This is a genomic window from Actinoallomurus sp. CA-150999 (assembly GCF_050942425.1).
In the GTDB taxonomy this organism is placed as follows: domain Bacteria; phylum Actinomycetota; class Actinomycetes; order Streptosporangiales; family Streptosporangiaceae; genus Actinoallomurus.
On sequence record NZ_CP192063.1, the window covers coordinates 6167867 to 6282205 of the forward strand.

A 114339-nucleotide genomic window follows, 5' to 3' on the forward strand; every position below is an offset into this window, starting at 1 on the left:
TATTTACCGTCACGAGCACGCGCCAATATCCAAAGAACGAAACAGACTGCCAGAGAGGAGCCTTCGAAATTTCGATTCCGGAAGAATTCAACCCTCCAGAAAGGAGTGGGAACCAGTGTCCGCTCATCTCTATCGAAGACCACTGCGAGAGGTCGTATCGGCTCTGCTACCGGCGGCCTTGGTCACCGGATACCTGGCCATGGCAGCATCGCCGGCGCGCTCGGCCACCGTGTGCAGCGCCAAGAGTTACGGCGCGACCGGCAATGGCACGACGAAGGACACCGCGGCCCTGCAGAAGGCGATCAACGCATGCGCGGGTGGCGGCGTGGCGGAGCTCACCTCTGGGCGCTACCTGACCGGCCCATTGAGCCTCCCGTCGAACATCACGCTCCAGATCGACGGCGGCGCGACGCTGCTCGCGTCCCAGGACGCCGCCGACTATCCACCGTCAGGTTCACACCTCGCCCCGCTCCTGCAGGCCGGCGGCGCGAGCAATGTGACGATCACCGGTGACGGCACGATCGATGGCCAGGGCGCCCCGTGGTGGGCGCTGATCAACCAGGAGAAGGCCGCCGGCAAACCCCTGTCGCCACGACCCGCACTGATCGACTTGGGATCGGCGAACACGGCCAAGGTCACCGGCATCACGATTAAGAACGCGCCCAATGTGCACATCACCATGAAGGGCGCCACGCACGTCACCATCGACGACATCACGATCAGCTCGCCCGCCGACTCCCCCAACACCGACGGAATCGACGTCTGGTCCTCCGGCTTCGTCGCCATCACCAACAGCACCATCGACTGCGGCGACGACGACCTCGCCATCGACTCGTCGACGTCCAACGGCGCGGCGCACGACATCTCCTTGAGCAGCAGCACGATTCTGCACGGCCACGGCCTTTCCATCGGCAGCTACACCGCCGGCGGCGTCTACAACGTCAGCGTCCACGACGACACCTTGACCGGTACCGAGAGCGGGGTGCGCATCAAGTCGGCCCGGGATCGTGGCGGCGAGGTGCACGCCGTCACCTACGCCCATCTGACGATGACAAGGGTGGCCACGCCCATCCTGATCACGGCGTACTACCCGAAGGTCCCGGCCGACGGAGACCCGGCCCAGGCGGTCACCAGCACCACGCCGAACTACCACGACATCACGATCAGCAAGGTGACCGCCACGTCCGCCACGACCGCGGGACAGATCGTCGGACTTCCCGAGCGTGCGATCACCGGCCTGAACCTCGCCTCGGTGAACATCACCGCCACCACCGGCCTGATGGTCCGCAACGCCACCGTCACGACCGGCTCCACCACCATCAAGACCGCATCCGGTCCGGCGTACATCCTGCAGAGCAACGCGAGTGTGAGCTGAGCACGATGGGTCCGTACCGAAGAGAAGACGACACCGCGCCTCCGAACCGTCGGGGTCGGCGGCGGTCTCCGCTCCGCCGGGCCGCGACGTTCACCACTGCGGTCCTGGCGGCGGCCGGCCTCATGACCGTGGTGCACCTCCCGGCCCAGGCGGCCACCGTCCCCACCGCCGGTGGTACCTACACCGTGGCCGCGGCCGGCGGCATGTGCATCGACGTGCCCGGCGCCGCCACGACCAGCGGCACGCTCCTCCAGCAGTGGGGCTGCACCGGCGGCACCTGGCAGCAGTTCAAGCTCGTCTCCGCCGGCTCCGGATACAACCTGGTCAATGTCAACAGCGGCCTGTGCGTGGACGTTCCGGGCGCCAGTTCGAGCACCGGCGTTCAACTCCAGCAATGGGGGTGCGGCAACGCGCAGAAGAACCAGACCTGGACATTGGCTGCCGGCGGCAGCGGCACCTATCAACTGGTCAGCGCCTCCAGCGGGCTGTGCGCCGCCGTCAAGGGGGGATCGACCGCCTCGGGCGCCGCGATAACCCAGGAGACCTGCGCGGCGAACACCAGTGAACAATGGGCGTTCGATCCGGTGTCCACCGGTTCCGCGACGGTCGCCGCCGACGGAACCGGCCGGTACACCACCGTCCAGGCGGCCATCGACGCCGTACCCGCGAACAACACCAGCCGGGTCGTCATCACCATCAAACCCGGCACCTACCGCGAGATCGTCACGGTTCCGTCCAACAAGCCCTACATCACTCTTCAGGGCCTCGGAACCTCACCCGGCGACGTGGTGATCGTCAACAACCACTACGCCGGCGGCGGCTACGGCACATCGGGCAGTGCGACCGCGTTCATCAACGGCCACGATTTCATCGCCACCGACCTCACCATCTCCAACGACTTCGACGAATCGACGACGACCAGCGGCGGGCAGGCGGTGGCGTTGAACCTGGGCGCCGACCGCGCCGTCCTGCGCGACGTCCACATCCTCGGCGATCAGGACACCTTCCTGGTCAACGACTCCGCTCGCGCATACGTGGTGAACTCCTACGTCAACGGCACCGTCGACTTCATCTTCGGCGGCGGCGTGGCGGTGTTCAGCGGCTGCGAGATCCACGAGAACCCGCGGGGTGGATCCGTCACGGCGGCGAGCACGCCCGCGACCAGTCCCTACGGATTCCTCTTCTACAAGTCCACCATCACCGGAGCCGCCGCCAACGGCTCGACGATCCTCGGCCGGCCATGGCGCCCCGACGCGCAGGTCGTGTACCGCGAGTCGACGCTGAGCGCCGTCGTGAACACCGCCCAACCGTGGGCCGACATGTCCAGCAACTCATGGCGGAACGCCAGATTCTTCGAGTACCGCGACACCGGACCCGGCGCGACCGTCAACGCCAACAGGCCGCAGCTGACCGACGCCCAAGCCGCCACCTACACCCCGCAGAAGTACCTCGCCGGCGGCGACGGCTGGAACCCCACCTGAACGAGACGACCCGGACCGGGCCTTCCCGGTCCGGGTCGGCGGCCCCCATTCACCTCCGTCAACCCCGTGATCAGGAGTCACCTGATGACACAACGCCCCTCCTCGCGGCGGCGCTCCCTCCTCGCCGCCCTGTGTTCGCTCACCTGCGCGGTCGGCCTGGCCGGTGTCTCGGCGCCGACGGCGCATGCGGACACGACGCCGGTCTACCGCGATACCCGCTACTCCTTCGAGGAGCGCGCCGCGGACCTGGTCTCGCGGATGACGCTCGATGAGAAGGCCGCACAGCTGAGGACCAACAGCGCACCGGCCATCCCGCGGCTGGGCGTCCAGCAGTACACCTACTGGAGCGAAGGCCAGCACGGGGTCAACAGACTCGGCGCGAACACCGACCACGGCTCGGCCTCCGGCGTGCCGGGCACGAGTTTCCCGACCAACTTCGCATCCTCGATGTCGTGGGATCCGGACCTGATCTATCGGGAGACCACGGCGATCTCCGATGAGGCGCGCGGGTTCCTGGACAAGTCGCTGTGGGGGGTCGGCGCGAACAACATCGGCCCGGACAAGAACGACTACGGCTCGCTGACGTACTGGGCACCGACCGTCAACCTGGATCGCGACCCGCGATGGGGCCGCAACGATGAGGCGTTCGGGGAGGACCCGTACTTCGTCGGGCGAATGGCCGGCGCCTTCGTCAACGGCTACCAGGGCCAGACACGCGCTGGAAGGCCCACGAGCCGGTACCTGAAGGTCGCCGCCACGGCCAAGCACTACGCGATGAACGACACCGAGACCAACCGTACGGGGATCAGCTCCGACACCGACGATCGGACGCTGCGGGACTACTACACGGCGCAGTTCCGCCGCCTCATCGAGGACGACCACGTCTCGGGCCTGATGACGTCGTACAACGCCGTCAACGGCACCCCGGCCGTCGCCGACACCTACACCGTCAACCAGCTCGCCCAGCGGACGTACGGCTTCAGCGGCTACATCACCTCCGACTGCGGCGCGGTCGGCACCACCTACAAGCTGCCGTACGGCGGCCACGACTGGGCGCCGCCCGGCTGGACGACCGACCACAAGTCCGACCCCACCTGGACCGACACCGCGACCGGCGCGAAGCTGTCCGGCCAGGCGGGCGGGCAGGCGTACGCGCTGCGCGCCGGCACCGGCGCCAACTGCACCGGCACCGAGGCCACCGCGCAGAACATCCGCAGCGCCATCGCGGCGGGCGCGCTCAGCGAGGGCGTGCTGGACACCGCCCTGGTCCGGCTGTTCACCGTCCGCATGGAGACGGGCGAGTTCGACCCGCCGGACCGCGTGCCGTACACCAAGATCACCAAGGATGTGATCCAGAGCCCGGCGCATCAGGCTTTGGCCGAGAAGGTCGCCGACGACTCGCTCGTGCTGCTCAAGAACGACGGGCACCTGCTGCCCGCCGACGGGACGAAGCTGAACAAGGTCGTCATCCTCGGCGATCTGGCGAACAAGGTGACGCTCGGCGGCTACTCCGGCAACCCGTCGAAGCAGGTCAGCGCCGTGCAGGGCATCACCGCCGCGGTCAAGGCGGCCGACCCGTCCGCCTCAGTGGTCTACGACGCCGCCGGAACGTCCACGACGGCCACGGGCGACGCGCAGCTGAGCGACGCGACCAAGACCGACATCAAGGCCGCCGACCTGGTGATCGTCTTCGTCGGCACCGACGACAACATCGCCCGCGAGGGGCGGGACCGTGCCGGCCTCGCCATGCCGGGCAACTACCACTCGCTCATCGACCAGGCCGCCGCGGTGGGGAACCGGAAGCTGGCGCTGGTGATCCAGTCCAACGGCCCAGTGAAGATCGACGACGTTCAGGACAAGGTGTCCTCCATCGTGTTCAGCGGCTACAACGGCGAAAGCCAGGGCACCGCGCTGGCCGACGTGCTCCTCGGCGAACAGAACCCGAGCGGCCACCTCAACTTCACCTGGTACAAGGACGACTCCCAACTCCCGCCCATGTCCGACTACGACCTCACTCCGGGAGCCACCAGCGGGATCGGCCGCACCTACCAGTACTTCACCGGGACCCCCACCTACCCCTTCGGCCATGGGCTGAGTTACACCGACTTCGCCTACTCCCACGTACGGGCCGACCGGTCCACGGCGACCGCGGACGGCCACGTCACGGTACGGTTCGACGTCACCAACACCGGGCACGTGCCGGGAGCGACGGTGGCTCAGATGTACGCCGCGACGCCCTTCACCGTCGCGGGCGTCGAGATGCCGAAGAAACGGCTCGTCGGCTTCCACAAGACCGCGGTCCTGGCCCCCGGCGCCACCGAACACGTCTCCCTCACCGTCAAGACGGCCGACCTCGCCGTCTGGGACGCGAACGCGATGCGCTCGTTCGTACCCGATGGCACCTACCGGTTCCAGGTCGGTGCCGACTCCGCCGACGTCACCGCCACCCCGGCCGCCGTACGCGTCACCGGCCGCATCACCCCGAAGGTCCGGTACGTCACGGTCCAGCCGGAGGCCGTCTCCTACAACGTCGGCGACACGATCGACCTGACCGGCAAGAACCGCTGGATCAAGGACGACACCGACCATTCCCGCGAAAAGCGGAACCTCGACGTGACCGCCGACGACATCGTCGAGGCCGTCAACGACGACCAGTCCTTCGTCGATCTCAAGCACGCCGGCGTCCGCTACGGCAGCACCGACCCCGGCGTGGCCACCGTCGACCGTGCCGGACACGTGAAGGTGGTCGGGCCCGGAGTCACGACGATCAACGCGACCGTGGGCGGTGTCACCGGCTCCGCCGTCATCACCGCCAAGTACCCGTTCACGCTGACCGGACCGCAGATCGCCGAACCCGGCACCACCGTCACCGCGACGACGACATTCACCGATTCGGGTCCCAGCGCGCTGAACGACGTGACGATGTCGCTCACCACACCGGACGGCTGGACGGCGCAGCCCACCTCCCCGGCCTCGTTCGCCAAAGTCGCCGGCGGCCAGTCGGTGCACACCACGTGGTCGATCAAGGTCCCGGCCGATGCGACGTCCGCCGGCTACCAGCTCCACGCCAAGGTCACCTATGGCGGACGGGACGGCGGCGGCGACGCATTGATCAACCTGCCGATCCTCTTCGCGTCACTGGCCGACGCCTACGGCAACACCGCCATCAGCGACGACGCCCAGCCGTCCCAGGGCGACCTCGACGGCGGAGGCCGGAGCCTGTCCGCCCAGGCCCTGGCTACCGCGGGCATCACCCCAGGCGGCACCGTCACCCACGGCGGACTCACCTTCACCTGGCCCGACGTCGCAGCCGGCAAGCCGGACAACGTCGTCGCGGGCGGACAGACGATCAAGTTCTCCGGGACGGGCGCCAAGCTCGGTTTCCTCGGCACGGCCAACAACGGCACCGCGTCAGGCAGCGGGACGATCACCTACACCGACGGCACCACCCAGCCCTTCACCATCGGCTTCCCCGACTGGTGGTCCGGCGGCGGCGACACCGCCGCCGCCATCCCCTACATCAACACCTCGACCGGCAAACAGAACCGGACGGTCTACCTCTCCATGGCCTCCGTACCGCTTCAGCCGGGCAAGACCGTGAAACTCATCGCTCTCCCCGACATCAGCCAGGGCGTGGCGAACGGTGCCACCGCCATGCACATATTCGCCATCGCGAGCGGCGGATAGGCACCTGCGACAGAGGGCCAGGCCGTCGGTGGCCACCACCGACGGCCTGGCCCTCCAGCCTGCCCGCCGAGGCCACGCCGCAAGGACGCGCACGTCCGGCTGGGATCCACCAGACTCGCTGCCCGTCCCGGCACAGCCAAACCCGCGCGACGGGAACGCGCCGGTTTGACCTCAAGTTAGCTTCAGGTTCTAGCGTTGTCGCGGAAGGCGCGGCATCAAGGTCGGCGCCGTCTCCATGACACCGAGAGAAGAGAAATGATGCTGATGCTCACGCGGTTGCTCGCCCCCAGAACCGAGGTCCATGCCCACTGTGACCTGCCGTGTGGTGTGTACGACCCGGCTCAGGCCCGCATCGAAGCCGAGTCGGTCAGGGCGATCATCGGCAAGGCGGCTGACAGCGGCGACCCCGACTTCCGCGCTCGCGCCCTCGTCATCAAGGAGCAGCGTTCCGAGCTGGTCAAGCACCACCTGTGGGTCCTGTGGACCGACTACTTCAAGCCTCCGCACTTCGAGAAGTACCCGCATCTGCACCAGCTGTTCAACGAGGCCACCAAGCTCGCCGGCGCGGCCGGCACCAAGGGCACCGTTGACCTGGACGTGGCCGACCAGCTGCTCGCGAAGATCGACGAAATCGCCGTGATCTTCCAGGAGACCAAGAGCGCCTAGCCGGGTGCGCTGACTGTCGGCGTTACGCCGTCGACAGTCAGCCGCGTCCGATCTGCCCGGATGGTGACTCGTGCGCGGCATGCTTCTTCCAGATGTTCGCCGATACGCTCGGACAATGCCGAACTCCCGTGGCGTGACTCGGCGTCGCACGCCGACCGCTCCCAGGCTCCCGCGCCAACTGACGCGCATCGCCGTCGCCGAGCAACCGGTCGGAGACGATCAGGTGTTGTTGTCCCTGGAACTTCATGGCAGCGGCTGGACCGGGATACAGGCCGAGGACATCGAGGTGAATCGGTGCCGGTTCACCAATGCTCAGATCCCCAATGTGGTTCTGCCGCGGGCCCGGCTCGAGGATGTCGAGATGACCCGCTGCGATCTGGCCAACATGCAGATCGTCGATGGGCAGATGTCCGCCACCCACCTGGCGAACTCCAGGCTCACCGGGCTGGCATGGATCGACTGCGGCATGCGCGATGTCGTGTTCACTGACTGCCGCGCCAACCTCGCCCGGTTCCGGATGTCGACGCTGCGGGATGTTACCTTCCGCGACTGCGACCTGACCGAGGCCAGTTTCCAAGCCGCCACCTTCAACGGCGTCCTGTTCGAGAACTGCCGCCTGATCGGCACTCAGTTCTCCCAGGCGAAGATCATCGACGCCCGGTTCAGTGATTGCGATCTGTCAGGCGTCGGCGGCGTCGAGAGTCTTCGCGGCGCTACCGTGTCGGCCGCCGACGCGCAGAGCCTCGTGTCGGCCCTGGCCTCCGCGTTCGGCATCAAGATCGAGGAGAATTAGGACCAAAGAGCCCGGGTCGCCAGTGCGATCGCTCGTACTGTTCGACGACCGTCGCCGGGATACGCCAACTGAGGCTTCTCGCAAATACTTACTTAATGTATGCTATTGATCACAGTTAGCGATCGGAAGGTTCCCATGAACCACGAGTCCGCACAGGTTGATTCCGGCGCCCACGAACGACTGCTACTGCGATTCCGCATACTCGACTCCGACGACAACGGCTACCTGGACGAGACCGACTTCGACCGGCTCGCCACCAAGGTGCTCAGTGCACTGGGCGAGCCGCGCGAGTCGGCGAAGGGCCAGGCGGTTCTCGACGGGCATCACCGCTTTTGGGCGGGCCTGTGCGCGTCTCTCGACGCCGATGGCGACGGCCGGATCAGCCTGGCCGAATACCTCGCCAGGTTAGGCGACCCCGGCGACGCGGAACAGGCCGTGACCGACTACGCGACATCAATGGCCGCGCTGGTCGACCGAAACGACGACGGATACGTCGAACGGGACGACTTCCTCACCTGCATGACCGCGAGCGGGTTCGCGGAGGCCAACAGCGCGGCCGTGTTCGAGGAACTGGACGAATCAGGCGATGGCCGGATCCCGGTCGACCATTGGGCCGCGGCGATCGTGGACTGGTACAAATCCGAGCGCACCGACATCCCCGGCCATGTCCTCGTCACGCCGCCTGACGCTTGATCAGACACCATGCCGGACTTCGGTTGGCGCCGCCCGAGACGAGTGAGCGTGCCGTCGCCGGCGGACCCGGGCGTATCCGCCGAGTTGCCCGACCCGCCGCAAGCGTCCTGGTCGGCGGCGGCTATACACCTTGGCGCGGATCGATCGACGTCACGTGCCCGTTCGTGACGGTCGCCACCGGGACGATGTGCGAGGCGGGCGCCCGTTCGTCACCGCCGGCGTCACGGTAGACGCGCTTCGGAGGGGTGGAGTGCGTCAGGCGGAACACCGTCGCGTGCCGTACGGTGCCATCGCCGTCGATCCAGGGCTCGGGGGTACGCAGGATGCGACGCGGCCGCTCCGTCACCGCCGCGATCACGGACTCGATCGGCAGGCCGCAGCTCAGCAGTTTGGTCATGGTCGCGGGAAGGTCGTACACGGGCCCGCCGATATTGCGCACGTGGACGTCGGTGCTGATGGTGTGGGGCGGGAATCCGGCCGCGATCGCCCGGCTCGCGACGGCGAAGCTGAAGCTCGCGGCCCCATGACCGACGTCGAGCAGCACCCCCCGGTTCAGCGCGCTCGCCAATGCCGGCTCGGGCCGGCCGTCCGGCCGCCAGGGGTTGCCGGTCTTGTCGTGGTAGCAGTGGGTGATCGTGTCGCCGTCGTCGAGCAGGTCGAGCACGTCCTCGATCAACGGTGGCGGCTCTCCGATGTGGACGAGCAGCGGGAGCCCGGCCTCCCGAGCGACCAGCCGGCCGAGTTGCAGGGGCTGCAGTCCCATCGCTCCGACGATCAGCCCGCTGGAGCGTACCTTGACGCCGCAGACGATGTGGCGGTGCCGGTCGATCGCCGCGAGCGTGGCGTCGACGTCGACGTTCCGGATGTCGGCGGTCTCCCGCAGGTGCACCAGACCGTAAGAACCGATGTTCACCCAGGCCCGCACGCGTACGTCAGCGGCCGGAATTACGTACTTCGCCAGTCCGTCCAGTGTCTCGGCACCCGCGCTGCCGGCGTCCGCGACCAGGTGCACCCCGGTGGCCAGGCCGACGTCGTCCGGCGGCACGCCGATGGTCGTCATGCCGTCATAGACGTGCGTGTGCAGGTCGACCCAGCCGGGGCTCACACACAGCTCGCCCGGCGGTCGCTCGTCCGGTGACAGCGACACGGTGCCGTCGGCGCGAGACTCCAGCCGGCACGTGCGTGCGGCACCGGAGTCGATGACGCGCAGCGGCTCGCCGAGGATCATGACGCGGACCTCCCCGCCAGACAGGCCGTGACGGCAGCGTTGTGGAACACCCGTCGTAGTCGGGTGATGGCGTCGGAGCTACGGACCGGGTGGACGCGGTTGGTGAGCAGGACGACGAACACGTCGAGTTCCGGGTCGACCCACAGACTGGTACCGGTGAAGCCGGTGTGCCCGTACGCCGCGGGGGTGAGCAGGTCGCCGCCGCTGCAGTGGTGCGGGTCGCGGCCCTGCCAGGCCAGCGACCTGCGCAGGGGCAGGTGGTCGGTCCGGGGTTCGGTCATCACCGCGAGCGTGCGTTCACCGAGGACTCGCCCGCGCCGTCCGCGACCGCCCCGGCACAGGGTCTCGCCGAGCGCGGCCAGGTCGGGCAGTGCGCCGAAGAGACCCGCGTGGCCGGCGACGCCGCCGAGGACCTCGGCGTTCTCGTCGTGGACGGTGCCTTGGACGACTCGGCCCCGCCACGGGCACTCCTCGGTGGCCGCCGCGCGCCGGCGGTCCGTCTTCGGCAGGAGGTACCGCGTCGCGTCCATGCCCGCGGGTTCGGTGACGCGCTCACGCACCAGGACGTCGAGCGGTGTCCCTGCGGCGCGCTCGGCGATCAGACCGAGCAGGATGAAACCGGCCGAGCTGTACTCCACGGCGGTGCCTGGAGGGAAGCGTGGCGGCAGACGGCCCAGCGCGGCCAGGAGTTCCTCGCGGATGCCGTGGCGGCGCCACAGCGGCTCTTGCCCCGGTAGGCCGGAGGTGTGGGTGAGGAGCTGGAAGACGGTCAGCTCGGCCAGGTCCGTGCCGGCGTACTCCGGCAGATGTGCGGCGACCGGGTCGTCCAGGGTCAGCTCGCCGGACTCGACCAGTGCCATGGCGGCGAGCCCGACGATGGGTTTGGTCACCGATGCCAGATCCCACAGGGTGTCCTCGCGCACCGGGTCGCCGCCCCACGACAGGCTGCCGAGAGTGCCGCTCGCGGCCGTGCCCGTACTGCCGCCGTACGCCCAGGCCGCGCCCGAGAACGTGCGCTCGCGCAGTGCGCGGGCGAGATGGGTTTCGGGGGTCATATGTCGTTCCGCCGCCCCAGCGCCGAGGAGATGCGGTCGGCCGCCGTCACCACGAGCGGTCCGAGCACCCCGACGTCGTCGTCGTCCAGCGTGTAGGTCAGCGCCGACACGCTGGCGGCGCCGATGGGAATGCCCTGCCGGTCGCACACGACGGCGCCGACGCAGCGGACGTCCCGCTCGTTCTCTTCGTCATCGACCGCGTAGCCGCGCTGACGTACGGCGGCCAGTTCCTCGAAGAGGCGATCCGGCTCGACGATCGTCGCGGGGGTGTGCCGGATCAGCGGCGACGTCGCGGCGATGATCGCCCGTACCTCCTCCTCGGGCAGCGATGCCAGCAGCGCCTTGCCGATGGCCGTGCAGTGCAGGGCCACTTGCATGCCGACGCGTGAGGACATCTCGTACGGCTGCCGGCCCGCGGCCTTCGCGAGGTAGACCGCGACCGTGCCGCTGCGCACGGCGAAGTGCGCGTTGTGCCCGGTCTGCCGCTGCAGGTTCTCCAGGATGGGCTTGGCCACGGCCCCCAGGTCACGGTCGGCCAGAGCCGAGCCGGCGAGGGCGAGCAGCGCGGGGCCGGACGCGTACGCCCCGTCACCTCTGGTGACCGCGTAACCCTCCGCGGTGAGGATCTGCAGGATCCGGTGCGCGGTCGCCTTGTTGATGCCGGTCCGTTCGGCGATGTCGGCCAGCCGCCGGGGCTGGTCCGGGCTCGAGAGCGCGCGCAGCACGGCAAGCGTCTTCTCAACCGAGTTCATGACTGCACCTAACAAACGTCAAGGGTTGACCCGGAATGGCGCAATGCGCGATATTCAACCATACGAGATGCCGTTCCACAATACGAAACGCAGATGAGTGCGACGTCCCATCCCTCGCCCTTCCTCGTTGTCACCCAGGGCGCGGGCGGGGCGGGAGGAGGGAACCCTCACGTGACCGAGCGCACCATGATGGGCCGCCGGGACCTGCTCAGGTTCGGTGGCCTCGCCGTCGCCGGACTGTCGATGCCAGGCCTGCTCTCCGCGTGCAAGGCCGGGTCCAACCCCGCCACCAAGGCCGGTAAGGAGCTGCGGGTCGCCCAGGCCGTCGACGCGACGACGCTGGACCCGCAAAAGCAGGGCGATCTGTTCTCGATGAACGTCCTCATCAACGTCTTCGACACGCTGACCGTGCACGATGCCAACGACAAACTTGTCGGCGGCCTCGCCGAGCGCTGGGAATCGGTGTCCCCCACGACCTGGCGCTTCCACCTGCGCAACGGCGTGACCTTCCACAACGGTGAGCCGTGCGACGCGAACGCCGTGAAGTACAGCATCGAGCGACTCATCGACCCGGCCACCAAGTCACCCATCGTCGAGTTGCGTCTCGTCACCAAGGTCAACGTCGTCGACGCCCACACGGTGGAGGTGCTGACCAGCCGGCCGGACCCGATCCTGCCCGCGAAGATGTCGCTGTTCGGCGGCGTCATCGTGCCACCGGGCTACATCAAGGGCCAGGGCGACGCCGCGTTCGCCGCCAAGCCGGTGGGCACCGGCCCGTTCGTCTTCCAGTCCTGGCAGCGCGACGGCCAGATCGTGCTGACCGCCAACCCGAAGTACTGGGGCGGCAGGCCGGCCTTCGACAAGCTGACCATCAAGGTGATGCCCGACCCGGCCGCATCCCTGGCCGCGCTCCAGTCCGGCGAGCTGGACATCGTCTCCGGCCTGACGCCCGACGCGGCACAGCAGTTGAACGGCACGCCCGACATCAAGGTCGTCACCGCGCCGGGCATCCGCACGTTCTTCGTCTCCCTCGACACGCTGAGCGGCGGGCCGCTGGCCAAGAAGGAGGTGCGGCAGGCGCTGAACCACGCGCTGGACGTACCGACCTTGATCAAGTCGGTGCTCAACGGGGCCGCGCAGCAGGAGTCGACGCTCGTTCCGCACCAGTCATTCGGCTTCGATCCCTCGACGCAGCCCTTCGCCTACGACCTGGCCAAGGCCAAGAATCTGCTCGCCCAGGCCGGCTACGCCTCCGGCTTCACCGTCAAACTGACGGCCTCCTCGACCGACAAGGACATGGTGCAGGCCATCTCCGGCCAGCTGCAGAAGGTCGGCGTCAAGGCCGACGTGTCGCTCATGGACGCCGCAACGTTCAAGCAGCGACTGCTGTCCTCCAACAAGCAGGCCCTCGGCCCGATGTACTTCGTCGGCAACACCGGCTGGACGCTGGACGCCGAGAGCAACCTGCAGTCCTTCATCCGGCACGACCGCCGCCAGAGTCGCTGGAACAACGCCGCTGCGGACAAGCTCATCGACGTCGAGGAGAACTCCATCGACCAGGCCGAACGCAAGGCGGCGTTCACGAAACTCCAACAGCTGATGATCGACGAGGCGCCGTTCCTGTACCTGTACCAGATCAGCAATCTGTACGCGATCAACGATCGGGTGCAGTGGAAGACGAACTCCGTCGGGACTCTGGCGCTGGCGGGCGCCAAACTCGTATGAGCGCCGACCTGGCGGCACGCCCGATGCGGCGCCTGCCACGCGTGCCGATCGGCGACCGCACTCTGTGGTCGTTCGTCGGCCGCCGGATCGGCAATGCGGTCTTGGTGCTGTTCTGCGTCGCGACCGTGTCGTTCTTCCTGGTCAGGCTCGCCGGCGACCCCGTACGCCAGATGCTTCCGCCCGACGCCACGGCCGGCCAGGAACGCGCGCTGCGGGCCGCTCTCGGGCTGAACCGGCCACTGGCGAGCCAGTACGTCTCCTATATGACCGGCCTGCTCCACCTCGACCTCGGGCAGTCGCTGTTCTTCCATCGCCCGGCGTTCGACGTGATCGCCGAGCGACTGCCCGCCACGGTCCAGTTGGCGGTCGGCGCCCTCGTCGTCGCACTGGTGGGGGCGATCCCGGCGGGCATCGTCTCCGCGCTGCGGCGCGGGACGGCCACCGACACCTCCGTGATGGCGGTCGTCCTGGTGGGCCAGTCGACGCCGGCGTTCTGGTTCGGGATCCTGCTCATCCTGGTCTTCTCCGTGAACCTGCAGGTACTGCCGGCCTCGGGCATGGGTGACCTGTCCCATCTCGTATTGCCCGCGGTCACGCTCGGGCTGTACTCGATGGCGATGATCGCGCGACTGTTGAGGTCGTCGCTGGTCGACGTGCTGGGCGAGGACTACATCCGTACGGCACGGGCCAAGGGACTGTCCGGCTTGCAGGTCGTCATGTCGCACGGCCTGCGGAACGCCTCCCTGCCGGTGATCACGGTGGTGGGCCTGGAGATCGGAAGCCTGCTCGGCGGGGCGATCCTCACCGAGCAGGTGTTCTCCTGGCCCGGCGTCGGGCGTCTCACGATCGAGGCCATCACCTACCGCGACTACCCGCTGATGCAGGCGAGCGTGCTCTTCCTGGCATCGGTGTTCGTCGTGGTGAACCTCGTCGTCGACCTTTCCTATGCCGTTCTGGACCCTCGAGTGAGGCTGAGCTGATGGCCACCGTGACGATGGACGCCACCTCCAAGGCCCGGCCCGTGTCGGCCTCGATGCTGTCCGGTGTACGGCGGGCGCTGCGCCGCAACCACGCCGCCAAGGTCGCGCTCGGTGTTCTCGTGCTGGTCGTGGTGGTCGGCGTCTTCGCGCCGCTGATCGCACCCCACGACCCGAACGCCCAGCACCTGGATCTCAAACTGCGCCCGCCGTTCTGGTCGGCCGGGCATCAGCCCGGATACCTGCTCGGCACCGACAAGCTCGGCCGCGACGTGCTGAGCCGGATCATCTACGGCGCGCGGATCTCGCTGCTGGTCGGCGTCGCCGCGACGCTGTTGTCCGGTGTCGTCGGGACGGCGATCGGCGTGATCAGCGGCTACTACCGCGGCTGGCGCGAGCAGGTGTTCATGCGCCTGGCCGACATCCAGCTCGCCTTTCCCACGATCCTGCTCGCCCTCGCGATCATCGCTGTGGTCCAGCCCGGCGTCTGGATCCTGATCCTCGTGCTCGGCCTGACCGGCTGGGTGTCTTACGCCCGTGTCGTACGCGCCGAGGTCCTGTCGCTGCGCTCACGGGAATTCGTCGTGGCGGCGCGCGCGATCGGCGACAGCGACCGACAGATCATGGTCCGTCACCTGTTGCCGAACCTCACCGCACCGCTGATGACCATCGGCACCCTCCAGGTGGCGGCGATGATCGTCGCCGAGGCGTCGCTCAGCTATCTGGGCCTCGGCGTACCACCGTCCATACCGACCTGGGGAGGCATGCTCGCCGACGGCCAGCTCTATCTGCGCAGCGCCTGGTGGATCGCGGTGTTCAGCGGCGTTGCGATCATGCTCACGACATTGGCGATCAACGTAACCGGCGACATGCTCCGCGACGTCGCCGACCCGAAGGCGTACAAGAAATGAATCTGGCCTCCCATTACGTCTGCGACGACTGCCACGCGCGCACTCCGGCGGACGTCCCGGCCCTGCTGTGCGACGCGTGCGGCGGGCTGCTCGAGATGGCGTACGACCTGACCCGCGTGCCGGCACGCGACATCCTCGCCCGCGCGGCGGAGCACCGGGAGATCGGCGTGTGGCGCTGGGCCGATCTGCTCCCGGTCCCTGAGGGGACCGAGCCGCTCTACCTGGGCGAGGGCGACACGCCGCTGCTCACCACCCGCCGTCTCGGCGAGACGCTGAACATCCCCAACCTGATGATCAAGAACGACACGCTGATGCCGACCGGCAGCTTCAAGGACCGGGGCTTCGCGATCGCGGTCGGCTATGCCCGCGCCTTGGGGGTGAAGCAGGCGTTCACCTACAGCTCGGGCAACGCCGGTGCATCGTTCGCGACGTACGCGGCACGGGCCGGAATCGACGCCACCGTGCTGGTGGAGGACTCCGCCCACGAGTCGAAGATCGCCGCGATCGGCCTTTACGGTGCGCGGGTGCTGCGGCTGCAGTACCGCTCCAGCCTGGAGATCTTCGCGAGTGTCAGCGCGCTGACCAGGGCCGGCCTGTACTCATTCGTCAACTTCATCAACCCGATCCGGCATGAGGGGATGAAGACCTACGCGTATGAGATCTGCGAGGCCCTCGGCTGGAAGGCCCCCGACGTCATGGTGCACCCCGTCGGCACGGGCGGTGGCCTGTGGGGGGCCTGGAAGGGCTTTCGGGAGCTACGGCAGATGGGGGTCATCGACCGGCTGCCCCGCATGATCGGCGTGCAGCCGAGTGCCTCGGCGCCCATCGTGCGAGCCTTCAACGAAGGGCTTCCCTCCGCCGCACCGCACGGTGACGCCACCCGTACCGTGGCACAGAGCATCGCCGGCGATGCCCCCATCCAGGGGGGAACCCGCGTGCTTTCCGCGATCTACGCGTCGGGCGGCCGTGCGGTCGCGGTCGACGACGGTGACCTGTTCGAGGCCATGCGGCTCCTCGGCGCCGAGGGCGTGACGGCCGAGCCGTCCGCGGCGGCCTCGGTCGCCGCGCTGCTACGGGCCCGGTCCCAGGGCTGGGTGTCCGAGAACGACACGGTCGTCGCGGTCATCACCGGGTCCGGGCAGAAGCAGCCCGACGTTCTCGTACGCGCGGCGCCCCCACCCGCAGGCGACGTCCGAGCCGACCCGGATGAGCTGCTGAAGTGGTTCGGCGACCGTATGGACAACGGCCGGTGAGCGCCATCGATCGGCTCGCCGAGTGCGTCGCGCTGCCCGGACGGGTGGTCGCCGACGCCGTCGACAGCTACGAGGGAATCGCCCGCCGCCTCTTGGACCGGGAGCGTGAGTAGCCGTGCCCGTACTCGAGATCAACGACCTGCACGCGGAGTTTCGGCTGGACACCGGAACGGTCCGCGCCGTCAACGGCGTGTCGTTGTCGGTGGATGAGGGCCAGACCCTCGCCATCGTCGGCGAGTCCGGCAGCGGCAAGACGGCCACCGCGCTCTCCGTCCTGCGGCTGCACCCGACCCCACCGTGCGTGTACACCGGCGGTGCGATCATCGCAGGCGGGCGCGACCTGCTGAAACTCCCCGAACGCGAAATGCGCCGGGTCCGCGGCAACGAGATCGCGATGATCTTCCAGGATCCGATGACCAGCCTCAACCCGGTCAAGACCATCGGCGCGCAGATCGCCGAGTCGCTGCGCCGGCACCAATCACTGTCGCGCGGCGAGGCGCGCGAACGAGCGGTCGCCGCGCTGCGCGAGGTCGGCATCCCCAATCCGGAGGATCGGGCGGGTCAGTACCCCCATCAGTTCTCCGGAGGCATGCGCCAGCGCGCGATGATCGCCATGGCGCTCGCCTGCAGGCCGCGGCTTCTCATCGCCGACGAACCCACGACCGCCCTGGACGTCACCGTACAGGCGCAGATCATGGAGCTGATGGCGGATCTCCAAGACCGGTTCGGGATGGCGATCCTCTTGATCACACACGACCTCGGCGTCGTGGCGCAGGCCGCCGACCAGGTCCTGGTCATGTACGCCGGGCGGCCCGTCGAGTCGGCCGGCGTCGATGACCTGTTCGAACGGTCGTTGATGCCGTACACCCGTGCCCTGCTCGCCTCCATGCCCCGTCCGGACGTACCCGGCGGCGCGGACCTCGATCCGGTCCCCGGCACACCGCCCAACCTGCTCGATCCGCCCTCCGGGTGCGCGTTCCACCCGCGCTGCGCGTTCGCCGTGCCGCAGTGCACGCGGCAGACGCCGCCGCTGGAAGAGAAGGCCCCCGGTCACGACGCCGCCTGCATTCTCCCCGAAGGCGGCCGCACGACCGGGGCCGACGGGCCGGGCAGCGTGGCCACTCGATCCGCGAAGGAGAACCGATGAACGCCGCGCCCGAGCCGCTGCTGTCCCTGCGCGGCGTCCGCAAGGAGTTCCCGGGCCGCGGGATCGGTCATGGCGCGCCCGTCGTCGCCGTCGACGACGTGTCCCTGGACGTCCATCCCGGAGAGACGCTCGGACTGGTCGGTGAGTCCGGCTGCGGCAAGACCACCCTCGCCCGCGTGATCCTGCGGCTCATCGACGCCACCGCCGGAGAGGTCTGGTTCGACGGCCGCGACCTGCTGACGCTGCCCAAGCGCGCCATGCTCTCCGTACGACAGGACCTCCAGGTCGTCCTGCAGGATCCGTACGCCAGCCTGAACCCGCGGATGCGGATCTGGCAGATCATCGCGGAGCCGCTGATCACCCACCGTAAGGTGCCACGGGGCGGACGCGGCCGAGCCGCCGCCCGCGAAAGAGCGGCCGAACTGCTGGACGCCGTGGGGCTCGACACCTCCACGCAGGACCGTTACCCGCATGAGTTCTCCGGCGGGCAACGGCAGCGCATCGGCATCGCCCGCGCCCTGGCGCTAGAGCCCAAACTCGTCATCTGTGATGAGCCGACCAGCGCCCTGGACGTCTCCATCCAGGCGCAGATCACCAACCTGCTCAAGAAACTGCAGCGCGAACGCGGCCTCGCCTACCTGTACGTCTCACACGACCTGTCGATGATGCGCCAGATCGCCGATCGTGTGGCGGTCATGAACCTCGGCCGCATCGTCGAACTCGCCGACGCCGAGGAACTGTTCACGAATCCGCGGCATCCCTACTCCCACTCCCTCCTGTCGGCCGCGCCGATCGCCGATCCGAAGGCCGAGCGAGCACGCCGCCGCGTCGTCCTGCGAGGTGAACCGCCATCGCCGACCTCACCTCCCTCCGGCTGCATGTTCCGTACCCGCTGTCCGGCCGCTCGGAGCGACTGTGCCGAGACCCGGCCGCCGCTCGAGGAAAAGGACGTGCCTCGGCACGCGGTCGCCTGTCTCTTCCCCGTCCGCGAGACGGCGGAACTGCTGACCGAGACCCCCTGAAAGGGAGAAACGGCGATGCCTTCTCGCCGAAACGCGGTCGCGACGAGTGGGCCACCTTCGAACTGATCGCCGACGAACGATGCCGGGGGCCGCAGTGCCGTCAGCGCCAGATGCCGAAGACGAAGTGGCCGAACAGCCACACCATGAACAGCAGCAGGGCGATGTGCAGCACCGACCAGTGCCAGATCGGCATTCCTTCCTGCACGCCGAACCAGCGCCAGACCGTATCGGAGAGCGTGTCTTTCGGGTTGCGGATGAGCGCGATGGTCTCGGGGACAGCGAACCCGATGACGATCCAGGCGGCCCAGTACCATCCCCAGCCGTTCATGCGCATCCCTCACACCTCGGTTCAGTTGATGTACAGCAAACCAGCGCTGCACTTCGGATCCGCTTTGGCTTCTAGGATGGCCGCGCCGCCCTCTGCGGTGAATTACTCCCGGCGGCGACAATCATGTGCCGGGAGCATGGCCACTCCCGAAAAAGTAGAAAGCCCCCGGCGCTACATGCGTCTCGGAGGCAGATGTCTCGATGTTGATTCAGATCTTTGCACGCAGGTGGCCGCTATGTCCAATTGCGCCACGCCGGAACTGTTGCGAGCGTTACGCCGCGAGTTCCACGCGGCAGGCCATGCCTTCGTGTGAGGGTCGGACACACACGAAGCGCCCGTCTGCGAGTCGGACAAGGTGCTCATCTTCCTCGACCGGGTACAGCACGCCGTCCCGGTCGAGGAGGACACCACCGCTTGGAAGCTGGGAAGTCATAGGATCATTGTGTCGGGTCGGGGTGACAGTCGGCCAGGCGATTATGTTCGCCTGCGGATAACCGTCACGGCGGAAGAGTTGTCCGGAACCACCGCAGTCCCAGCAGCGGGACAGGGCTGGAGTCGGTCATACCGGCCTCCCGGCGTCGATGGCGGGCATGACGGGGATCGTTGCAGCGAGCCAGCCGTCCGGGTCTGCGGCGAAGTGCGGCGCCGGCTCGGTCTCCCACCACGAGCGCACAGCCGTCGTGGTGACCTCCTGCTGCGTACGGCGGTCCGTGTAGGTGACCGGGCGCTCACCAGTCTTCCGCGTGACGACACGACCCAGCTTGCAACCGGTCGGGTAGTCGTTCCAGTCGATGCCCTTCTCCTGCCTGAGAAGCTCCTGCATCTGATTTGTGTTCACTCGGTGGAGACGCTTGTGGGAGAAGTGTGCTTGCGCGGCCATGCTGATGGAGTTGCGGACCGCGTCGCGCTGCCGCCAGAGGAAGTAGTTCGCGACCTCGACCGGGTCGGGGATCGTGAAGACGCGGGCATCGAACAGTGCCCGGCCGGCGCGCTCGTAGACGTCGTTGAACGCGACGGTGGCGACCGAAGCGGCGATGGACACCATCTTCTGCACGCCGCCTGCGAACCACGGCTCCGTGCCGGGCGCGGCAAAGTCCGTCAAAAGGATGGAGGCTTCGTCGGATTGGGTGTAGCCGAACACGGCCCCTGAGATCTCCTCGCACAACGCCGTGGTGACGGCGTCCATGGCGGCGATGACGTTCTCGTCGAAGGGCTTCTCGGCGTGGCGGAGGAGGCTGTGGAAGGCCCTCCCATCACTTCGAATGATGGCGAAGGTTCGGCGCGGCAGGACCGTTCGGGTGGCCTGCTCGTACTCCTTCATACGGTCGGCGAGGGTGATTTTGTCGGTCACGCATCCTCCTGAGCCTCTGTGGCCTCACGTGCCGTGTCCGTCTGCCGAGGATCGCCGGTGTGGCCGGGGGCGGGTTCTGGGCTGCCAGTGTTGATGATGTTGAGGGTGCGCTGCGTTTGATCCCAAATACCGAGACGCCAGGTCGTCAGGCCGACGTCGGGAGCGTCAGCGGGCTCCCTGGGCTTCGCCACCGCGCCGCAACCGATCTCACAATCACACCAACCGGTCGGCGACTGGTTGCTCGGCGACCAGGCGAGTGCCATGTCCCAGAGTGGGAGGTCGTCTTGGATCGGGCGGTAGACGACCTGGCTCGGATCGTGCGGTGGTGTTGGTGAGATGAGAAGGGAGATGCCCAGGCCGGCGGCGACGAGTGCGGGGATGGTCTGGAGCTGGGCCTCCTGCACGATCCGTGGGCTGAAGCCTGCGGCCAGACAGCAACCGATGATCGTGTCATGGACGATCGGCCCGGAATCTCGGAAATAGAGCACGAACGACTCGTCGGCCAGTGCGGCGAGGGGAACTCGTTCGTACCCCGCGAGCCGGTGGGTCGCCGGGAGGGCTGCTACGAGCGGGCCGACTGGACGAATCCCAGCCGGAGGGAGCCGACCTCGCCGGCGTGGGCGCGTTTGGCGTCGCGTATGACTTCGTCGCCCCGGTGAAGCAGCTCGCGGGCCCCGGCGACCACGATCTCACCGGCCGGGGTCAGGACGAATCGCCTTCGTGCCCGAGAAAAGAGAGGCATGCCGAGGTCCTTCTCGATGGCGGCGACCTGCCGGCTAAGCGAGGGTTGGGTGACGCCGAGCCGCTCGGCCGCACGGCCCACGTGCAGTTCATCCGCAACCATCAACAGGGCGCGCAGCTGGCGCTGTGAGGTCGACATCATGCGCAAGACGCTATGAGATAACAACGATTTACACATTGGACGCATCAGCGGCTCGCTCATAGCCTCTCCCGCATGACAACGGAGAAGGCGACATCCCCGATGGGCACCAGGAATCTTGGCCCGCTCCAGGTGACCCGGCTCAGCCTCGGCACGATGCTCATGGGCGGCCGGACACCGCGCGACGAGTCGTACCGGATGCTGGACCGCTACCTCGAGGCCGGCGGCAACTTCCTCGACACCGCGGACGTGTACGGCGACGGGGAGTCCGAGCGCACGCTCGCGCCGTGGCTGGCCTCGCACCGGGATGAGGTCGTTGTGGCCACGAAGGTCGGCATGCCAGTCTCCGACCCGCCCGGGAAGGGCCTCGCGCCCGACCGCGTGCGCGCGGCGTGCGACGCGAGCCTGAGGCGGATGGGCATCGACGTGATCGACCTCTATCAGGTCCACGCACCGGACCCCGACACGCCGCTTGAGGACACGCTGGAGGCGCTCGACGGCCTTGTGCGCGCGGGCAAGGTACGGGCGCTCGGCGCCTCGAACTTCCCGGCGTGGCTGCTCGCCTGGGCGGTCGGGCTGCAGGACCGCAACGGCTGGGCGCCGTTCGTCTCACTGCAGCCGCAGTACTCGCTCGTGGAGCGCTCAATCGAGGTGGAGGTCTTGCCGTTCTGCCGCGCCGCCGGCATCGGCGTGATTCCGTGGGGGCCGCTCGGGGCCGGCTTCCTGACCGGGAAGTACTCGCGCGACGCCGAACCACCGGCGGGCTCGCGGATGGCCGGCGCCGGGGACAGTCTCGAGGAGGCGCGCCACCGCCGCGCGATCGAGCGCAACTTCCGCGTGGTCGATGAGGCGGAAGCGATCGCGCGCGACAAGGGTGCGACGATCGCGCAGGTCGCGCTCGCCTGGCTCCTCGGCGTCGAGGGCGTCGTCGCGCCGATCGTCGGCCCCCGCACCTTCGCCCAACTCGAGGGCCTGCTCGGAGCGATGGACATCACGCTAACGGAAGCGGAGCACATGCGGCTGGCCGCGCACACGCCGCCGCCGGAGATGTACCCCTACCGGATGCTTTCGCAGCAGCTCGATCTGGGGGAGCTCGCGCAGCTGAACCGCAGCCGCTCTTAGCTGAAGCCGGATGCACCCGCCCTGGGACTGGGGAGTCGTCCCCGGCTTGTCGCCACGAGTGGGATGCCACCGGAAGAACCGACGCAAGCCGGCGCTACGCCGACCGTGCGCCCACAGGTTTCACGTAGTGACGACTCGGCCGTACCTGGTCAGCCCCCAGCAGGCCAGCGATGTAACCGTTACGCGTTACGCCCCCAAGCGCCCGGCAGCCTCCGCACTTGCCCGGAACCACCCACACTTCGCACCCGCCCCTGACCTGCGCTTGTATGTTTTGGGCTGCTTGGCCTGGGGTTTTCTTCGGACATGCTGGCCCTTCCTTGCCTGTGTTCGTGACCTTGACCGTGATGACGCAGAACTGGCCTTGCGCGTGCCAGCCGATATAGCCGGACGGATCGATGATCCTCTGCATCCCGCAGCGCACCTTCTCCGCCGTGACATCCACACCGTTCGCGTGCACGACCTCGCCCAATAGGCCGCTCGACACCGCCGGAGCCGACGACGCGACCCACGCGCGGACGCGCGTTCCGCGGCCGCAGATCGCGCACCCCGGAGGACGAGAATGGAAGGCCGCGCCAAATCGGCCGTCGTCTACAGGAATCGAGGATGCGTTGTGACCGCCCGCAACCGTGAGTCTCCCTTCACGCCGCTGCGTCCAGGAGATCCGGAGACGATCGGCGGGTACCGGATCGCGGCCAGGCTGGGTGCGGGCGGGATGGGGCAGGTCTACCTGTCCCACACCCCCGGGGGGCGGGCAATCGCGCTGAAGGTAATCCGGACCGAGTACGCCGACGATCCGCACTTTCGTCACCGGTTCGCCCGGGAGGTCGAATCCGCGCTGCGGGTGCAGGGTCCCCATCTGGCGACGGTGATCGACTACCGTCTCGACGGTCCCACTCCTTGGCTGGCCACGGCCTATGTTCCCGGGCCATCGCTGGCCCAGCTCATCGACCGTCATGGCCGGCTGCCGGCCGACGCCATCCCACCGCTGGCGGCAGGCGTCGCCGAAGCGCTGCAGGCGATTCACCGCGCGGGAATCGTGCACCGTGACCTGAAGCCGTCCAACGTCCTTGTCACCCTCGACGGCCCATACGTGATCGACTTCGGCATCGCACGTGCGCTGGAAGCCACGCCGCTCACCCGCACCGGCGGGCACGTCGGCACGCCCGCCTTCATGGCACCCGAGCAGGTGACGGGTGCTCCGGCGACACCCGCCACCGACGTGTTCGCGCTCGGCCTGCTGACGGTTTTCGCCGCCACGGGCCACGCACCGTTCGGTGACGGTCCAGGAGTGTTGCAGCAGATCCTCAACGCCGACCCCGACCTCGGTGATTGTCCTGACCCGCTCCGCGACCTGGCGGCACGGTGCCTGGCCAAAGACCCGGCGGACCGCCCCGGGCTCGACGAGGTCCACGCCACCTACCGTGACCTGTGCCAGCAGGCATCGCCGCTGTTCGCCGATGGCTGGCTACCCGGGCCGATCGCCTCCGACCTGCGCGGCGCGGCGCCGCCCCCGCCGCGGCCAGCTCCTCAGCCGCCTACCGCTCCGGCAACGCCGCCCGCTTTCGGTCACGTACCGACGATCACGCCGACCCATGCTCCTACGGTTCCCACGCAGCGGCGTCCGCAGTGGCGCGGGCCGGTCATCGCCGTTTCCACCCTGGCAGCCGTCCTGGTGGCGGCCGCGGTGACATCGGCTGTCCTGCTGCACCGGAACCACACCGGGGCGGGCACGTCGGGAAACGGCTCCGCGGCGGCCCGTACGCCGGGTTCGACCGCGCCCGCCGCGAGCGCGGGACGGCAGCTGCTGCGGCAGCGCGGGATCGATCTTCCGCTGTGGAAGGGGATCAACTTCTCCGACCGGCCCCTGCGGCCAGTCGACATGACCGGCGCGGACCTGGCGTATCAGCCCGTCGTCGGCCTGCTGCCGAGTGTCTACTACGACGCCGCGCTGCTGTCGCCCGCGCAGCCCCGGACGTACGAAACGTGCCGGGGCGACACCCGCTACATCGCCAACGCCGGCTTGGCCGGCATCTCGCCGTCGGGGCTGCCCGCCGGCAGTGCCTTCTGCCTGACCCACCACGACAACGGGCTCATCGTCTTGGTGCGGGTGGCGCGCAGGAGCGCCTCGGACAGCCCGTCCACCTACATGACGCTGGACATCACCATCTGGCAGGGACCGACCGGAGGGAACTGAACCATCCGGCCGGGCGACCATGTTCTGTCACCGGACCCTACGCCACTTTTGTTTGGAGGCGGCCACCGTGTACCACTTCTGGTGGCGTCACAGATACAGAGAAGACTGGGCGACCACGCTGACTCGACCGAACGTGCGCGAGTGCTGCATGGATCTTGGCGTTACACGAACTACAGGCTTCTGGTGTCCCGGCTCACCACGGACGGTGTGCGCCAGTTTACTGCGAAGCTGTCTGGCGCCCTCCTTCCTGCGACTTGGGCCGCCCGAGCCAAGGTCACCAAAGCCCTGCACGGCGAATGACGGACCCGGCCCGGGGACGCGCTGCCTCCACCGATGCTCTCGTCCGGAGATACCACGACGCCTGAATCCGACATTGGCCAGAACGCCTGGAGGTACTGCCATGGCTTCTCACAACACCCCACTGTCACGTAGGACCTTGCTCGGCGGTGCCGCCGCCTGCGGCGCGCTCGCCGCCGCTGGGCCGGCCTGGCGTTGGTCCGGCAACGCCGACGCCGCCATATCCTCCGCCGCGTCCTTCATCGTCCCTCCGCCGAACGTACGGGTCAGCAACGATGCGTTCGACGTCCATGTCGAACCTCACCTGGCGGCCAACCCACGTGATCCGCGTAATCTCCTGGGCGCCGCCATCGTGCAACGAGGAAACGCCCGGGGCCTGGCCACCTACGCCTCCTTCGACGCCGGCGCGACGTGGCGCGGCAACGGCTTGCTTCCCGGCCTCACCCCCGCCTACGACGCCGACGTGACCGTGGCCTACGACCAGCACGGTCGTGGCTTCGTCTGCGGCATCCGCAGCGCCACCAAGGACCTGGCCGACTCGAGCATCCTGTTGTGGCGTACCGATGACGGCGGCCGTACCTTCGGCGAGCCGCTCCCCATACGGACCGGGACCGTCGACCACACATGGCTGGTCGCCAGCCGATCACCCAAGGCCCCGCACCACCTGTACGTCGCCTGGGCCGATGGCCCGGGACTGGCCAACGGGCTGGCGTTCAGCCGCTCCACCGACGGGGGCCGAAGTTTCCAGCCACCGCGATTCCTCGACCCGACCGGCCGAGTGCCGATGACCGCGACCGGACCCGACGGCACCGTCCACATCATCTACCAGGTATCCCAGGCCGACGGCAGCTGGACCGTACAGGTGATGACCTCCTGTGACCACGGCACCGATTTCCGCGCCCCCGTCACCGTCGGCCGTGTGACCCCGCCCGACCAGCCTCCCCCCGGATTGGCGGTCAACACCAAATCGACCCCCACCATCGCGGTCGCACCCGACGGCACCGTCTATGCCGCCTTCCCCGACTACGACCCCGCTACAGCCCACTTCACGGTGCGCCTTTGCACATCAGCCGACCAGGGACGACGCTGGAGCGCCACCGAACTGACCAGCAGCTCCGAGGTGGTCTACCTGCAACCCATGGTCGCGGTGGACGATCACGGCCGGCTCGCGGTGTCGGTCATCGCCGTACGACGCACCGAAGTCGAAGTCCAGATGTACACCGCCCAGCCGCGCGGTACCGGCTTTCGTCGACACACCCTGACCAGCCGCCCGTTCGACGCAGCCCTTGCCCCCGATGGTTACCTCGGCGACCACCAAGGCCTTACCGCCGCCGGCGACCGGTTCCACCCACTGTGGAACGACACTCGAACCGGCCGGATGGAATTGTTCACCGCCACACTGCGAACCACACGATGACCGACTGATCGAGGCGCTCGAGCATCGGCGCCGCGCGGTGGGACGCTGCTCTTGGGAGTCGGGCCCGCCTGATCATGTGTCTGCTCCCTCTCCATTCTGGGTCCAGGGCTTTGAACCCGATGTCGTTGAAGCCATGGATCACGCCGTGGCCATACTCTGGTGAGCAATCCAGCAGGTAAGAGGCGACTCTTCTCCGGTGTCCCGTGGGATCATTCGCCGCGGGACTTGGGCTCCTTCACCTTCATGGCCCAGGAGATGAAGCGGGAGATCTGCGGCAGCGAGGGCTGGTCCTGCCTACGGTCCGGGAGACGGCCGTCACCGGTGACCGGCGTCAGCCGCGCGATTTGGTTGAACTCCGCCCGCAACCGCAGCCAGCGGCGGCTCCGTGGATCGGCGCGTTCGGCGAGCCGATCCTCGATGGCGTTCTGGACAGCGTACTCGACGGCCTGGTTGACGCGCGTGTGGTCGGTGACGCCATGCCGGAACTGCGTCTCAGGGTCGCGCGGACCGGGAATTTGCCAGCGAGCGGCCTGGGGCCGGAGGACGGCGCCCCGCAGCGCTTCGGGGTCGGCCATGTCGGCGCGATGGTAGAAGAAGTCGGCGCGCGCCTCGCGCATCCGGCGGCGCACGGCGTCGTCGAAGAAGTGCCCGGTCACCGCGATGATGATGAGCCGATCAGACCCGTGCCGCCGGATGTGATCGACGACCGCCACGCCGGGAAACTGGTCGTGCTCACGGCGATGATCGGCCGCGTCGACAAGCACGACGTCGGCCTCGTGCCACGGGTCGGTGACGGTCATGGCCTCATCGTGGTCGAAGCCGGCGATCACGCGGATCTGCTCGGATTCGGATAGCACCGCCGCCATGCCCAGGCGGTTCACCGCATCATCGTCAACAACGATCACACCCGTGCGCGCGCCACCTGTCTGCGCCATCTCCGCCTCCCGCACTGGGAACCGACCGTTCTCAATGATGCTGGAAACCGCCGCAAATGACCATCGAGTATGGCGTTCTCGAGCATCGCTCACGTTTGCCGACGGGATATTCGACGCATGCTCGAGCCGGATGGATCCGGCACGGCCTGCTACAGGGGCGCTCGCTCAGTCGGTGCCGAGGGCGGACAGCAGGGTGCCGACCTCGTCGAGGCGACGCTCGATCTCCACCCTGATCTCCGCGGGAATCGACGCCCGAGCCGCCCGGTAGCGGTCCCGTACCTGCTGGACGGCCTCGGAGGTCAGCCCTATGACGAGCCGCCGCCCCCGGCGGAAGCCCTCCGCCACGGCACCGTTGTGGACGCGTTCCATCTCCGCTCGCAGCTCGGCGGAGTCGGCCTCCATGAGCCGCCGCAGGCCCAGCACCATGGCGGTCGGGCTGATCAGCCATGGGAGGCCTATCAGCATGTCGATGATGGAGAAGCCCCTCGGCAGCGCCAACATGCCGGCTCCCACGGCCAGCACCGCGCCGACCAGCACGAGCACCCGCCGCCGACGCGACAGGTCACCGGCGTGCGCGAAGAACAGCGGGCCGAACCATTGTGGGAAGAACGTGAACGGCAACCGGTCGCTGTCCGGGCGCATGAACGCCGTCGACAGCACCGCGTCGGTCGCGCCGAGTACGAGGCCGATGATCACCAGCCTCGCCGCGGTGGCGGCCGGGTCCGTGCCGGGCCGCGTCAGGCCTAGCCAGCACACCACGCCGAGAACGACGGCCAAGGGAACCGTCACCCACAGGGGCGTGGCCTCCCACTGCGGCAGCGAGTGGATGAGCGTAAGGACGGCGCCCGCGCCCAACGCGAACGGTGCGATCTGCAGCGGGCGCGGCCGTGGCCCGCGGTCGGCCGGTATCACCAAGCGCGTCGTGCCCACCACGACGGTCTGCTCGGCGCCGACCGGCCCCTGTGCCGGAACCTCGACCGGCACCGTCCCGCGCGGGGCGAGCTCCTCCAGCAACCATTGCAGGCGCTCCGCCTGGGCCGACGACAGCAGCAGCGTCCCTGCCCCCGGCGGTACCCGGAGCTCCACGTCGGCGGACAGGTCAGGGCTCCGGCTGTTGTACAGGCGCTGCCATCGGATGAGCACGACGCCCAGATACGTGGCCTGGCGCGAGCACGCCTCGGCGAGCTCGGCCTTCCAGTCGGAGAAGGGGAACGGCCGGGGCCTCGGCTCGTAGGTCGAGATCAGTGGACCCGTGCGGACGAGCAGGTCGACCACCGAGTCGGCGCCCATCGCGACACTGTTCTGGCCCGACAGCTCCGCCTGGCCGACCGCTGCCTCGATGGCGTCACGCACCGACCTGGCCTCGCCGCGCCAGCGTGCCCGGAGGACGTACGACGCCAGTACGCCCACCGCCCCCCAGGTGGCCGGCCACAGGTAGACCAGCGGTGCCAGCGGATACCCGGCGAGGTGCAGCGCCACGAGTGTCACCGTGCCGACCAGCGCGGGCACCAGGAGGAACAACCGGCGGTACCAGAGCCCGACCTCGAAGGCGAGTGGCGTGGCGACGGCCGCCGCGATGTCCGCGGCGCCGTGCAGGGCGATCGCCCACAACGCCACGTCGGCGGTGTCCAAGAGGAGGCGGACCGCCAGCCGCCCCGGGCGGGATCTGCTGGAGAACGATCCGATGCGCAGGTCGAGCACGACACAGCCCGCAGCGGCGAGTACCAGCACCGTCGGATAACCGGAGTGGATCACTGTCAGCGCCTCGATCAGCCGTGTGGCCAGACGGACGCTGCGGAACACCTGCCGGGGGAAGTGCGAGAAGGATCTGGGCATCAGGCGGTCCAGATCGAGGTCCGTGGGGAGCCCCCAGTCGGTCATCGACGTTTCCTGTTGACGAGCCGGCCCTCACGGGCGGGACACAATATGATCGTCACTCCTTGTCGCAGCCGCGGTCGTCAGACCCGGATCGTACGTCGTACCTATCGGAGAGGTCTGGCTACGTCGACATCGCGCGCGTCCTGGAGGAGCGGAAGGCACTCCAAGCGGCGGTAGTGTTCCCGATGACTTCCGGCGCGCTGGTGCGATTGCGTACGGCGATAGCGATAAGCCGGCCGCCGTCACGCCAGGCAGGTCTCCTCGCAGGCGTTTCCGCCGTGATCTGCTCGGCTTTCGGCCAGGCGTCGAGCCAGACGCGGTGGCCGCCGAAGATCCATCTCACGTCCCAGTCGTATTGGGCCAGGACGGCGGCGTAAATGTCGAACGCCGCGGGGTGCGTCGGTCGCCGATCTGCGTCCGGTGAGGCCGCGGTCGACGCCGATACGGCGGCGGCATCTTCTGCTTGCCGCAGGTATCTGGCGTACTCGGCGGGGTATCGGTCGATCAGATGCTGTTCGACGGGGAGATGGACCGCAGCCTGACGGCCGCTAACGTGTCCCATCCAGGGGAGCCTCGCGTTTCCGGGTCTACCCTGCCGTTGGGCGCCTATGTAATTGCCGTGCGCCCTGCGGAACGATGGCGTGACGTTCCCGGTTGCTGAGTCGACGGCATCGCGTCGTCGTTGTGTATCTCCGCTGCCCTTCGCACGAAGGGCCGATCGGTGTCCCGTATTTCGGGCGCGGGTCCAGCAGCCCGCAGGACGACGTCCAGGACATGCTCGGCGTCCGCGGCGTAAGCGTTGCTGAACCATGCCTCATTGGCCTCGACGACCGCGAACCGGCCGCTGTCAGAGAGGATTCCGACATCGACCACGACACCGCTCGGCAGACCGCTCACCAGATGGTTCACCAGCTCGACGCCGAAGCCGAGCGCGGGATGCCCCGGCGGCAGCGGCGCGCTGTCGAGAACCCCGAAAACCGCGTAGCGGCTCGCGGCGTGCACCTCGCCGTCCAGGATATGGAGGCGGTACTCCTCAGCGAATGCGACCGGTTCGGCAGACAACACAGGGAGTTCGGCGGGAAGGTCCGATGGCAGACCGGTGCCGTCCGGACGCACTCCAGCCGGAAATAGCTTCCCAGCGGCCGGCTTGACGAAGCGAGGGACGCGGTGCCCCCGAGCCTGGCCCAGAGTGATCAGCTCGACATGCCTACCGGTGAAGTACGCGGGCAGAGCCGCAAGCAGATCGAGAGGCGGATCCAACAACGCCATGTCCAGCGCGGACGCCACCGCCTCGGCGAAACGTTCGCCGCCGTATAGATGGGCGTGCCCCTTCAGGTCGGCAGGGATCGGATGTCCGGGCAGTGTGCGCACGTCCATTCCCCGCCATACGGCCGCCTCTGCCAGAAGCCGGCCCGTCGTGGTCATGCGCGGTGGCAGCAGGAACGATCGACGTGTGCTCATCCGGGAATTCTCCCAGCGCGAAGAGCACCCGGCGCAACAAGGTTTTTCCAGCAGCCCGCGTAGAAGATCGAACGATTCTCGACACCACGGCCCGCGAGGTGGCCTTTTCGGCCGGTTCGCAGAGGACTTCGGATCTTCCCGCCGTCCGTCCTGCAGAGATCCCCCCGAGTGGGTGCCGTTGAGCGTGAGTCGCGTGGTCCAGCGGTGAGGTCCTCGAAACGTCGTTAACGAAGCTTGTGGGTGCCGAATATCGTGTCACAGGGCTTGATCTGGGGTTTCGCCGTGCTCAGCGGCTCAGCTCCGGCAGGATGGCTCTGCGGCTGCTGTACTTGATCGTCCTCCACGAATACGCCCAGGTCGCATGAGGTGACACAGTGTTCGGCACCCTGGGTGGACGCTGGACCAGCTGCGCCACTCCGCGCTGCAACGCCTGGCCGCCGCCGGGCGCACCGCCCCCGAACTGCAGGCCAAATCCCGCCACGCCCACCTGGCCAGCCTCGGGGTGTACGTACGGCTTGGTGAGGAGACCTCCGCTCGCATCACCGCAAGATCGAATACTTGAAGAGGATCATGTACGGCCGAGCGAACCTCGACCTGCTCCGCGCCACGATCCTGCACAACTGACAGTCACCACCTGGCGCCCCCACCCCATGAAGTGAGACAGGGCCGCTTCCAGATGGCCGTCAGCACACGGGGCCGCGATCAGATAGGTGACCACCAGCAGCGTCAGCATGAAGGTGCCATGTACGAGGGTTGTTGTCATCGCGTCCCCTGCTCAGAGCCGAGCCTCCAGCGCCGCCGCGAATTCCAATGCCTTCCCCGCGCGGTAACCGGTCCGGGTCATGAGAATGTCCGGGAGGGTTCGCAGGGTGAGGACGGCCTGTCCGTCGGGAAGAGGCTGGATGACCAGGTGACGGTTGATCTTCCCGACCATCTTGCCGGTGCTGGCTCGCGTGACCGGCAAGCGAGAGGCCGCCTTGAGCAGGTCCGGGTCGGAGTTGAGGAGTGCCGCCGTCGTGGCGTCTCCCTCAAATACAGACTGATCACCCAGCCGGACGGGCCCGGCCACTGGCTTGCGGAGCGGTACCGCGAGGGCGACGCTGGTTGCGAACACCCCTCCGGGCACGCTCATGCTCTGGGACACGCTCACGGCGAACAGCTGCATCTCGAGAGGACGGGGTGCAGTGACGTTGATGTAGCCGAACCGGACGGCACCGAACGGCAGAGTGCCACCGGACAGCACGCTCACGCGACCGAACCGCGAGGGGACGATTTCGGTTCTGGGCAGCAGGCTTCCCCGGGGTGCGCCTCCCGTCGCCATGTCCAGAAGTTGCATGGCCGGGACACTGGCCACTCCCAGATCCTGGGCGAGCCGTTCTTCGGCCTGCCGTAGGTTCTTTTCGAGTTTCTGTTCCCGCCGCCCCATGGACGTGACCTCCTTTGTAGCTCGCCGGATTTGTGATCGGACGGAGCCCGACCTGGTCGAGGTCGATATGGTTTGCGTCTGAGTTCGTGATACAGATCTGGCCGGGAATTAGACAACATCGGACGGGCTAGTGCCGTGCAACGCGTTGGTCTGCAGCGCCTCCAGCGCTATGGGACCGGCCTGCAGGCCGTCGCGCAGTGCAGAAGTCACCGCTGCGACCACAACAGGCCTGATAGGCGGCTGCGGCGGTAGCGAGCAATTTCTTTGAACCCATGGTCAGCCCTTTTAATAGTTGCTGGTCACACATGGCCGCTGCAGGAGCAGGTGGGACAGAGGGTCAAGGACACCCGGTCGCGTGACCGGTCTCGGCCGCCTAGTCCAGTTGTATGACCCGCCCTGGCAGGACCAGGCTGCCGCGTATTCCGGGCGAGGTCCCGTTTCCCGTACGAACCCGTACAACCCGCTCCTAGACTCTGCTTGTCGGGAGCACAGCTGCACGGGGGCGTTGTGGGCGAGCAGCGGGGAGCACCGGATCCGGGTAAGGCCGAGGATCTGGCGGAGTTCATCGCCTTGCTGGGTGAGCTACGCGTGCGGGCGGGGATGCCGTCCTATCGGACGCTGGCCAAGAGAGTCGGGTCGCTGATGCGGCCAGCCCGCGAGACCTCGCTGACCACGGTCGTGGACGCGTTCAAGGCCGACCGGCGTCGCCTGGACCTGGACCTGGTGGTCGCGATCGTCCGAGCGCTGGGAGTGGACGAGGCCGGTGTGGCCCGCTGGCGCGAGGCGTGCGTCAAAGTCCACGCGCTGGCGAAGACCGGCGGTCCGGTCGGTGTGTTCGGTCAACTTCCCGCGGAGCTCGCGACCTTCACCGGCCGTGTTCACGAGCTGACACGGCTCATCGAAACGGCTACACACCGGCACGGCAGCGAGAGTGCCCGAACGGTCGTGATCTCCGCGATCGAGGGGATGGCCGGGGTGGGCAAGACCCAGCTCGCCGTCCGCACCGCCCACGAGCTGGTCCGCGCCGGCCACTTCACCAACGTCCAACTGCACGTGAACCTGCGCGGCTTCGACCCCGATGTCCCGCCCGCCGACCCCGCCGCGGTACTGGAGGCGTTCCTGCGCCAGCTCGGTGTGCCCGCGCAGCATATCCCCGTGAGCAGGGAGGAGCGGGCGGCGATGTACCGCGACCGGCTACGCGAGCGCGATGCGCTGATCCTGCTCGACAACGCCGCCGACGAGGACCAGGTCCACGACCTCATCCCCGCCGGCCCGACCTGCCTGGTCCTGATCACCAGCCGCCGTAGCCTCGCCGGCCTTGACGGCGTCACCCCGCACCTGATCGGCACCTTCACCGACACCGAATCACTCGACCTGCTGACGCGGATCGCCGGACGGCACCGCGTCACCGCCGAACCCGAGGCGGCCACCCGGATCGTGGAGTACTGCGACCGCCTCCCGCTGGCCTTGGCACTGACTGCCGCGCGGCTCCGCTCCCGACCCGCGCGAAGCCTTGCCGAGCACGCCGACCGGATGCAGGCCGGGCGGCTGGAGGCGATCCGCGCCGGCGGCCGCGCGATACGCCCCGTCTTCGACCTCTCCTACCGAGACCTCGCCGAGCCGGTCCAGCGCGTCTTCCGCCTCCTCGGCCACCACCCCGGCCCCGACTTCACCCCCGCCCTCGTCGCCGCACTCGCCGACATCCCCGCCCACCAGGCCGAGGCCGCCCTCGAGCAGCTCCACGACGAAAACCTGATCCGCCAGAACACCCCCGGCCGCTACGAACTCCACGACCTGCTGCGGGCTTATGCCACCGAACTCGCCGACGCCGACCCGGAGCCGGACCCCACCGCGCCTGTGGACCGGCTGGCGACCTGGGCCGTGACCACCGGCCACGCCGTGGCACACGCCATCGGCACCCCGCCCCTGTCCGGTGTCCCGCCCGGAGGAGCCGCAAGGCCCATGCGTTTTGCCAGCTACGACAAGGGCCTGACGTGGTTCGATAACGAACGGCAGAACCTCGCCGCCATCCAGGACTCTGCTGCCCGAGCCGGACTCCACCACCGCGTGTGGCAACTCGCCTCGGTCCAGAAGGAATTCGGTATCGTCCGCCATCAGTTCGAGGACTTCCTCGGTAGGTGTCAAGTCAAGCGAGACAGAGGCCAGTGATCGTTAGGCGGCGTGTTCTTCCTGGTCAAGGTCGGCCTGGCCGACGGTGTCTTCGTCGGGTCGGTTGATCCAGGCGTGTGCGGTGCCAAAACTCGAAGCATGCCCTTCACCTGGGCTTCTTCATGACTCTTAGGCTGCTCGCCGAGCAACGGAACACTCATTGGCGATAGCGAGCCGCTGGGCGGGGAGATAGCGCCATCCACCGTTCCGATGCGCCTTGTGACGCCAATTGCATCGAATGCGAATACGCGACTCCGTGGTTAGTTGACGCACTGCGGCGGGCAGATCCTGGCGTCGGCCTGGGCGAAAGGCACCGGAGTAGACCGGGGTGATGTTAGCGGGGCGGCCGTGATGGGTATGGCGGGTTGGCCGAGTGCGGACGTCTGAGGTGCACGTTTGATCCGGAGTTCCGTGCCGGGGCACAGTGTGGATCGTCAAGGAGACCGGCAAGCCGGTCGCGCAGGTCGCGCGTGATCTGGGGGATCAGTCCCTACACGCTGCACGACTGGGAACCCAGGACCGGAAGCGCGGCTGCGTCAGCAGCGGTCCGGTAGACGCTACAAAGTTCCAGCGTCCGGCCAGTGCGACCAGTGGGTATTCGCCGGGAGCGTCGGCCGGTACCGGGTCGGGGCGCTGGAGTCCAACACGTCGGCGATCATCTGGAAGGTCTCGTGCCCGCTGGGCACGATGTCTCCGAGGTCCTCGGGTTGGTTCCACTCATCAAGCCGCAGCAGCTCCGGCAGGTCGGCGGTGATGCCGGCCCGCAGCTCCGTCTCGTCGGCCAGCAGGAGCCCCTTGTGCGCAGGCACCAGCAGACGGAACACGTCCTGTAGAGGGGTGCCGGCGTCGGCGTCGACTGTTAGCGCGGTACCGCGTACGACGACCGGAACTCCTCCCGCATAGACCTCGGCGCCGTCGAGCTGGATCTCCTCCATGTTGTCCACCCGATCCAGGAAGCTGCTGAGCCCGGGCTCGCCGCGCGTCAGGCAGTTGCCAAAGCAGTACACGACGTCGGAAAGGTTGCCGGCGCGCGGGCTGTAACCCAGCAGCTCGGCGACCATGGCCCAACGCGTGTTGTCGCCGAACAAGTGGATCCGCGCATCGACCGGGTAGTCGTAGCCGTTATCCAGATCAGGAAACTCTGCATTGTCCGCGCAGAGATCGAACTGCCCGAGAATCGATGCGATTGTCATCACGGCTCAAGGCTATTGGCCGCCCCCGATCATGGGGCGAACAGGACGCGGGATTCGAGATCGCCCTGCATGGCCGGGGCAGCGGGCGGCCGGGTCAGGTTGAGGATCCAGTTGCCGAACCTGCGGATGACGTGGGTTCACCCAGCTTGGCCGCCACGGCCTTCATCGCCACCACTCACTGGGATAGTCCGGGCGGACCTCGGCGATCGTACAGACCGCGCACGCGCCAGTCACCGTCCGCGCCGATATGCAGGGCGCGGCTGCCTCGGCGCGCGTGGGCTCGCGTGCGGGCTCGCCGAGGTCTTCCAGCAGCATCCCGAAGGTGTCGTCTCCGGTCTGCGGATCGTACGCGGTTGCGGCGGCCAGCAGCTCCGGAACGCCTGGATCATGGACAACGGCCGGCGTTATGGCGACGTCCAGAGCCCCCGGATCTATTTGCCGTACTAGACGCCCGAACTCCTAACCGCATCGGCCACGTCCTCCCAGGGGTATCTCTTCATGGGATACCCCCAACCTGGCTGTGGTCAGGGCGGGTTGGAGAAGGGTCACGCACCCTTTAGCTGATCCGGGCTGGTTGTCGGCATGGCCGCAATGCCTGCCTCCAGGTCCCTGCGGATCGGACTGTCGGGGTGCATGCGAAACTTGTCGGCAATGGCGAGCGCGTTCCGGTAGTGGTCGCGTGCGCGCTCGATGTCGCCGACCTGCCGATAGGTGTCGCCGAGGGCTGTCAGAGCAGCGGCTTCATAGTAAGGACCGTTTTCCTTGGCGATCTCGAGACCCTGCTGGATCGTCACCAGGCCGCGCTCGGGGTTTCCGGATCCGGCGTAAGCACGACCGATCAGGACCAGGACCTCAGCTTCATTATTGCGCTTCTTGAGTTCTCGGGACAACTCAAGTGCTTCGGTGAGAACCGTCAGCGCAGAAGCGAAATCACCGAGGTGAACGTAAGCCTGGCCCATGTGGCCGAGCGCAGTGGCACGACAACTGCTGTGGCCGTTCTCATGGGTGACCGCGATCGCCTCTCCCAGCACGTCGATCGCCTCGGCCGGTCGGCCTAGTTGAACGAGGATTCCGCCCGTGTTCGTGAGAACGACCCCTTCTCGCCAACCGTCGCCGCGCTGCCGGGTGATGGCAAGCGCCTGGCGGGACGCCGTCAACGCTGCGGCGAGATCGCCGCGATCGTGATGGAGCACTGCCAGGTTCGACAGCGCTATCGACACACCGCGTTGGTCGCCGATCTCGCTGTAGATCGCCGCAGCCCTTTCGAGAACGTCGAGCGCTTCGGTGTAGTTGCCCAGGTTGTTGTGGGAGATGCCGAGTTGGTTGAGGATCTGCGCCTGCCGTTGCGCTTCGTCGGCAGGTACCTTCGCCAGCGCTGCCGTGTTCAGCTGATGCGCATCGCTGAGTCGACTCGTGTTCTTCAGGTACTCCCACAACAAGATAGACATCGGCACTGGATCGGCCACGCCGGCGACGGCGAGGCCGATGATATTGCGGTGCTCGGCATCAAGCCAGGATTGGGCGTCGATGGCGCTGATGAACGCCGGCGGTGGTTCTAGCGACTGAGGGATTTCGATTCTTCGATGCTTCTCGTGTGGATACAGCGTATCCAGCGCCGCCGCCGTAGCCGCCAGGTAGTACATGCCGAGCCGGTACTCCGCGGTCCGGCGCTCGCCACCGTCGATCGTTTCGGCGAACTCCGCAGCGAACAGGCGCAGAAGGTCATGCAGTTCGTACCGCCCCGCCCCCCTATGCTCCAGCAGATACTCATCGACGAGGCGCTCCAGTATGGATTCGGCCTCGGCCGGCGCCAGATCGGCAGCCGCAGCCACGGCCGCAGCGGTGAAAGTCGAGCCGGGGAACAGCGCCGCCCAGCAGAACACCCGCTGAGCGGCCTTCGGGAGCGCGCGAATGGACACGCCGAACAGGGACCGGACGCTTTGCCTACCGACGCTGGTCGACTCCACCGCGTCGAGGCCGGCCGACTCCAGCCGGCCGACGAGGTCGGCGAGCCGCCAGGTGGAACGCCGTCGCAGTTGGCCGCCCGCGAGTGCCACGGCCAGCGGCAGATAGCCGCACAACCTGACAACTGTCGCGGCAGCCTGCGGCTCGGCCGTCACCCGGGCCTCCCCGACGATCTGGGCAAGCAGGTCCAACGCCTCGTCCTCGCGAAACAATCCGAGCTGGCACACAACGGCGTCAGCCAGCCCGGTCAGGCTCCGCCGGCTGGTGATCAATACCAGGCACGACGGGCTCGCCGGTATCAGGTCCCTGACCTGATCCTCACCGGCGGCATTGTCCAGCACGATCAGCGCGTCCGTGCCGTGCAAGAGGTTCCGGAACATCGCCGAGCGATCGTCGAGGCTGTCCGGTATCGCCTGAGCTGGAACACCGAGTTGCCGCAGGAAGGCGTCCAGCACCACGGCCGGATCCGCCGGCGAGTGATCCGGGTCAAAACCGCGCAAGTTAACGAACAACTGCACATCGGTGAACCGGCCCGCGCGGATCAACTCATGTGCGGCACGGACCGCGAGCCGGGTCTTCCCGATGCCGGCCATGCCCTCGATCGCCGAAACCACCACCGTTTGCGCCGACCCCGGCCTTTCACCGATCGCTGCGAAAAGGTCTCGAAGTTCCTGTCCACGGCCGGTGAAGGTGGGGAGGTCGGCGGGGAGTTGCCGGAATACTTCCCTCGGGCCGCCGGTCGGCGCGTCTCGCTGCACGCGCAAGTACGCCTGGCGCCAGCCCTCGATGTCCGGTTCGTCCAATCCCAGTGCCCGGACGATCGCCACGACCAGGTCCAGGTCAAGGCGGCGACGGCCGGCCTTGAACACGTCCACGACCGTGGAGTGTGACACGACGCTCGGTGGCCGCATGAGTGGCCCGACCTGCTTGGCCAGCGTCCGGTAGGACGGCATCCCCGCCCACACGCGCAATTCCCCGAGCAGACCGATGAACTCGGCCAGATCAGTGGCCGTGCGCGGATCCGGAACTGTGCCCTGCCGCTCGTCCACGACGCCTCCCCGCTCGTGAAGCCGTGCTCCCGACAGGCAGATTCTAGGAGCGGGGGGGCTCGTACGGGTTCGTACGGGAAACGTGACTCCTTTCAGGTGGCCCGGACGCCCTGGTCCTGCTGCTTCATGCAAGACCGGTCCAAGCGGCAGCCCACGGGGGGCGGTCGGAAGCCTCCGACCAGCCGCGCGAGTTCGGACATATCGCGGGAGATCTGTTGAAACTCGCTCAACCTGAGCGATCTCTTGCCGCCGCCGCTGACATGGCGGTAGCCGCAGGACCGCCAGGAAGGAACATCGGAGTAAAGACCGCCTCTATCGTGCAACTCTCGCTGCCGCAATATCCAGAGCGGTGCCGACTACTCCTAGGACATGGAGCACATGATGCGTTTCAGCAAGCCGCCGACATCGCAGGGGAAGCCGCGACGATAGGGACAGCGACCGCGATCGCCGCGCCCGCCAGCAGTGCCTGGCCGCTGACGCCCCATGTAGCGCAAACGCCGTGCAGGGCGTCCTGCAGCCCAGCGCGACCGCGGTGCAGTTCGTACAGCCGGCCGCGACTGCCATCGAATACGACCTGTAGGGCCGGGCTACAGAAACCGACCACACCTAGGTCGCAAGACGCACGCGCAGCCGGGGCACTGACAAAACTCCGCTTCAAACCCACCATCGGCACAAACTAAAGAAGAAGCACACACAACAACTGTCGGCAACTAGCGGCCGGGCAAGGACCCTCCGCCACGTTGCTGCGCACGTCGATTCGACTGACGCACCGTAAGAGGCCGACGAGGATCGTTGACCGAGTGAATATCGATGCGGGTGTGCATTACTGGCTGCGTTGACGAAGGCGGTGACGCTGGCTTCGCTGCCGCCTTGCAGGCCGGATGGATGCTGCTGTCGATTCCAACTTAGCACGCCAGGCGATAAATAATGCTACATTAGTCCGCATCGATTGCTCAGAAACCCTAGGGGGGAACATGGCACAGCAGGTCATCAAACGACTTATCGACGATCTGGACGGCACTGAGGCTGAGAAGACCGTTCCGTTCTCGATCGACGGCGTGGCCTACGAGATCGACCTCAGCGCCGATAACGCGAAGAAGCTGCTCGCCGGCCTGTCGCCGTTCATTGAGCATGCGCGCCGAGCCGGTGGCCCGAAGCGCCGCCAGGCCCGTGCCACCTCGAGCCGCGAGCGCAGTGCGGACATTCGTGCGTGGGCCAAAGCGCGGGGCATCAAGGTCAACGAGCGCGGCCGTATCCCGGCGACTGTCGTCGAGGAATACGAACGCGCCAACTGACGGATCACCGAGCCGCTGCAATCTTGAGCGGCCAGTCGTATGGTCGGGGCGAACCGGATGGCGGTTCAGGGCTGAGGCTGATGGTGCGGTCGACGGCGGACGATCGTCGTCGACCGCAGTAGGAGGATGGAACCGCCGTCATCAACGACCGGCTCCCATGACCACTTCTGAAACAGGCCCTTGTTGTCTCTCACCGTTCGAAGGTGCGGCGGACTTCCTTGGCGGCGTCCTTGGCCCGCTCGCCGACCTGCTTGGCGCCGCCCACCATGCGATCCTTGCGCCCCTCGTCCTCGAGGTACGGGTCGCCGGCGGACCGACCCGCCGCCTCCTTGCCGCGGCCCTTCGCCTTCTGCACCTTATTCCGAAGCTTGTCTAGGAAGCCCATCACAAGCCCCTCCTTCCTGGCCGCCCCGGTTTGTCGCCACAAGTGGAATGCCGCCGGAGGATCCGACGGAAGTCCGGCGCGACGCCGGACCGTGCGCGCCTCAGCCACACGCCGAGACCGCCGTTCTTCCCCAGTGCCCCGCATGCCTCGCACAGTGATGACTCGGCCTACCCGGTCAGCCGCCGACAGGCCAGCGATGTAACCGTTACGCGTTACGCCCCCAAGGGCCCGACAGCCTCCGCACTTGCCCGGAACCATCCACACTTCGCACCCGCCCCTGACCTGCGCTGGCATGATTTAGGCTGCTTGGCCTGGGGGTTTTCTTCGGACAGGCTGGTCCTTCAGCTTGTCCAGGAGACCCATCGGCTCCCCCTTCCGTACGAAGCTGTACGGGCCGGTCATTCCCCTTCGTTGCCGACCTATTCGGCTGCCGGACCTCCGAAAATAACCCTGGGTGACGTCATGTTCACAGGGGCTCACGCCCTCGGCGGAGGCCGGTGACGATCTTGAACGGGGGTAGGCTGGCGGCCCGTGGAGGTTCTCGATCAGCGGAAGGGTCCGCACGGAGAGCTGGTGCTACGCGGCGACGGCGAGCACTACGAGATCATCAGCAACGGCGTGTTCCTGATGGACACCCGGGCCGGCGCGTCGGAGCGGCTGCTGGTCCGTGCGGCGCTCGACCGGCTGGCCCGGCCCGCCGACGTGCTCATCGGCGGGCTCGGCGTCGGCTTCTCCCTCGCCGAGGCGCTGCGCTCGCCGTACACGCGCCGTGTGACCGTCGTCGAGTGCGAGCCCGCGGTGGTCGACTGGCACGCCGGCCCGCTGCGGCCCTACTCCGAAGGCGCGCTGGACGACCCGCGCGTCCGCGTGGAGTGCGCCGACCTCCTCGCCTGGCTGCGCACGACACCCGAGGCGTACGACGCACTGTGCCTGGACATCGACAACGGGCCGGACTGGACGGTCAGCGAGGCGAACGCCGCGCTGTACGGGGACGAGGGCCTGGACCTGCTGGCCCGCCGGATGCGGCCCGGCGGCGTCCTCGCGGTGTGGAGCGCCGCCGCCGTCCCGGCGTTCGAGGACCGGCTGCGAGGGAGGTTCGCCGAGGTCGGCGTCTGCCCGGTCGAGGTGGCCCGCGGTGAACCCGACATCGTCTACCTGGCCTCGACGCGCGCCGCGTAACGCCGCTCCAGGTCCGCGACCCGCTCGCCGCGATCGGGACGCTCGGCGTCCCGCAGCCGGTCGGCCAGCAGCTCCAGCCGCAGGTGCCAGGCGGTCAGGGCCGCGGCGCACCGCCCCCGCTCCCCCGCCTGGCCGGTCTGGGTGAGCACCACCCGGGTGCCCGCCGGATGGCCTCCGGTCAGCTCCCACCGCACCCGTCCGAGGGCCTCGCCGCCGGACGGCCAGGCGTACTCCAGGAGCTCCGGAGCGGCGACCGCGGACACCTCGGCCGCGGACACCGCGTCGACGACCGCCCCGGGAGGCGGGAATCCGCCGGTCTCCGGCGCCGTGGACCCCACGAGCGCCGGCCAGACCTTCTCGATCGGATGCGGGATGTTCCGTTCGAACCGGATGGTCCAGCCGTCGGCGTCCTCGCTCAGGTCGCCCTCGTCCAGGCCGAACGCCTCCGCGTACGCGTCGTGCCGCCCGGCGTAGCCGTCGGGCACCGGCTTCAGCCCCGTCGGGCTCCCGGCCAAGGCCGACTCGAGCGCCGACAGGCAGGTGTCCCAGCCGGCTGCGAAGCTGCCGGCCATCGGCCGGTCGGCGAAGGTATGGGTGAGGACGAAGACGCAGCCCGGCCCGTCGGGGCGCAGCTCCCAGCGCATCGGATCGTCGTACCAGGTGAAGGCGAGCAGGCGTGGCGGATCGAACTCCGTGATCTCGCCCGTGCCGAGCGGGAGCTCCGGACGCGCCCCGCCGAACCGGATCTTCCCGCCGAGCCGGAGGTCGATCTCCTCCACCGGCGAGGGGAACCAATGGGCGAGGTGGACCGGGTCGGTCAGGGCTCGCCAGACCTTCTCCATCGGGTGCGCGAACCGGCGCTCGATCCGCAGGACGTTGCGGCCGTCGGCGGTGTCCAGAGTCGGGTTCATGCCTCGTCGTCCTCCATCGTGTCCAGGTGACGCTCCAGGGCGTCGAGCGATTCCGTCCACAGCCTCCGGTAGGGCGCCAGCCACGCGTCGATCTCGGCGAGCGGCTCGGGACGGAGCTCGTACCACCGCCGCTGCGCCTCGGGGCGTGCCCTGACCAGGCCCGCCTCCCGCAGGACCCGGAGGTGCTTCGAAGTGCCGGGCTGGGTCAGGCCGAGCTGCTCGGTCAGCTCGCCGACCAGGCGGGGGCGCTCGAGCAGCAGGTCGAGGATGCGGCGGCGGGCCGGTTCCGCCAGGACATCGAAGGTAGTGGTCACGCTGGGAACATAACCAAAAATGCATATTACCGTCAAGGAATACAGAGAGACCGTTCAGCGGGCCGCCGCCTCCTCGGCCATGGTCGGGTAGTCGATGTACCCCTCAGCGCCGCCGCCGTACAGCTTGGTCAGATCCGCCTCCGCGAGCGGATGAACGGACGTCGGCGAGGAAGTCGTCGCCGAAGGCGGGACCGAGCTCGTCGCGTTCACGGAAGCTCGCCTGCGCGGTGACGTTGAGGTACGCCGCCCCGAGACGGTCCAGGCGGGACTGCCGGTCAGCGTGATGGTGCGTACGCTTCGGGACATGACGACCTTCGACGCGTACGAGCGCGAACTGTGGGCGGGACGGGCCGAGGCGTACGAGCAAGGGTTCGCGCGGCTGTCCGGGTGCACCGTCGAGCGGCTGCTGGACGCCGCCGGGGTCCGGGCGGGCCACCGGGTACTCGACGTGGGGACCGGCCCCGGTCCCGTGGCCGCCGCGGCGGCACGCCGGGATGCGCAGGTGTCGGCCGTCGACGCCGAGCCGGAGATGGCCGAGGCCGCGGCCCGCAACGTGCCCGGCGCGGACGTACACGTCGCCGTCCTGCCCGAGCTGCCCTTCGACGACGCGTCGTTCGACGCCGTGGTCGGCAACTTCGTGATCAACCATGTCGGCGAGCCGGTGACGGCCCTCGAGGAGCTGCGCCGGGTCCTGCGGCCCGGCGGCCGCCTCGCGCTGACCTGCTGGACGATGCCGGGCAGCGGCGTGCTCGCCATCGTCCGGGAGGCGATGGACGAGGTCGGTGTCCCGTGGCCGGAGGACGTGCCGGTGAGCCCGTTCATGGAGTACGGGCGGCCGGAGGCGTTCGGTGAGCTGGTGGGCCGGGTGCTGCGCGACGTGTCGGTCGAAGAGCTCGACTGGGAGTTCGAGTTCGAGCCGGAGGACTGGTGGCGGACCGGGGCGATGGCCAGAGTCGGGTCGAACGGCGTCGTCCTCGCGCGGCAGGACCCGGCGACCATCGCACGCGTCAAGGACGCCTATGACCGCATCCTCCGCCCGTGCGCGGCCGGGAACGGGACGGTGCGCGTGGCCGCGCATGCGCTGCTGGCACACGGCGTGCACTGAGCCGAGCGCACACCGGTCTTCCCGGCCCCGGCGACGGCCGCCCGGTCAGCCCCGCCGGTCGGCTCCTGTCTCGGGGGTGGGAGCGGACGAGGGCACCGTGAAAGGCCGCCGCCCGCCGGGGACGCCCGCCTCGGGGCCTCCGTCGATCTCGAAGCGGTCGAATCGGAACGGCATGCCGAGGGCGGCCAGGAAGTGCGGGGCGTCCATGAGCTGGAAGTGGACGTGCGGCTCGCTGGAGTTCCCCGAGTTGCCGCACTCGGCGATCTGCTCCCCGGCGGTGACGCGTTGCCCGGCGGTCACCCGGGCCGATCCGCGGCGCAGGTGCGCCAGGGCCGCGTAGCCGCCGCCGTCCATCGCGATGACGATGTGGTTGCCCAGGAGCCTGCCCGGCCCGAACAGCTCCCGGACGATGCCTTCGACGAGGAGATAGATGACCCCCGGCACGGAGTCGCGGCTCCAGTGATCGCGGCTTCGGCGTCGTACCCGGACCACGACGCCGTCGACCGGCGCGAACACCGGCCGGCCGAAGCCGGGGAAACGTTCGGGGCGGCGGGCCGGCGGCCAGGCGGCCCGCACGCCCTGCCACTCCCGCTCGGTGTCGGGGTGGTGGACCAGGTCGATGGCGTACGTCTGACCGTAGGCGTGCACGCCGTGGCTCGGGACCCGGTCGGCGGGACTGTTGACCGCGACCCAGCGCCCCCGCACCGGCGGGCTCACCTCCACCGGCTCGCGCGGCGTAGGACGCACGCGCACGAACAGGGCGGCCACCCCGGCGACCCACACGGCCAGGCCCGCCGGCCACAGCGGGCCAAGGCCCCCGAAGGCGGCGACCAGCATGAGGACCGTGCCGGGCAGGGGCAGGAGCTTGCAGAGCGCCACGGTGCGCGCCCATCGCTTGGACATCAGCGTCCTCCTCTTCTCATCGGCTTCATCGGCGGGCCGCCAGGAGCAGAGCGAGCAGCGGCACGACGCGTTCGCCGGGGACGGCGTACTCGCCCCGGCTCTCGGCGCGCAGCCAGCCGGCCGCGACCAGCTGCCGCAGGTGGTGGTACAGCTGGCCGCTGGTGCCGAGCTGCTCGTGCTCGCCCAGCGCGGCGGTCGTGCGGGTGCCGAGGAGGATCTCGCGCAGGAGCAGCAGCCGGACCGGATGCGCCAGCGCGGCCAGCGCGGCCGCGCCCTGCGTCCAGTCGGCTCCCATCAGGTCCTCGGTGGTCCTGCCCTCCTGCCACTCGTAGTGCTCTCCGGTCGGCAGGCCGACGGTGCCGGTGAAGAGCACCGCGCCCGGCGCCGGCACACGGTCCTTCAGCCCGGCGAGCGCCCACAGGGCGCCGACGTCGGCGGGAGCACCGACCGGCTCGGCGAGTGACCCTCCTGCCTCGAGCCGGGCCACGCGCTCCTCGAGCCGCGCCAGCCGCTCGACCAGGGAAGACTCGTCCGCTCGCTCCTCGCCCATCGCTCGATTATTACGCAAGAACGTAATTACGTCTATTTGTCATTTCGCCCTCCTTCGCCGAGGTGGCTCTCCGGCACGGTCCGACCAATGACCTGGATGCAGACACTCAGTGATCTTGGACCGTATGGTCAGACTTTCCGCACCATGAGGAGACATGCCTTGGCACTCGAGTCCGCACCGCCCGGCGTCGACATCACCCGACCGTCCCCGGCACGCGTGTACGACTACGCGCTCGGCGGTTCGGCCAATTACCAGGTCGACCGGCAGGCGGCGGAGGAGGTGTGGCGCGTCGCACCGGAGACGCGGCAGCTCGCCAGGGACAGCCGCGGCTTCCTGACCCGCGTGGTCCGGTTCCTGGCCGAGGAGGTCGGGATCGACCAGTTCCTCGACATCGGCGCCGGACTGCCGACGGCGGACAACGTGCACCAGGTCGCCCGCAGGACGAACCCGCGCGCCCGGGTCGTCTACGTCGACAACGACCCCACGGTCCGGATCCACGCGGAGCGCCTGCTCGACGGCGATCCGAACGCCGTCTTCCTCCCCGGGGACGTACGCCGGCCGGAGGTGATCATCGAGCGCACGCGGAGCCTCCTCGACCTTGACCGGCCCGTCGCGCTGCTGCTCGTGGCGGTCCTGCACTTCGTCGCCGAGGACCCGTGCGGCATGGTCGACCGCCTCATCGCGGCGCTGCCTCCCGGAAGCCACCTGGTGATCGCCCATACCACCTCGGCGGACATGGGCCCGGCGTTCCGCGAGCGGCTCGACCAGACCTACGCCGGCGCACCGGCACCGCTCATCACGCGTACGCCCGAAGAGATCGAGTCGACGTTCCGCGGCCGGATACCGCTCCCTCCGGGACTGGTCGACGTCGCCCGCTGGCGGACCGCGCACCCCCGGACCCCGGGCCCGCTGCGGGTACTCGGCGGCGTGGCGCGCCTGTGAGGCGGCCCGGCGACCATGGCCGGAAAGGTCGGACGTGGGATGTAACGACGACAGGACGCGTACGATGCTCCGGAAGGCGCGGCGACGAGCACATCCGGACATAGGGTGGGAGCTTATGATCCCGCGCGTTGCCGGGAGGTGCGAGTGACGGACAGGCAGGCCCCGCGCGGCCTTGCGCGGCGAGTCGGTGGACAGGTCCAGCATGAGATCATGCAGCTGATCCTCGACCGGCGCCTGCGGTCCGGTGACTCGCTGCCCACCGAGACGGAGCTGATGGAGGACCTCGGCGTCAGCCGCAACTCCATCCGCGAGGCGCTGAAGGGCCTGCAGGCGCTCGACATCGTCGAGGTCCGCCACGGCTACGGCACATACGTCGGACAGCTGTCACTCACCCCTCTCGCCGACGGCCTGACCTTCCGTACGCTGCACGAGCTGGGCAGCGATGTCCGCGCGCTGAGCGAGATCCTCCAGGTCCGGGAGATCCTTGAGGCCGGGCTGATCAGGCGCGTCGCCACCACCATCCCCGAAGAGGACCTCGCCGCGCTGGACGCCGTCGTCCGCCGGATGGAGACGCGGGCCCGGGCGGGCGAGACCTTCGCGGAGGAGGACCGGCAGTTCCACGAGCTGCTGTACCGCTCGCTCGGCAACGCCCTCGTCCCGCAGTTCCTCGAGGTGTTCTGGAAGGTCTTCGACCGCGTGTCGGGCATCCGCGGCTGGAACCACGATCCCTCCCCCATCGGCACCGTCCGGCGGCATCGCGCGATCGTCACCGCGCTGCGGCGGCGGGACGTCGAAGCGGCCGAGCAGGCTCTGAGCAAGCACTTCCGCAACATCGACACCCGCGTGGAGAAGGCCGCCCGCCGCGACCAGTCCGCCGACGAGCCGGACCGCGGCTGACCGGGTCGCGGCCCGACGACCGGTCAGGGCCGCACGCGGATCGGTAGCGGTCGGACCCCTTGACCCCTTTTTCGCCGTGCGGTTATGTTACGACGGACGTGGGACGTCCCATGTCCGGCTAGGACGTCCCGCGTCACGCAGGCAGAGGGCGGCCGGGCGCCTGGACCGGAACCACGACGAGGAAACGGCGGGAACGTGAACAGCATCGACGGCCTCCGGGACCGCTTGGGGCGCATCGCCTACGGCGGTGACTACAACCCCGAGCAGTGGCCCGAGCACGTCTGGGATGAGGACCTCCGGCTGATGAAGGAGGCCGGCGTCTCGCTGATCAGCGTCGGGATCTTCTCCTGGGCCGCTGTGGAGCCTGAGCCGGGCACGTACGACTTCGGCTGGCTGGACCGCGTCATGGACCTGCTCGCCGACGGCGGCGTCGCCGCGTGCCTGGCCACGATGACGGCCTCCCCGCCGCCCTGGCTCACCGCGCGGCACCCCGAGATCCTGCCGACCGGCGCCGACGGCACGCGGATGTGGCCGGGCGGGCGGCAGCACTACTGCCCGTCCAGCCCGGTCTACCGCGAGCACGCCGCGGGTCTGGCCGAGCGGGTCGCGACCCGCTACACCGGCCACCCCGCGCTGGCGCTCTGGCACGTCGGCAACGAGTACGGCAACGTCGCCCCCTGCTACTGCGACGTCTCCGCCGACGCGTTCCGGCGCTGGCTGCGGGAGCGGTACGGCTCGGTGGACGCCCTCAACGACGCCTGGTCGACGACCTTCTGGTCGCAGCGGTACGCCTCCTTCGACGAGGTGCTGCCGCCGCGCAGCCCCGCGCCGTTCGCCAACCCCGCCCACGCCGTCGACTACGCGCGGTTCTCCTCCGACGAGCTGCTCGCCTGCTACCTCGTCGAGAAGGAGGTCCTGCGGCGGGTGAGCCCGGACGTGCCGGTGATGACGAACTTCCCGCCGTCGCTGCGGCCCGCCGACCTGTGGACGTGGGCGCCGCACCTGGACGTCGTCGCCTACGACGCCTACCCCGACCCGTACGACGCCGCGGCCGACGCCAAGATCGCCTTCTCCTACGACGTCATGCGCTCGCTGCGCGACGGGCAGCCCTGGCTGCTGATGGAGCAGGCGCCGAGCGCGGTCAACTGGCGTGCCCGCAACGCCCCCAAGCCCGCGGGCGCCATGCGGCTGTGGAGCTGGCAGGCCGTCGCGCACGGGGCGGACGCGGTGATGTTCTTCCAGTGGCGGCAGTCCCGGGGCGGCGCCGAGAAGTTCCACTCGGCGATGGTCCCGCACGGCGGACCCATCGGCCGGATCTTCGAGGAGGTCCGCGAGCTCGGGCACGAGCTCGCCGCCACGACGGCGCTGCCGGGCGCGCGGGCCCCCCGCGCGGACGTCGCGCTCGTCCTGGACTGGCCGAACTGGTGGGCGCTCGAGCAGGACGCCCACCCGAGCGCGGACGTGCGGTTCCTGGACGCCGCCTGGGCGCTCCACGGCCCGCTGTACGACGCGAGCGTCGCCTGCGACGTCGTCCGCCCGGACGCCGACCTGTCCGCCTACCGGCTCGTCGTCGTCCCCAACCTCTACCTGGTCGACGAGGAGGCCGCCCGGGGCATCGAGCGGTACGTCGAGGACGGCGGCACGCTGGTGATGTCGTTCTTCTCCGGCATCGTCGACCCGCACGACCGGGTGCATCTCGGCGGCTACCCCGGGCCGTTCCGGCGGGTGCTGGGACTGCGCGTCGAGGAGTTCGGGCCGCTGCCGGAGTCCGGGACGATCGGGCTGTCCCAGGGAACCGGCACCATCTGGTCCGAGGACGTGCACCTGGAGGGCGCCGAGGCCGTCGAGTACTTCACGACGGGTGAGCCGGCCGGGCGGCCGGCGGTCACCCGCCATCGGTACGGCCGGGGCACCGCGTGGTACCTGGCCACCCGGCCCGACCCGGCGACGACGCGCCGCCTCGTCGACCGGATCCGCGAGGAGGCGGGCGCGCGCCCCGTCCTGCCGGGGCTACCGGAGGGCGTCCAGGCGCGGGCCCGGGTCACCGGCGACGGGCCGTGCTACATCGTCCTGAACCATCGGACCACCCCCGTGACGGTCGATCTTCCCGGCCCGATGAGCGACCTCCTGGGCGGCGCGGACGCCGCCGGTACCGTGCGTCTCGCGCCGCGCGGCGTCGCGGTCCTCCGCCCGGCCGGCTGACGACACGGCCTTCGACCGGCCCTCTCCCGAACCGGGGAGAGGGCCGGTGGCATTTGCGGCCGCGCCGGTGCCGCGACGGGCGTCGCCAAGGCGGGTGCCCCCAAGATCGGCACGAAACCCCGACGGGCTGATCTCGCTGGAACGCCGAGGATGTGCCGGCCGGCCACCCCGAGCTCGTCCTCGGCTCCTACGGGGTCGGCCGCAAGCCGATCCCCGGCGACGGCGAGCCGGTGTTCGGGAAACTCGACCAGGTGCGGGGGCCTGCACGTGGCGTTCGCGGACAGCGATGCGACGCTGGGACTGATCGCCGGTGAGCTGCTCGCCGACGAGATCGTGACCGGGGAGGCGCACCCGCTGCTCGCGGCGTTCCGCCCCGGCCGCTTTCAGTGACCTCGAGAAAGGACGGATCCCCGATGACCGAACCGCTGCGCATCGGCCTCGCCGGATACGGCTTCGGCGGCCGGTACTTCCACGCGCCGCTGCTCGCCTCGGCCCTGGAGTGCGCGTTCCTGGGCGTCGTCACGACCTCCCCGGAACGCCGGAAACAGGTCGCCGCCGAGCTGGACCGGCCGGCGTTCGCCTCGTTGGAGGAGCTGGCCGCCGCCGGCGCCGAGGCGGTGGCGATCTCGACACCGGCGGACACGCACATCCCGCTGGCACGGCAGGCGCTCGAACTCGGCCTCGCGGTGGTCTGCGACAAGCCGTTCGCGCTGGACGCGGACGCCGCTCGGGAGACCGTCGAGCTGGCCGAACGGCTCGGCGTGGCCCTGACGGTGTACCAGAACCGCCGCTGGGACTCCGACTTCCGTACGCTGCGGCGGCTGGTGGACGCGGGGACGCTCGGCACGCTGACGCGGTTCGAGTCGCGGTTCGAGCGGTTCGCGCCCGACCCGGGGCCGCCGGCGGCGGGCGGCGGCACGCTGCTGGACTTCGGCAGCCACCTCGTCGACCAGGCGCTCGTGCTGTGCGGGCCGGTCGAGCGGGTGTACGCCGAGTGGCACGTCGGCGACGGCGGGCTCGACGACGACGTGTTCGTCGCGCTGACCCACCGCGACGGCGCGCGGTCCCACCTGTCGGGCAGCTGGCGGCAGGGCGCGCCGGGCCCGCGGTTCCGCGCGAGCGGCACCGCCGGCGCGTACGTCGTCGACGGTGTGGACGGGCAGGAGGCGGCGCTGCTCGCCGGCGCCTCCCCCGTCTCGGAGGGCGACGGCTGGGGCGCGGAGCCGGAGGAGCGCTGGGGCCAGGTGCTGCGCGGGGACCATACCGAGTCCGCTCCGTCGGAGCGCGGCCGGTGGGACCTGTTCTATCCGGCGTTCGCCGCGGCGGTGCGCGGGACGGGACCGCTGCCCGTCGACCCCTGGGACGCGGTCGCGACGGCGAAGGTCCTGGACGCCGCGCGCACCAGCGCGACGGCCGGTCAGGTCGTCGCCCTGTCCTGAACGACAGGAGTCGGGGGAAGCGCCTCCCACGGCGAGGACCTCGCGCGCCTACCGGACACGGACCCGGGCCGAGGCTCCCGGTCGGGCGCGTACCGGCGCACTCCCGCGCGGGGGCCTCCGGCCGGCCGTGCGGCGACGTCGGCCGGCCGCACCCGCAGCGGCCTGAGTGCCGTCCGCCGACGCGGAGCCAGGTCCGTCAGCGGATCGGGGGCGCGTCGTCGGCCGGGTGCCGCTCGTCGGCGGCCAGGCGGAGCGCCTGGCGGCAGGCCTGGATCGCGGGATGCGGACTGCGGCCCCGGCGCACCGCGGTGAAGACCCGGCGCGCCCGCCGGCCTCGGGGAAGGAGCCGCAGGGGGACGGTCGGTTCACGCCCGTTCCAGATGAGGTCCGGCAGCAGGGCGACCGCGTGGCCCTGTTCGACGAGGCGCAGGTGGAGCAGGAGATCGGCGGACTCGAACCGTACGTCGGGCTCGAAGCCGGCGTCACGGCACAACGTCGTGGCCCAGTGCCGGGCGGCCGTGCCCTCGGGTTCCATCGCCCACGGGCGGCCCGCCGCCGTACGCAGCGCCGCCGTCGGTCCCATCGTGCCGTCGTCCGGCTCGGGCAGCGCGAGGCGCAATGGGTCGTCGAGCAGGTCCTCCTGCTCCAGTTCGGCGGCGCGAGGGTTCGGGTTGCCGGGGTACTCCTCGGCGATGACCAGATCGAAGTCACGCGCCTGCAGGGCCGGAAGCGCCTCCTCCGGCTCCATCTGGGTGACGTGGACGCGCAGGCCGGGATGGGTGTCGCGCAACAGGTTCAGCGCCGTCGGCATCAGGGCGAGGGCCGCGGTCTGGAACGACGCGATGCGGAGGGTTCCGGTCAGGTCCGTCAGCGAGGCGGCGATGTCCGCCTCGGCGCGCTCCAGGCGTTCCAGTACCGCCTCGGTGTGGGCGACGAGGATCTCGGCCTGTGGGGTGAGCCGTACGCCGCGCCCCACCGGTTCCAGCAACGGGACGCCGGCTTCCGCCTCCAGCTGCGAGAGCTGTTGTGAGACGGACGAGGGGCTGTAGGAGAGGGCCGCGGCGACGGCCGCCAGTGTGCCCCGGTGCTTGAGCTCGCGCAGCAGGCGCAGCCGGTGAAGGTCGAACATCGGCGGGACCGTTTCGAGGGGCGATTAGTCGGCTTTTCCGACGAATATACGTTGAAAACATTTGCTGGACCGACGGAATGGGTGTGCCGCACGCTTGTTCCCATGCCTGAACACGCTTCCTCTTCGCGTGCGGTGCCGTGGTTCTCCCGGCCCGCGGCCCGGTCGTGGACGTGCGCGCCCGCGCCGGCCGGCGTGCGGGACTTCCACGCCGCGCTGCCCGGCTACGCGCCCACCCCGCTGACCGAGGTCCCCGCCGTCGCCGCCGAACTGGAGGTGGGCCGGGTCTTCGTCAAGGACGAGTCGTCGCGTCTGGGACTGCCGGCGTTCAAGGCGCTGGGCGCGTTCTGGGCGGTGCATCGCGTTCTGGCCGAGCGGGCGGCGAACGGCCGGGCGCCGTCCGGTCCGCTCACGTTCGTGACGGCCACCGACGGCAACCACGGCCGGGCCCTGGCCCGCGCGGCGCGCCTGGCCGGCGGGCGGGCCCACGTCTTCGTGCCCGAGGGCGTTCACCCGGTGGCCGTGGTCGCCATCGCCGGCGAAGGGGCCGAGGTCACCGAGGTCGCGGGCCCGTACGACGGTGCCGTCCGCCGGGCGGCCGAGGCGGCCACCGCGCCTGGCTCGGTCCTCGTCCAGGACACCGCCTGGCCCGGCTACGAACGGATCCCCGGCTGGATCGTCGAGGGCTACTCCACACTCTTCACCGAGATCGACGTCCAGCTGACCGCGGCGGGGACCGGCCCGCCCGACCTCGTCGCCGTGCCGGTGGGCGTGGGCTCGCTGGCCCAGGCCGCCGTCACCCACTACCGGAGCCGCGGCACCGACCGGGGGCCGGCGCTGCTGTCGGTCGAGCCCGAGGCCGCGCCCTGCGTCCTCGAGAGCCTTCTGGGCGGCGAGCCGGTCAGCGTCGCCACGGGCGAGACCATCATGGCGGGCCTGAACTGCGGTACCCCGTCCGACCTCGCGTGGCCGTTCCTCCGCGACGGGCTCGACGCCGCCATCGTCGTCACCGACGCCGAGAGCGCCCGCGCCGCCGGTGACCTCGCCGCCCTGGGCGTGTCCTGCGGGCCGTGCGGCGCCGCGGCACTGGCGGGAGTCCGCGCCGCCCTCACCGGCGACGGCGCCGCGCGGCGCCGCACCGCCCTCGAACTCGGCCCCGCATCGACTCTCGTCCTGCTCAGCACCGAAGGCGCCGACGCCAACCCCGCTGCGGTCGCCGAAGACCCTGACCTCTGACGACGCCGGGCCCACATCGTTCCCGCGCACATCTCCCGCGAAAGGTCGCCATGCCCGACGAAACGGTTGAACTCCTGAGCCGGCTCATCGCCCTCGACTCCGTCAACCCGGGTCTCGTCCCGGGCGGCGCGGGCGAGACCGCGATCGCCGACTTCTGCGGTCGCTGGCTGGCCGCCCATGGCTTCGAGGTGCACCGGCTGGAGAAGCGCCCGGGTCGTCCCTCACTGGTCGCGATCGCCCGCGGCACGGGGGGCGGCCGCTCACTGATGCTCAACGGTCACCTCGATACCGTCGGCCTCGCCGGCTACGACGGCGATCCGCTGACTCCGCGGATCAGCGACGGCAGGATGTTCGGGCGCGGGGCCTTCGACATGAAGGGCGGCGTCGCGGCCATGATGGTCGCGGCGGCCCGGGCCACACGGCGGGGGCCGCTGCGCGGAGACGTGCTCGTGGCCTGCGTCGCCGACGAGGAGCACGACAGTCTCGGCACCGAGGAGGTCCTGGAGTCCTTCGACGCCGACGCCGCGATCGTCACCGAGCCGAGCCAACTGCAGCTGACTCTCGCCCACAAGGGGTTCGCCTGGTTCGACGTGGAGATCGAGGGGCGGGCGGCCCACGGCTCGCGCCCCGACCTCGGCGTCGACGCCATCACCAAGGCCGGCCACTTCCTCGTCGCGCTGGAGGACCTGGGCCGCCGTCTGGCCGCAGGTCCGGCGCATCCGCTCCTGGGCACCGGGACCGTGCACGCCGGCGTCATCCACGGCGGTGAGGAGCCCTCCACCTACCCGGCGCGCTGCCGGATCACGCTGGAGCGCCGTACGGTGCCCGGCGAGGACGCGGGCACCGTCCGCGCGGAGCTGACCGCGATCCTCGAGGACCTCGCCGCCACCGTCGCGGACTTCCGTTACCGTCTCGTCCCCGGCCTGCACCGGGAGCCCTTCCAGGCCGACCCGGACGCGCCCATCGTGCGCGCCCTCGCCCGCCACGCCGAATCGGTGCTCGGGCAGCCGCCCGTGATCCGCGCCGAGGCGTTCTGGACCGACTGCGCCCTCTTCGCCCGCGCGGGGATCCCCTGCCTGCTCTTCGGCGTCGCCGGTGAGGGCGCCCACGCGGCCACCGAGTGGGCCGACATCGCCTCGCTGCACGACCTCACGCGCATCCTCACCGACACCGTGGCCGACTTCTGTTCCTGAGCGCCGATACGGTTGGCCGAAATGACGGAAGGGGCGGGCCGTGCGGGCGGTGGCATACGACGGGTTCGGGCGGATGCCGGAGGTGCGGGAGGTGCCCGATCCGGATCCGCCGCGCGCCGGCGTGGTGATCCGGGTCGAGGCGACCGGGCTGTGCCGCAGCGACTGGCACGGCTGGATGGGCCACGACCCCGACATCACGCGGTTCCCCCACGTGCCGGGTCACGAGCTGGCGGGTGTCGTCGCGGCAGCCGGGCCGGACGTGACCGGGTGGCGTCCCGGCGACCGGGTGACGGTGCCGTTCGTGTGCGCGTGCGGCCGGTGCGCGGCGTGCGCGGCCGGTGACCAGCAGGTCTGCGAACACCAGACGCAGCCCGGCTTCACCCACTGGGGGTCGTTCGCGGAGTACGTCGTCATCGACGACGCCGACGTCAACCTGGTGGCCCTCCCCGGCGACCTGGCGGCCACCACCGCGGCGGCGCTGGGCTGCCGGTTCGCGACGGCGTTCCGGGCCGTGACCGCGCAGGGGCGCGTCGGGCCCGGCGCGTGGGTGGCGGTGCACGGGTGCGGCGGGGTCGGCCTGTCGGCGGTGATGATCGCCGCGGCCTGCGGGGCACGGGTCGTCGCGGTCGACGTCTCCCCCGCCGCTCTGGAACTGGCTCGTCGTTTCGGCGCCGCCGCCTGTGTCGAGGGCCCGGACGGCGTGGCGGAGGCCGTACGCGAGATCACCGGAGGCGGCGCCGACGTGTCCCTGGACGCGCTCGGCAGCCCGGCGACCTGCGCGGCGTCCGTGGAGAGCCTGCGCCGCCGGGGACGTCACGTCCAGGTGGGCCTGCTGCCGCCGGCGACCGGCCCGGCCGCGGTGCCGATGCACCGGGTCATCGCCCTGGAGCTGGAGGTCGTGGGCAGCCACGGGATGGCCGCGCACGCCTACGGGCCGATGATGGCGATGGTCGCGGCCGGCGCTCTGCGGCCCGACCTGCTGATCACCCGTACGATCGGCCTCGCCGACGCCCCGGCCGCCCTGGCGGCGATGGGCACCGCCCCGTCCGCGGGGGCCACGGTCATCGTTCCCTGACGGTCTCCTCGTGCAGGTGGGCGAACAGCCGCAGCAGCAGGTCGTGCAGCCGGGCGCGCTCGTCCTCGTCGAGCGGCGCGAGGACCCCCTCCTGGACGGCCGATGCCTCGGAGGTCAGGTCGGCCAGGGCCGTACGGCCCGCCGGGGTGATCGTGACCGTGACGCGGCGGCGGTCGGCCGGGTCGCGGGCGCGCTCGACATGGCCCGCGGCGGTCAGTTCGTCGAGGATCTTCACCACGTCGCTCGGGTCGATGCTCAGCCGGGCGGCGAGGTCGCGCTGCGCGTGCGGGCCGAAGTCGGCCAGCGCCGCGAGGACGGCCATGTGCCACAGGCGGACGTCGTGCGCCGCGAGCCGCTCGGTGATGCGCGTGCGCGCCGTCTTGCCCACCCGGGACAGCAGGTAGGTGGTGAGCGCCAGCAGGCTGGGCGGGGTCTCGTGCATGCCACCACAGTGTAGGGTCTGCACCAATAATGGGTTCGCACCTATGAATTGGAGTGGACATGGACGTCCTGCACCCGCGCCTGCTCGTGACCCGGTTCGCCGAGTGCTTCGCCTTCTACGACGCGGTCCTGCCCGAGCTGGCGGACGCCCATCTGGCGCGCGGCGGCGCGAGCGGGCCGTACGCGAGCTGGGACGTCGGCGACGAGGGCGTGCTCGCACTGTTCGACCGCGCCGCGATGGCGACCGTCGCGGGCACGGCGGAGCTGCCCGCCGAACTGCCGGCCCAGGACCGGGCCATGTTCGTCAGCCGGGTCGCCGACGTCGACGCCGCATTCGCGTTCTGCCTGCGCCATGGCGCCGAGGCGGTGGCGGCACCGGCCGACCGCCCGGAGTGGGGCCCGACCCTCCGCAACGCACTGGTCCGCGACCCGGACGGCACCCTGGTGGAGCTGCAGTCCTACTGAGATCCGCCGGTCGGCATGGTCATTTGCTCAGCCCCTCCGCACCTTTCTCGTGAGGGAAGGGCACGTCCGGGACCGGGAGGCCGAGAGCGGCGCACAGGGGCGCCCAGCCGTCGGCCGGCTGCCACTCCAGCAACCGGTGCGCCGGTACCGTGGCACGGACCTCGGTGAGATGGCGCTCGTAGGCCGCGATGACGCTGTCTCGGTCGTAGGAGCCGTCGAACGCGCCGGCGAACATGGCCCGGGCCATCTCGGTCCGGGCACGGTCCTGTTCCGGGGTGGCAGTGGCCAGGCCGGGCGGCTGTTCGCCGCCGGAGTCCCCCCGCGCCAGGCCGCGCGCTCCTCGCAGCACGGTGCGGTCCATGCTCTGATACCAGCGCTCGGCGTTCTCCCGCCGGGACAGCAGCACCAGCGCGTCCGGGAATGCGGCGGACAGCTCACGCCAGAACTGCGACATCGGCCAGTCGACCCCGGCGGCGTACCCCGCGAGGAAGCCGTGCCAGTCCGGCATGACGCCCGCGTAGGCGTCCCGCCAGACCACGGCGTCCTCGAGCCGGCCGAACAACAACTCCGTCATGTGGTAGCAGCGCGCTCCGAGCAGCAGCTCCAGCGCGGCCTTCAGCGACGTCGTCCCGGTACGCGGAAATCCCGCCCCCACGACTCTCAACCCCATTCCGGCCCTCCCTCGTCTCGATCGCGGCGATCCCGATCATCTCTCGGCGTTCTCCGGCGACGAGCTCGTACTGAGGCCGGTCAGCGCCGCCCGAGGATCCCACGGGCCGTCCGTGGATCGATGGCGGGGCGGACGGGAACGGTGGTCAGTGTGCGGACGGTGGCCAGGACCTCGTCGAACGGCAACGCCATGTCTTGCGGGCGAACGAAGATCGGACCGCCGAGGTGCTTCATCCCGCTCCGCGCGAAGCGGCGTGGCATGCCGCGCAGCCCCGCGATGACCCGGTCGGCATCGATGGGCACGAAGACCATCAGCTTCGCGGTCCGGCCGTCCGGCGATCGGTTCACGATCCGGACCTCGGCGACGTTCGACCACTGCAGCGCCACCCTCGCCGAGTGCAACACGACCCGCTCGGAGTCCAGAGTGAGGAGAGGACGCCGCCGGGCGGCGCGCCACATCGCTCGCGCGACACCCCCGCCCAGCCACGCGGTCCACGCCCCGCAGAGGACGCACGCGACCGCGGCGACGGGGTTGACGCTCCCCGCATTCGCCACCCTGAGCCCGAGGAAGGCCGTCAGGAAGAGCCCGATCACGGGGAAGGCGACCACCTCGCGCAGCCCTGGCCAGGCATAGCCGATCTCGACGACGGCGGAATCAGGTCCTCTGTCGGTGCTTCCTGGCACGTGCGTCCTTCCCGGGAGGCCGGGGTCGCGGGTCGCCGCCGGCCGTGGGCATCCTACGGCCGGCGGCGATCTCGGTCTCCGGTCGCGTTCGGGGCACCTCAACGAACGGCGGAGAGGAAGGCTCGCGTCCGGCTGTGTCGCGGATTGGTGATGACCTGGTCGGCCGGCCCTTCTTCGACGACCTGACCGTCGTCGAAGAACAGGACGCGGTCGGCGACCTCACGGGCGAACCCCATCTCGTGGGTGACGACGATCATCGTCATGCCCGACGCGGCGAGGTCGCGCATGACGGTGAGCACCTCGCCGACGAGTTCGGGGTCGAGGGCCGACGTGGGCTCGTCGAACAGGAGCAGTTTCGGCCGCATGCACAGCGCGCGGGCGATCGCGACGCGCTGCTGCTGGCCGCCGGACAGCTGACGGGGATAGGCGCCCGCCTTGTCCGCGAGGCCGACGCGGTCGAGCAGCTCCAGCGCGCGGTCGGTGGCCGACTCCTTCTTCTCCCCCAACGCCCGGCGTGGGGCCTCGATGAGGTTCTGCAAGGCGGTCATGTGCGGGAAGAGGTTGAAATGCTGAAAGACCATGCCGATCTCGGTCCGCCGCTTGCATATCTCCTTGTCGCTCAGCTCATGGAGCCTGCCGCCGCGCTGGGCGTACCCGACGACCTGGCCGTCGACCCAGATGCGTCCGCCGTCGACGCGCTCCAGGTGATTGATGCAGCGCAGGAAGGTGCTCTTGCCGGAGCCGGACGGCCCGATGAGACAGACGACTTCGCCTTCCGCCACCTCGAGGGTGATGTCGCGCAGGACCTCGAGGCGTCCGAACGACTTGCGGACCCGTTGGGCCCGGACCATGGGTGATACGGACGTTCCCGCCGACGTCACCTCGCTGCTCATGCGGTCCTCCCCGCGATGCCCGGCGCGTGTGTCCTGAAGAAGGTCCGTACCCGTTGCAGCGGTGTCGGCGGCAGGCTGCGGTTGCCTCGCGCGAAGCGCCGCTCGATGTAGAACTGAATGATCGTGAGGATCGTCGTGACGACGAGGTACCAGATGCTCGCGACGATGAGCAGGGGGATCGTCTGGAAACTCCGCGAGTAGATGAGCTGCGCCGAATAGAGCAGGTCCGGGACGGCCAGGACGCTGACGAGCGAGGTCATCTTGAGCATCCCGATGGTCTCGTTGCCGGTCGGTGGCACGATGACGCGCATGGCCTGCGGCAGGATGATGCGCCGCATCGTCTGCATCCTCGTCAGGCCCAGTGAGGCGGCCGCCTCCGACTGGCCCTGTTCCACGGACAGGATGCCCGCTCGCACGATCTCGGACATGTACGCCGCCTCGTTGAGGCCCAGTCCGAGGATCGCGGCGGTGGTCGGTGTGATGAGCTGGTTGGCGTTGAGCGCGACCCCGGGCAGCCCGAAGGTGATCTTCGGATAGAGCGCGGCGAGGTTGTACCAGAACAGGAGCTGGACGAGCAGGGGCGTGCCGCGGAACAGCGTGATGTAGCCGAACGCGATCCCGTTGACGACGGGGTTGTTCGAGAGCCGTAGCACCGCGAGGACGAGACCGAGAACGACACCGATCAGCATGCACACGACGGTCAGCTTGATCGTGATCCACAGGCCCCCGCCGATGGACACGTCCCGTAGGTAGGCGCTGACGACGTTCCACTGGAACCGCGGATTCGTGAAGACCGACTTCAGCGCCAGCGCCGCCAGAGCGAGGAGAATCACGGCGACGATGAGGCGGCCGATGTGCCTGCGCGGGACGACGGTCAGATCGTCGTCGGCGAACGCCCCGGCCGTGGACGGGACGGCCGGATCCCGAGCCGCATCCGCCGTCGATGTTTCGGCCGCCTTCTCCATGCTTCTCGCCATCCTCCGGTCGATCTCGGCCAATCACCCAATGATGGGGACATCGGCGCGTACGACCGCTGTCGGCTTCACCAAAGTTCGGCGGGAAACTCTGGTCTACACCTCAATGACCTGGCGGGATCGGCTCACAACCCTTGGCACCATGCCCGCTTACGCCCGCCCCGAGGTCGTCGAACTCGCCGGCCATGAGGACCATGTCGCCGCCACTCGACTGCTCGCCGACATCTGGGGGACCACCCCGGAATCGTCCCCCATCCCGGCCGACCTGCTGGCGTCCATCGCGCATGCCGGCGGTTGCGTCCTCGGAGCGATCACGGCGGGCGGCGACCTCGCCGGGGTCACCGTCGGCATCGCCGGCGGACCCGGAGCGGATTCGATCTATTCGCTCATCGCCGCGGTCAGCTCCGTCGAGGCGGGCAAAGGCGTCGGGCGCGCGCTGAAGTTCGGGCAGCGTGACTGGGCGCTCGAACGGGGCGCGAACCGGATCCTCTGGACGTTCGACCCGCTCATCCGGCGCAACGCACACTTCAACCTGAACAAGCTGGGCGCACGGGTCACCGAATACATCCGCGACTACTACCCCCCGATGCACGACGCCATCAACCGAGGGGATCGACCGGACCGCTTCTACGCCGAGTGGCGCCTCGACGAGGCTCCGCCCGCCCAGGAGAGTCCGGATGCGGAGGATGCCGTCCCACCCGCCCTTGAGCAGGGCCCGCACGGCGCTCCGTCGATTCCGGCGTTTCCCGCATCGGATACGGTCCGGGTCTGGATCCCCCAGGACATCGAGGCGATGCGCCGAGCCGACGCCGAGCTCGCCCTCCAGTGGCGACTCGCGGCCCGCCAGGTGTTCGAACACGCATTCACGCTGGGCTACCGCCCGACCCGCCTCGGCTCGGACGGCGCCTATCGACTGACCAGAACGGGTGACTGACATGCCTCGCGTGAACCTCGAGATCCGCACGCTCGCGATGCCGCTCGTGCGGCCGTTCCGGACGTCGAAGGGCGTGGACGAGACGCGGCACGTCATGGTGTTGCGCTGGTCCGAGGACGGCGTCGACGGCTGGTCGGAATCGGCCGCCGACCCAGAGCCGACGTACTTCCCTGAGTACATGGGGAGCGTCCGTGCCGCGCTCCTGGAGGTGATCGTGCCGGCGATGGAGAGCAGCCCGCCGCCGCCCTCGGGAACGACGGTCGGCTGGCTCCGATCCGTCCTGAAGGACGTGCCCGGCAGCCCGATCGCCAAGGCCTTCGTCGAGTCGGCCCTGCTCGATGCCCAACTGCGCCGGCACGGCATGCCGCTGGTGGACTTCCTGGGCGCAGCGGCGGGCCGCATCCCCGTCGGCGTCTCCGTGGGCATCCCCGACTCCATCGACGAACTGATCGACTGGGTCGGCGGCTACCTCAAGGACGGCTACTCCCGGATCAAACTCAAGATCCAGCCAGGGTGGGACCTCGAGCCGGTCCGCGCCGTCCGGGCGACGTTCGGGGACGACCTGCCGCTGCAGGTGGACGCCAACCAGGCGTACGAGCCGAGCGACATCCCGCACCTGCGCCGCCTCGACGAGTTCAACCTGCTCCTCCTGGAACAGCCGTTCGACCGCGATCGTCTTCTCGCGCACCAGGCTCTCGCCGCCGCCTCGACGACGCCCATCTGCCTGGACGAGTCGATCAGCGGGGTACACGACACGATGGTCGCGATCCGCCTGGGCGCGGCGAATGTCGTGAACATCAAGCCGAGCAGGGTCGGTGGATACCTGAACTCTCGCGCGATCCACGACGTCTGCCAGGCCAACGGCATACCCGTCTTCTGCGGGGGAACCCTCGAGACCGCCGTGGGGCGCGCGGCCAACCTCGCCCTGGCCAGTCTGCCCGGCTTCACCCTTCCCGGCGACATATCGGCGACGAGCCGCTACTACACCAAGGACATCGCCCGCCCGTTCGAACTCGAGGACGGATGCCTCGCCGTGCCCACCGGGCCGGGCACGGGGGTCGAGGTGGATCTCGACGTCGTCGAGGAGCTCACCATCGACAGTCACGCCGTGTCACTCGGCCTCTGAACCCCATGCGAGTGACGCGTGCACGCACACCAAGGAGACCGATGAAAAGGACATCGCAGATGACCGCCGCTCTCGCAGCAGCGGTGACGCTCGCCGTCGGCGCGGGGTGTACCAACGCCTCCCAGACCGGCTCCGCGGAGAAGGCCAAGCCCGGCTTCTCCGCCCAGGCGGCCGACAAGACGCTGAGCGCGATGGTGCCGGCCAAGATCAGGACGGCCGGCACGATCCGGGTCGCCACCGACGCGACGTACCCGCCCTTCGAGTCGGTGGCCAAGGACAACAAGACGCTCGAAGGGGCTGACATCGATCTCATCAAGGGGATCGCCTCGTTGCTCGGCCTGAAGGCCGGGCTGCAGAACGCCAGCTTCGACGCGATCGTCCCGGGGATCGCCGCGGGAAAGTTCGACGTCGCCGTCTCCGGAATCCTTGATCGTCCGTCGCGCCGGGAGCACATCGACTTCGTCGACTACGCGATGAACAGCACGATGTTCTTCGCCAAGGCCGAGAACAAGGGTAAGTTCCCGACCTGGGCGAATACCTGCGGTTTCTCGATAGCGGTACAGACCGGCACATCGATGGCCGACGACGCCCAGGCCGTCACCAAGAAGTGCGCCGCGACCGGCAAGCGGGCCATCAAGATCAACAACTTCCGCACCCAGGACGAGGTGGTCCTGGCCGTGCAGAGCGGTCGGGCCGACGTCGGGGTGTCGACCGGTGGTTCCACGGCGGCGATCGTCAAGCAGACCGGCTCCCTCTTCGTCACGAGCACCCCGCCGGACGCACCCACCCAGCCGGGTGCGCTCGGCATCGCCGTCCAGAAGTCCGACCCCGAACTCGTCACGGCCGTTCAGGCGGCGCTGAAGAAACTCATTGAGAACGGCACCTATGACCAGATCATGAGCACATGGGGTCTCAAGGACTGCTGTAGCAACAAAAGCGCCAAGATCAATGGCGGTACCTGATCGAGCGCCGGGAGAGCGGCACCGGTCAGATCGGCCGTTGGCCGGCCGACCGGTGCCGATCCCCCAGCAACCGCAGCTGCAGCCACATCACCTGCCGCAATCGCGGGTCGCTCGCGTCGAAGCCGAACTTCTCCTTGATACGGGCGAGCCGGTACCGGTAGGAGTTCTCATGGATCCCCAGTTGCCTGGCCGCGGCGCGGGCGTCACCGAAGTGATCGAAATGAGCCAGCAATGTCGCCGCATACGCCGTCTGGTGCCGTTCGTCGTACCCGACAAGGTCCCGGACGTGCTGGACGAGACGATCGGAATCCGCAACCCCCGAACGCCGGATCTCCTCGAGAATGACCAGGTGCCGCTGCTCGTCGACGTCGATGACCGCATGTTCTGAGCCCTGCATCGCCTTCAGGACCGTGGAGATGTCCCGCCGCGCCCTGATCACCTGATCGGTGTCGTTGATCGCGGCGACGAAGGCGCACCCCAGCCTCCCGCCGTTGCTCGAATTCGCCGACCTGCCGACCTCCTCGGCGAGCCGCCTGAGCCGGGCCGATGAGCACCCGGCCGCCCTGGGCACCAGAGCGAAGATCGCGTCCTCCACCCGGGCACAGGCCGCCTCGGGCGAAATACGCTCGACATTGAGCCGGATGATCTGGGTGAGGCGCTGCTCATCGAGGTCCGGGGCGTCGGTCAGCGGGCCGAAACCCATGATCGCCAGGGGTAGCCGGTCGCGCAGCGTGCTCGTCTGATCCGACCCGGTGGCGCCGAGCTGCGCCGCGAGCTGCTCGGATCGGCGCCGCCGGGCCGCGTCCTCGCGGAACCCCACCGACATGATCGCCAACGCGGCGGCGGGGGCGGCCATCTCCAGCGCTGCGACGGCACGGCTCGCGGAACCGGGTTCGCCGTCGTCGATGGCCCAGATCGAGCCGAGGAGGCGGCCCCCGATCCGGACGGGGACCACGACGCGCGCCAGTTCGTGATCCGCCTGCGACGGGAACCGGACGTGACCCTCGGCGCGGGCCACCGCGAGGTATTCGGCGTCGTACTCCGGGATCGCCTGCACCTTGCGGTCAAGGATCGATTCTTGGCGTACGGCGTCGATGGCCTGTCCCTCGATGCTCGAGTACGCGAGAACCCGGCGTTCGAGGTCCTCGATGGTGATCGCCGCGCCGGCGATCGACGCGATGGCGTTCGCCATGCCGAACAGGTCGTCGGTCGCTTCGAAACCGGCGCGCCGCACCGTCGTGGCGCACGAGGCGATCGCCCCTGCCAGCAGGGCCTCCACGATGCTCCACGGAAGCTCGTCACGCGCGACGAGCATGATGAGACCCGCCCGTCGTGCCGTCTCAACGATCCCGGTGAGGTCCTGCCCGCGTCGTTTTATGACGGCCGCGACGTACCCGGCCTCACCCGCGTCCGCCAGGAGCGAGCCGAGTTGGGGGTGCATCACGGACGCCCCGACGAGCAGCAGCACTCCGCCCGCAGCGGACGGAAGCTCCTCGAGAGGGTCCCAGACCACGCAGTCGCAGACGGTCTGGTCGGTGACCGCCGTGCCGGGTGCCGCGACGACGGCCTCCCGATCGATCGACTCGAGGACCCCAGCCAAGGGGGCGACAGGTCCAATGAGCTGCGAGTCTTCCATTCGCGGCAGTCTACGAGGAGATCGTTCTCCTCATCGCGGCCGCAGTCTCCGCCCGCGCCGGACGCCGAGCCACCGCCCTGACCGTACGACGAGGCGCCCCTCCTGCATGACCCACTCGATACCGGCGACAGGCCGGTCAGGCGTCGCGTAGTCGCCCGGATGGCTGATCGTCAGTGGGTCGAAGCACACCAGGTCCGCGACCGCGCCGGGCGCGATGATCCCCCGGTCGGGAACGCCGAAGACGGCCGCCGGCAATGAGGTCATGCGGCGAACCGCCTCGGCCAGGTCGACGATCCGCCGCTCACGGACGAATCGGCTGATCACGGTCGGGAAGGTGCCGAAGAGCCGTGGGTGCGGCTTGCCGCCCGCACCCGGCGCGATCCCGTCCGACCCCACCGAGGTGAACGGCGAGCGGAAGGCGTCGTCGAGGTCCTGGTCGGCCATCGAGAACTCGACCATCGTGGCACGCAGCCGCTCGGCGACCAGCACGTGCACCAGGGCGTCGAACGGCTCGAGCCCGAGCTCGTCCGCCACCTGGCGGAGGGTCATGCCCTCGTGCTCGTGTGATGCCGTCGAGGCGATGAGGATGCCGTCGTACCCGCCCGCGCCACCGATCAGGTTCTCCCAGTCCTGCGCCTGCGGCGACTCGATGAAGCGGCGGGCGCGAGCCAGCTCCTGCCGGTCCTCCAGCCGGGCGAGCAGTTGCGTGTCGCCACCGTCGTGCATCCACGGCGGCAGGCAGGCCGCCAGGATCGTCGAGGCGGCGGTGTACGGATAGACGTCCTGGGTCACGGCCACGCCGTCGTCCCGCGCCTCGTCGAGATACGCGATCGCCGGTGGGATCGACCCGTGGTTGGCCTGGCCGGTCGCCTTGAGGTGGGAGATCTGGAGCCGGCACCCGGCCTCGCGGGCGAGCCGGACCGATTCGGTCAGGCTGGCCGACAGGTCGAAGCTCTCGTTGCGCATGTGCGTCGCGTAGACCCGGTCCGGGCCGAGAACCCGTGCCACCTGTGCCAGTTCCTCGGCGTCGGCGTAGACGCCGGGAGCGTAGATCAGGCCGGTGGACATCCCGAACGCCCCGGCCTCCAGCGCGTCCTGAAGCATGACGCGCATCGAACGGATGTCCGCGGATTCGGCGGCACGCGCCCCTGACCCCATCGCGGCCATCCGCAGGGCTCCGTGCCCGACCAGCGGGCAGACGTTCACCACGGTGCCGCGGTCGTCGACCATCTCATAGAACTCGGGAACGCTTCCCCACGTCACCTCGTCGATGGGAAACAGCTTCCGCAGCGCGGACGTGGCCTCACGCGCCTGCTCCCCTGCCGGGATCGGGGCGAGCGAGAAGCCGCAGTTGCCGGTGACCTCGGTCGTCACGCCTTGGTTGATCTTGGTCAGATCGTCCTCGACCAGCAGCGGTGCATTGTCGGCGTGGGAGTGAACGTCGATGAATCCGGGGCAGACCACAAGCCCCTGGGCGTCCAGGGCTGCGCCGGAGTCCAGCACGACGCTTCCGGGAGCGCCGAGGCCCCGGATGCGCCCCGCGTCGACGACGATGTCCGCCTCCGCACCTGGCGCACCGGTGCCGTCGACGACCGTCGCACCTCGAATCACGAACGGCGCCGAGCCGTCGACCTCCCAACCCCCCACGGCCATGTGACCTCGCCTTTCCGCAGACCGACTCGACAACCGGACACGGCCATTCTCGTGCCGGCGCCCGCTCCCGCCCTCGGGCCCGAGACCAAACGATCGCCCGGGATTTGGTGAGATCCACAGGCGGGGTCCTTCACGGGAGGCGCCGGGGTCAAGTAGGCCTCGCGCGGTCAGCGGCCTGGACCATGTCGAGCAGGTCGGACGTCGAGCGCACGTCGCCGAAGGACCGGTAGATGGTATGCAGCGTGGCGTTGTGGTCCTGGTCACGCCGGGCCGCATTGGCGTCCGCGACCAGGATGACCCGCAGTCCGAGGGTGGCGGCGTCGCGAGCGGAGGACTCGCAGCACACATTGGTGACGGTTCCGCTGATCAGAACGGTATCGACTCCGCGCTCTTCCAGCACTCCCGCAAGGACACAGCGGCCGGGGAAGAACGCGCTGGGAGCGGATTTCTCCACCAGCACATCACCGGGACGGACCACCAGTTCTGGCCACAGCCGCTCGGGCAGCGGCCCCGTCCCGCCGGACACGCGGTAGGCCTCGGCTGTCTCCGGCCCGAAGAACTCATCCCGCACCGGCGTCCTTTCGCCGACTGCGGGAAGGACCCAGGCGACCGTGCCGCCCGCTGCTCGAAGGGCATCGGCGATGCGGCCGATGTTCGGCACGATGCCACGGCAGTACGGGTTCTCGGACACGAAGAACGGCACCATGTCGATCACCACGAGCGCGGTACGGGCCGGGACAAGGCTCACGAACGCGAACCGGCGGCCACGGCGCGCCTCATGCCGGGCATACTCCCGCGGATCGATCCACCACTCGTGCTGCCGTACCTCGGCATCCGACGGCAAGGTCTTCCCGATCCACGTAGGGTCGCCGGCAGAACTCATGCGATCTTCGCCCACTTTGTGCAGGGAATCCGAATTGTACGGGGAATCCGAGCCCGGAGAATTCACAAGGTGCCTCTCTTTGAACCCGGCTGCCGCTGCCATGCGAACGTCCTGGGACGGCGAGTTTCCGTCCCAGGACGTCCAGTGACCATAGCGGTCAGGTCATCGAACGGTGACCTTGAGGTGGTTGGATGCTCCAGCACCCCAGGCGTGCCAGTGGTGGTTGCGGTCCTGCCGGTAGGCGACGGCCCGGAAGGTGTAGGTGCCCTTGTGGACGGCGGGCTTGAGGGTCAGGACGAACCGTTCGGCGCCGCTCTTGCCGGTACGACCGTGGGTGGTGCAACGCAACGTCTCATAGCCGGGGCCCTTGGGCAGGGCCCGCTGCAGGCACAGCTTCAGCCCGTGGATCTTGTCGCCGCTGCTGTCGGAGAAAGCGTCGGCGCGGAAGGTGACGGTGCGGCCGTGCTGGACGGTGTGATGGTCGGCCGAAAGGTGCAGGCCGGTCTTGGCCTGGGCGGCCCCGGCGACGAGGATGACGGTTCCGGTCGCGGCGGCGGCGACTCCCGCCACGGTGAGTGTCTTACGCATGTCGTTCTTCCAATCCGTTGTCGAATCGTCCGAACGGGTGAGATGTGAAACGCCCCGTAAAGGTTTGACAGAAAGTCGATCTTTTACGGACCCTTAACCATGGGACGCGGTAGCGCGTCGAGTAGAGAATTCTCGCCGGGCTTTTCCGTAGGTCATCCGATGCCGAACCAGCCGAGTCAGGTCGTCGTGAGGTAGGTCTGGAACACGCCGCCCGGGTCGTACGCCGCTCGCACCGCCGCCAGACGCTCCCAGGCGGCCGGCGTGAACGAGCGCCGGGCGCGTGACGGGGCGGCCGGCAGGTCCGTCTCCGCGACGTAGTGCCCGACTCCAAGGGGCTCCACCGCTTCCATCGCCTGGCGCAGCCAGCGGAGGTTCGCCTCGTCCTCCGACCGGTCCGCCCAGATCGCGTACGGGACGAGGTAGGTCCTGCCGAGCGCCGCGAACGCCGTGTCCGGCGTCGCGGGCGCCTCGGGCCCGCCCGGCGACAGGAGCACGAGGACGAGGGACTTGTCGGACGGCGCCCGTTCGATGTGACCGGCGATCCGCGGCAGCAGAATCCGGAAGTTTTCGCGCGACCACAGGGTGTCGACGGCGGCGCGGTGGCGTTCGGGCCAGAACGCCGCGGAGTCCGCGTACAGCGACTCGAAGGTCGTCGGCTCGTCCACCTCCCGGACCAGCGCACGCCCCGCGAGCGGGCAGTCCCGCAGTGGTCCGAGCGCCCGTACGGCCTCATCGCGTGAGCCCGCGAAGGCGATGGCCGTGACGGCGGCGGTCGGCGGTCGCCCCGCCTCCGGTGCCTCGGCCGGCGTGAGAGCCATTCCGAACTCGACGCTCGCCGGCAGCTCCGCCGCGATCTCGTCGGCCCAGCGTGCGATGCCCTCGACCTCCGCCAGCGGAAAGACGTATCGCGTCCTCATGATCGCCGCAGGGAGGGGATGCAGGCCGAGCCGGAAGGAGGTGACGGCGGCGAAGAACCCGGGTCCCGCACCGCGCGCCGCCCAGAACAGGTCCGCGTTCTGCTCCTCGTCGCACCTGAGTAGTGCGCCGTCGGCGGTCACAGCCTCGATCCCCTGGACGCTGTGGCACGCGGGCCCCCAGACTCCGGGGTTCCAGCCGAGGCCACCGCTGAGCAGGAATCCGCTCAGAGCGACGGTCGGGCAGTGGCCCGTGGGGAAGGCCAGACCGTGTTCGGCCAGCGCCAGGGACAGCGTGCGTCCGGTGACACCGGGCTCGGCGACCGCCGTCGCGGAGCCGGGATCGACGGTGTGACGCCGGAGGCCGGAAAGGTCGATCAGCATCCCTCCATCGCGCAGCGGTGAGCCGCACCAGCTGTGCCCGCTCCCACGTACGGCGATCCGGAGCCCGCGGTCACGGGCGAGGCCGACCGCCTCCCGTACGATCGCCGCCGAGCCGGCCCGGACGATCACGTCCGGGAACCGCTGCGGCTTGAGGTCGTTCCACAGCATGCTCGCCCAGAGGTCCGGGTAGCGCGCGTCGTCCCGCCACGTCAGCGCGTCCTCAAGCCGATCACGCACGGGGCACCTCCTCGTGTCGCCCTTCGCCTCGCCCGGCTAACCCGCGATCAGACCGAAGACCACGACGGACAGCAGGTAGCAGAGAAGGACCACGGCGACGCCTGCCGCCTGCCGGGGCAGCGCCACTCCAGGCGCCAGCCAGAAGGCCAGCACCCTGTTCACCAGCGGCATCATCAGCCAGGTGAGGATGCTGACGCTCAGCACGTTGCTGAGGAACATCGCGGCATATCCGGGTATCCGCGCCATCTCGAAGACCTTGCCGGCCGTCAGCGTGAGGATCATCACGGTGGGATACAGGGCGAGCAGCACGCACATGGCCTGCTTCCAGTTGGGCGGAAGCCCGGTCTCGGATTCGCCGCCGAACCGGAACCAGCCGCTGAAGGCCGAGTCGATCTTGCGGAGCTCGTATTCGGCGAAATAGCGGCGACCTTCCTCCAGAAGTTTCCGCCGGGTTTCCGACTCGAGCCAGGCATTCAGGTGCTCACGCGTGTCGAACCTGAATATGGCGACCCAGTTCTCCTGAATGCCGGGAACCGGCCTGAAGAGCTCGAAGCCCATGAAGCCGGGGAATCGTTCCTGGGCGTTCCGCGCCTTCTCCTGCCAGCGCACGAAGTCCTGCTCGCGGCCCGGTCTCACCTCGTGCGAGATGACCGCCGTGATGACGTCCCGCCTCGGCGCCTCCCCGGCGAGGACCTCCTGCTTCGCCGGACCGTCGAACAGCGACCGGCCCTCGTCGAGCAATTCTCCGCGCGCCGGGGAGTCGAGCCACGCGGTCAGCCGGGCGACGTCGGAGAACCGGTAGATCACCACCCATACATCCTGATCTACGGGCCCGGGCGGCTGCACCTCCGTCTCCTCGAATCCCTCGAAGGCGTGTGCGACCGCGTTCACGCGTTCCTGCCAGCGCCGATAATCGTCTTCGCGGCCTTTGTGAATCTTCAACGAAATGATGACGGTCGCACTACTTTCGGCGGGACGGCGGCTTGCGCTGGAGTCCACCTTAGGTAGTCTAGGCGTCGAAGAAGGGAGGGACAAATAGTAACTTAATGGGAAACAAACAACAATGATATGGGCATATCTGTTGATCGGGGGGTTATGTGATGAACCACGAGGACTTCATGGCGGAAGCCGTGCGGCTGGCCACCGAGTCCGTCCATAACGCCTGGGGCGGCCCCTTCGGCGCGGTCATCACCCGCGACGGCGAGATCATCGCTCGCGGCCAGAACCGTGTCCTTCTCACCGGCGACCCCACCGCCCACGGTGAGGTCGAGGCGATCCGCAAGGCCGTGCAGATCCTGAACCCCCGCGCTCCCTCCATACCGGAGGAGCACAACAACGAGGCGACGCTGACGCTCATCCCACGTCCCGGGGGATCCCCTGACATCGTCCCCGAGCGAGCACGGATGCTGAAGGGCTGCTCGATCTACAGCAGTGGCGCCCCCTGCCCCATGTGCATGAGCGCCATCTACTGGTCGCGGATCGACGCCGTCTACTTCGCCTGCGACTTCAAGGCCACCCGGGAGATCGGGTTCGACGACGCCTTCCAGTACGAGGACTTCGAGAAGCCCATCGAACAGCGGAGGCTCTCGATCAAGCAGATCCACCCTGAACTCGGCGCCCGCGCGTACCACGCCTGGACGGACAAGCCCGACCGGCACCCGTACTAGGGCCTGGTCAACCGTCAACGCGGGGCGCCGGCCCGGCGGAAGCCGCTGACCGCGAGCAGGACCGAGACGACCACGATCGCCAGGCTGATGGAGATGGCGGAGATCGCGCTCCCGCCGACCGGCCGCCCGAGCGTGAGGTTCCTGGCCGTGTCGATCCCGTACGTCATGGGGTTCACGGACGCCACCGCTCGCAGCCAGGGCGGAAGGCCACTCACCGGCGCGAACGCGTTGGACGCGAACATGAGCGGGAACGTCACCAGGCCGGCGATGCCCTGCATCACCTCGACCCTGCGCACGTGGCAGGCGAGGGCGATGAAGATCCAGCCGAGGCATCCGCCGACGATGAGCGCCATTCCCAGTGCGGCGAATGTTCCGACCACTCCGCCCGGGGGCGTGAATCCGAAGGCGAGGAACGAGATGAGCACCAGGAAGGACAACTGCAGCGACGTCCGGGTGAGGTCGGCGAGGCTGCGCGCGAGAAGCACCGAGCCGGGCCATATGGGCAGCGACAGGAAGCGCGAGATGATGCCGCTCTTCATTTCCTGGATCAGTCCCGTGGCCGTGTTCAGCGCGGACTGCAGTGCGGTCGTCATCATGATCGCGGGCACCAGGAAGTCGATGTACCGCATGTGCGGCGGGAAGCCCGGCGCATGCGCCATGCCGGCGAAGATCTGGCCGAACACCACCAGCATGAGCAGCGGCCCGAGCATGCTGATCAGCAACATGCGAGGATCGATGACCAGCGCTCGCAACGACCTCATCGTGAGCACGAGAATCTGGGTGGCCGGCGTGCTTCCGTTCCAGCTGTCAGGCGGCGCGGCCCTTCGAAACGGCTCGGTCTGGCCGGTGATCGTGCGTGTCGTCGCCGTCATGTATCCCGGCTCCCCACGAGTCCCGGCGTGGCCGAGTGCCGTACGAGGGTGAGGTACACCTCGTCGATGCCCGGCTCGGCGAAGGTCAGTTCCCGCGCCTCGACGCCGACGGCGTCGAGCAGGCGTACGATCACCGCGACATCCCGGGATCCGGCGACGGGAACGGTCACCGATCGGTCCTTCTCGCCGTGGACGGGCCGGAGACCTTCCCGGTCCAGCGCCATGACGGCGAGCGCCAGGTCCGCGGGATCGGAGAGCCTGGCGGTGACCGTGCGCTCGCCGACCTGCGCCTTCAGCTCCGCGGGGGTGCCGGAGGCGATGACTCTGCCCTCCGACAGCACGGCGATCGAGTCGGCGAGCCGGTCGGCCTCCTCCAGGTGCTGGGTCGTCAGCAGCACCGTGGTGCCATCCTCGACGAGCCGCTGGAGGATCTGCCACAGGTTCAGCCGGCTGACCGGGTCCAGTCCCGCGGTGGGCTCGTCCAGGAAGAGCACCGGAGGCCGCCCCACCAGGCTCGCGGCAAGGTCCAGTCGCCGGCGCATTCCACCGGAGTAGGTACGGACCCGCCGGTTCGCGGCGTCCGTCAGCCCGAACAGCGTCAGCAGTTCACGGGCACGGGCCCGAGCCGCATGGGCACCGGCACCCAGAAGTCTGGCGATCAGGACGAGGTTGTCCCGGCCCGAGATCTCCTGGTCGACGGTCGCGAACTGACCGGTCAGCCCGATCCTCCGGCGCACCTGCCGGGCTTGGCGCACGATGTCGTAACCGGCGACGGTGGCCGTTCCGCCGCTCGGCGGCGAGAGGGTCGCGAGGATGTTGACCAGCGTCGATTTGCCGGCCCCGTTGTGGCCGAGGAGACCGAGGATCGTACCCGCGGGTGCCGCGAGGTGGACGTCGTCCAGCGCCGTCAGCGGACCGAAACGTTTGCTCATCCCGACGACTTCGATCATGTTCTTCGGCATCTCGCCGCCTATCCCTGCTGGTGCGCCGACGAGGTCCGCCGCCTGACGAGCAGCGCCCGGACGGCCACGTCGTAGTAACGAACGAATGCCACGGCGGCGCCCAGCGCACAGACCACGACCGGAATGTCGATGATCGGACGCATGACCATGGACGCCGAGTCGATCACGAGGCCGGGAATCGCGCACGCCATCAGCAGCAGATTACGGACGATCATGGCGTTGCTCATTATCGCTCCAGCCCCGCCGAAGCATCTGCATTCGGCGAAGATGCCGCCTCTGACGGAACGGATCACCACGCCGACGAAGACCGCCAGCAGCGCGGCCGCCAGGGCGAGGCCGGCCCGCGGGAAGAACGGCAGGATCAGTAGTACGGTCGCCGTTCCTTCGCCGACGACGATGACCGATGCCGCATAACGCGCCGTCCGTTCCGGGATGATGGCCAGCTTGTGTATCGAGGCCGTGAACTGCCGGAATCTGGAAATGTGGCGGACCTTGCCGAAGAACGCGACCGCGAACACGGTGGCAAGGAAGCATCTCTGGGCGAGCACCAAGTGGATCATTGCGCCTCCTGTCCGTGATCCGTCCGGCGGCGTCGTCCGTCCGACGGAGGCACTGTCATGACCTTGCTGTAGAAGCGGATCTCATCGCGTTCGCCGATCGGCCTGCCGCTCACCTCGACCCAGGCGTGGGCGCGGAACGGCTCCATGCGCACTCCCGTGCACCAGGTCGGCCAGCATCCGGTCAGCCGGCACAGCAGCGCGGTCGCGACGGAGCGCTGCAGGCAGCCTTGGCCCGCGCACTGAACGCTTACGGAGATCACTGCCTGTCGTGCCGTCAGCGCCTCCTGTTCCGTGGCGGGGCGGGCACCGCGACCGGCCGCGGTGAGGACCCGCCGGAGGCGTCCGGGAGACGCGCGGATGAGGATCCGCGCCGCGGCGACGGAGAGCCGGGCTGCGACGCGCCGGCGATAGGGCACCCGGACCGACGGCTCGAGGGTGACGGGCATCGTCATGACACGACCACCTCGGCGTCTTCGAGCGATCGCATGAGCGCGGCGACGTCCGCGGGTATTCGCGCGGACGCCGACGGGTGCGTCCGGCACAGTCCTTCGACCGCCTGCTCGGGTGTTCCGCCGTCGAGGAGAACGTGCAGGATGGTCGCTCCTGTGGTGTTCAGCGCCCAGTAGCGGCCGGTGCGCTCGTCGAGCAGGACCATGCCGCCGTCCGCGTCCGTCGCGGACACGTTCGCGGCGAGAGAGAAGGTCATCGTCGTCCTCCGGACAAATCGGCCACGCGACTCGTGGCCGGCAGCGAGCGGAGCCAGATTTCACCGGCGAAGGTGCTGATGAGGGGCATCAGGGTGATCGATGAGTGAGGGAGGCTTTCGAGGGTGGACCGGAGAACGCGGGCGTCGACGAGGCCCAGGCGGGCGAGCCGCATGTCCTCGCACAGGTCGAGCAGTTCCGTACGGTGCCGGCGCAGACCGGCATAGGCGTCCGCGCTGTACTCGGACTTCGTCGAACGTCCCAGAACGTGATCCGGGACGGTGCCGCGCATGGCCGCCGTCAGCACCGGCTTGTAGCGGTCCGGCATCGCGCAGTCCTCGAACCTGACGCTCAGGGCGGCCTCGACCACCCGATCGTCGACGAAGGGCGCGTGCCATGAGACACCGAACCGGCGGGTGTGACGATCGACTCGGCGCAGGGTGTCTCCGCACAGGCGGACGTCTTGCAGGGCCGCGTGCTGAGCGCGGAGCGGGGCGAGCGGCTCGGGGTCGCTCAGCGCCGCCTCGCGCAGCTGACGGCGGGCTGCGGCGATCGCGTCGCCGGACGCCCAGGGCGCGCTTCGATAGCTGATCCCCCAGCCGAACTCGGGGGCTACGCCGAACTCCCGCACGGGTGCGGTCAGCGACTCCGCCGAGGTGGCCAGCCAGTGGCCGAAGGACGACCGGTTGAGGAGCGCGCGGACGGTGGCTCCAGCCGGCCAACGGTAGATGGCCCGGTTGGCCCTCAGGTATCGGACGGCCCGCAGGGGATTCGTCCGGGCCAGCGTGTGCAGGTAGAGAGGTGTATTGGCGAACAGCTCGTCTCCGCCGTGACCGGTCAGGTGCGTCGCGGATCCATGTTCGGCGACCTGCCGGGCCATGTACGCGAGCCGGGCGCGGGTGCGGATCCAGGCGAACGGCGCCTCGATGTCCGGGTCCGGCTCGGTCAGTCCCGCGAACCACACGGGCGCGCTGCTCCGGGCCAGTACGAGATGCCGAGCGTCCGGGAGCGCGGCGGCGGCCCGGCCGGCCCACGCTTGGTCCTCGTCCGCCGGATCCGCTGCCTCCCATCGCGTCGTCACCAGGTGATCAGTGCGATCGGCCGCCAGGAAGCAGAGGCTGGTGGAATCCATGCCTCCGGAAAGGTCCGCGCTGATGGTACGGGCGGACCCGGCGCGCGCGGCCACGGCGTCATTCAGCGCGGCACGGACGCGTTCAGCCGCGGCCTCCAGAGGAAGGCTCGGCTCCGGCGGCGACCACCACCGCACCGTTCGCGCGCGGCCGTCCTGGGACATCTCCAGGTAGTGGCCCATCCCGAGTGCGTCGATCCCCCGCCACAGGCACCGCTCGCTCAGCGGCCACGGCGGCCACGGTGCCAGGAGGCGCACCGGCAGGAGTTCCTCGGCGATGCCCGATCCGGTGAGCGCGGACAGGCACTGCGGTCGGTCCGCGGCCACGGTCGTCCCGGCGACCGAGCCGTAGAACACCTGGCGCGCGCTCGAGATACTGCCCTGGACCCGCACCACGCCGTCCAGCGCGGCCACGAGGTGAAAGCTGCCCGGGACGGTGCCGGCCAGGGCGTCGAGATCGCTCACCGTACGGATGCGTTGGAGCGATGCGGAGAGCCGTTGCGGGGTCACCGACGTGTGGCCGAGGAGCGCCAGCCGTCGCGGCCCCTCGGCGGCGAGGACGATCTCGTCGTCCCGCCACCGGCCGATGATCCACGGACGTCCCGAAGGATGAACGATCACCGTCTGGTGCGTTCGATCGGGGACGGCGTCTGCGACGGCCGCACCCGCCGCGGAGTCCGGAAACACCTTGAATTGCACGTTATTCTCCGTATTTTCGGCGCAAAGTCAAGGTGTGCCGGCACCGGTCGGAACCGGTGCCGGCACACCTTCTGCTGCAATGCGTGTCACATCTGCTTGCGAGCGATGTGGCACTCCGCTAGAGCGATCAGCAGAGCATCACGCATGACCAGTCGGCCTCGAAGCCCCAATTGGGGCGGCCGAGGGTCACCTCCGCGAAGTCACCCGCCTCGGCCAGCACCGGGGGCTCGTACGTGACGGTCTCCTTCTGCATTTGCGAACACCTCCCTCTCAAAACGATTCTCTGAAGTCCCCGTGGCGAAATTCCGTGGGGTCTTCAACCAACGGGTTCAAGCTAACGCCGACCGCTCACACTGCACTCACACCTCGCTTCCAATCCGCTCTCATCAATGACGATGAATACGTTCCGGTCTTGCATTGTTTCGCCGGCCGGGAGAGAGTCGGACTCCAATGGGGAGGCCGAAGTATGGATCGACGAATGATCCAAACCCCTGCCCGAAAGGAGAGAAGATGTCCGACATGCGTACGTGCGCGGTTTCGGTACTTGAAACCGCGCCGGTGTGGCAGGGTTCCTCACCGACCGCGGCTCTGCGCGGCGCACTCGAGCTGGCTCGCCGGGTCGAAGCGCTCGGGTACCTGCGTTACTGGGTTGCCGAGCACCACAACGCCCCCTTCATCGCGAGTTGCGCGCCGCCGGTGCTCGCCGGCCAGATCGCCGGCGTCACCTCGACAATTCGGGTCGGATCCGGCGGCGTCATGCTGCCCAATCACGCACCCCTGGTGGTCGCCGAGCAGTTCGGCACTCTCGAGGCGCTCAATCCGGGGCGCATTGATCTTGGGATAGGCCGGTCGCCGGGCACCGATCTGACGACGGCTCGCGCCCTGTGCCGCATCAGCAGTCCTCCCGGATCGGACGTTTTCCCCGGACAGGTCGCCGAGCTGGTGGGATATTTCGAGCGGCCCGGTGACGTCGTGACGGCGGAGACGGTCGTCGCCGTGCCCGCCCAAGAGAACCGGCCGCAGATCTGGTTGCTCGGATCGAGTGTCCACAGCGCGACGCTCGCCGGCTCACTGGGGCTGCCGTTCGCGTTCGCCCACCACGTCAGACCACAGAACGCGGTCTCCGCGATGGCCGCATACCGGGAGGCGTTCCAGCCCTCCACCTGGTCCGACCGGCCGTACGCGATGGTCGCCGCGTCCGTGATCGCAGCGGACAGCGATGATCACGCGGAGTGGCTCGCCGGACCGGTCGGCGTCATCATCCACGAGTCACTGGAGGGCCGGAGGAACCGGCCCAACCTCACGCCCGGCGAAGCGGCGGCCTACCGCTACTCCGAGGCCGAGCGGGCGCGTGTACGAAAGGGTCTCAGCGATCATCTGATCGGCGGACCGGCGACGGTACGCGGCCGGGTGGCCGAACTCCTCCGGGCGACCGGCGCCGACGAGCTCATGGCCATCACGTTGATCCAGGACATGGACGACCGCGTCCGTTCCTATGAGATCCTCGCCGACGCCGTGGCGTGTGCGGATCCCGAATCGCTCTCCGGCTCCGCAGGGGTGCGCTGATCGGAGGAGGCGGCGGATACGGCGAGACCGCCTCAGCGGCCGACCGCCCGGTCTGGAAGGGGGCCGAGCGTCGCCCACTCCCCACGAAAGAACAGCAGCGGTTCTTTCGCCGTATCCGTCGACAGGTGGCGTGCCTTACCGATGACGATGTTGTGATCTCCCGCCTCATGGCGGTCTTCGAGTGTGCAGTCGATCCAGGCCGCCGCACCGGAGATCATCGGGGCTCCACCGGGCGATTCGGCATTGACCATTCCGTCGAAGCGCCGGCACCCGCGCCGGGCGAACCGCCGCCCGAGATCCTCCTGACCGGCGGCCAGGACGTTGACGCAGAAGAATCCGGCGTCCCGGATCTTCGGCCACGTGGTCGAAGCCGTGGAGACACAGAACAGCACCAGCGGCGGGTCCAGGGAGAGAGTGCTGAACGCCTGGCAGGTGAACCCCGCAGGGTCCCCGTGGAGCGATGTCGTGATGACGGTGACGCCCGTACAGAAGTGACCGAGGACCCGGCGGAACGCCTGTGCGTCAGTAGCCGGAAAGGACTGCACTCTCGCCTCCTCTCGCTCCGGTCTCCGTCAGGCGTAGTCCCGGCTCACTGCGCAACATGGCCAGGTGGATCCGCTGTAGCTCGGGGCTCGGATCGATGCCCAGCTCGTCGCGGAGGCGGACACTCACCCTCTCGTACGCCCGAAGCGCCTCCGCCTGGCGGCCCGAGCGGTAGAGCGCGAGCATGAGCTGCCGCCAGAACCGCTCGCGGAACGGATACCTCACGGTGAGAACGCGCAGCTCGCCGACCAGCTCGTCGTGACGGCCGAGCGCCAGGCCGACCTCGTGACTGCGCTCGAGTGCCAGCAGCCGCTCCTCGTTCAGCCCGGGAACGAAGTCCCGATGGAGCGCCTCGGAGCGTACGTCGGGCAACGCCGGCCCGCGCCACAACGCGAGCGCCTCGGACAGTCGCGCCGCCTCCGCGGCCAGATCTCCTCGCGCGCCCGCCTTCCGCGCCGCTCGGTCGAGGGCGCGGAACCGCTCGAGGTCGAGGCATTCCGTGTCGATCCTGATCTCATAGCCGGCCGCCGACGTCCGCAGCATTCGGTGCGCGTCGTCACACTGCCGGGCGAGTGCCTGACGGAGACGCCCCACGCAGGTGTGCAGCGCGTTGCGTGGCCGGTGCGGCGGGATCTCACCCCACACCTGCTCGATGATCTCCTCATTCGTCACGGTCCTGTTCGCATTGAGCAGCAACGCGGCGAGCAGCGTTCGTTGTTTACCCCCCGGTAGGGATATCGGACGATCGTCGACGGTCATGGCCAGCGGGCCCAGGACCTGGAACTGTACGCGATTTGTGCTTCTTCGGGAAAAATACACTCGATTCATCGGAATCTGCCCTTAAAGGATTACCGAAAAGCCGAATCCTGCCTTCCCTTGACTCTTGAGCCACCGTACGCATCGAGGTTGTGGAACGGTTTAGAGGTGGTTGACGTTTGTCCTGACGGACTGGTTGACCCGCGAGGAAGGGCAGCTATGGCGGAGTCTGTCGAGTTCCGCATTCTCGGGCCGCTCGAGGTCCGCGTTGATGAGCGAGTTGTTGATCTTCCTCCAAAGCTCCGAGCGCTTCTCGTCACCCTTCTCTGTAGGGCGAACAGCGTCATCTCGGCCGACCAACTGATCGACGCGTTGTGGGGCGGCGACCCACCGCGGACCGCCGCCAAGACCCTCCAGGGCTACGTCCACCATCTGCGCAGGGCGCTGCGGGACGAGGGGCGGATCGCCCACCGCCCGCCCGGTTACCTGCTGGCCGTGCGACACGGTGAACTGGACGTGGTCCGGTTCGAGGAACTCTTCGAGCAGGGCACGCGGGCGGTCGCCGAGGGGCGGTTCACCGAGGGCGCAGATCTGCTTCGTCAGGCGGGCGAACAGTGGCGAGGTCCCATGCTCGAGGACCAGGATGAGATCACGTTGATCCATGAGGAGACGGTCCGTCTCACCGAGCTCCGCCAGGTGGCGACAGAGAAACGCATCGAGGCCGAGCTCGCCATGGGACGTCACGCCGAGCTCATCGGTGAACTGTCGGCTCTCGTCGCCGAGTATCCGTTCCGCGAACGCCTGCGCGCCCACCTCATGCTCGCGCTCCACCGATGCGGACGATCCGCCGAAGCCCTCGAGCTCTCCCACGACGGACGTGAGCTGCTCAAGCGCGAGCTGGGTGTCGATCCAGGGGTCGACCTGCGGCGCATCGAGGAGGCCATTCTGGCGGGAGATCCCGAGCTCGACGTCCCGCGCATGCCGAGTGGTCCGGCGCAGCTGCCCAGGGACATCGCGGACTTCACCGGGCACGAGGCCCATGTCGAAGAGCTGACTCGAGTGCTGGCCGACGGCGGCCCGGCGATCGTGATCTCGGCGATCGCGGGATTGGGCGGTATCGGCAAGACGACACTCGCCGTGCACGTGGCCTCCCAGCTGATCGAGGAGTTCCCGCACGGCCAGCTGTACGTCGATCTCGGGGGCGCCGAGATGCCGCTCGAGGCGACCTGGGTTCTGAACCGCTTCCTCCGGGATCTGGGAGTCGACGGTTCGAGCATTCCGGAGACGCTCGACGAGCGTGCGACCATGTACCGCAGCGTGCTGGCCACACGACGGATCCTCGTGGTGCTCGACAACGCCCATGACGAGGCACAGGTACGAGCGCTGCTGCCGGGCTCCCCCACATGCGCCGTGCTGCTGACCAGCCGCCGGCGACTGTCCGGGCTCGAGAGCGTCCACCGGGTCGACCTGGACGTGTTCGAACCCCGTCAGGCCGTGCGGCTGCTGGCGCAGATCGCCGGGACGGAGCTGGTGGAGGCCGAGCCCGACGCGGCGGCCGAGATCGTGGAACTGTGCGGCAGGTTGCCGCTCGCCGTTCGAATCGCGGGCTCCCGCCTCGCCTCCCGACCGGACTGGCGGCTCAGTGATCTCGCCGAGCGCCTGCGCGACCAACGACGCCGTCTGGACGAACTGGCCACCGGTGACCTCGCCGTACGGACATGCCTGGCCCTCAGTTACACCGGGCTGTCCTCCGGGGCCCGGCGCCTGTTCCGGCTTCTCGGCCTGCTTGAAACCCCCGATTTCGCCGCCTGGGTAGCGGTCGACCTTCTCGACACCACCCCCGCCCAGGCCGATCGCCACCTCGGAGAGCTCCTCGACGCCCGGATCATCGGCAGCACGGCTGCGGGCCGTTACCGGTTCCACGACCTGATCCGCCTCTACGCCCGCGAACTGGCCGACCGGGAGGACCGCGAGGAGGACCGGCGCGCGGCCCTCACCCGCGCATTCGGTGCCTGGCTCGCACTCGCCGAGCAGGCCCACATCACGGTGTGGGAGGGGGACTACGCGGTGGTGCACGGCAGTGCTCCTCGTCGGCGACTCCCTGAGGGCACGGATGCGGAGACCGAGCCTTTCGCCTGGTACCGATCCGAGCGGGCCGCACTGCTCGCGGTGGTCCGCCAGTCCGCCTGCCTGGACATGGCCGAACTCTGCTGGGACCTCGTAGGAACGCTCGTCTGCCTGTTCGAGGCGCTCAGTCACCATGACGAGTGGCGCGTCACCGTCGAGTACGGCCTCGCCGTCACCCGGCGAATGGCCGACCGCCGCGGGCAGGCGACGATGCTGACCGCGTCGGGTCTGCTCGGGATCGCCCGGCACCGGCACGAGCGGGCCGAAGCCGAGTTGACGGAGGCGATGCGGCTGTTCACGGAGGTCGCCGATCCCCACGGCCGTGCCCTCGCCCTGACCGCGCTGGCGTACGTCCGCCACCTGGGCGGTCGTTACGACATCGCCTTGGCCGGCTACGAAGAGGCCCTTGACGCGCTGCGCGGGGTCGGCGACCGCGGCGTCGAAGTGATCGTGCTGCGATGCATCGGTCAGGTGCACATCGACCTGCGGCATCCGCATCTCGCCGAGCCCTACCTCGTAGCCGCGCGAGCCGTCGCCGGTGGCGAACCGATGGAACACGTCCATCCGCAGCTCATCCACCTGATCGGCGAGCTTGACCTGGAGCGCGGAGAAGTGGAGCGCGCCGAACGGTCGTTCGACCGGCTCGCAGAGGTCGCACGCGAGCACCATGACCCGCGAAGCGAGGCTTTCGCGCTCTACGGACTGGGCAACGTCCGCCAGAGGCAGGGCGCTCTGAACGAAGCCGAAGAACTGCTCCAAGAAGCACTGTCGATCGCCCGCGACACCGCTGAACGCCTCCTCGAGGCCAGGACTCTGCTCACCCTCGGCGAGTGCCACCATGAACACGGGCACCGCCCTGAGGCCCTCGGGGCGCTCACCGAGGCCGTTGCCATCTTCGAGGAGATCGGCACCCCGCTCTGGCAGGCCCGAGCTCTTGAGTCACTGGCGTCCCATCTCGAGGCCGTCGGTGAGACCGACGCCGCGCGGGAGAACCGAGAGTGGTCTCTCAGGCTCTACGAAGAGCTCCGCTCACCGGAGAACGATCACGGCCCTGACGGCCCCGGCCCGGAGTTCTGAAAGGAGACCACGCGTCGGCCTGCCCGCCGGAACCGGAACGACGGCGGCCGGGGTGAGAGCCAGGCACAGCAGTGCTCCTTTCGGTCAGTGGGCGCCGGTGCGGCGCTCCAGGACTCGGGAGGTAACGGTCAAGCGGCCATCCGCCTGGAGCTCGGCAAGGATTCTGCGATCAACGGCATCCATGAGACATATCCTCCCTCCCACATACCATTACCTATAAATATTTAGCAGCATTTCCCGTCCTATCGAGGATAGTTTGTCCCTATCAGGCCGTGCCGGGGTGGATTCCACCGCGAACGCGCCCTTTCGTGACGGGGAGGACGAGGACATGAGTGCGCCCGCACAGCAGCGGCCGGTCGCGGTGATCGGCGCCGGGGCGATCGGGCTGTCGTTGGCGTCCGCGCTGGCGCGGACGGGCCGGCCGGTGACGGTGTGCGGACGGACGCCGGTGGACCGGATCGAGGTCACCGAGGACGGCATTCCTGAGTCGTGGCCGGTGACGCACACGTCGAGCCCGGCCGACATCGCTGGGTTCGACACCGCGATCCTCGCGGTCAAAGCTCACCACACCGACCAGGTCGCCGACTGGCTGCGCGTCATCGCCGACCCCGGCGCGACGGTGCTGGTCGCGCAGAACGGCGTCGAGCACCGCCGGCGCGTCGCCCCCTACACCGGGTCGGCGTCCATCGTGCCGACGGTGGTCTACCTGAACGTGGAGCGCACCGTACCCGGCAAAGCGATCCTGCGGCGGGTCGGCGACCGCGACCTGGCCGTGCGGGACGATGAGGCAGGCCGGGCGATCACGGCCGAGCTGACCGCCGGGCGCATGCGAGTCGGGCTGGAGCCGGACTTCGCCACGGCGGCGTGGGCGAAGCTGCTGACCAACATCACCGCGAACCCGCTGACCGCGCTCACCGGCCGCCGCGTCGAGGTCATCCGCGACCCCGGAGTCGGCGGCATCGCCCGGCAGATCATGACCGAGGCCGTACGGGTCGCCCAGGCCGAAGGCGCGGCCCTCACCGACGCGGACGTGGATCGGTGGATGGAGTGGCTGCGGAACGTCCCGCCCGGTGCGACGACCTCGATGCGGCAGGACCGGCTCGCCGGCCGCCCGCTGGAGTACGACGCCCTCACCGGCGCGGTCGTCCGCGCCGCCGAACGCCACGGGATCGACGTGCCGGTCAACCGGCTCGTCCTCGCTCTGGTGGCCGCCATCCGACCCGAGGAGGAGACCCGATGAAGCTCTCGCACCGCGCCCGGACCGTCGAGCCGTTCCACGCGATGGCGTTCGGCCAGCAGGCCGCCGACCTCGAAGCTCAAGGCCACCGGGTCGTCAAGCTCAGCATCGGCGAACCCGACTTCGGCGCACCCCCGGCCGTGCGCGACGCGATGCGCGAAGTCATGGACGGCCGGCCCCTGCCCTACTCACCCGCGCTCGGCCTGTCGGCGCTTCGGGAGGCGATCGCCGGGTTCTACCGCGACCGGCACGGCGTGACCGTGAGCCCGGCCCGCATCGTCATCACCACCGGCGCGTCCGCCGCGCTGCTGCTCATCGCCGCGGCGACCACCGAACCCGGTGACGAGGTGATCCTGGCCGACCCCTCTTACCCCTGCAACCGTCAGCTCGTGGAGACCTTCGGCGGCCGCGTCGTCACCGTCCCGACGACCGCGGCGACCCGATTCCAGCTCGACGCCGCCGCCGTCGAGCAGGCGTGGAGCGAGCGCACCAACGCGGTGATGGTCGCCACCCCGTCGAACCCGACCGGCACCTCCATCCCCTTCGAGGAGCTGGCCGCGATCAGCGACCTGGCCCGCGAGCGCGGAGCGTGGCGGATCGTGGACGAGATCTACCTGAACCTCTCCGACCCCGCCCCCGACGGCACCCCGCCGCGCACCGTCCTGTCGGCCGACCCGGACGCGGTCGTCATCAACAGCTTCTCCAAGTATTTCGGCATGACCGGGTGGCGGCTCGGATGGGCCGTGCTCCCCGAAGCCCTCGTCCCGCACATCGAGCGCCTGGCGATGAACTATTTCCTGTGTGCCTCCGCGCCCGCCCAGCTCGCAGCCCTGGCCGCTTTCACTCCGGCATCCCTCGCTCTGTGTGAGGACCGCCGCGTCGAGCTGGCCGCCCGCCGCGCCCTCGTCCTCGACGGGCTCGCCCGCATCGGGCTGCCAGTCCCGGCTGTGCCGGACGGGGCGTTCTACGTCTACTTCGATATCAGTGGCACCGGCCTGGGTGCCTGGGAGTTCTGCGAACGCGCCCTCGACGAGGCCCACGTCGCACTCACTCCCGGCAAGGACTTCGGCGCCCACACCGCCGACACCCACGTGCGGCTGTCCTACGCCGCCTCCCGTGGGGAGCTGCGCGAAGGGCTCGACCGGCTCGGCGTCCTCATCACGTCCCTGCGAGCGGAAGGAGCAACCGCGTCGGTCAGGATCGCGGCTCACGGGTGCCAGCGCTGGCCGGTGTAGTTTCCGCAGGGGTTGGCCACCAGGGCGACGTAGTTGGCGGGAGGCCCGTCCGTGTCCAGGCACAGGCCGCTGGTGAGGTTGGTGAGCTGCCCGGTGCCGGGGTTGTAGCGCCACTGCTGGCCGCTGTAGTTCCCGCACGGGTTCAGCACGGCGTTGACTCCTCTGGTGGGGGCTCCGGCCGTGTCGAGGCACAGGCTGCTGGGCGGGTTGACGAGGTGGTAGGTGGTCTGGTCGTAGCGCCAGCGCTGGCCGCTGTAGTTCCCGCAGTCACGGACTTGCACGTGGACGCCGGGGCCCTGCGGTCCGTCGGTGTCGATGCACAGTCCGCTGGCGGTGTTGGTGATCGGGCCCCGGTCCAGAGGGGGCGATTGCGTGCTGGGCTGCGGGTCGGGTGCAGGCGTGGTGGCCGGCTGAGGGCTCGTGGGTGATGGCGAGGGTGTGGCGCTGGTGGCGGGCGAGGTCGCCGTCGTGGCCAGGCCCGTGTTTCCCGCTCCGGTATCTCCGTTGGACGCGGCCAGGGCCAGCGCGACCGCGCCCAGACCTGCGTACGGGGCGAGTCGCCGGGCAGCGTGAGAGTCGAACCGTGTAGTCAGCCGGCGGGTGCGAGGGTCCCCGTCCTGGGGTGGAGCGGACGGCGAACCGGTGAGCTCGGAGAGCAGTTGGGGAACGGCCGGTCGGACGGCGGGATCCTTGGCGAGGGCGCGGGCGACGAGTTGGCGAAGGTGTGGCTCAAGGCCGTCCAGGTCAGGCTCGGCGTGCTGGACCCGGCTGTTGATCTCGGCGCCGCCGGCCCCGGCGAAGGCAGGACGGCCCGTGCCCGCATAGGCGACGACGGCGCCCCAGCAGAACACGTCGGCGGCCGGGAGCGGCCGGCCACCGGCCAACAACTCGGGCGCGATGTAGCCGGGGGTGCCGATGACCGTCCCGGAACGCGTCAACTGCCCGGTGGCGTCCAGAGCGCGGGCGATACCGAAATCGATGACCCGCGGACCGACCGGTGACAGCAGTACGTTGGAGGGTTTGAGGTCCCGGTGGATCAACCTGGCCTGGTGGATTGCGGTCAGGGCCGTCGCGATACCGACCGCGAGCGCGTCGAGATCGGCTCCACGCAGCGGGCCGTCGGCGGACACCGCCTCTTGCACCGTCGGACCGTCGATGAAGTCGGTGGCCACCCACAGCGGGTCCTGGTCGAGACCGGCGTCCAGGACCGGCGCCGTGCAGAACCGCCGCACCCGCCGCGCCGCCTCCACCTCCTGCCGGAACCGCTCGCGGAACTCAGGCTCGCGCGCCAGTTCGGCGTTGATGACCTTCACCGCGACACGCCGTCCACCGCTGTCTTCGGCGAGCCACACCGTCCCCATTCCGCCGCGGCCCAGCCGGCGAACAACCCGATACCGCCCGATCATCTCGACCACGTCAAGAAGCATGACAGAAAAACACTCGTGTCTGACAGCTTCAATCCCTACCGCGACCGGACGTCCGCCGGGTCATCACACGATGCCCGACGGGCCGCGTTCACCCCGGGGGCCGGCGCCCCTCGGACACGGCTCCGGAGACGGGCGATGCCGCCCCGGCTGCCGCAGCCGAGCGATCCCGTCATCGGATGATTAAATAACGTACTGGTTCGTCCGTTAGTGAGGGGTGAGTCCTCGGCATGCGCAGGTCCATCGCCACCGTGTCGCTCAGCGGCTCGCTGGCCGACAAGCTGACCGCCGTCGGCGCCGCCGGATTCGACGGTATCGAGATCTTCGAGAACGACCTGATCTCCAGCGAGATGGCCCCGGAGGAGGTCCGGCGCCGCGCCGCCGACCTGGGGCTGGCCATCGAGTTGTATCAGCCGTTCCGGGACTTCGAAGCCGTCCCGCCGGGTCTCCTCGCCGACGCTCTGCGCCGGGCGGAGCACAAGCTCGACCTCATGGAGCGACTGGGCGTCACGCGGCTGCTCGTCTGCTCGAACGTCTCCCCCGCCGCGGTGGACGACGATGGTCTGGCCGCCGAACAGCTGCGGCTGCTCGCCGACCGGGCCGCCGACCGTGGGATCCGGATCGCCTACGAGGCGCTGGCGTGGGGGCGTCACGTCAGCGACTACCTGCACGCCTGGCGCATCGTTCGAATGGCGGACCATCCGAATCTCGGACTGTGTCTGGACAGCTTTCACATTCTGGCCCGCGACGTCGACCCGTACGCCATCGAGACGATTCCCGGCGAGAAGATCTTCTTCCTGCAGCTCGCCGACGCCCCGTCCCTGCCGATGGACGTCCTGTACTGGAGCCGGCACTACCGCTGTTTCCCCGGGGAGGGCGACCTGGACGTGGCGGGGTTCCTCGCGCACGTACTGCGAACCGGCTACGAGGGGCCGCTCTCTCTGGAGGTGTTCAACGACATCTTCCGGCAGGCGGCCGCCATGCGCACCGCCCAGGACGCGATGCGTTCCCTCATCGCCTTGGAAGAGCAGGTCGGCACCTCCATCGGCGGCTCGTCCCGATCAGCGGCACCCGCGCCGGTGGCCCCGAGTGGATTCGCCTTCGCGGAACTGGCCACCCCGGGCCCTGGCCTGGTCAGCGGGCTGCTGAAGGCGCTGGGGTTCGTCCGTACGGGAACGCATCGCGGCAAGCCGGTGGAGCTCTGGGAGCAGGGCGAGGCGCGGATTCTGCTGAACAGCGGGAGTCCGGAGAGCGGGGACGGCCCCGTCCTGAACGCGATCGGGTTGGAGTCCCCCGATCCCGCCGCATCGGTCGAACGCGCGCAGGCACTTCTGTCGCCCGTTCTGCCGCGCCTGCGGGACCCGGACGACGCGCCGCTGGACGCCGTGGCCGCGCCGGACGGCACCGAGTTGTTCTTCTGCCGAACCGCGCGGCCGGACCACCCGAGCTGGACCGACGACTTCTCGGAGGACGAGCGGGATCCCTCCGACGGAGCGGGCGAGATCACTCACATCGATCACGTCGCGCTCCCCCAGCCATGGCATCACTTCGATGAGGCGTCCCTGTTCTACCGAAGCGTCCTGGGGCTGCGCCCCCATGAGAGCCTGGAACTGCCTGATCCGTACGGGTTGATGCGGAGTCGCGCGGTCTCCACCGACGACGGCCGGGTCCGGATCGCCCTCAATGTCGCCTACGTCGGCGCGCACGACGGCACGCCCGGTGTCGCCTGGCAGCATGTGGCGCTGGCCAGCCGGGACATCGTCGCCACCGCACGCAGGATCCGCACCGCGGGATTCACGCCTCTCGCGATTCCGGAGAACTACTATGACGATCTCGAGGCACGCCACGACCTCGGAGCGGAACGGCACGGACTGCTCCGGGAGCTCAACCTGCTCTACGACAAGGACGAGCACGGCGAGTTCGTGCACTTCTACACCGGCACCACCGGCCGCGTGTTCTTCGAAATCGTCCAGCGCCTGGACGACTACCGGGGCTACGGTGCGGTCAACGCACCTGTCCGGCTGGCCGCCCAGCACGCTCGGTCCCACCGCCGCTCGAGCTGAACCCGGCGGAGGTGCGGGCGCCGACGACGTTGGTCAGCGACGAGACGCCGCCCCCAGCCGCCATAGGATGGTCTTCCACCGGTAGCCGCCTCCGTGGAGTCACATGTCATCGCAGCCCGCCACTCCCGCCTCCGGTGAGCGCCAGCGTGACGCCGACCGCACGCGTGCCGAGATCCTCGACGTCGCGCAGCGAGAGTTCGCCCGGCATGGGTATGCCGGCGCACGGGTGGATGACATGGCGGCGCTCATGCGCACGACCAAGCGGATGATCTACTACTACTTCGGGGGCAAGGAGCAGCTGTACGTAGCGGTTCTGGAGAAGGCGTACAGCGAGGTCCGGAGGCTGGAGTCGACCATCGACGTCCAGCACCTCGCGCCGGTGGAGGCGATCCGCACGCTGGCCGAGCTGACATTCGACCACCATGAGGCGCACCAGGACTTCATCAAGCTCGTCAGCATCGAGAACATCCACCAGGCCGAGCACCTGCGCAAGTCTGACGTTCTGGTGAACCTCGGCGCCCCGGCGGTCGAGCTGATCTCCCAGATCCTCGACGCCGGTCGCGCCGACGGCGACTTCGTCGTGGACGTGGACGCCATCGACGTCCACATGATGATCAGCTCGTTCTGCTTCTTCCGCATCGCCAACCAGCACACGTTCGCCGCGTTGTTCGGACGGGATATGACCGCTCCGGAGCACCGGTCCCGGCACCGCGAGATGATCGGTGAGATGGTCGTCGCCTACCTGACCGGCGCGGAGCACAGGACTCCGCGCCAGGACTGACGACCCCGGTCACCGTACGACGATGGCCCCGGTCACCGCACGACGATCTTGCCGGTGTTCTGGGGGAAGACCGGGTCGTTGTAGAAGTACTCTCCCGGCTCGTTGAAGGTGTGGGTGGCGGACGTGCCAGGTGCCAGCCGGCCGGTGTTGAACTCGTGGTCGAAGAACGACGCGGCCCCGTGGCTGTGGGCATTGTCCGCGGGGTTGGCGAAGGTCACCGTCGTTCCCACCGTGATGGACAGGTTCTGTGGGGACATGGCGTTCTGCGCGACGATGTTCTCCTCGGTGCCCGGAGACTGGGTGGAGCCGTTCCACACCCGGCCGAGCGTGATCGTCGTACCGGCGACCGGGACGCTGCGGATCTGATTTCGCTTCGACGGGGGCGTCGGAGCGGCGGCCTGCGGGACCCGGCCGCCGAGTTTGAACGCCCACAGGTGGTCGCCCTTTGGGATGTCCGGGTACGGGAGACCGTTCCCGCCGGCGAAGACGGCGATGTACTGCTCTCCGTCGAGCTCGTAGGAGATCGGGCTGGTGTGCACCCCGGCACCGGTCTGCCACCGCCATAGGACGCGGCCGTCGGTGTCGTCCATGGCGACCAGGACTCCGTCGGGGCCGCCTTGGAACATGACCCGGCCGGCGGTCGTGAGGATCCCGTTGCCGTGGGCAAGGGACCAGTCGCCCTCCTTGCGCCACACCGGCTTGTTGGTGTGGGGATCGACCGCGACGATCCCGCCGGAGAAGTACTCCCCGTAGGGCCGTGCGGTGTTGACCCGGCCGCCGTTGGTGTTGGAGTACGAGGAGTTGATCAAGCCGTATCCGACGTACAGGTGGCCGGTGTGGGGGCTGAAGGAGATGTGCGCCCAATCCGCGCCGCCGCCCGCACCGGGGTACAGGATCGTCGCGTCGTCCCAGAACGGGGTGAAGATCCCTCCCGACGGGTAGTACGGCACCGGTCGCGTGGTGTCGTGGAAGCTCGGCGCCTGGTGCACGAACGGTTCCCCGCCGGGGAACGGCTGCGTCGGCCAGGTCTTCTGGCGCGGTTCCTGGGGAACCGGCCGTTCCTCCATGCCGTGGACGGGTTCGCCGGTGGCGCGGTCGAGGATGTAGTACATGCAGACCTTGCTGCCGTAGACGACCACCTTGCGTTTCCTGCCGCGGATCTTCAGGTCGAGCAGGACGGGGGCCATGACGTTGTCGTAGTCCCAGATGTCGTGGTGGACCGACTGGAAGTGCCAGCGCCGCTTCCCGGTCTTCGCGTCGATGGCCAGCAGACAGTTCGCGAAGAGGTTCGTGCCGCCGCGGGTCGAGCCGTTCGTGCGCGGGTACGGATTGCCGAACGCCCAGTAGACCAGGCCCAGCTCCGGGTCGATGGCGGGATGCATCCACGTCACGGCCCCGCCGGTCTTCCAGGAGTCGCCCTCCCAGGTGTCGTGGCCGTACTCGCCGGGTCCGGGCGCGCCCCAGAACGTCCAGGCGACTTCGCCGGTCGCGGCGTGCAGCGCGTAGGCGCGGCCGCGTGCGCCGATCGTGCTGCCCTGCATGCCGACGTAGATCAGGCCGTCCCAGTACACGACGGCGCCGGCGAGAGTGCCGACGCTGCCGCCGCACTGCCCGTTCTGCGGGTCGCATCCGCCGTTGTCGCCGGTGCCTTCGTCGTCGGTCAGCAGTTGCTTCTGCCAGACCACCGCGCCGGTCTCCTGATCGAGGGCGTAGACGATGTTCGCCCCCGAGGTGGTGAAGACCTTGCCCTCGGCCACCGCCACGCCGCGCATGTTGGTCTGCCGATCGCCGACGTTGGTCCTCCACTTGATGGCTCCGGTCCGCCCGTCGACGGCGAAGACGTTCTGCTGGGTCGTCTGGACGTACAGCACGCCGTCCTGCGCGACGATCGTGCTCTGCTGCGGAGCGCTGGTGCTGCCGCCCTCCAGGTTGACATGCCAGGCGCCGCCCAGCCGCGGGACGTTCGTGCGGTTGATCTGCCGAAGAGCGGAGTGGTTCTGGTTGCCCAGGTCGCCTCCGACCTTCGGGTAGTCGGTTCCCGCGGCCCCCAGCCCGGCCGGCTGACGGGGGATCACCGGGATTTCCGCGTCGGCGGGCCTCGCCGGGCCGGTGAGGGCGAGGGCGCCTCCCATGCCGACCGCGCCGGTCAAGAAGTTTCGTCGACCCACAGGGGCTGTCATGGCGGCTCCTGTCCGCAGAGAACTTGATCAGTCCAGCATCCTGGACCACTAGACGGATCAGTTGATCCGCTGAATGGACGACACCGTAGGTTGCGACTTCACGGGGCGCAAGACCTTGCCCCGAAGTGACCTGCTAATAACGGCAAGGTATTGCCGACGATCAAAGCGCGTGAGATCGTCATCTGGCTCATAGCGGACCCAGAGGACCACTAGACGGACCACCGTTATGAGCTGGAAGGAATCACCGCGATGAGGAGACCGTCTTCGCATCTGACCACCGCGCTGCTGGCGAGCCTCAGCACCGCGATCGTCGTGGTCGCGGCCATGCTCGGCGCCGGCGTCACCGCCTCGGCGAGCGGACGATCCGAGGCCGCCCCGAACCGAGGGGCCCAGGAACTCGGCGACCCGGACTACGGGGTCTGCCGAGGACCCGACCCGCGCTGCTATCACGGCTGGGGCAACTTCGACGCGTCCAAGGGCTACCGAGTGCTGCTCTACACACGCACCGCCGGGCCACGTCACGCCGACCTCGGCCCCGCCCTCGGCTCCGGGTTGAATCCCGCGCTGACCGATGCCAACGTGGTGCAGAACGCCATGATCAGGCTCGGCAAGGAGAACGGGTTCGCCGTCGACTGGACCGAGGACCCCGCGCAGCTCGCCACTCCGTCGCAGCTGTTCAGGTACAACGCGGTGATCTTCTTCAGCACCTCGCGCGACAACCTGGACCTGCCGGCCCAGACGTCGTTGCGCCAGTACATGCGCGGCGGCGGTGGCTTCGTCGGAATCCACAACGCCTTCGGCACCGAGTACAACTGGCCCTACTACGAAGGACTCCTCGGCGGCGCCAACTTCTACGACCATGGCCCCGAGCAGGCCGGCACGGTCCGTACCCTCGACCGGACGGACACCTCCACCAAGGACCTGCCTGCCACGTGGAACTTCACCGATGAGTGGTACAACCTGGTCCCCTTTCCCTCCAACGTGCGCTTCCTGGCGACGGTGGAGGAGCGTTCACTCGTCAAGGGTGTGACCGGATCCATGGGCCACCCTGGCCACGGGACGTTCCACCCCGTCGCGTGGTGCCAGTACTACGACGGCGGACGTTCCTGGGTGACCACCCTGGGACACGACGCCCGGGACTTCACCGACGACTCCGCGTTCCCCGGAGCCGCGGAGTTCCAGAAGCTGATCGTCGGGGGTATCCAGTCCGCCATGGGCATGAAGCCGTTCTGCGGTTGAGGCGACGGTGATGCCGTGGCCTGCCGGTGGCGGGCCGCGGCATCGTCGTCACAGGCCGAGGTAGATGCGCCGCACGCGCACGTCCTTTCGGAGTTCGTCCGAACGACCGGTCATGGCGACCTCTCCGTTCTCCATGACCAGGCAGTCGGCGGCGACCTCGAAGGTGAGCTTGGCGTTCTGCTCGACGAGCAGCAGGCTGAGTCCCTGTTCGCGGAGGCCCAGCAGCACGCGCAGGATGTCGTCCACCAGTTTCGGCGACAACCCCATGGAGGGCTCGTCGAGGAGCAGCAGCCGCGGGCGCGACATCAGCGCTCTGCCGATCGCCAGCATCTGCTGCTGGCCGCCGGACAAGGCCCCCGCCAGCCGCCCGCGCATCTCGCCGAGCACCGGGAACGTCTCGTAGACCTCGCCGAGGGTCTTGCGTGTCCGACCTTTCCATGGTTCGGTGTACGCGCCAAGGAGCAGGTTCTTCTCCACGGTCAGGCCGCCGAAGACATGGCGTCCTTCGGGGACGTAGCCGATCCCGTGCCGGACCATGTCCCGGGCCCTGGCCCTGGACAGGTCCTTGCCGTCGAACCTGATCGAGCCGGAACTCCGGGGCACCAACCCCATGAGAGCCCGCAGACTGGACGTCTTGCCCGCGCCGTTGGCGCCGATGACGCCCACCGACTGCCCGGCGGCGACCGTGAAGCCGATCGACCGGACGGCGCAGACCCCTCCGTAATGCACGGACAGGTTCTCGACGGACAGCTCACCGCTCATCTGTTCACCTCCGTGGGGAGAGTGATCGGCGCCTGCGACATGGATTCGCCGCCGAGGTAGGCGTCGATGACCGCAGGGGCGGCCACCACCTCGGCGGGCGCGCCATCGGCGATGACACGGCCGCTGGCGAGTACGGTGACGCGGTCGCACAAGGACATGACGAGCCCCATGTTGTGCTCGATGATCACGACGGTGACGCCGCTTTCGCGGATCGAGCGGACGATCTCCGCGAGCCGCCCCGCCTCTTCGCCGTTGAGCCCGGCGGCGGGCTCGTCGAGCAGCAGGACCCGCGGTCCTCCCGCCATGGCGCGGGCGATCTCGATGCGCCTCTGGATCCCGTACGGCAGGGACGCCGGCAACGCGTCGGCGTAGTCGGTGAGGCCGAAGCGGCGCAGGAGCTCATCGGCTCGGCCTCGCAACGCGCGGTCGTGTCGCCACACGCCCACGGGCCACAGGGCGTACCGCCAGATGGACCGGGTGCGGGTGCGGTCGAGCGCGACGAGGATGTTGTCCCGGACCGTCAAGGCCCCGAACAGCCGTAGATTCTGGAAGGTGCGGGCGATCCCCAGCTGCGAGAGCCGGTACGATCGGGCGCCCGTGATCGGCCGGCCGTCGAGGTGCACGTTGCCGCCGGTCGGCCGGTACAGGCCGCTCACGACGTTGAACAGCGTCGTCTTTCCCGAGCCGTTGGGACCGACGATGCCGTGGATCCTTCCGGCCTCGATCTCCAGGGAGACCTCGTCGAGCGCCTTGAGCCCGCGAAAATGCTTGCTGATCCGGCTGACCTCCAGCGAGGCGTGCCGGGCCGAGTCCTCCGGCACCGGCTCGTACGGTTCGAAGGGGCGCAACGCGGCGCGAGCGCCCTCCCGTCCTCGCCGGCGCAGCGACGCGATCCGGCGCGGCACGCCTGCCAGTCCGGTCGGTGCGAACACCGTCATGAGCACGACGACGATGCCGTACCCCAGTTGGGCGTAGGTCGAGAAGTCGACGAGCCACTCGCGGATCAGCGACAGGCACACCGCGCCGATGACGCAGCCCCACAGGCTCTGCCGACCGCCGACGATCACCATCGCCAGCAGCAGGAACATGTTGGTGATGCTGAACGTCTCGGGCGCGACGTAATGGATCAGACCCGCGTACAGAACACCGGCCAGTCCCCCGTACACGCTGCCGAGCAAGAACGCGGTCATCCGCAGGAAGGGGATCTCCGCGCCCACGGCTCCGGCCGCGAGCGGGTCGTCCCGCATCGCGCGCAGCCGCCTGCCGAGCGGCGTCCGCACGACGAACAGGCCGAACGCCAGGGCCACGGCGAAGACGACGACCTCGAGGTAGTAGTAGAGGTATTCGTCGGACAGGTCGATGCCGAACAACCACGGAACCGGGATCTCGGAGACCCCGTCGGCTCCGCCGGCGATCGGCGTGTTCGTGATCCAGTTCAGGAACGCCAGGCCCAGGCCCAGCGTCACGATCCCCAGATAGTGCGACTGGACGCGGAGCGCGGGCAGGCCGACGACGAGCCCGGCACCCGCGGAGGCGGCGACGGCCAGCGCCGCCGCGGCCCAGAATCCCAGCCCGCCGTGGGTGGTGAGGAGCGCGGTGCTGTACGCGCCGACGCCGAAGAAGGCGATCTGGGCGAGGTTGATCTGACCGCCGACGCCCATGACCAGGCCCAGGCCGATGGCCAGCAGGGCGAAGATGACGGCCACGTCGACCACGTGGATCGCGTAGGTGCCCAGCGTGTAAGGAAGCGCGTAGGCGAGCACGGCGGCGACCGCCAGTGCCGCGATGCGGACCTTCATGCGCGGTTGACCGTCCTCTCGCCGAAGACCCCCGTCGGGCGGATCATGATCGCCACGGTGAAGACGAGGAAGGTGACCAGGTCGGAGTAGCCCTGGAAGTGGCCGGCCGAGAACGAGTCGAGGATGCCGATGCCCAGACCTCCCACGATGGCGCCGGGGATGTTGCCGAACCCGCCGAGGATCGCGGCCGCGAAACCCTTGATCCCCAGAGAGCCGCCCATGGCCGGGCTGACGTACAGCAACGGACCGGCCATCGCCCCGGCGAGGGCCGCGAGTCCCGCCCCGATCGCGAAGGCGATGGCGTTGCTGCGCCCCACGTGGATGCCGACCGCGGTGGCGGCCTCATGGTCCATGGCGACGGCCTGCATCGCGACACCGCGCTTGGTGCGGTGCAGGAACAGCACCAAGAGCGTCATCGCGACCGCCGTCACCGCCAGGACGATGAGGTCATAGGCGCGGACCCGTGCCCCGAGGACGTCCAGCGGGCCGGTCTGGACGGGATTGCGCACCGCCCGGCCGGTGGCCCCCCAGATCAGGGTCGCCAGCGCCTCGAGGACGATGCCGAACCCGATCGTGCCGATGAGCATCAGGTCGAAGTCCTTGTTCTCCAGCGGCCGGAGGACCCGCTCGATCACGGTGCCGACGAGGCCGGTGACGACGAGGGCCACCACGACGGCGGGAACGAAGGGCAGTTTCACGGAGAGATAGAAGGTGGAGGCGATGTAGGCGCCGATCATCACGACGTTGCCGTGCGCGAAGTTGACCAGGCCCATGGTCCGGTAGACGAGGGAGAATCCCATCGCGACGAGCGCGTAGATGGCGCCGAGGCTGAGCCCTCCGACGAGGGTCTGCAGAAAGACTTGCATGTTTCTCCTACCTGCCGACGCGGGGTCTGCCGGGTCCGGGCCCGGCAGTCCCCGCGACCCCGGTCTCTAACCCGCGGCGACCAGGCGCGCGTTCTGGATGGTGCCGATCCGGGTGGAGAAGATGCCCACACCGGTCTTGTCGAAGGCGAAGGTCCCGAGCAGCCCCTGGTACTGCGTGGCCCTGATGGCGTCGGCGAGCTTGCGGCCGGCGGAGACGCCCGAGGTCTTCAGCGCGGTGAGGACGATGTTGGTCCCGTCGTAGGCCTTGGCGCCGTGCAGTTCGGCCTCCTCGCCGTAGGCGGCCTTGTAGGCGGCGGCGAACTTCTTTGACGCGTCGTTGAAATCGTTGCTCAGGTACGGGGTGCTGACGATCGTGCCTTCGGTGTTGGACGCACCGGCGGTGTTGACGAAGACCGGTGTGCCCTGGGGCGCCGCGCCCGCGAAGGTGGCCTTGATGCCCAGGTCTCGCGCCTGCTTCACGATCAGCCCGGATTCGACCTCCTCGGCGCCGAGGAAGATCAGCTGGGGCTTCTTGGCGCGGATGGAGGTGAGGGCCGCGCTGAAGTCCTTCTGGTCGGTGGTCACCACCTGGTCGGCGACCGGCTTCACACCGCGTTTGGTGAGCGAGGCGAGGAAGGCGGTGTGCTCGCCCTTGCCGTAGGAGCCATTGTTGGTGATCAAGGCGATGTTCTTGATCCCTTTGGTGTCGACGATGTACTTGGCGAGGGTCTCGTCATAGGTCGTGCTCGTCGGTCCGTTGAGGAACAGGAACGGACTGCCCAACGCGGGCATCGCCGGCGACTGGCCGGAGGTGATGTTGGGGATCTGCTCCTGCCGCAGCGTCGGCGCCATGGCGAGGGTGACCGCGCTCTCGGAGGTGCCGATCAGCGCGAGATAGTGGCCGCCGGCGAGCTTGCGGGCCAGGTTCGTGCCGACGGTCGGATCGCCCTGGTCGTCGAAGACGTCGAGTCGGATCTTGCGTCCGTTGATACCGCCACGGCCGTTCCACTCGTTGACCGCCAGTTTGGCGCCCTTGGACTCCCAGGCACCGAGCGAGCTCAGCTGCCCGCTCTGCGCGTCGATCACGGCGAGCTTGATGGGCCCGGTGCCGGAGTCCTTGGCACTGTGGGAGCTTCCGGGGGAAACGCAGGCGGCGGCGGTCAGCATCGTGGCCAGCACCGTGGCGACGACGGCGGTGTACCTCGGCATTGCATCACCTTCAGGGGAGCGGTGAACGGAGATGAGAGTCAGAGGAGTGGGATCGACGGAGGCCGGCCGGTGTCGACGGCCGACCGGTGATGGCGCGGATCACGCGCTGCCCGCAGGGAAGACACCCTGGTAGATGTCCTTGATGTTCCAATGCCCGGGTGTCGGCACCGGTTCGTTGACCATCGGCACGTCCAGAACCGTCGGCCGGCGGGCCTGGATGGCGCTGGTGAGCGCCGCGTGGAGCTCTTCCGGGGCGCCGATCCGCCGGCCGTCGGCCCCGCAGGCCCGGCCGAGCGCGGCGAAGTCGGGGCTGTACGGCTCGCCCGAGGGATCGGTGAACTCACAGCCGTAACCGGCGCCGAAGTTGGCGGTCTGCAGATCGGCGATCGTGCCGTGCGCCCGGTTGTTCATCACGACGAAGATGACCGGGGCGCCCTGCTCGACGGCCATGGGCACCGCGGGGAGCTGGGCGCTCATCCCGCCGTCACCGATCAGGGCGACCACCACGCGATCCGGCTCGGCAAGCTGGACGCCGACGGCCGCGGCGGGCCCGAATCCCATCGTCGAGGCGCCGCCCGGCGTGATGAACCGGCCTTGCGCGGGGAGCTCGTAGCACTGGGCGACGCCGTTCTTGTTCCAGCCGACGTCGGTGACCAGGATCGCGTCGTCGGGCAGCGCGCTGCGAAGGTCGCTCAGAATCCGCTCGGGCCGCAGCGGAAACCGGTCGCTGCGGCCACGGGCTCGCGCGTCCGCGAACAGCGCGGCCCGGGAGGACGCGATCTCCTCCCTCGCCTCGGGTCGTGCGACGCCCGGCAGGCGTTCGGCGGCCTCCGCGATCGCTTCGACCGCCGGTCCGACATCCGCGACCACGCCGATCTCCACCGGGTAGTTCCGGCCGATCTCCGCTGGATCGATGTCGACCTGGATGAGCGTGCTGTCGGAGAAGTCCCATGTGTAGGCCGGGTCCCAGGAGCTGGCGTCGGTCTCGGCGAAGCGCGTGGCCAACGCCAGGACCACGTCGGCGCCCCGCGCGTAGTCGTTCGTGGTCTTCGAACCCCAGAACCCCGGCATGCCCAGCAGCAGCGGGTGGTCGTCCCGGACCGTGCCCTTGGCCATGAGCGAGTGAACGATGGGGATGTCGAAGTGCTCGGCCAGGCGCAGCAGCGCGTCGGCGCGCCCGCGCAGCCCGCCGCCGACGTAGATGAGCGGCCGGTCGGCACCCGCGAGCCGAGCGGCGATCCGCTCGGCGGTGGCCTGCGCGACGGTCGGCAGCGCCCCCGACCGCGGAAGCGGGCACTCGACCTGAGGGACCTGCCGGGAGAACAGGTCCATGGGGACGTTGAGCAGCACCGCCCCGGGGCGTCCGGAGGTCGCGGTCCAGAACGCGCGCTCGGCGAAACGGCCGAGGTCCTCGGCTCGGTCGACGTGCCAGGCCCGTTTGACGAAGGGCCGGTAGATCGCCGTCTGGTCGGCGTCGGCGTGCAGGTTGACCTCTTGGTGAGGATGGCGGCCGTGGAAGTAGGACGGCACGTCGCCGGCGATCGCGATCAGCGGGACGGAGTCGAGCGCGGCCGTGGCCACCCCGGTGACCGCGTTCATCATCCCCGGCCCGACGTGCAGGAGGACCACTCCCGGCCGGCCCGACGCGCGGGCGTACCCGTCGGCGGCGTGGGCGGCGGCCTGCTCATGCCGCGCGATGACGAACTTGATCGAGCTACGGCCGAGCGCGTCCAAGAGCGCGATGTTCGTGTGGCCGCAGGTCCCGTAGACGTACTCCACCCCGTAGGACTCCAGCTGAGCGGCGAGCGCGTCCGCCGCCGAGACGGTCGTGAAGGTCATGCGCTGTTCTCCTCGAAGGTGATCCAGGTCTTGCCGGCGATGTCGGCGGACTCGGCGAAGGCTCGTGGTGCGTCTCGGACGTCGAAGCGCGCGCGCATCACCCGTCCCGGCGACAGGTCGTCCCGCGCGATCGCCGCGATGGTGCGGGGGAAGTCGGCCGGGTGGTCGTAGATCAGGCAGCCTCGGATGGTCAGCCGGTGCTGAACGATGGGAAACGTCGAGATCCGGGCGGTCGCGGTGCTCTGTCCGATGAGGATCACGCGGCCTCCCGGGGCCGCGCGGTCCAGCGCGTGCTCGAAGGCACTGGGCGCGCCCGAGGTCTCGATGACGACCGGGAATTCGCCTCCGTCGTCCCGGAGTGCGCCGAGCTCGCAGGCGAGGGAGAGCCGTCCGGAGTGAGGGTCGGCGACGTACGGCCTCGCGCCCACATGACGAGCCGCGAGGCACACGAACTGCCCCTGGGATCCGGCTCCGAGGACAAGGCAGCGTTCGTCCGAGGTGAGCTCCGCGAGAGCGACGGCGTTGAACGCCACGGTGAGCGGTTCAACGCACACGATGTCCTCGCCCCGCCACCCCGAGGGAACCGGCCAGGTAAAGGCGGCCGGGACGGCGACGCGGTCGGCCAGCAGGCCGGGTTCGGTGATCCCGACGATCCTTCTCCGCCGGCATCCGGAGGTCGCGCCGGACCGGCAGGAGGGGCAGGTGAAGCAGGCGTAGTTCGGCTCGATGACGACCAGCTGTCCTTCGTGACGGTCCGCCACCTGTGATCCGACGCGACGGACGACCCCGTACGCCTCATGTCCCAGCACCCAGGGGAACCGCGGCACGGACCGGTGTCCGGCGACGACGGAGACGTCGGAGCCGCAGAGCCCGACGCCGCGGACGCCGACCATGACCTCGTCGGGCCCGCAGTCCGGCTCGGGCCAGTTCTCGTCGACGGTGACCGTACCGGGGGCGGTCAGCGTGACCGCGCGCATCAGCCCTCGCCCCAGATGGACATGCCCCGCAGCGTCATCGTCTTGACGTAGGTGTAGTCGTCGATCATCCAACGTGGGGACTCCCGGCCGAACCCGGAGTCCTTCACTCCTCCGAACGGCAGATGGTCGAGGCGATGGTTGGAGGATCCGTTGACGATCAGTCCCCCGACCTGCAGATCGCGCCACGCGGAGATGATGCGGCCGATGTCGCGGGTGAACAGACCCGCCTGGAGCCCGTACCGCCCCGCGTTGCAGGCCGCGACCACCTCGTCGAAGTCGTCGTACGGCAGGACCGCGACCAGTGCGCCGAAGATCTCCTGGGTGACGACGAGGGCCCCGGGGTCGGGGTCGACGACGATCGTCGGGGCGGCCGTGGCGCCGTCGCGGACGCCCCCGAGCAGCACCCGGGCCCCGTCCGCCGCGGCCTTCGCGGCCCAGGACACCACCCGCTCGGCCGCCTCGTCGTCGACCATCGAGCCGACGTCCGTGGTGGGGTCGAGAGGGTCACCGACCTTGAGCTCGCGGACCTCGCGCTCGAACGCCTCGACGAACTCGCCGAACAGCGATCGATGCACGTAGACACGCTGCACCGAGATGCAGCTCTGGCCCGAGTTGGTGTAGCCGGTTCGGGCGCACACCGACGCCGCCCGCGGCACGTCCGCGTCCTCGCAGACGATCGTCGCCGCGTTCCCGCCGAGCTCCAGGACGAGGCGCTTGGCGCCCGCGGCGCGCGCGACCGCGGCACCGGTGCTCGCGCTTCCGGTGAAGCTGATGACGCCGACCTCTTCGGCCGCGCACAGGGCCGCGCCGACGTCTCCACCGCCGTGCAGTAGCTGAACCGCGGTCGTGGGCATCCCGGCGTCGATCAGCAGGGCGACGACGGCCGCGGAGATCGCCGGCGCCTGCGGCGGCGCCTTGACGATCGTGGTGTTCCCCGCGGCGAAGGAGGCGCCGAGCTTGTGCGCCAGCAGGTTCGCGGGGGCGTTGAAAGGGGTGATCGCCAAGGCCACGCCCACCGGGGCCCGGAAGGTGAGGGCGGTGTTCCCGGCACCACGAGGCCAGCCGGCCACGGGGAGGTTCTCGCCGCCGATCCGGCGTGCCTCGGCCGCGCAGACGGCGAAGGTGTCGGCGACCCGTGCGACTTCGCCGCGTCCGTCCTTGAGCGGCTTGCCGAGTTCGAGGGCGAGCAGCCGCGCGAGTTCGTCCCGGCGTTCGACGGTGACGGTGGCCGCGCGGTCAAGGATCTCCGCGCGGGTCGCGGGCGACAGAGCGGCGACCTTCGCCGCGTTGGCGGCGGCGAACGCGGTGGCCGCCCGGACGTCTTCCGGCCCTGCTTCAGGGGCACGGCTCACCACCCGGCGCAGATAGGGACCGATCCGGTCCCTCTGTGGCCCTTCGGATGTCCAGGTTCCGGCGATGAGGGCCGGCGCCGCGACGACGTCCGCGGAGGCAGCTCTGACGGTGTCTTCTGACATTATCCCCTCCCGGTCCGTACAGCGGTATGATCAGACCGTTGTACGGACTTGAGTACGGTACGGCCCACCATCGGCACTGGCAAGGGTCTGACGTCGAGTTGTTCCTTCAAGGTAACGAACGCACTAGTTCGTTCATAGTCGACGCCAACGCCATGCTGGGGAAGTGTCCGGCTGCAACGTTTCGGCATTGTTACACGGCGTACCGCACAGCGGCTCTACTGGACCGCTACACGGACTGGCGGTAACGTACGGAACAGGCCGGGCCCGCCGAGGGCGGCGTCGGTGTTCGACATCGGGGAGAGCGAGGGATTGTGACTTCCGAAAGCCATGATGGCGGGGTGCGCAGCGTCCAGCGCGCACTGGACATCCTCGCCCTGTTGAGCGAGGACCGGCCGGCCCTTTCCATCCGGGAGATCGTCGAGGAGACGGGTCTGGCCAAGACGACCGTCATCCGCCTCGTCCAGACCCTGGAGCAGAACGGACTCCTCTGGGGGACACAGACCGGTTACATGGCCGGTCCAGGGCTGTGGCGCTGGGCCCACCTCGTCCGCAGCGGCTGGGAGCTGCCGCCGGAGACCCGCCGGCAGATGAGAGACCTCGGCGGCCGGCAGCGGGAGACCGTCAACCTGTACATGCTGCGCGACGTCTACCGTGTCTGCGTCGCCCAGCAGGAGAGCCCTCAGCCACTCCGGCACGTGGTCCACGTCGGCGACGAACTGCCCCTGTGGTCGGGAGCCTCGTCGAAGGTGCTGCTGCGGGACGCACCCGAATCCCTGCTCCTGCGCGTCGCCCGCAGCTCGCCCTATGGCGAGGGACACGTCAAACGCCTACGCGAATGGATCGACGAAGCGGCCTACCAGGGGTGGGCGGTCAGCCACGGAGAACGCGAGGAAGGCCTGTCCGCGGTCGCCGCTCCGATCACCGGCCGCGCCGGGACGATCGTCGCCGCGCTGTCGCTCAGCGGTCCGACGGTGCGCTTCCCTCCGGAACGGGTCGAGCAGTTCGCCGCGGACCTGTGCGACGTCGCGCGACAGATCTCCGAACGCGGTTTCGAGCAGCCGCTGAGCACCGGCAAGTGACCTCCGCCGGCGCCGCGGCCCGCAGGCGCACCGGCCGACGCCCGCTGTCCCAGCCGAGATACGGAGACATCCATGCCACCTCTCAGAGGCGTCCGGGTCCTCGACCTGACCAATGTGCTGGCCGGCCCCTACTGCAGCTACCAACTGATGCTGCTCGGAGCGGACGTCGTCAAGGTCGAGATGCCCGAACACGGTGACCTGGCGCGACAACTGGGGCCGGACCCGGAGCTCAACCGCGCGAACCTGGGGGCTTCGTTCCTCGCCCAGAACGCCGGTAAGAGGTCGGTGGAGCTGAACCTGAAAGACGCCGCCGATCGGAAGGTGTTCGAGAAGATGGCCCGCGAGGCCGACGTGCTCCTGGAGAACTTCAGGGCAGGGGTCCTCGCACGGCTCGGCTACGACTGGGACCGGCTCCGTGAGCTGAACCCCGGCCTGATCTACTGCGCCATCTCCGGATTCGGGCAGACCGGGCCGATGAGCCAGGCCCCGGCCTACGACCAGATCATCCAGGGGCTGTCCGGCATGATGTCCATCACCGGAACCCCCGAGACCGCGCCGGTACGAATCGGTTTTCCCGTCTGCGACACGGTCGGCGGGCTCACCGCGGCCCTGCACATCTCGGCCGCACTCGCGGGAAGAGCGGCCACCGGGAAAGGGGTCTTCCTCGACGTCTCCATGCTGGAGGCCGCCATCTCGGCGATGGGCTGGGCGATCTCCAACTACCTCGTCAGCGGAGTCGCGCCCGAGCCGATGGGCGACCAGAACGCGACCGCCGCTCCCTCGGGCACCTTCCAGGCCGCCGACGGTCCGGTCAACATCTCCGCGAACCGGCAGGAGCAGTTCGAGACCCTCTGCGAGTCGGTCGGCCGGCCCGACCTTCGCGCCGATCCGAGATTCGCCGAACGCGAGGCGCGCAAGAGCCACCGCGAGGAGCTGAACGCCGAGCTCAACAGCGCGCTGCGGAAGAAGACCGCCGAAGAATGGGAGCGCGCGCTGACCGCCGTGGGCGTGCCCACGGCGCGGATCGTGTCGGTGCCCCAGGCCGTGCGGCTGGAGCAGTTGGAGCACCGCGATTTCTTCACCGACCTCCCCTTCCCCGACGGAACGGACCGGGTGCTGCGCGTCAGCGGAAGCGGTGTCCTTCATGACGGCGAGCCCCTGCGCCCGCCGGCGCCACCTCCTCTCCTGGGACAGGACACCCACGAATCGATCTGGAAAGCGCCATGAACTCGGACATCGATCCCAGCGGGGCCGTCGCACGGTGGTGGGCGACCGCGGTATCGCACATGGAACCCGGCGTCGTCGAGATCCGTGGCCGTCCGGTGCAGGAACTCATCGGTGAGATCGACCTGGTCTCGATGATCTGGTTGATGCTCCGCGGCGACCTGCCGACGGGCCCGAAGGCGGCGCTTCTGCAGGCCGCGCTCGTCGCAGGCGTCGACCACGGGCCGCAGGCACCCTCGATCGCGATCGCCCGGATGGCCGCCACCTGCGGCATCGGCCTGAACGGCGCCGTCGCGAGCGGTGTCAACGCACTCGGCGACGCGCACGGCGGGGCGGGACAGCAGTGCGTGGAGTTGCTCGACGAGGTCCTCGCGCTCGAGGCCGCCGGAGCCGACCTCGAGGAGGCGGTCGGCCAGGCCATCGCGGCCGGGCCCCGCTACGTCCCCGGCTTCGGGCATCGCTTCCATCCGATCGATCCGCGCCGGGATCCGCTCATCACCTTGGCGGAGAAGGCGGTGACCGAGGGCGTCGTGGCCGGTGAGCACCTGCGGGCCGGTAAGGCGATCGAGGAACACCTCCGCCGGACGCGAAGCCGGCCGGTCCCCATGAACATCGACGGCGCGACAGCGATCATCTACGCGGAGCTCGGATTCCCCGCCCCGCTGGCCCGTGGCCTGTTCGTGCTCAGTCGAAGCATCGGCATCCTGGCACACGCGTGGGAAGAGAGCCGGCAGGGAACACGCAACAAGGGACCGATCCCCCGCGCCATCTTGCCCGCACGCCTCGATCAGTGATCCGGCGAAACCGAGTTCGCCATGGCCGATACGGCGGTGCGGAGGCTCATGACGTCGCAGGCCGAAGGAGACGTTCCTCGGGAATGACCGCGACACCGAGGATCTCGATCAAGGCATCGGGCTGCCACAGTCCCGTGGTGCCGATGCCGGCCATCGCGGGATAGACCGGGCCCACGAGCTCGCGCCACACCTTCCCGATCTCCTTCCCGTGCGCCTGGTAGTCGGGGATGTCGGTCAGGTAGAGCGTGATGCTCACCAGGTCCTGCGGGATGCCACCCGCTTCCGCCAGCGTGGCGAGGACGTTGCCGAACGCCTGCCGGAACTGCTCGACGATGCCGCCGGGGACGATCTTCATGTCCTGGTCGAGGGCCGTCTGGCCGCCCAGGTAGAGCGTGTTGCCGCTGAGCGTCCCGTGCGAGTAGCCGCTGGGCTTGGGCAGAGACGCGGGATTGATCGGAACCGGGGCCGAGTTGGTCGCCATGGAGAGCTCCTGTGGGGCGTCGCCGGGTCTGCGCTGTCTGCTACGACACCGTAGCATCTATTGACAGATACATGACGGTCGCCGAAATAATGAAATACGGTCCCGTGGTCGTCACGCCCTCGCTCATCCATTGAGGAGGAGTTCTCATGAACCCAGATCCCAGTCAGTACGTCCTCGACGGCGACAACTCGATGTACGCCACCGCGAGCGGCCTGGTCGTACCGGTCGTCACGCGCGCCGGTGCGGAACCCGCGGACACCGGGCAGTCCGCCGGCGCCACCCGGATCTCGGGGGTCAGCATCCAGCACACCCCGGCGACCAGGATCTGGTTCGGGAAGGTCCGCAACGAGGGCGGCTACCGGTCGGTGCCCCACCACCACGGCGAGGCCGAGACCGGCGGCTATGTGCTCTCCGGCCGGGCCCGGATCTACTTCGGCGCGGAGTTCGAGGACTACATCGACATGTCGGAGGGCGATTGGGTCTTCGTCCCGCCGTTCATGCCCCACGTCGAGTGCAACCTCGACCGCAACAACCCGCTGACCTGGATGACGACCCGCACCCCGGAGAACATCGTCGTCAATCTCCCCCAGGTCCCGGACGCGGACCTGCGCGACTGGCTGGACCGGCCCTGATGACCGACACCACGTCAGAGATCTTCACCGCGGCCATCGCTCTGACCCCCGCGGAGCCCGAGCACTTCGACCTCGCCTTCACTGCGGTCACTCAGCCCTGCCCGTGGCCCAAGGCGTACGGCGGCGACCTGGTCGCCCAGGCCGCCGCCGCGGCGATGAGGTCCGTCGACGACGGCAAGACGCTGCACTCCATGCATTCCTACTTCATGCGCCCCGCCGACATCGGGGCCGAGGTGCGCTACGAGGTGGAGCTGCTGCGTGACGGCCGTGGCTACGCGACCCGGCAGGTGCGCGGCTACCAGAACGGCAAACCGCTCTACGTCTGCCTGGCCAATTTCGCCGCCGGCGAGCCCGGCGGCGGCTACACCTCCGGCCTCCCCGACTGGCTGGGCACCACGGATCTTCCCGTCCCCGAGGAGCTGCCCAGTTCAGCGGACCATCTCGCGGAGCGGACCGGCGGGACGATGACCGAGGTCTCCAAGGCCTACTGGTCCGGCGGCCGGAGCTTCGACATGCGCCACGTGCCGGGCCCGGTCTACCTCGACATCGAGGGCGAGCGGGAGCCTCACCAGGCGGTCTGGGTCAAGCCGTTCGACGCGCTCCGGCCGGTCGACGGGCTCACCGACGCACAGCGCGACGCGGCCGCCCTCGCCTACGTCTGCGACTACACGATCCTGGAGCCCGTGCTGCGTGTCCTCGGCCTGCCGTGGGCGCAGGAGGGCCTGGTCACCGCGAGCCTCGACCACGCGATGTGGTTCCACCGTCCACCGCGACCGGGGGTGGCGGACGGCTGGCTGCTCTACGCCCAGCAGGCCGTCGCGGCCGACGCCGGCCGCGGTTTCGCCTCGGGCCGCTTCTTCACTCCCGACGGCACCCACCTGGCCACCGTCGCGCAGGAAGGGATGATCCGTTCCGCCCAGGGAGGGCACAGATGAGCCTGTCGCCCTCGGGCCACGCCGACACCTTCGCCCGCGACCACCTCCCCCCGATCGGCCAGTGGCCGGTGCTGGAGTTCACGACCGAACTGCTCCAGTACCCAGAACGCCTCAACGCCGCCGTCGAACTGATCGACCGTACGGTGGCGGTCCTCGGCCCGGACCGGCTCGCGTTGCGCACCCCCGACGGCGACGTCTGGACCTACGGCGAGCTCCAGCAGCGGGTCAACCAGGTCGCCGAGGTTCTCACCGAGGACCTGGGCCTGGTGCCGGGCAACCGGGTGCTGCTGCGCTCCCCCAACAACCCCTGGACCGTCGCCGCCTGGCTGGGCGTGCTCAAGGCGGGCGGGATCGCCGTCACCACCATGGCCGCGCTGCGGGCCCGCGAGCTGGCGCCGATCGTGGCGAAGACACGGCCGGCCGTCGCCCTGGTCGACCATCGCTTCCTCGACGACGTGTTCGCCGTACGGGACACGGTCGCGCCCGGCCTGACCGTCGTGGCGTACGGCGGTGACGCGGCCGATGACCTGAGCAACCGCGTCAAGGAGAAGTCGGGGCTGTTCGCCGCGGTCGACACCGCCGCGGACGACGTCGCGCTGTTCGGGCCGACCTCGGGCACCACCGGCATCCCGAAGATCACCACCCATTTCCACCGCGACATCCTGTCGATCGACAACACTTTCGCGAAGAGCACGCTCCGGCTGCGGTCCGACGATCTGGTGGCGTGCACCGCCCCGCTCGCCTTCACCTTCGGCCTGGGCATGCTGGTCGTCTTCACCCTCCGGGCGGGCGCCTGCGCCTTTCTCACCGAGACGGCGACGCCGACGCAACTGGCCGACCTCGTGACCGAGCACGGCGTGACCGTCCTGGCCACCGCTCCGACCGCGTACAAGCAGATCGTCACGTCCGGCAAGGCGAACCGGCTCGCCGGACTGCGCCGTGCGGTCAGCGCGGGCGAGCACATCCCGCAGGGCCTGTGGGAGGAACTGCGCGACCGGCTCGGCCTCGAGGTCATCGATGGGATCGGGGCCACCGAGATGCTGCACATCTTCATCTCGGCCACCGGCGACGACATCCGCCCCGGAGCGACCGGCAAGCCCGTGCCCGGATACCGCGCCACGATCCTCGGGCCGGACGGCGAGGAACTCGGCCCCGGGGTCAAGGGTCTGCTCGGCGTGATCGGCCCGGTCGGCTGCCGCTACCTCGACGACGAGCGGCAGGCAGGCTACGTCGTCAACGGCTGGAACGTCACCGGCGACACCTTCTTCCGCGATGAGGAGGGCTACTTCTGGTACCAGGCGCGCAACGACAGCCTGATCGTGTCGTCCGGCTACAACATCGCCGGCCCGGAGGTCGAGGCCGCCATCGACACCCACCCGGACGTCGTCGAATCGGCGGTCGTCGCCGCGCCCGACGCCGGCCGCGGCTCGATCGTGTGCGCTTTCGTCGTACTGCGCGCGGGGGTGGTCGGTGATGCGACGAAGGCCCGGGACATCCAGGACCACGTCAAGCAGCAGATCGCGCCGTACAAGTACCCGCGCGACGTGCGGTTCGTCGAATCCCTGCCGCGTAACCCGAGCGGCAAGCTGCAGCATTTCAAGCTTCGTCAGATCGTGGAGGACCGGTCATGAGGATCGCCATCGTCGGCGGCGGCCCTGGAGGGCTGTACTTCGCCGCCCTGATGAAGCAGCTCGATCCGGCGCACCAGGTCACCGTCTGGGAGCGCAACGCGCCGGACGACACCTTCGGATTCGGTGTCGTCTTCTCCGACGAGACCTTGGGCGGCATCGACAACGCCGACGAGGTGATCCACACGGCGATGGAGAGCCGGTTCGCCCGCTGGACGGACATCGACGTCGAGTTCAACGGCGACCGGTTCACCGTCGGCGGTCAGGGCTTCGCGGCGATGAGCCGCAAGGAGCTGCTGCAGATCCTGCAGCGGCGGGCCGCCGAGCTCGGTGTCACCGTTCACTACCGCACCGAGGCTCCCGACGCGGACGAACTGCGTGCGTCGCACGACCTGGTCCTGGCCGCCGACGGCCTCGGCTCCGCCGTTCGGACGAAGTACGCCGACGCGTTCGGGCCGTCGCTGGATCGGAGGCACAACAAGTACATCTGGCTGGGTACCGACCTGGTCTTCGAGGCCTTCCAGTTCTTCGTCAGGCAGACGGAGTGGGGCACCATGCAGATCCACGGCTACCCCTTCTCCGACACCGGATCGACCTTCATCGTCGAGATGCACGAGGACGTCTGGCGGCGCGCCGGCTTCGACCGGACCGAGGACCAGGTGTTCCCGCCGGGTGTCTCCGACGAATACGCCGTCGCGAGGATCGCGGAGATCTTCGCCGAAGAGCTGCAGGGCCATCAGGTCCTCACGAACAACTCGAAGTGGCTGAACTTCACGACGGTCCGCAACGAGCGCTGGTACGACGGCAACGTGGTGCTGCTCGGCGACGCCGCCCACACCGCACACTTCTCGATCGGTTCGGGCACCAAGCTCGCCATGGAGGACGCCCTCGCTCTCGCCGCCTGCCTGCACGAGCACCCGACGGTGGCCGAGGCGCTGGCCGCGTACGAGACGGAGCGCAAACCCGTCGTCGAGTCGACGCAGCGGGCCGCGCAGGCCTCACTCGAATGGTTCGAGAACATCGGTATGTACGCCGGCCAGGACCCGGCGCAGTTCGTCTTCAACCTGCTCACCCGCTCGCGACGCATCACGTTCGAGAACCTCAAGGAACGCGACGCCGGGTTCGCCGCGATGATGGAGGCCGAGTTCGCCAGGCACCAGCAGGCTCCCGAGGTGGCCCCGGCGATGTTCCAGCCGGTCCGGATCGGCCCGCTCGAACTGAAGAACCGCGTCATCGTCTCTCCGATGGACATGTACTCCTCGGTCGCCGGCGTCCCCGGTGACTTCCACCTGGTGCACCTGGGTTCCAAGGCGCTGGGCGGGGCCGGCCTGGTGATGAGCGAGATGGTCTGCGTGTCGTCCGAGGGACGGATCACTCCGGGCTGCCCGGGACTGTGGACGGACGAGCAGCGCGACGCCTGGCGCCGGGTCACCGGCTTCGTCCACGACCACACGACCGGAAAGGTCGGCCTGCAGCTCGGCCACTCCGGTCGCAAGGGCTCGACCAGGCTCATGTGGGAGGGCATCGACCAGCCGCTCGAGGACGGCAACTGGGAGGTGATCGGCCCCTCGGCGATCCCGTACGGTGCCGGCTGCCACGTCCCCCGGGAGGCCACCCGCGAGGACCTGGACAACGTGGTCGCCGACTTCACCGCCGCCGCCGTGCGCGGTGCGGATGCGGGCTTCGACCTCATCGAGGTGCACGCCGCCCACGGCTACCTGCTCTCCTCCTTCCTCTCCCCTGTCGCCAACCGTCGCACCGACGAGTACGGCGGGTCCTTGGAGAACCGGCTGCGGTTCCCCCTGAAGGTCTTCGACGCGGTGCGCCGGGTCGTTCCCTCCGGCATCCCCGTCACTGTCCGTATCTCGGCGACCGACTGGACACCGGACGGCAACACCGCGGACGACGCCGTGGAGATCGCCCGCGCGTTCATCGAGCACGGCGCCGCCGCCATCGACGTCTCCACCGGTCAGGTCGCCAAGGACGAGAAGCCCGCCTTCGGCCGCTCCTACCAGACACCCTTCGCCGACAAGATCCGGCACCAGGTGGCCGGGCCCGCGGGGGTTCCGGTGATCGCGGTCGGCGCCATCTCCTCCTACGACGACGTGAACTCGATCCTGCTCGCCGGACGGGCCGACCTGTGCGCCCTGGGCCGCACCCACCTCTACAACCCGCAGTGGACCCTGCAGGCCGCGGCCGAGCAGGAGTACCAAGGGGCCGGCGCGCAGTGGCCGGTGCAGTGGACGGCGGGCCGCCGCAAGCCGCCCACCTCCCGCACCGACAAGATCCCGCCGCGCCTGTCACTGCTGCGCGAGGGAACCGACGACGGCGTGCACCTGCGGTGGACTCCGCGTCCCAGCACGGTGTCGGCGTGACCGCCTGGCCCCAGGGCCCGAACCCGGTCGGCGTCCACCGGACACGCGCGGCGGGCATCCACCACGACGACCGCCCTGCGCAGGCCGGACCGGTCACAGGACGCCCGTCCGGCATACTCACTGGAATGAGCGACACCAAGGGCGACCGGCCCACAGCAGCCGCGGGTCGTTCCCGGACGGTGCTCGTGAGCTTCCTCGGTGCCATCGTCCGCAAGATGGGCAACTGGATGCCCATCGCCGGTACGGTCGAGCTGCTGACCGAGGCGGGCCTGGACGCCCCCAGCGTCCGGACGGCGGTCTTCCGGCTCAAGAAGCGCGGATGGCTGGTGTCGGAGAGCCGCGAGGGAATGCGCGGCTACGCACTGACGCCGGCCGCCCTGGAGGCACTCGCCGCCGGCGACGAGGTCATCTGGCACGCGCGGCAACCCGCCGACCTGGGCGACGGTTGGTGCTTCGTGAACTTCTCCGTGCCGGAGTCCTCTCGCGCGCTGCGCCACCGGCTGACCGCCCACCTGACCGCGCTCGGCTTCGGCAACATCGGATCGGCGGTCTGGATCGCCCCCGCACGGATGCTCCCGGCCGCGCAACACGCCATCGCGGAACTGGACCTCACCGGGCAATGCGCCATCTTCGTCGGTGACTACGTCGCCGGGCAGGACCTTTCAACGATGGTCAGAGGCGGCTGGGACCTCGACGAGATCGATCGGCGCTACCGGGAGTTCATCGGCGAGTACGCGGCGGAGACGGACCGCCTCGCCGAGGCCGCCGTCATCGAGGGGAGGCGCGCTTTCGTCACGTATCTCGCCGTGGTCGACCACTGGCGCAAGCTGCCGTTCCGCGACCCCGGGCTGCCCCGCGAGGTGCTGGCCCAGGACTGGAGCGGCCCCGCCGCCGTCCAACTGTTCGAACGGATGGTCACGATCCTGGAGGGCCGGGCGCTGGCCCACGCCGCCCCCTACTGGTCCGCGCAGCCGAGGACGACCGGGAAAGCGGACAGCGGCGACGCGCTCCAGCAGACGTCCTGAGCGCCCTCCGGCCTCTCAATGTCCGCGGGGCTTTCCCCGAGAGACGGGCGCCAGGAGCCCAAGACCGCTTGGACCCTTTTTCCTACACTTGTCCGTGGAACGCTGTTCAGCTCCTCATCACGACCGACGCACCAGCGCCAGGCGCGGTCCGGTCCAGCCGCCCATGGAGACAACATGGATTCGGTGAAGCTCAGCACAACCGACGTCGAACGCGCGCGCGTCGAGGTCGGCCGGATCTTCTGTCCGCACCGCCTCACACCGCAGGCCGAACGTACGGTGAAGCTGCGGCTGGCGGCGCGCAAGCTCGGCGAGCTGGGAGTGGTCGACCTCGACTACGGCAGCCCGGTGCGGGTGCAACCGGAGCCGCTGTCCTCCTTCTATCTGGTGCAGATGCCCTACCGAGGCGCGGGCATGGTCCACCACGCCGGCCAAGCCGTCTTCGCCACCGCCGAAACGGCCGTGGTGATCTCGCCGCAGGACCCGTTCGAGAAGGAATGGTCGGCGGGAACACCGCACCGGATCCTGTACGTCCAGCGCAGCTGTGTCGAACGCGAGTTGCAGCGACTGCTGGGGCATCCGCCCGAGGAGCCGGTGCGGTTCGAGGTCGGCGCGCCCACCACCACTCCGCAGGCGCGTGCGTGGCGGCGTGGTGTCGACTTCTTCGCCGAGGAGCTCGCCCACGCCGGGGAGTCCTCCCTGCTCGACCACCCGGCGGTCGCCCGTCGCTTCGAGGAGGCGCTCGTGGGGCAGTTGCTGGTGACCCACCGGCACAACTACAGCGACGAGCTGTCCGCCTCGGCGGAGCACCGGCCCCGGGGCAGACTCGTGCGACGGGCCTGTGCCCTCATCGAGGACCATCATGGCGAGCCGCTCACCGTCGGCGATGTCGCCGAGGCGCTGGGGGTGAGCGTGCGGACGCTGCAGGAGTGCTTCCGCCGTGAGCTCGGCAGCACTCCCATGGCCTACCTGCGGGCGTGTCGGCTCGACCGGGTGCATCGCGAGCTGCGCACCGCCGGGTTCGGGGCATCGGTGACGGCCATCGCGTTGGAGCACGGCTTCGTCCACATGGGCCGGTTCGCCGCCGAGTACCGCACCCGTTTCGGAGAGAGCCCTTCCACGACGCTGCGCGGATGAGCAGAACAGCAGGGGGCACCTGCCTACGCACACGACGGCGCGAGCAGAGCGGGGACCCGGTCAACCGGCCGCGGTCGGCAGCGCCGCCAACTCGGCGCGGAGCTTCGCGCCGTCCTCGTCCGCGAGGGCCGCGGCACGCAAGTGCTTGAGCCGTTCGGCCGAGGCTGCGGTGACCGGCAGCGCGCGAGCGGCCGTCATCAGCAGGTCGAAACTCTCGCCGCCGTGCTCGTAGGTGGCGCCGTAGCCCTTCAGGACCTGCCGGCACTCGATGATCTCGCGCGCCAGCGCGGCATCTCCCGCAGCCCTGGAGAGCGCGAGATTCAGCCATGCGTCGATCGCCTCCTGTTCCCGGACGAAGCGGAGTGACCGCGGGCGCAATGGACGCATCCGCGCCAATACCGCCAGCGCGGTGTAGCCGGTGACGGACGTCGTGTTGAGCACGATGCCGCGGTGCGTGGCGGTATGCACGAGCCTCCCGAACAGCTTCGAGCGCAGCAGCCTGGCGCCGAGGCCGGCGGGCAGGGTGTCGGTGATCTCATCCACCTGCGGGTGCAGGTACTCACGGACCTGTGCCAGGTGGCCCTCGCCGACCTTCGCCTCCTTGCGCACCCGCTCCATACGGTGGTGCCGGGTCTTCTGCAGGGCGACCTGGATGGTGTCCTGGTAACACATCCACAGTGCGATGTGCCGTGCGGCCTCGTGGGTCAGCGCCGCGTCGCCGTCACGGTCCGGATCGACGTCGGCCACCGCCGCGACCCGGTCGAGGTACCGGTCGGCGTACTCGGGGCTCTGGTAAACAGCCGTGCGAACCACACCGTGCAGCACCGTCGAGCGTACGGCCGCGGGCAGCTCCGCGGCGCGCCGCGCCTGGGCGGTCAGCGCCGGTCCCACGAGGAGGGTCGGGTCGGTCGACGCGATCCGGGTGCGCTCGCGTTCGGCGGCCTGCTTGCGGTCCTCGGCGGTCTCCGGGCGGCGACGCCCGATCGTCACCGGGACCGGCCCGCCCGAGCGGCCCGCAGGACCGGTCGGCGGTGCGGCGGCCTGCGCCTTCGCCGCGGACACCTGGCTCGCCGCCTCCGCGTAAGCGGCGGCGAAGGCTTTCAGTGACCGCTCCGCCGCTTTGGGGAAGGCGCGGATCGGTGCCTCGAACCGCTCCCGGCTGAACGGCAGAGCGCCGGATCCGGCGAGCGCGCCGTACAGGGAGGCGCTGATGACGCTCCCGGCGCTCTCGGCGATGGCGGCGAAGTCGGCCGCCACCAGAAGCCTCGAGGCGCGCTGCGCGGCGGCGAAGAGTTCGTCGCCGTCCACCCGGCCGTCGCCGAGCGCGAGCTTCTCGTCTACCGAGTACGTACGGCTGGTCGAGGTGATCAACGTGGTGCGGTCCGGTGTGGCGAACCCGCGCTGGACGGCACGACCGCATTCCATGAGCTCGGAGGCGATGACGATGTCCACCTCCCCGGGTGTGGGGAAAAGGCTCAGGACCGGTCGGCTCCGTCCGCCCTCGGGAACGCCGTCGGCGGGCGGCGGAAGAAGCTCCACGTAGTACACGGTCGCCCCGGTGCGCTGCGCGACGCCCGCGACCGAGGTGTTCTGGGCCGTCCAGCCGGCGTGCTCGCCGACCTCGACGATCCAGTCGGCCAGGACGCCGCCGCCTTCTCCGCCCATCGCCAGGATCGCCAGGGTGACCGGCCGCCGTCCGCCGCGCCGGCTCGTGTCACGGTCGCTTCGGAAGGATGTCTCCGTCATCGTGCTGCCACCTCGTAGCGTGCCGCGCGGGCTTCCAGGCCCTTGGACACCATCGCGATCCAGCGGGTCCGTACCGCGGCGAGGAACCGGTCCCACCGGGTCGGGTTCTGCACGACGTCCGTCCGGTAGAACGACGGGCACAGGACCGCGGCGTGCGCGTTGGCGCCGCAGACCCCGCAGCCGACGCAGCTGTCCAGCACGGTGGCGATGGGGTCGGTGCGAAGCGGGTCGGGATTGTCGGTGATGGTCAGGGAGGGACATCCGGAGATACGAATGCAGGCGTGGTCGCCCGTGCAGGTCTCCGGGTCGACGCCGAATCGTTCGCGGACCACGCGCTTGCCCGCCTCAAGGTCGGCCGCCTGCTGCTTCTTCACCCGCCGCTGCCGGTTGAGCTGGCACTCGCTCTGGGCGACGACGACCTTGGGGCCGGGCTCCTTGGTGGTCAGCGCCTCGACGAAGAGATCACGCAGGGCGGAGACCTTGTAGGTGTTGGTGACGGTGCGGCTCCAGCGCACGCCGATCCCCCGTACGGCCCTCTCGATCGGGTGTTTCGTGGATCGGATGGGGTTGTCGGCCTGAGAGGAGAGCACGTCCTGACCGCCGGTCGCGGCGCTGTAGGCGTTGTCGACCACGAGGAGCAGCTGGTCGTTCTCGTTGAAGACCGCGTTGCCGACGCCACTGGTGAGTCCGTTGTGCCAGAAGCCGCCGTCCCCCATGATCGCGATGGTGCGCCGGTCGGCGTCCTTGGAATTGAGTGCCGATGCGCCCGCCGATCCCAGGCCGTAGCCCATCGTGGTCGCGCCGAGGTTGAACGGTTCGTTGATGGCGAAGAGATGGCAGCCGATGTCGGCGCTGATGTGGTGCTGCCCGGTCTCGCGCTCGGCGAGCTTCAGCGCGCTGAAGATCGGGCGCT

The 114339-nt window shown here is 69.2% G+C and carries 102 protein-coding genes (1 of these 102 running past the window's edge); 48 read left to right on the forward strand and 54 right to left on the reverse strand.

Annotated elements, in window-relative coordinates:
- Positions 1-115: 115 nt before the first annotated feature.
- From ACQP2O_RS28600 to ACQP2O_RS28625, 6 genes are all read left to right on the forward strand, one after another.
- Positions 116-1375 carry a glycoside hydrolase family 28 protein gene (locus ACQP2O_RS28600; RefSeq protein WP_433170312.1) on the forward strand — a complete coding sequence of 420 codons (1260 nt, stop codon included), beginning with the start codon at positions 116-118 and terminating at the stop codon, positions 1373-1375.
- A 122-nt stretch (positions 1376-1497) separates the two neighbouring features.
- Positions 1498-2856 carry a pectinesterase family protein gene (locus ACQP2O_RS28605; protein ID WP_433170314.1) on the forward strand — a complete coding sequence of 453 codons (1359 nt, stop codon included), beginning with the start codon at positions 1498-1500 and terminating at the stop codon, positions 2854-2856.
- An 84-nt stretch (positions 2857-2940) separates the two neighbouring features.
- Positions 2941-6543 carry a glycoside hydrolase family 3 C-terminal domain-containing protein gene (locus ACQP2O_RS28610; RefSeq protein WP_433170316.1) on the forward strand — a complete coding sequence of 1201 codons (3603 nt, stop codon included), beginning with the start codon at positions 2941-2943 and terminating at the stop codon, positions 6541-6543.
- A 255-nt stretch (positions 6544-6798) separates the two neighbouring features.
- Positions 6799-7209 (forward strand): superoxide dismutase, Ni, encoded by a 411-nt coding sequence (sodN, locus tag ACQP2O_RS28615; RefSeq protein WP_433170318.1) that lies wholly within the window; start codon positions 6799-6801, stop codon positions 7207-7209.
- Between the two features lie 115 nt (positions 7210-7324).
- A complete protein-coding gene (locus tag ACQP2O_RS28620; RefSeq protein ID WP_433170320.1) occupies positions 7325-8002 on the forward strand; it encodes a pentapeptide repeat-containing protein in 678 nt (225 codons plus the stop codon).
- Between the two features lie 135 nt (positions 8003-8137).
- Positions 8138-8695 (forward strand): EF-hand domain-containing protein, encoded by a 558-nt coding sequence (locus ACQP2O_RS28625; protein ID WP_433170322.1) that lies wholly within the window; start codon positions 8138-8140, stop codon positions 8693-8695.
- 121 nt (positions 8696-8816) lie between these two features.
- Here the strand turns inward: ACQP2O_RS28625 and ACQP2O_RS28630 are convergent, their stop codons facing one another.
- From ACQP2O_RS28630 to ACQP2O_RS28640, 3 genes are read right to left on the reverse strand one after another with little or no spacing between them, the layout of a single operon-like run.
- Positions 8817-9923 (reverse strand): hypothetical protein, encoded by a 1107-nt coding sequence (locus ACQP2O_RS28630; protein WP_433170324.1) that lies wholly within the window; start codon positions 9921-9923, stop codon positions 8817-8819.
- Positions 9920-10978 carry a serine hydrolase domain-containing protein gene (locus ACQP2O_RS28635; RefSeq protein ID WP_433170326.1) on the reverse strand — a complete coding sequence of 353 codons (1059 nt, stop codon included), beginning with the start codon at positions 10976-10978 and terminating at the stop codon, positions 9920-9922. The genes ACQP2O_RS28630 and ACQP2O_RS28635 overlap by 4 nt, the downstream gene beginning before the upstream one ends.
- Entirely contained in the window at positions 10975-11730 is a 756-nt protein-coding gene (locus ACQP2O_RS28640) for an IclR family transcriptional regulator (RefSeq protein WP_433170328.1), read from the reverse strand. The genes ACQP2O_RS28635 and ACQP2O_RS28640 overlap by 4 nt, the downstream gene beginning before the upstream one ends.
- Before the next feature lie 171 nt (positions 11731-11901).
- Here ACQP2O_RS28640 and ACQP2O_RS28645 point away from each other — a divergent pair, with 171 nt between their 5' ends.
- The 6 genes from ACQP2O_RS28645 (at position 11902) to ACQP2O_RS28670 (ending at position 18765) form a co-directional block, all read left to right on the forward strand.
- Complete coding sequence (locus tag ACQP2O_RS28645) at positions 11902-13455, forward strand: ABC transporter substrate-binding protein (RefSeq protein ID WP_433170330.1); 1554 nt, start codon at positions 11902-11904, stop codon at positions 13453-13455.
- Complete coding sequence (locus tag ACQP2O_RS28650; protein ID WP_433170332.1) at positions 13452-14435, forward strand: ABC transporter permease; 984 nt, start codon at positions 13452-13454, stop codon at positions 14433-14435. Before ACQP2O_RS28645 ends, ACQP2O_RS28650 begins: the two co-directional genes overlap by 4 nt.
- Positions 14435-15343, forward strand: a complete 909-nt coding sequence (locus ACQP2O_RS28655) for an ABC transporter permease (protein WP_433170334.1) — start codon at positions 14435-14437, stop codon at positions 15341-15343. The genes ACQP2O_RS28650 and ACQP2O_RS28655 overlap by 1 nt, the downstream gene beginning before the upstream one ends.
- Entirely contained in the window at positions 15340-16596 is a 1257-nt protein-coding gene (locus ACQP2O_RS28660; RefSeq protein ID WP_433170335.1) for a threonine synthase, read from the forward strand. Before ACQP2O_RS28655 ends, ACQP2O_RS28660 begins: the two co-directional genes overlap by 4 nt.
- 115 nt (positions 16597-16711) lie before the next feature.
- On the forward strand, positions 16712-17743 hold the full coding sequence (locus ACQP2O_RS28665) for an ABC transporter ATP-binding protein (protein WP_433170336.1): 1032 nt from the start codon (positions 16712-16714) through the stop codon (positions 17741-17743).
- Positions 17740-18765, forward strand: a complete 1026-nt coding sequence (locus tag ACQP2O_RS28670; protein ID WP_433170338.1) for an ABC transporter ATP-binding protein — start codon at positions 17740-17742, stop codon at positions 18763-18765. Before ACQP2O_RS28665 ends, ACQP2O_RS28670 begins: the two co-directional genes overlap by 4 nt.
- Positions 18766-18865: 100 nt before the next feature.
- Here ACQP2O_RS28670 and ACQP2O_RS28675 read toward each other — a convergent pair whose 3' ends face one another.
- The 4 genes from ACQP2O_RS28675 to ACQP2O_RS28690 all read right to left on the reverse strand — a co-directional run bounded on the left by ACQP2O_RS28675 (position 18866) and on the right by ACQP2O_RS28690 (position 21387).
- The gene (locus ACQP2O_RS28675; protein ID WP_433170340.1) at positions 18866-19099 is read right to left on the reverse strand and encodes a hypothetical protein; all 234 of its coding nucleotides are present in this window, start codon (positions 19097-19099) and stop codon (positions 18866-18868) included.
- A gap of 553 nt (positions 19100-19652) precedes the next feature.
- Complete coding sequence (locus ACQP2O_RS28680) at positions 19653-20444, reverse strand: tRNA(His) guanylyltransferase Thg1 family protein (protein ID WP_433170342.1); 792 nt, start codon at positions 20442-20444, stop codon at positions 19653-19655.
- Positions 20441-21031 (reverse strand): LysR family substrate-binding domain-containing protein, encoded by a 591-nt coding sequence (locus tag ACQP2O_RS28685; RefSeq protein WP_433191182.1) that lies wholly within the window; start codon positions 21029-21031, stop codon positions 20441-20443. The genes ACQP2O_RS28680 and ACQP2O_RS28685 overlap by 4 nt, the downstream gene beginning before the upstream one ends.
- Positions 21007-21387 carry a LysR family transcriptional regulator gene (locus ACQP2O_RS28690; protein WP_433170344.1) on the reverse strand — a complete coding sequence of 127 codons (381 nt, stop codon included), beginning with the start codon at positions 21385-21387 and terminating at the stop codon, positions 21007-21009. The genes ACQP2O_RS28685 and ACQP2O_RS28690 overlap by 25 nt, the downstream gene beginning before the upstream one ends.
- Positions 21388-21399: 12 nt before the next feature.
- On the opposite strand from ACQP2O_RS28690, the gene ACQP2O_RS28695 reads away from it, so the two are divergent.
- The 3 genes from ACQP2O_RS28695 (at position 21400) to ACQP2O_RS28705 (ending at position 26354) form a co-directional block, all read left to right on the forward strand.
- Positions 21400-22446: an aldo/keto reductase gene (locus ACQP2O_RS28695; protein ID WP_433170346.1), complete on the forward strand. Its 1047-nt coding sequence runs from the start codon at positions 21400-21402 to the stop codon at positions 22444-22446.
- A gap of 610 nt (positions 22447-23056) precedes the next feature.
- The gene (locus ACQP2O_RS28700; protein WP_433170348.1) at positions 23057-24640 is read left to right on the forward strand and encodes a serine/threonine-protein kinase; all 1584 of its coding nucleotides are present in this window, start codon (positions 23057-23059) and stop codon (positions 24638-24640) included.
- Positions 24641-25040: 400 nt separating this feature from the next.
- A complete protein-coding gene (locus ACQP2O_RS28705; protein ID WP_433170350.1) occupies positions 25041-26354 on the forward strand; it encodes a sialidase family protein in 1314 nt (437 codons plus the stop codon).
- 209 nt (positions 26355-26563) lie between these two features.
- Here the strand turns inward: ACQP2O_RS28705 and ACQP2O_RS28710 are convergent, their stop codons facing one another.
- From ACQP2O_RS28710 to ACQP2O_RS28730, 5 genes are all read right to left on the reverse strand, one after another.
- Positions 26564-27382 (reverse strand): response regulator, encoded by an 819-nt coding sequence (locus ACQP2O_RS28710; RefSeq protein ID WP_433170352.1) that lies wholly within the window; start codon positions 27380-27382, stop codon positions 26564-26566.
- A gap of 72 nt (positions 27383-27454) precedes the next feature.
- On the reverse strand, positions 27455-29170 hold the full coding sequence (locus ACQP2O_RS28715) for a hypothetical protein (protein ID WP_433170354.1): 1716 nt from the start codon (positions 29168-29170) through the stop codon (positions 27455-27457).
- A 118-nt stretch (positions 29171-29288) separates the two neighbouring features.
- Positions 29289-29729: a hypothetical protein gene (locus ACQP2O_RS28720; RefSeq protein WP_433170356.1), complete on the reverse strand. Its 441-nt coding sequence runs from the start codon at positions 29727-29729 to the stop codon at positions 29289-29291.
- Between the two features lie 44 nt (positions 29730-29773).
- Complete coding sequence (locus ACQP2O_RS28725; RefSeq protein ID WP_433170358.1) at positions 29774-30628, reverse strand: ATP-grasp domain-containing protein; 855 nt, start codon at positions 30626-30628, stop codon at positions 29774-29776.
- Positions 30629-31403: 775 nt separating this feature from the next.
- A complete protein-coding gene (locus tag ACQP2O_RS28730) occupies positions 31404-32054 on the reverse strand; it encodes a hypothetical protein (RefSeq protein WP_433170360.1) in 651 nt (216 codons plus the stop codon).
- A gap of 507 nt (positions 32055-32561) precedes the next feature.
- On the opposite strand from ACQP2O_RS28730, the gene ACQP2O_RS28735 reads away from it, so the two are divergent.
- The gene (locus ACQP2O_RS28735; RefSeq protein ID WP_433170362.1) at positions 32562-34223 is read left to right on the forward strand and encodes an NB-ARC domain-containing protein; all 1662 of its coding nucleotides are present in this window, start codon (positions 32562-32564) and stop codon (positions 34221-34223) included.
- A gap of 557 nt (positions 34224-34780) precedes the next feature.
- Here the strand turns inward: ACQP2O_RS28735 and ACQP2O_RS28740 are convergent.
- A complete protein-coding gene (locus tag ACQP2O_RS28740; protein ID WP_433191184.1) occupies positions 34781-35416 on the reverse strand; it encodes a DUF7003 family protein in 636 nt (211 codons plus the stop codon).
- A gap of 545 nt (positions 35417-35961) precedes the next feature.
- The gene (locus ACQP2O_RS28745) at positions 35962-38430 is read right to left on the reverse strand and encodes an ATP-binding protein (protein WP_433170364.1); all 2469 of its coding nucleotides are present in this window, start codon (positions 38428-38430) and stop codon (positions 35962-35964) included.
- Between the two features lie 974 nt (positions 38431-39404).
- Between ACQP2O_RS28745 and ACQP2O_RS28750 the strand changes: the two genes are divergently transcribed.
- Positions 39405-39725, forward strand: coding sequence for a histone-like nucleoid-structuring protein Lsr2 (locus tag ACQP2O_RS28750; protein WP_433170366.1), 321 nt, complete (start codon positions 39405-39407; stop codon positions 39723-39725).
- A 190-nt stretch (positions 39726-39915) separates the two neighbouring features.
- Here ACQP2O_RS28750 and ACQP2O_RS28755 read toward each other — a convergent pair whose 3' ends face one another.
- On the reverse strand, positions 39916-40110 hold the full coding sequence (locus ACQP2O_RS28755; RefSeq protein WP_433170369.1) for a CsbD family protein: 195 nt from the start codon (positions 40108-40110) through the stop codon (positions 39916-39918).
- 531 nt (positions 40111-40641) lie between these two features.
- On the opposite strand from ACQP2O_RS28755, the gene ACQP2O_RS28760 reads away from it, so the two are divergent.
- Positions 40642-41289: a spermidine synthase gene (locus tag ACQP2O_RS28760; RefSeq protein WP_433170371.1), complete on the forward strand. Its 648-nt coding sequence runs from the start codon at positions 40642-40644 to the stop codon at positions 41287-41289.
- Here the strand turns inward: ACQP2O_RS28760 and ACQP2O_RS28765 are convergent.
- Genes ACQP2O_RS28765 through ACQP2O_RS28775 form a run of 3 tightly spaced genes read right to left on the reverse strand, consistent with a single transcriptional unit; the run spans position 41262 to position 42724 of the window.
- Positions 41262-42200, reverse strand: a complete 939-nt coding sequence (locus ACQP2O_RS28765; RefSeq protein WP_433170373.1) for an SRPBCC family protein — start codon at positions 42198-42200, stop codon at positions 41262-41264. The two genes, ACQP2O_RS28760 and ACQP2O_RS28765, sit on opposite strands and share 28 nt — an antisense overlap.
- Positions 42197-42514 (reverse strand): ArsR/SmtB family transcription factor, encoded by a 318-nt coding sequence (locus ACQP2O_RS28770; protein WP_433170375.1) that lies wholly within the window; start codon positions 42512-42514, stop codon positions 42197-42199. The genes ACQP2O_RS28765 and ACQP2O_RS28770 overlap by 4 nt, the downstream gene beginning before the upstream one ends.
- Positions 42515-42568: 54 nt before the next feature.
- Positions 42569-42724, reverse strand: a complete 156-nt coding sequence (locus tag ACQP2O_RS28775) for a hypothetical protein (protein WP_433170377.1) — start codon at positions 42722-42724, stop codon at positions 42569-42571.
- 94 nt (positions 42725-42818) lie between these two features.
- Here ACQP2O_RS28775 and ACQP2O_RS28780 point away from each other — a divergent pair, with 94 nt between their 5' ends.
- The gene (locus tag ACQP2O_RS28780) at positions 42819-43619 is read left to right on the forward strand and encodes a class I SAM-dependent methyltransferase (RefSeq protein WP_433170378.1); all 801 of its coding nucleotides are present in this window, start codon (positions 42819-42821) and stop codon (positions 43617-43619) included.
- A 45-nt stretch (positions 43620-43664) separates the two neighbouring features.
- On the opposite strand, the gene ACQP2O_RS28785 is transcribed toward ACQP2O_RS28780, so the two are convergent.
- Together ACQP2O_RS28785 and ACQP2O_RS28790 are read right to left on the reverse strand one after the other, a co-directional pair.
- Positions 43665-44522 carry a M23 family metallopeptidase gene (locus ACQP2O_RS28785; RefSeq protein WP_433170380.1) on the reverse strand — a complete coding sequence of 286 codons (858 nt, stop codon included), beginning with the start codon at positions 44520-44522 and terminating at the stop codon, positions 43665-43667.
- A 25-nt stretch (positions 44523-44547) separates the two neighbouring features.
- Positions 44548-45072: an ArsR family transcriptional regulator gene (locus ACQP2O_RS28790; RefSeq protein ID WP_433170382.1), complete on the reverse strand. Its 525-nt coding sequence runs from the start codon at positions 45070-45072 to the stop codon at positions 44548-44550.
- A 159-nt stretch (positions 45073-45231) separates the two neighbouring features.
- On the opposite strand from ACQP2O_RS28790, the gene ACQP2O_RS28795 reads away from it, so the two are divergent.
- The 5 genes from ACQP2O_RS28795 to ACQP2O_RS28815 all read left to right on the forward strand — a co-directional run bounded on the left by ACQP2O_RS28795 (position 45232) and on the right by ACQP2O_RS28815 (position 50552).
- Complete coding sequence (locus tag ACQP2O_RS28795) at positions 45232-46014, forward strand: SAM-dependent methyltransferase (protein ID WP_433170384.1); 783 nt, start codon at positions 45232-45234, stop codon at positions 46012-46014.
- 144 nt (positions 46015-46158) lie between these two features.
- Positions 46159-46911 carry a FadR/GntR family transcriptional regulator gene (locus ACQP2O_RS28800; RefSeq protein WP_433170387.1) on the forward strand — a complete coding sequence of 251 codons (753 nt, stop codon included), beginning with the start codon at positions 46159-46161 and terminating at the stop codon, positions 46909-46911.
- 195 nt (positions 46912-47106) lie between these two features.
- Positions 47107-49113, forward strand: coding sequence for a beta-galactosidase (locus ACQP2O_RS28805; protein ID WP_433170389.1), 2007 nt, complete (start codon positions 47107-47109; stop codon positions 49111-49113).
- A 267-nt stretch (positions 49114-49380) separates the two neighbouring features.
- On the forward strand, positions 49381-49503 hold the full coding sequence (locus ACQP2O_RS28810) for a hypothetical protein (protein ID WP_433170391.1): 123 nt from the start codon (positions 49381-49383) through the stop codon (positions 49501-49503).
- A 23-nt stretch (positions 49504-49526) separates the two neighbouring features.
- Positions 49527-50552, forward strand: coding sequence for a Gfo/Idh/MocA family protein (locus ACQP2O_RS28815; protein WP_433170393.1), 1026 nt, complete (start codon positions 49527-49529; stop codon positions 50550-50552).
- Positions 50553-50748: 196 nt separating this feature from the next.
- Here ACQP2O_RS28815 and ACQP2O_RS28820 read toward each other — a convergent pair whose 3' ends face one another.
- On the reverse strand, positions 50749-51681 hold the full coding sequence (locus ACQP2O_RS28820) for a LysR family transcriptional regulator (protein ID WP_433170395.1): 933 nt from the start codon (positions 51679-51681) through the stop codon (positions 50749-50751).
- A gap of 102 nt (positions 51682-51783) precedes the next feature.
- On the opposite strand from ACQP2O_RS28820, the gene ACQP2O_RS28825 reads away from it, so the two are divergent.
- From ACQP2O_RS28825 to ACQP2O_RS28835, 3 genes are read left to right on the forward strand one after another with little or no spacing between them, the layout of a single operon-like run.
- A complete protein-coding gene (locus ACQP2O_RS28825; protein WP_433170397.1) occupies positions 51784-52914 on the forward strand; it encodes a diaminopropionate ammonia-lyase in 1131 nt (376 codons plus the stop codon).
- 50 nt (positions 52915-52964) lie between these two features.
- Positions 52965-54107: an ArgE/DapE family deacylase gene (locus tag ACQP2O_RS28830; protein WP_433170399.1), complete on the forward strand. Its 1143-nt coding sequence runs from the start codon at positions 52965-52967 to the stop codon at positions 54105-54107.
- Between the two features lie 40 nt (positions 54108-54147).
- A complete protein-coding gene (locus ACQP2O_RS28835; protein WP_433170401.1) occupies positions 54148-55182 on the forward strand; it encodes an alcohol dehydrogenase catalytic domain-containing protein in 1035 nt (344 codons plus the stop codon).
- Here the strand turns inward: ACQP2O_RS28835 and ACQP2O_RS28840 are convergent.
- Positions 55169-55624, reverse strand: a complete 456-nt coding sequence (locus ACQP2O_RS28840) for a MarR family winged helix-turn-helix transcriptional regulator (protein ID WP_433170403.1) — start codon at positions 55622-55624, stop codon at positions 55169-55171. The genes ACQP2O_RS28835 and ACQP2O_RS28840 overlap by 14 nt on opposite strands.
- Before the next feature lie 59 nt (positions 55625-55683).
- Between ACQP2O_RS28840 and ACQP2O_RS28845 the strand changes: the two genes are divergently transcribed.
- Positions 55684-56088: a VOC family protein gene (locus tag ACQP2O_RS28845; RefSeq protein WP_433170405.1), complete on the forward strand. Its 405-nt coding sequence runs from the start codon at positions 55684-55686 to the stop codon at positions 56086-56088.
- A gap of 19 nt (positions 56089-56107) precedes the next feature.
- Here ACQP2O_RS28845 and ACQP2O_RS28850 read toward each other — a convergent pair whose 3' ends face one another.
- From ACQP2O_RS28850 to ACQP2O_RS28865, 4 genes are all read right to left on the reverse strand, one after another.
- Positions 56108-56758 carry a sulfotransferase family protein gene (locus ACQP2O_RS28850; RefSeq protein ID WP_433170407.1) on the reverse strand — a complete coding sequence of 217 codons (651 nt, stop codon included), beginning with the start codon at positions 56756-56758 and terminating at the stop codon, positions 56108-56110.
- Positions 56759-56838: 80 nt separating this feature from the next.
- On the reverse strand, positions 56839-57441 hold the full coding sequence (locus tag ACQP2O_RS28855; RefSeq protein WP_433170409.1) for a hypothetical protein: 603 nt from the start codon (positions 57439-57441) through the stop codon (positions 56839-56841).
- A 98-nt stretch (positions 57442-57539) separates the two neighbouring features.
- The gene (locus ACQP2O_RS28860) at positions 57540-58334 is read right to left on the reverse strand and encodes an amino acid ABC transporter ATP-binding protein (RefSeq protein ID WP_433170411.1); all 795 of its coding nucleotides are present in this window, start codon (positions 58332-58334) and stop codon (positions 57540-57542) included.
- Positions 58331-59311, reverse strand: a complete 981-nt coding sequence (locus tag ACQP2O_RS28865) for an amino acid ABC transporter permease (RefSeq protein WP_433170413.1) — start codon at positions 59309-59311, stop codon at positions 58331-58333. The genes ACQP2O_RS28860 and ACQP2O_RS28865 overlap by 4 nt, the downstream gene beginning before the upstream one ends.
- Before the next feature lie 139 nt (positions 59312-59450).
- On the opposite strand from ACQP2O_RS28865, the gene ACQP2O_RS28870 reads away from it, so the two are divergent.
- The 3 genes from ACQP2O_RS28870 to ACQP2O_RS28880 are packed head-to-tail and all read left to right on the forward strand — an operon-like array spanning position 59451 to position 62330.
- Positions 59451-60242: a GNAT family N-acetyltransferase gene (locus ACQP2O_RS28870; protein WP_433170415.1), complete on the forward strand. Its 792-nt coding sequence runs from the start codon at positions 59451-59453 to the stop codon at positions 60240-60242.
- 1 nt (position 60243) lies between these two features.
- Positions 60244-61368 carry an o-succinylbenzoate synthase gene (gene menC, locus ACQP2O_RS28875; RefSeq protein ID WP_433170417.1) on the forward strand — a complete coding sequence of 375 codons (1125 nt, stop codon included), beginning with the start codon at positions 60244-60246 and terminating at the stop codon, positions 61366-61368.
- Positions 61369-61409: 41 nt separating this feature from the next.
- Positions 61410-62330 (forward strand): ABC transporter substrate-binding protein, encoded by a 921-nt coding sequence (locus ACQP2O_RS28880; RefSeq protein WP_433170419.1) that lies wholly within the window; start codon positions 61410-61412, stop codon positions 62328-62330.
- Between the two features lie 25 nt (positions 62331-62355).
- Here ACQP2O_RS28880 and ACQP2O_RS28885 read toward each other — a convergent pair whose 3' ends face one another.
- The 6 genes from ACQP2O_RS28885 to ACQP2O_RS28910 form a co-directional block, all read right to left on the reverse strand.
- The gene (locus ACQP2O_RS28885) at positions 62356-63966 is read right to left on the reverse strand and encodes a PucR family transcriptional regulator (RefSeq protein WP_433170421.1); all 1611 of its coding nucleotides are present in this window, start codon (positions 63964-63966) and stop codon (positions 62356-62358) included.
- Between the two features lie 30 nt (positions 63967-63996).
- Positions 63997-65619: an N-acyl-D-amino-acid deacylase family protein gene (locus ACQP2O_RS28890; protein WP_433170423.1), complete on the reverse strand. Its 1623-nt coding sequence runs from the start codon at positions 65617-65619 to the stop codon at positions 63997-63999.
- A 148-nt stretch (positions 65620-65767) separates the two neighbouring features.
- Positions 65768-66604: an isochorismatase family protein gene (locus tag ACQP2O_RS28895; RefSeq protein WP_433170425.1), complete on the reverse strand. Its 837-nt coding sequence runs from the start codon at positions 66602-66604 to the stop codon at positions 65768-65770.
- Positions 66605-66664: 60 nt separating this feature from the next.
- Complete coding sequence (locus ACQP2O_RS28900; protein WP_433170426.1) at positions 66665-67090, reverse strand: hypothetical protein; 426 nt, start codon at positions 67088-67090, stop codon at positions 66665-66667.
- Positions 67091-67266: 176 nt separating this feature from the next.
- On the reverse strand, positions 67267-68625 hold the full coding sequence (locus ACQP2O_RS28905) for an FAD-binding oxidoreductase (protein WP_433170428.1): 1359 nt from the start codon (positions 68623-68625) through the stop codon (positions 67267-67269).
- Positions 68626-68661: 36 nt separating this feature from the next.
- Entirely contained in the window at positions 68662-69624 is a 963-nt protein-coding gene (locus ACQP2O_RS28910) for an antibiotic biosynthesis monooxygenase (RefSeq protein WP_433170430.1), read from the reverse strand.
- Positions 69625-69725: 101 nt separating this feature from the next.
- On the opposite strand from ACQP2O_RS28910, the gene ACQP2O_RS28915 reads away from it, so the two are divergent.
- Positions 69726-70292 (forward strand): nucleoside deaminase, encoded by a 567-nt coding sequence (locus ACQP2O_RS28915; RefSeq protein ID WP_433170432.1) that lies wholly within the window; start codon positions 69726-69728, stop codon positions 70290-70292.
- Between the two features lie 14 nt (positions 70293-70306).
- Here the strand turns inward: ACQP2O_RS28915 and ACQP2O_RS28920 are convergent, their stop codons facing one another.
- The 7 genes from ACQP2O_RS28920 to ACQP2O_RS28950 form a co-directional block, all read right to left on the reverse strand.
- Positions 70307-71164 carry an ABC transporter permease gene (locus tag ACQP2O_RS28920; RefSeq protein WP_433170434.1) on the reverse strand — a complete coding sequence of 286 codons (858 nt, stop codon included), beginning with the start codon at positions 71162-71164 and terminating at the stop codon, positions 70307-70309.
- Entirely contained in the window at positions 71161-72096 is a 936-nt protein-coding gene (locus ACQP2O_RS28925) for an ATP-binding cassette domain-containing protein (protein ID WP_433170436.1), read from the reverse strand. The genes ACQP2O_RS28920 and ACQP2O_RS28925 overlap by 4 nt, the downstream gene beginning before the upstream one ends.
- A 38-nt stretch (positions 72097-72134) precedes the next feature.
- Positions 72135-72686 (reverse strand): MauE/DoxX family redox-associated membrane protein, encoded by a 552-nt coding sequence (locus ACQP2O_RS28930; protein WP_433170438.1) that lies wholly within the window; start codon positions 72684-72686, stop codon positions 72135-72137.
- The gene (locus ACQP2O_RS28935; RefSeq protein WP_433170440.1) at positions 72683-73138 is read right to left on the reverse strand and encodes a lasso peptide biosynthesis B2 protein; all 456 of its coding nucleotides are present in this window, start codon (positions 73136-73138) and stop codon (positions 72683-72685) included. The genes ACQP2O_RS28930 and ACQP2O_RS28935 overlap by 4 nt, the downstream gene beginning before the upstream one ends.
- Entirely contained in the window at positions 73135-73392 is a 258-nt protein-coding gene (locus tag ACQP2O_RS28940; RefSeq protein ID WP_433170442.1) for a lasso peptide biosynthesis PqqD family chaperone, read from the reverse strand. Before ACQP2O_RS28940 ends, ACQP2O_RS28935 begins: the two co-directional genes overlap by 4 nt.
- Entirely contained in the window at positions 73389-75218 is a 1830-nt protein-coding gene (locus tag ACQP2O_RS28945) for an asparagine synthase-related protein (protein ID WP_433170444.1), read from the reverse strand. Before ACQP2O_RS28945 ends, ACQP2O_RS28940 begins: the two co-directional genes overlap by 4 nt.
- Positions 75219-75345: 127 nt before the next feature.
- Entirely contained in the window at positions 75346-75471 is a 126-nt protein-coding gene (locus tag ACQP2O_RS28950; RefSeq protein ID WP_345430142.1) for a lasso RiPP family leader peptide-containing protein, read from the reverse strand.
- A gap of 257 nt (positions 75472-75728) precedes the next feature.
- On the opposite strand from ACQP2O_RS28950, the gene ACQP2O_RS28955 reads away from it, so the two are divergent.
- Entirely contained in the window at positions 75729-76784 is a 1056-nt protein-coding gene (locus ACQP2O_RS28955; RefSeq protein ID WP_433170447.1) for an LLM class flavin-dependent oxidoreductase, read from the forward strand.
- Positions 76785-76816: 32 nt separating this feature from the next.
- On the opposite strand, the gene ACQP2O_RS28960 is transcribed toward ACQP2O_RS28955, so the two are convergent.
- On the reverse strand, positions 76817-77329 hold the full coding sequence (locus ACQP2O_RS28960) for a flavin reductase family protein (RefSeq protein WP_433170449.1): 513 nt from the start codon (positions 77327-77329) through the stop codon (positions 76817-76819).
- Positions 77307-78155, reverse strand: coding sequence for an AfsR/SARP family transcriptional regulator (locus ACQP2O_RS28965; protein ID WP_433170451.1), 849 nt, complete (start codon positions 78153-78155; stop codon positions 77307-77309). Before ACQP2O_RS28965 ends, ACQP2O_RS28960 begins: the two co-directional genes overlap by 23 nt.
- Before the next feature lie 147 nt (positions 78156-78302).
- Here ACQP2O_RS28965 and ACQP2O_RS28970 point away from each other — a divergent pair, with 147 nt between their 5' ends.
- Entirely contained in the window at positions 78303-81287 is a 2985-nt protein-coding gene (locus ACQP2O_RS28970) for a BTAD domain-containing putative transcriptional regulator (RefSeq protein ID WP_433170453.1), read from the forward strand.
- An 84-nt stretch (positions 81288-81371) separates the two neighbouring features.
- Here ACQP2O_RS28970 and ACQP2O_RS28975 read toward each other — a convergent pair whose 3' ends face one another.
- The gene (locus ACQP2O_RS28975; RefSeq protein ID WP_433170455.1) at positions 81372-81470 is read right to left on the reverse strand and encodes an AsnC family transcriptional regulator; all 99 of its coding nucleotides are present in this window, start codon (positions 81468-81470) and stop codon (positions 81372-81374) included.
- A gap of 145 nt (positions 81471-81615) precedes the next feature.
- Here ACQP2O_RS28975 and ACQP2O_RS28980 point away from each other — a divergent pair, with 145 nt between their 5' ends.
- Positions 81616-82527 carry a 2-dehydropantoate 2-reductase gene (locus ACQP2O_RS28980; RefSeq protein WP_433170457.1) on the forward strand — a complete coding sequence of 304 codons (912 nt, stop codon included), beginning with the start codon at positions 81616-81618 and terminating at the stop codon, positions 82525-82527.
- Positions 82524-83759, forward strand: a complete 1236-nt coding sequence (locus ACQP2O_RS28985; RefSeq protein ID WP_433170459.1) for an aminotransferase class I/II-fold pyridoxal phosphate-dependent enzyme — start codon at positions 82524-82526, stop codon at positions 83757-83759. The genes ACQP2O_RS28980 and ACQP2O_RS28985 overlap by 4 nt, the downstream gene beginning before the upstream one ends.
- On the opposite strand, the gene ACQP2O_RS28990 is transcribed toward ACQP2O_RS28985, so the two are convergent.
- Positions 83732-85165, reverse strand: coding sequence for a serine/threonine protein kinase (locus ACQP2O_RS28990; protein WP_433191185.1), 1434 nt, complete (start codon positions 85163-85165; stop codon positions 83732-83734). The genes ACQP2O_RS28985 and ACQP2O_RS28990 overlap by 28 nt on opposite strands.
- 248 nt (positions 85166-85413) lie before the next feature.
- On the opposite strand from ACQP2O_RS28990, the gene ACQP2O_RS28995 reads away from it, so the two are divergent.
- Together ACQP2O_RS28995 and ACQP2O_RS29000 are read left to right on the forward strand one after the other, a co-directional pair.
- Positions 85414-87246, forward strand: coding sequence for a bifunctional sugar phosphate isomerase/epimerase/4-hydroxyphenylpyruvate dioxygenase family protein (locus ACQP2O_RS28995; RefSeq protein WP_433170461.1), 1833 nt, complete (start codon positions 85414-85416; stop codon positions 87244-87246).
- Positions 87247-87349: 103 nt separating this feature from the next.
- A complete protein-coding gene (locus ACQP2O_RS29000; protein WP_433170463.1) occupies positions 87350-88027 on the forward strand; it encodes a TetR family transcriptional regulator in 678 nt (225 codons plus the stop codon).
- Between the two features lie 32 nt (positions 88028-88059).
- Here the strand turns inward: ACQP2O_RS29000 and ACQP2O_RS29005 are convergent, their stop codons facing one another.
- Complete coding sequence (locus ACQP2O_RS29005) at positions 88060-90207, reverse strand: PQQ-binding-like beta-propeller repeat protein (RefSeq protein WP_433170465.1); 2148 nt, start codon at positions 90205-90207, stop codon at positions 88060-88062.
- Between the two features lie 249 nt (positions 90208-90456).
- On the opposite strand from ACQP2O_RS29005, the gene ACQP2O_RS29010 reads away from it, so the two are divergent.
- Positions 90457-91446 (forward strand): ThuA domain-containing protein, encoded by a 990-nt coding sequence (locus tag ACQP2O_RS29010; RefSeq protein WP_433170467.1) that lies wholly within the window; start codon positions 90457-90459, stop codon positions 91444-91446.
- A 48-nt stretch (positions 91447-91494) separates the two neighbouring features.
- Here the strand turns inward: ACQP2O_RS29010 and ACQP2O_RS29015 are convergent, their stop codons facing one another.
- From ACQP2O_RS29015 to ACQP2O_RS29045, 7 genes are all read right to left on the reverse strand, one after another.
- Positions 91495-92208, reverse strand: coding sequence for an ABC transporter ATP-binding protein (locus ACQP2O_RS29015; RefSeq protein ID WP_433170469.1), 714 nt, complete (start codon positions 92206-92208; stop codon positions 91495-91497).
- Positions 92205-94007: a branched-chain amino acid ABC transporter ATP-binding protein/permease gene (locus ACQP2O_RS29020; RefSeq protein ID WP_433170471.1), complete on the reverse strand. Its 1803-nt coding sequence runs from the start codon at positions 94005-94007 to the stop codon at positions 92205-92207. Before ACQP2O_RS29020 ends, ACQP2O_RS29015 begins: the two co-directional genes overlap by 4 nt.
- Positions 94004-94873, reverse strand: a complete 870-nt coding sequence (locus ACQP2O_RS29025) for a branched-chain amino acid ABC transporter permease (protein WP_433170473.1) — start codon at positions 94871-94873, stop codon at positions 94004-94006. Before ACQP2O_RS29025 ends, ACQP2O_RS29020 begins: the two co-directional genes overlap by 4 nt.
- Positions 94874-94939: 66 nt before the next feature.
- Positions 94940-96082 carry an ABC transporter substrate-binding protein gene (locus ACQP2O_RS29030; RefSeq protein WP_433170475.1) on the reverse strand — a complete coding sequence of 381 codons (1143 nt, stop codon included), beginning with the start codon at positions 96080-96082 and terminating at the stop codon, positions 94940-94942.
- Between the two features lie 99 nt (positions 96083-96181).
- Positions 96182-97921, reverse strand: a complete 1740-nt coding sequence (locus ACQP2O_RS29035; RefSeq protein ID WP_433170477.1) for a thiamine pyrophosphate-binding protein — start codon at positions 97919-97921, stop codon at positions 96182-96184.
- Positions 97918-98898, reverse strand: a complete 981-nt coding sequence (locus ACQP2O_RS29040) for a zinc-dependent alcohol dehydrogenase (RefSeq protein ID WP_433170479.1) — start codon at positions 98896-98898, stop codon at positions 97918-97920. The genes ACQP2O_RS29035 and ACQP2O_RS29040 overlap by 4 nt, the downstream gene beginning before the upstream one ends.
- The gene (locus ACQP2O_RS29045; protein WP_433170481.1) at positions 98898-100373 is read right to left on the reverse strand and encodes an aldehyde dehydrogenase family protein; all 1476 of its coding nucleotides are present in this window, start codon (positions 100371-100373) and stop codon (positions 98898-98900) included. The genes ACQP2O_RS29040 and ACQP2O_RS29045 overlap by 1 nt, the downstream gene beginning before the upstream one ends.
- A gap of 338 nt (positions 100374-100711) precedes the next feature.
- Between ACQP2O_RS29045 and ACQP2O_RS29050 the strand changes: the two genes are divergently transcribed.
- The 3 genes from ACQP2O_RS29050 (at position 100712) to ACQP2O_RS29060 (ending at position 103470) form a co-directional block, all read left to right on the forward strand.
- Positions 100712-101452 (forward strand): IclR family transcriptional regulator, encoded by a 741-nt coding sequence (locus ACQP2O_RS29050; protein WP_433170483.1) that lies wholly within the window; start codon positions 100712-100714, stop codon positions 101450-101452.
- A gap of 72 nt (positions 101453-101524) precedes the next feature.
- A complete protein-coding gene (locus ACQP2O_RS29055) occupies positions 101525-102679 on the forward strand; it encodes a CaiB/BaiF CoA transferase family protein (RefSeq protein ID WP_433170485.1) in 1155 nt (384 codons plus the stop codon).
- Complete coding sequence (locus tag ACQP2O_RS29060; RefSeq protein WP_433170487.1) at positions 102676-103470, forward strand: citryl-CoA lyase; 795 nt, start codon at positions 102676-102678, stop codon at positions 103468-103470. The genes ACQP2O_RS29055 and ACQP2O_RS29060 overlap by 4 nt, the downstream gene beginning before the upstream one ends.
- A 46-nt stretch (positions 103471-103516) precedes the next feature.
- On the opposite strand, the gene ACQP2O_RS29065 is transcribed toward ACQP2O_RS29060, so the two are convergent.
- On the reverse strand, positions 103517-103951 hold the full coding sequence (locus tag ACQP2O_RS29065) for a RidA family protein (protein ID WP_433170489.1): 435 nt from the start codon (positions 103949-103951) through the stop codon (positions 103517-103519).
- A 146-nt stretch (positions 103952-104097) separates the two neighbouring features.
- Between ACQP2O_RS29065 and ACQP2O_RS29070 the strand changes: the two genes are divergently transcribed.
- The 6 genes from ACQP2O_RS29070 to ACQP2O_RS29095 all read left to right on the forward strand — a co-directional run bounded on the left by ACQP2O_RS29070 (position 104098) and on the right by ACQP2O_RS29095 (position 111680).
- Positions 104098-104583, forward strand: coding sequence for a cupin domain-containing protein (locus ACQP2O_RS29070; RefSeq protein WP_433170491.1), 486 nt, complete (start codon positions 104098-104100; stop codon positions 104581-104583).
- Complete coding sequence (locus ACQP2O_RS29075) at positions 104583-105518, forward strand: acyl-CoA thioesterase (protein ID WP_433170493.1); 936 nt, start codon at positions 104583-104585, stop codon at positions 105516-105518. The genes ACQP2O_RS29070 and ACQP2O_RS29075 overlap by 1 nt, the downstream gene beginning before the upstream one ends.
- A complete protein-coding gene (locus tag ACQP2O_RS29080) occupies positions 105515-107149 on the forward strand; it encodes an AMP-binding protein (protein WP_433170495.1) in 1635 nt (544 codons plus the stop codon). Before ACQP2O_RS29075 ends, ACQP2O_RS29080 begins: the two co-directional genes overlap by 4 nt.
- A complete protein-coding gene (locus ACQP2O_RS29085; RefSeq protein ID WP_433170497.1) occupies positions 107146-109521 on the forward strand; it encodes a bifunctional salicylyl-CoA 5-hydroxylase/oxidoreductase in 2376 nt (791 codons plus the stop codon). Before ACQP2O_RS29080 ends, ACQP2O_RS29085 begins: the two co-directional genes overlap by 4 nt.
- A gap of 125 nt (positions 109522-109646) precedes the next feature.
- Entirely contained in the window at positions 109647-110546 is a 900-nt protein-coding gene (locus ACQP2O_RS29090; RefSeq protein WP_433170499.1) for a PaaX family transcriptional regulator, read from the forward strand.
- 174 nt (positions 110547-110720) lie between these two features.
- The gene (locus ACQP2O_RS29095; RefSeq protein WP_433170501.1) at positions 110721-111680 is read left to right on the forward strand and encodes an AraC family transcriptional regulator; all 960 of its coding nucleotides are present in this window, start codon (positions 110721-110723) and stop codon (positions 111678-111680) included.
- A gap of 60 nt (positions 111681-111740) precedes the next feature.
- Here the strand turns inward: ACQP2O_RS29095 and ACQP2O_RS29100 are convergent, their stop codons facing one another.
- Together ACQP2O_RS29100 and ACQP2O_RS29105 are read right to left on the reverse strand one after the other, a co-directional pair.
- Positions 111741-113426 carry an indolepyruvate oxidoreductase subunit beta family protein gene (locus tag ACQP2O_RS29100; protein ID WP_433170502.1) on the reverse strand — a complete coding sequence of 562 codons (1686 nt, stop codon included), beginning with the start codon at positions 113424-113426 and terminating at the stop codon, positions 111741-111743.
- Positions 113423-114339 carry the end of a thiamine pyrophosphate-dependent enzyme gene (locus tag ACQP2O_RS29105; protein ID WP_433170504.1) on the reverse strand. It continues 1252 nt past the right edge of the window, so the window shows 917 of its 2169 coding nt (coding positions 1253-2169); its start codon lies off the right edge, out of view; the stop codon is at positions 113423-113425. The genes ACQP2O_RS29100 and ACQP2O_RS29105 overlap by 4 nt, the downstream gene beginning before the upstream one ends.

Excerpts from the sequence above, each read along its gene's own strand:
- ACQP2O_RS29065 (WP_433170489.1), bottom strand. The coding sequence starts at position 103,951 with ATGGCGACCAACTCGGCCCCGGTTCCGATCAATCCCGCGTCTCTGCCC.
- ACQP2O_RS28625 (WP_433170322.1), top strand. The coding sequence starts at position 8,138 with ATGAACCACGAGTCCGCACAGGTTGATTCCGGCGCCCACGAACGACTG.
- ACQP2O_RS28650 (WP_433170332.1), top strand. The coding sequence starts at position 13,452 with ATGAGCGCCGACCTGGCGGCACGCCCGATGCGGCGCCTGCCACGCGTG.
- ACQP2O_RS29025 (WP_433170473.1), bottom strand. The coding sequence starts at position 94,873 with ATGCAAGTCTTTCTGCAGACCCTCGTCGGAGGGCTCAGCCTCGGCGCC.
- ACQP2O_RS28995 (WP_433170461.1), top strand. The coding sequence starts at position 85,414 with ATGCGCAGGTCCATCGCCACCGTGTCGCTCAGCGGCTCGCTGGCCGAC.
- ACQP2O_RS28860 (WP_433170411.1), bottom strand. The coding sequence starts at position 58,334 with ATGAGCAGCGAGGTGACGTCGGCGGGAACGTCCGTATCACCCATGGTC.
- ACQP2O_RS29020 (WP_433170471.1), bottom strand. The coding sequence starts at position 94,007 with ATGAAGGTCCGCATCGCGGCACTGGCGGTCGCCGCCGTGCTCGCCTAC.
- ACQP2O_RS28965 (WP_433170451.1), bottom strand. The coding sequence starts at position 78,155 with ATGAATCGAGTGTATTTTTCCCGAAGAAGCACAAATCGCGTACAGTTC.
- ACQP2O_RS28725 (WP_433170358.1), bottom strand. The coding sequence starts at position 30,628 with ATGAGCACACGTCGATCGTTCCTGCTGCCACCGCGCATGACCACGACG.
- ACQP2O_RS29075 (WP_433170493.1), top strand. The coding sequence starts at position 104,583 with ATGACCGACACCACGTCAGAGATCTTCACCGCGGCCATCGCTCTGACC.
- ACQP2O_RS28935 (WP_433170440.1), bottom strand. The coding sequence starts at position 73,138 with ATGACGATGCCCGTCACCCTCGAGCCGTCGGTCCGGGTGCCCTATCGC.
- ACQP2O_RS29030 (WP_433170475.1), bottom strand. The coding sequence starts at position 96,082 with ATGCCGAGGTACACCGCCGTCGTCGCCACGGTGCTGGCCACGATGCTG.
- ACQP2O_RS28620 (WP_433170320.1), top strand. The coding sequence starts at position 7,325 with ATGCCGAACTCCCGTGGCGTGACTCGGCGTCGCACGCCGACCGCTCCC.
- ACQP2O_RS29060 (WP_433170487.1), top strand. The coding sequence starts at position 102,676 with ATGAACTCGGACATCGATCCCAGCGGGGCCGTCGCACGGTGGTGGGCG.
- ACQP2O_RS29015 (WP_433170469.1), bottom strand. The coding sequence starts at position 92,208 with ATGAGCGGTGAGCTGTCCGTCGAGAACCTGTCCGTGCATTACGGAGGG.
- ACQP2O_RS28825 (WP_433170397.1), top strand. The coding sequence starts at position 51,784 with ATGCCTGAACACGCTTCCTCTTCGCGTGCGGTGCCGTGGTTCTCCCGG.
- ACQP2O_RS28750 (WP_433170366.1), top strand. The coding sequence starts at position 39,405 with ATGGCACAGCAGGTCATCAAACGACTTATCGACGATCTGGACGGCACT.
- ACQP2O_RS28740 (WP_433191184.1), bottom strand. The coding sequence starts at position 35,416 with ATGACAATCGCATCGATTCTCGGGCAGTTCGATCTCTGCGCGGACAAT.
- ACQP2O_RS28655 (WP_433170334.1), top strand. The coding sequence starts at position 14,435 with ATGGCCACCGTGACGATGGACGCCACCTCCAAGGCCCGGCCCGTGTCG.
- ACQP2O_RS28850 (WP_433170407.1), bottom strand. The coding sequence starts at position 56,758 with ATGGGGTTGAGAGTCGTGGGGGCGGGATTTCCGCGTACCGGGACGACG.
- ACQP2O_RS28870 (WP_433170415.1), top strand. The coding sequence starts at position 59,451 with ATGCCCGCTTACGCCCGCCCCGAGGTCGTCGAACTCGCCGGCCATGAG.
- ACQP2O_RS28660 (WP_433170335.1), top strand. The coding sequence starts at position 15,340 with ATGAATCTGGCCTCCCATTACGTCTGCGACGACTGCCACGCGCGCACT.
- ACQP2O_RS28970 (WP_433170453.1), top strand. The coding sequence starts at position 78,303 with ATGGCGGAGTCTGTCGAGTTCCGCATTCTCGGGCCGCTCGAGGTCCGC.
- ACQP2O_RS28985 (WP_433170459.1), top strand. The coding sequence starts at position 82,524 with ATGAAGCTCTCGCACCGCGCCCGGACCGTCGAGCCGTTCCACGCGATG.
- ACQP2O_RS29035 (WP_433170477.1), bottom strand. The coding sequence starts at position 97,921 with ATGACCTTCACGACCGTCTCGGCGGCGGACGCGCTCGCCGCTCAGCTG.
- ACQP2O_RS28605 (WP_433170314.1), top strand. The coding sequence starts at position 1,498 with ATGACCGTGGTGCACCTCCCGGCCCAGGCGGCCACCGTCCCCACCGCC.
- ACQP2O_RS28975 (WP_433170455.1), bottom strand. The coding sequence starts at position 81,470 with ATGGATGCCGTTGATCGCAGAATCCTTGCCGAGCTCCAGGCGGATGGC.
- ACQP2O_RS28940 (WP_433170442.1), bottom strand. The coding sequence starts at position 73,392 with ATGACCTTCTCTCTCGCCGCGAACGTGTCCGCGACGGACGCGGACGGC.
- ACQP2O_RS29010 (WP_433170467.1), top strand. The coding sequence starts at position 90,457 with ATGAGGAGACCGTCTTCGCATCTGACCACCGCGCTGCTGGCGAGCCTC.
- ACQP2O_RS28955 (WP_433170447.1), top strand. The coding sequence starts at position 75,729 with ATGTCCGACATGCGTACGTGCGCGGTTTCGGTACTTGAAACCGCGCCG.
- ACQP2O_RS28815 (WP_433170393.1), top strand. The coding sequence starts at position 49,527 with ATGACCGAACCGCTGCGCATCGGCCTCGCCGGATACGGCTTCGGCGGC.
- ACQP2O_RS28630 (WP_433170324.1), bottom strand. The coding sequence starts at position 9,923 with ATGATCCTCGGCGAGCCGCTGCGCGTCATCGACTCCGGTGCCGCACGC.
- ACQP2O_RS28840 (WP_433170403.1), bottom strand. The coding sequence starts at position 55,624 with ATGCACGAGACCCCGCCCAGCCTGCTGGCGCTCACCACCTACCTGCTG.
- ACQP2O_RS28670 (WP_433170338.1), top strand. The coding sequence starts at position 17,740 with ATGAACGCCGCGCCCGAGCCGCTGCTGTCCCTGCGCGGCGTCCGCAAG.
- ACQP2O_RS28720 (WP_433170356.1), bottom strand. The coding sequence starts at position 29,729 with ATGGGACACGTTAGCGGCCGTCAGGCTGCGGTCCATCTCCCCGTCGAA.
- ACQP2O_RS28925 (WP_433170436.1), bottom strand. The coding sequence starts at position 72,096 with ATGAGCAAACGTTTCGGTCCGCTGACGGCGCTGGACGACGTCCACCTC.
- ACQP2O_RS29095 (WP_433170501.1), top strand. The coding sequence starts at position 110,721 with ATGGATTCGGTGAAGCTCAGCACAACCGACGTCGAACGCGCGCGCGTC.
- ACQP2O_RS28780 (WP_433170378.1), top strand. The coding sequence starts at position 42,819 with ATGACGACCTTCGACGCGTACGAGCGCGAACTGTGGGCGGGACGGGCC.
- ACQP2O_RS28930 (WP_433170438.1), bottom strand. The coding sequence starts at position 72,686 with ATGATCCACTTGGTGCTCGCCCAGAGATGCTTCCTTGCCACCGTGTTC.
- ACQP2O_RS28820 (WP_433170395.1), bottom strand. The coding sequence starts at position 51,681 with ATGTTCGACCTTCACCGGCTGCGCCTGCTGCGCGAGCTCAAGCACCGG.
- ACQP2O_RS28610 (WP_433170316.1), top strand. The coding sequence starts at position 2,941 with ATGACACAACGCCCCTCCTCGCGGCGGCGCTCCCTCCTCGCCGCCCTG.
- ACQP2O_RS28885 (WP_433170421.1), bottom strand. The coding sequence starts at position 63,966 with ATGGAAGACTCGCAGCTCATTGGACCTGTCGCCCCCTTGGCTGGGGTC.
- ACQP2O_RS28785 (WP_433170380.1), bottom strand. The coding sequence starts at position 44,522 with ATGTCCAAGCGATGGGCGCGCACCGTGGCGCTCTGCAAGCTCCTGCCC.
- ACQP2O_RS28980 (WP_433170457.1), top strand. The coding sequence starts at position 81,616 with ATGAGTGCGCCCGCACAGCAGCGGCCGGTCGCGGTGATCGGCGCCGGG.
- ACQP2O_RS28640 (WP_433170328.1), bottom strand. The coding sequence starts at position 11,730 with ATGAACTCGGTTGAGAAGACGCTTGCCGTGCTGCGCGCGCTCTCGAGC.
- ACQP2O_RS28675 (WP_433170340.1), bottom strand. The coding sequence starts at position 19,099 with ATGCGCATGAACGGCTGGGGATGGTACTGGGCCGCCTGGATCGTCATC.
- ACQP2O_RS28915 (WP_433170432.1), top strand. The coding sequence starts at position 69,726 with ATGAACCACGAGGACTTCATGGCGGAAGCCGTGCGGCTGGCCACCGAG.
- ACQP2O_RS28830 (WP_433170399.1), top strand. The coding sequence starts at position 52,965 with ATGCCCGACGAAACGGTTGAACTCCTGAGCCGGCTCATCGCCCTCGAC.
- ACQP2O_RS28715 (WP_433170354.1), bottom strand. The coding sequence starts at position 29,170 with ATGACCGACTGGGGGCTCCCCACGGACCTCGATCTGGACCGCCTGATG.
- ACQP2O_RS29055 (WP_433170485.1), top strand. The coding sequence starts at position 101,525 with ATGCCACCTCTCAGAGGCGTCCGGGTCCTCGACCTGACCAATGTGCTG.
- ACQP2O_RS28635 (WP_433170326.1), bottom strand. The coding sequence starts at position 10,978 with ATGACCCCCGAAACCCATCTCGCCCGCGCACTGCGCGAGCGCACGTTC.
- ACQP2O_RS29100 (WP_433170502.1), bottom strand. The coding sequence starts at position 113,426 with ATGACGGAGACATCCTTCCGAAGCGACCGTGACACGAGCCGGCGCGGC.
- menC (WP_433170417.1), top strand. The coding sequence starts at position 60,244 with ATGCCTCGCGTGAACCTCGAGATCCGCACGCTCGCGATGCCGCTCGTG.
- ACQP2O_RS28990 (WP_433191185.1), bottom strand. The coding sequence starts at position 85,165 with ATGATCGGGCGGTATCGGGTTGTTCGCCGGCTGGGCCGCGGCGGAATG.
- ACQP2O_RS28865 (WP_433170413.1), bottom strand. The coding sequence starts at position 59,311 with ATGGCGAGAAGCATGGAGAAGGCGGCCGAAACATCGACGGCGGATGCG.
- ACQP2O_RS29085 (WP_433170497.1), top strand. The coding sequence starts at position 107,146 with ATGAGGATCGCCATCGTCGGCGGCGGCCCTGGAGGGCTGTACTTCGCC.
- ACQP2O_RS28890 (WP_433170423.1), bottom strand. The coding sequence starts at position 65,619 with ATGGCCGTGGGGGGTTGGGAGGTCGACGGCTCGGCGCCGTTCGTGATT.
- ACQP2O_RS29000 (WP_433170463.1), top strand. The coding sequence starts at position 87,350 with ATGTCATCGCAGCCCGCCACTCCCGCCTCCGGTGAGCGCCAGCGTGAC.
- ACQP2O_RS28950 (WP_345430142.1), bottom strand. The coding sequence starts at position 75,471 with ATGCAGAAGGAGACCGTCACGTACGAGCCCCCGGTGCTGGCCGAGGCG.
- ACQP2O_RS28695 (WP_433170346.1), top strand. The coding sequence starts at position 21,400 with ATGACAACGGAGAAGGCGACATCCCCGATGGGCACCAGGAATCTTGGC.
- ACQP2O_RS28895 (WP_433170425.1), bottom strand. The coding sequence starts at position 66,604 with ATGGCAGCGGCAGCCGGGTTCAAAGAGAGGCACCTTGTGAATTCTCCG.
- ACQP2O_RS29080 (WP_433170495.1), top strand. The coding sequence starts at position 105,515 with ATGAGCCTGTCGCCCTCGGGCCACGCCGACACCTTCGCCCGCGACCAC.
- ACQP2O_RS28845 (WP_433170405.1), top strand. The coding sequence starts at position 55,684 with ATGGACGTCCTGCACCCGCGCCTGCTCGTGACCCGGTTCGCCGAGTGC.
- ACQP2O_RS28690 (WP_433170344.1), bottom strand. The coding sequence starts at position 21,387 with ATGAGCGAGCCGCTGATGCGTCCAATGTGTAAATCGTTGTTATCTCAT.
- ACQP2O_RS28765 (WP_433170373.1), bottom strand. The coding sequence starts at position 42,200 with ATGAACCCGACTCTGGACACCGCCGACGGCCGCAACGTCCTGCGGATC.
- ACQP2O_RS28705 (WP_433170350.1), top strand. The coding sequence starts at position 25,041 with ATGGCTTCTCACAACACCCCACTGTCACGTAGGACCTTGCTCGGCGGT.
- ACQP2O_RS29040 (WP_433170479.1), bottom strand. The coding sequence starts at position 98,898 with ATGCGCGCGGTCACGCTGACCGCCCCCGGTACGGTCACCGTCGACGAG.
- ACQP2O_RS28920 (WP_433170434.1), bottom strand. The coding sequence starts at position 71,164 with ATGACGGCGACGACACGCACGATCACCGGCCAGACCGAGCCGTTTCGA.
- ACQP2O_RS28790 (WP_433170382.1), bottom strand. The coding sequence starts at position 45,072 with ATGGGCGAGGAGCGAGCGGACGAGTCTTCCCTGGTCGAGCGGCTGGCG.
- ACQP2O_RS28755 (WP_433170369.1), bottom strand. The coding sequence starts at position 40,110 with ATGGGCTTCCTAGACAAGCTTCGGAATAAGGTGCAGAAGGCGAAGGGC.
- ACQP2O_RS29045 (WP_433170481.1), bottom strand. The coding sequence starts at position 100,373 with ATGTCAGAAGACACCGTCAGAGCTGCCTCCGCGGACGTCGTCGCGGCG.
- ACQP2O_RS28880 (WP_433170419.1), top strand. The coding sequence starts at position 61,410 with ATGAAAAGGACATCGCAGATGACCGCCGCTCTCGCAGCAGCGGTGACG.
- sodN (WP_433170318.1), top strand. The coding sequence starts at position 6,799 with ATGATGCTGATGCTCACGCGGTTGCTCGCCCCCAGAACCGAGGTCCAT.
- ACQP2O_RS29090 (WP_433170499.1), top strand. The coding sequence starts at position 109,647 with ATGAGCGACACCAAGGGCGACCGGCCCACAGCAGCCGCGGGTCGTTCC.
- ACQP2O_RS29070 (WP_433170491.1), top strand. The coding sequence starts at position 104,098 with ATGAACCCAGATCCCAGTCAGTACGTCCTCGACGGCGACAACTCGATG.
- ACQP2O_RS28730 (WP_433170360.1), bottom strand. The coding sequence starts at position 32,054 with ATGGGGCGGCGGGAACAGAAACTCGAAAAGAACCTACGGCAGGCCGAA.
- ACQP2O_RS29005 (WP_433170465.1), bottom strand. The coding sequence starts at position 90,207 with ATGACAGCCCCTGTGGGTCGACGAAACTTCTTGACCGGCGCGGTCGGC.
- ACQP2O_RS28900 (WP_433170426.1), bottom strand. The coding sequence starts at position 67,090 with ATGCGTAAGACACTCACCGTGGCGGGAGTCGCCGCCGCCGCGACCGGA.